Source organism: Ruegeria sp. HKCCD6426, from assembly GCF_057221115.1.
On record NZ_JBWVBF010000008.1, the window covers coordinates 56509 to 168682 of the forward strand.

Below are 112174 nucleotides of genomic sequence, written 5' to 3' on the forward strand. Positions count from 1 at the left end.
GGTTCAAGCTGCCGCGGTTTTGTGCGGCAAGCTGAGCTGAGACCCTACTGCGGTAATCCGCCCGACACTGTCGCCGAGCGGATTATTGGGTTCAGATCATCTGAAACAGTATCCCGGCGACAATTGCGCCACCGACACCAAGCCCGAGATACGTCGCAAAGACGCGCGGTTTGACCAGCGACCACACTGCGGCCATCGCCGGGATCGAACTGACTGCTCCAGCGACCATAAACGCCATCGCAGCGCCTGCGCTCATCCCTTGCTCCATCAACCCAGCCAACAGGGGCGGTGCGACATAGGAGTTCAGATAGGCGGGCATCCCGACCAAAGCTGCGACAACAATGGGCACTACGCCTTCGCCACCTACAGCGCGTGCGATCAGATCGGCGGGAACGTAGTTGACCAGCAACGCCTCAAGCACGTAGGCCAGAGCAAGCCATTTCAGCAGAAACAGGCCGTTGTGCACGAACTCGGTCCGGAACCGTGCACGACGTTCGGGCTCTTGCCAGAATTTCCACATAGGCTTGTCGTCTTGTTTGGGTCTACATCCACAGCACCCGGCAGGTTTGTATTCGCGCAGAGGGTTAGCGAATGCCCCGCCCCGCATCAGCGCGCGGACGGCAAAGCCACCAAACAAGCCCAGAGATACCGCAGCAACTGCCTTACCGATCGCAAAAGGCCAACCCAGCGCGCCTGCGGTAATCAACAAAGTCGGAGGGTCGATCAACGGTGAGCTGAGCCAGAAGGCCATGACCGCGGACAGGGGTGCCCCGAGGGCCAGCAGACCGGCGATAAAGGGGATCACCTCGCAGCTACAGAACGGCGCAAGCCCGCCAAAGAGCGCAGCCAGAAAGATCATCCGTGTTTCGCGTCCCTCAAACGCACGGGCCACCATCACCTCGGCACCGGTAGCCTTGAGATACGACAATAGAAGCACAGCGAACAGGATATACTGCCCGGTATGGGCCAGTGCCTTGCTGGCAAAGGTTACAACTTCCGACCAATTGCCCGGGTCCAGAACAGCCACTGCAGCGAGGATCGCGACGATCAATGCCCAAGGCGTTTTTATCAAGTCCATGGCGCCTTTGGCAGTTACCTTCGGATTTTGCGAGAGTTCAGCCATCGTTCGCGGCCTTTCCAACTTCGTCCGCGCAGCATTCACTGAGGATGAACTGCGCCAGGTTTCTCAACTCGCCGAAACACGCACGGTTTATCGTGCTACGACCGACTTTTTCCTGCTCGACCACTCCACCGGCGGCCAGAAAACGCAAGTGATGCGCGAGGGTCGAGGGCGCGATGCCGGTTCGGTTCTGTATCTCACCCACGGTCAACCCAGACTCACCCGCGCGGACCAGAGTTTTCAGGACCTTCAGCCGGGCCTCGGACCCCATGGCCGAAAACCCTGCAGCGGCTGTTTCCCACATGTTACTTCTCCATTAAACTAGATTTCTGGTTATTTAGTTTATTAGAGATCACACGTCAACTGCATCAGCTTAATTTTTCGCCCTTCCCACTTAAGTCCAGATTGCCCACGCCTTAAGTCCAACCTATAAGCGGATATGGGCATTTCAGTGGACACCTTCTTTCTTGACCCCAATGGACAGGGTACCTTGCAGGCGCGCATTCAGCAGATGATCGCCGAGGGCATATTGTCGGGGCGTTTTCATGTCGGGGAAAAACTTCCCTCATCCCGCAAACTGGCAACGCATCTGGGGGTCAGCCGGATCACCGTTACGCTGGCCTATACCGAACTGCTGGCCAACGATTACCTGATGGCTAAAGGACGTTCGGGGTACTTTGTGTCTCAGAACGCTCCGGTGCCGCCAAAATACACGCCGTTGCAGCGGGGGGATGAATCGGTTGACTGGAGCACTGCTTTGGCCCGGCACTATTCCGGCGGGGACTTCCTTCAAAAACCAAGCGATTGGCGGGACTATCGCTATCCGTTCATATATGGGCAGGCAGACAGATCGCTGTTCGACCACGCCAACTGGCGGCTTTGCGCGGTTCGGGCGCTAGGGCACAAGGATTTCGACTCGCTGACCGGGGATTATGTCGACCAGGACGACCCGCTGCTGATCGAGTTCATTGCACGCCATACACTGCCGCGTCGCGGAATCTCGGCCCGGCCAGAAGAGATTCTGATAACACTCGGGGCCCAGAACGCGCTTTGGCTTGCGTCCAGAGTATTACTGAACCGCAGCCGAACCGCTGCGATTGAAGACCCCTGTTACTATGCCCTGCGGGATCTTTTGCTTCATTCTGAATGCAAGGTGACCCCATTGCGCGTTGATCAAGATGGCCTGCCACCGGATGACATCCCGGATGAAACCGACGTCATATTCACCACGCCCAGCCATCAGAGCCCAACCACGGCAACTATGCCGCTGAACCGCCGCAACGCTCTGCTGAACCGGGCACGCGAGCTGGATGCGCTCATTGTCGAAGATGATTACGAGTTCGAGATGGCCTTTCTCGGCGCCCCTTCCCCGGCGCTGAAATCTTTGGACCGGGATGGGAGGGTCGTTTATGTCGGCAGCTTCTCCAAATCGTTGTTTCCGGGCCTGCGGCTTGGGTACATGGTTGGTTCTGAAGCCTTCATTCGCGAGGCACGCGCGTTACGTTCGCTCGTGCTGCGGCACCCTCCAGGACACATTCAGCGCACAGCGGCCTACTTTCTGTCGTTGGGGCATTACGATGCGCAGATTAGGCGTATGTCCACGGCGCTAAAGAGCCGGCGCGAGGCCATTGAGACGGCAATTGGAAAACATGGTTTAACCGTCGCCGGACGCGGTGTTCTGGGCGGTTCATCCATGTGGATGCAGGCGCCGCAAGAAGTTGATACCACGCAGCTCGCGCAGGACCTGCAGGCACGCAGTGTCCATATCGAACCCGGTGAGAAGTTCTTTTCCGGGTCGGACCGGCCACGGAACTTCTATCGTCTTGGCTATTCTTCAATCTCACCCGAACGCATCGCTCCGGGAATCGAGCAGATCGCCGAGGCGATCCGCAGTTTCTAGTCGACTGGACTTATTCCGGCATCTGTTCTGGCCCTAACGTCACAAACACCCTTGCGCCAAAACCGCTATGAATTGCTGCGGCGAGAAGCTCGGCCACGACCACCCAGACCGGAGAGACCCAGATGAAAATGACCACAGAAGAAGCGTTCGTAAAAACGCTGCAAATGCACGGGATTGAACATGCGTTCGGCATTATCGGCTCTGCAATGATGCCAATCTCCGATATTTTTGGGAAAGCTGGTATCACTTTTTGGGACTGCGCACACGAAGGCTCGGGTGGCATGATGGCCGACGGTTACACGCGTGCGACCGGCAAAATGTCGATGATGATCGCTCAAAACGGCCCCGGCATTACCAATTTTGTCACTGCAGTTAAGACGGCCTACTGGAACCACACGCCGCTGCTGTTAGTTACGCCCCAGGCTGCCAACAAGACCATGGGTCAGGGCGGGTTCCAGGAGATGGAGCAGATGCGCATGTTTGCCGACTGCGTCTGCTATCAGGAAGAAGTGCGCGACCCCAGCCGCATGGCCGAAGTTCTGAGCCGCGTGATCATGAATGCCAAGCGTGCATCCGCACCTGCGCAGATCAACGTACCGCGTGACTTCTTCACCCAGGTTATTGATATCGAACTGCCTGCCGTCGTCGATTTTGAACTACCCGCGGGTGGCGCATCTGCCGTATCAGAAGCTGCTGCGCTGCTGTCTGATGCCAAGAACCCCGTCATTCTGAACGGTGCCGGCACTGTTCTGTCGAAAGGTGGAATCGAAGCATCGAAAGCTCTGGCCGAGCGTCTGGACGCTCCGGTCTGCGTCGGCTACCAGCACAATGATGCGTTCCCGGGCTCGCACCCGTTGTTTGCCGGTCCCCTAGGCTACAACGGTTCGAAAGCCGGCATGGAGCTGATCAAGGAAGCTGACGTTGTTCTGTGCCTTGGCACCCGCCTGAACCCGTTCTCGACTTTGCCGGGCTACGGGATGGAGTACTGGCCTGCAGACGCGAAGGTCATCCAAGTGGACATCAACCCTGATCGCATCGGCCTGACCAAAAAAGTTTCGGTTGGCATCGTTGGCGATGCAGCCACCGTTGCCACCAACATTCTGACCCAGCTGTCGGGCTCTGCTGGCGACGAAGGCCGCGACGCACGCAGAGCGAAAATCGCTGAAACCAAATCTCGTTGGGCACAAGAACTCACATCGATGGACCACGAGCAGGACGATCCCGGAACCACATGGAACGAACGTGCCCGAGCAGCCAAGCCAGACTGGCTGAGCCCACGCAAAGCATGGCGCGCAATCCAGCAAGCCTTGCCTAAAGAGGCCATCATTTCGTCGGACATAGGCAATAACTGCGCCATCGGCAACGCCTATCCGTCGTTTGAAGAAGGACGCAAATATCTGGCTCCCGGGCTGTTTGGCCCCTGCGGTTACGGCCTGCCTTCGGTAGTCGGCGCCAAGATTGGTTGCCCGGATGTCCCGGTCGTCGGCTTCTCAGGCGATGGTGCATTTGGCATTGCAGTGACCGAGCTGACTGCCATCGGTCGCGAGGAATGGCCCGCAATTACACAGGTTGTTTTCCGCAACTACCAATGGGGCGCGGAAAAGCGGAACTCGACCCTTTGGTTTGACGACAACTTTGTTGGCACCGAATTGGATACCCAGGTTTCTTATGCCGGTATTGCAAAAGCCTGTGGCCTAAAGGGTGTTGTTGCCCGGACCATGGACGAGCTGACCGACGCGCTGACCCAAGCGATCGAGGATCAGAAGAATGGGATCACGACATTGATCGAAGCAATGATCAATCAGGAACTGGGCGAGCCTTTCCGCCGGGACGCAATGAAGAATCCGGTCGAAGTGGCTGGAATCGACGCCGCTGACATGCGTCCGCAGCAGGTTTGACCTACTGCCTTACGCCTGACTCGGACCAGTTCAATATTGGTCCCTGTTACCGTTTTCTGAGGGAGAGAGCAAAATCGCCCTCTTCCTCAGAAAGGTTGAGCCTCGCGTCTAAACACCCCAAGATGCACAAAATATTCTGGTACCAAGGCAATCTGCCGCAGGGAGAGTAAACGTGACCCATCAACCGAAACTCGATCTGTCTCCCAAGGTATCTGACGAGGTCCGTCGCACCACTTGCTACATGTGCGCCTGCCGGTGCGGCATCAACGTTCACATGAAAGACGGCAAGGTCGCCTATATCGAGGGCAACCGGGACCACCCAGTCAACAAAGGCGTTTTGTGCGCCAAAGGCAGCGCCGGAATCATGCAGGTCAACGCGCCCTCTCGGCTGCGCAAGCCTCTGCGCCGGGTCGGCCCGCGTGGGTCTGGTGAGTTCCGCGAAATCGAATGGGACGAAGCGATCAGCACCGCAGTCGGCTGGCTGAACGAGCTGCACGAGACCGCCCCGCAAAAGCTGGCTTTCTTCACTGGTCGCGATCAGAGCCAGAGTTTCACCAGTTTCTGGGCGCAAAATTTCGGCACACCGAATTACGCGGCCCATGGAGGGTTCTGTTCCGTCAATATGGCGGCGGGCGGCATCTATACGATGGGCGGCGCTTTCTGGGAGTTCGGGCAGCCCGACTGGGATCACACCAAACTGTTCATGCTGTTCGGCGTGGCCGAGGATCATGACAGCAACCCGATCAAGATGGGCATCGGCAAGATCAAGGCGCGCGGGGCGCGGGTGATCGGAGTGAACCCGATCCGCTCAGGTTACAACGCGGTCGCGGATGATTGGGTCGGCATCACTCCGGGCACGGACGGGCTGTTCATCCTGTCCCTGATCCATGTGCTGATGAAAGCAGGTAAAATCGATCTGGACTACCTCAGCCGGTATACCAACGCGCCAGTTCTAGTAAACGCCGCCGCGGGCCCGGAAAAGGGCCTGTTCCTGCGCGACGCGGACGGCAAGCCACTGGTGATTGACCGCGTAACGGGCGAACCCACCGCCTTTGACAAACCCGGCGTGCGCCCTGATTTGTCGGCGACTTACGAAAAAGATGGCGTCACGCATCGCCCGGTCTTCCATCTGATGGCCGAAAAGTACCTGTCAGACGATCATGCGCCCGAGGCCGTGGCCGAGCGCTGTGGCATCCCCGCCAACCGCATTCATGCCATCGCTGCCGAGATCGCTCGCGTCGCCTTTGACGAGGCCATTGAGCTGGATCAGGAATGGACCGATTTCCGCGGTGAGGCGCATTCGAAAATGACCGGGCGCCCTGTCAGCTTCCATGCCATGCGTGGTATTTCGGCCCATGCCAACGGCTTTCAGACCTGCCGTGCCCTTCACACGCTTCAAATTCTGCTGGGTACGGTCGAGGTTCCAGGCGGCTTCCGCTTCAAACCGCCCTACCCGAAGCCGGTCGAGGCACATCCAACGCCGCACGGCGACCGCCGCCCCGGCCGCCCGCTGGAGGGGCCACATCTAGGCTTCCCACGTGGTCCCGAAGACCTTTTGCTGGACGATTGCGGCACGCCGCAACGCATCGACAAAGCCTTCACCTGGGAAAACCCGATGTCGGCCCACGGGCTGATGCATATGGTGATCTCGAACGCTGCGGCGGGTGATCCCTATAAGATCGACACGCTGTTCATGTACATGGCTAACATGTCCTGGAATTCGTCCATGAACACCAAGGGTGTGATGGAAATGCTGACCGCCCGCGACGACGACGGTAAATACGTCATTCCGAACATCATCTATTCCGATGCTTACTCGTCCGAGATGGTCGCCTATGCCGATCTGATCCTGCCCGACACCACCTATCTGGAACGGCACGACTGTATCTCGTTGCTGGATCGACCAATCTGCGAGGCTGATGCCGCCGCTGATGCGATCCGCTGGCCGGTGATCGAACCCGACCGCGACGTACGCGGCTTCCAGTCAGTGCTGATTGAACTGGCCAACCGCATGAGCCTGCCGGGATTCACCAACGAAGACGGCAGCCCCAAGTGGAAGGACTACGCCGACTACATCGTCAACCACCAACGCAAGCCGGGTATTGGCCCGCTGGCCGGGTTCCGCGGTGTGGATGGAGACAAGGAAGGGCGCGGAGAGGTCAACCCCGATCAGCTGAACCGCTATATCGAAAACGGCGGATTTTACGTGGCGCATATCCCCGAGGGTGCGGATTATTACAAACCCTGGAACACGGCCTATCAGGACTGGGCGGTGGGCATGGGCATCTATGACAGCCCGCAACCCTACCTGTTCCAGCTTTACTCGGAACCCATGCGCAAGTTTCAGCTGGCGGCCGAAGGGCATGGCGAGCGACAACCTCCCGAGCATCTGCGCCAGCGGATCAAGGACACGATGGACCCTCTGCCGATCTGGTACGAAACCGATCAGGAAGGCAACGAGGGCTTCACCGTCAACGCTCTGACCCAACGACCAATGGCCATGTATCACAGCTGGGGCACGCAGAACGCGTGGCTGCGCCAACTGCACGGGCGCAACCCGCTTTATGTGCCGACCAAGCTGATGCGAGAGCACGGGCTGGAGGACGGCGACTGGGCCAAAGTCAGCTCTCCGCACGGTGAAATTACCGTGCCGGTCATGGAAATGGCCGCTTTGAACGAGAACACCGTTTGGACGTGGAACGCCATCGGCAAACGCAAGGGGGCATGGGCCTTGCAAGAGGACGCCCCCGAGGCCACCAAAGGGTTCCTCCTGAACCACCTTATCCACGAGCTTATGCCACCAAAGGGCGACGGGATGCGGTGGGCCAATTCCGACCCTGTGACAGGTCAGGCTGCCTGGTTTGACCTGAAGGTCCGGATCGAAAAGGCCGACGCCCCAAGCGACGCGGAAAGCCAGCCCGAATTCGAACCCATCAAATCACCGGTCGGCACCGGCCCGAAAGATCTGGCGTGGAAGGTAGGCAAATGACACAGCTCCCTCAATCGACGGATCGCAAACTGGGTCTAGTCATCGATCTGGACACCTGCGTTGGCTGCCACGCCTGCGTGATCTCATGCAAGGGTTGGAACACCGAAAACTACGGCGCGCCGCTGTCGGATCAGGACGCGTACGGCGCCAACCCGTCAGGCACCTTCCTGAACCGAGTGCACTCCTACGAAGTTCAACCCGAGCAAGGCCATGCTCAGCTGATCCACTTCCCCAAATCCTGCCTGCATTGCGAAGACGCGCCCTGCGTCACGGTCTGCCCTACCGGCGCCAGCTACAAGCGGGTCGAAGACGGCATTGTGTTGGTCAACGAAAGCGACTGCATCGGTTGTGGTCTGTGCGCCTGGTCATGCCCTTACGGCGCGCGCGAGCTGGATCAGGCGGAAGGGGTGATGAAGAAATGCACCCTTTGCGTTGACCGGATTTACAACGAAAACCTGCCCGAAGTGGATCGCGTGCCGTCCTGTGTCCGCACCTGCCCGGCGGGTGCACGGCATTTCGGAGACTTAAGCGATCCCGACAGCGCAGTCAGTAAACTGGTTGCCGAACGTGAAGGCTTCGACCTGATGCCCGAACTGCAGACCAAACCGGTCAACAAATACCTGCCACCACGACCCAAGGACCAAATCGAGGACCAGATCGACATTCTGGCCCCGCTGCTGGCCCCTGTCGCCGATGAACCCAAGGGCTTCCTTGGCTGGCTCGACAAGACACTGGAGAAGCTCTGATGCATCCGGCACCCTCTGTCATCATTTTCACGACGCTCTCGGGCCTCGGGTTCGGCCTGTTGGTTTTCCTGGGCTTCGGGTTACCCGATGTTTCTGGTTGGGTCGCCTTCGTGTTCTTTGCTATCGCTTATGCTTTCGCTGTTGGCGGGTTGCTGGCATCGACGTTTCACCTGGGCCATCCCGAACGCGCGTGGAAGGCCTTTACCCAATGGAAGACCAGCTGGCTCAGCCGCGAAGGCTGGTGCGCGGTCATCGCATTGGTCGTCATGGGTGTTTATGCCATTGGCGTGGTCTTTCTGGGCCAACGATGGTGGGTTCTGGGCGGGATCGGGGCTCTGTTTTCTCTGACGACGGTGTTCACCACTTCGATGATTTACACTCAGCTAAAAACCATCCCGCGGTGGAACATGAAGCTAACACCGGCCATGTTCGTGAGCTTCAGCATTGCGGGCGGAGCTTTGCTTGCTGGTCAGACTGGCATTGCGCTACCCTTGTTACTGGTCGCAGCGCTGGTGCAGATCCTGTACTGGCGACAGGGGGATAGCGCCCTAGCTAAGTCTGGGACAAATCTGGGAACAGCCACTGGCTTGGGCAACCGAGGTTCTGTCCGCGCCTTCGAGCCGCCGCATACCGGCACAAACTATTTGCTGCGAGAATTTGTCCATATCGTGGGTCGAAAGCACGTTGAAAAACTGCGGGTGATTTCGTTCGTTCTTGCGTTCGCTCTGCCCATCGTGCTGTTGCTTCTACCCTTCAACCACTTCTTCGTTTTGTTGGCCGTCCTGTCGCATCTGGCAGGCGTATCGACATCGCGCTGGTTATTCTTTGCGCAAGCCGAACATGTGGTCGGGCTGTACTACGGCAAACGCTGAGAAACCTGAAAGAGCCTCTGATCTGAGGCTCTTTTTTTTTGTAAGTCGTGTCACAAATCCGGTGACTCAACCGTCCTGTTTTTGTTCAATTCCAAAACAGGAGAAATCGATGTCCCCCCGGATCAATCACTTTGCCGTCGCACCTGAGTTGCTTCAGCCCATGCTCGACATGGAGGAACGCCTGCGCGCGTCGGAACTGGAACACAGTCTGATCGAGCTCGTAAAACTCAGAGTCTCCCAGATCAACGGTTGCGCCTTTTGCATTCACATGCACACGCATGACGCCCGGGCCAATGGTGAAACCGAAGATCGCCTTCACCTGCTGAACGCATGGCATGAATCGTCGCTTTATTCGGATCGTGAGCGCGCGGCGTTTGCTTGGGCAGAAGCGCTGACGCGTATCGAAACAAACCGTGCGTCGGATGAAGTCTATAAAGCTATGGCTGCGCAGTTTTTGGAAAAGGATCAAGTAGCTCTGACTCTGGTGATCACCACAATCAACGCCTGGAACCGTCTGACCATCGGATTTGCGATGCCACACCCGGCATCCAGCAAGGCCTCAGCCGCGTGACGCAGCCCAGTTCACAGTTCGAAGACCGGGCCTTTGTCGCCTTGCAACCGCGCCTGTTTGCGGTTGCATACCGCATGCTTGGATCCGTCAGCGATGCCGAGGATATCGTGCAGGACGCATACCTGCGCTGGCGACGGGTTGATATTGATCAGGTACGCGATGAGACAGGATTTTTGATCCGCATCGTCACCCGGCTTTGTCTCGACCACTTGCGCGCAGCGCGAACTGTTCGCGAGGCCTATCCAGGCGAGTGGCTGCCAGAACCTCTGATCACCGATGACGCAACCGAACGGCTTGACCGCGATGTCTCGGTGGCGCTTTTGATGGCGCTGGAACGTTTGTCACCGCTGGAGCGCGTCGCTTTCCTTCTGCACGATGTGTTTGAACACTCTTATGACGACCTGTCTGAGACGTTGAAGCGCAGCCAGAGCAGCTGTCGTCAACTCGTCAGCCGTGCCCGCAAGCATGTCGAGCAGGTCAATCCGCGAGCCCCGATTGAACGCGACCATGGCGAGGAAATCGCCACAGCGTTTTTCAACGCTGCCAAAAGCGGTGATACCAAACAACTGGCCGACTTGTTGTCGCGAGACGTCCAATTGCATTCGGACGGTGGCGGCAAGATCATTGCAACCCTGAATCCAATATACGGTCGGGACAAAGTCACACGCTTTTTCGTCGGATTGGCACGGAAACTGTCCGCGCCCCGTCCATATCGTTGGGTTTTCTGTTGGCTGAACGGATTGCCTGCAATCATCAACAGAGAGCCCGGCGGTTCATTGCAGGCAACATCTCTCAAAATCGAAGATGGCAGGATCGCGGCCATTTACATGGTTCGCAATCCTGACAAAACCCAGCATCTGGAGAAGCTGTTGAGCTAGGCGGCGTTTATACGAGCCCTGCGTGGGCCATCGCCGCGTCAATAGCGGATTTGGTGCTCTCGTCCAGCGGCGTCAGCGGCGAGCGGACATCTTCGCTGCACCGACCCAGTTTGCTAAGCCCATATTTGGCACCTACCAGACCTGGCTCGATGAAGATGGCTTCGTGCAGAGGCATCAGGCGATCCTGATACTCCAGCGCCTTGGCGTAATCGCCCGCCAGTGTGGCCTGTTGGAATTCTGCGCAAAGTTTTGGCGCTACGTTTGCCGTGACCGAGATACAACCGACACCGCCATGTGCGTTGAAACCCAGCGCGGTCGCGTCTTCGCCTGACAACTGGCAGAAATCTGACCCACAGCTCGCGCGCTGCTGACTGACCCGTGCCAGATCGCCGGTTGCGTCTTTTACACCAACAATACGCGGCAGTTTAGCCAGTTCACCCATTGTTGCCGGCGACATGTCGATCACAGACCGGCCTGGAATGTTGTAGATGATGATCGGGATATCGGCACAGTCATGGACCGCACGAAAATGCGCGATCAGACCTTTCTGCGTTGGCTTGTTGTAGTAGGGCGTAACGACAAGCGCAGCGTCGGCGCCGGTCTTTTGCGCAAATCGCACGAATCGGATCGCTTCATCCGTGTTATTGGACCCTGCTCCGGCAATTACCGGAACGCGCCCCGCCGCAGCTTTGACGACTTCTTCGACGACCGTCTCATGTTCTTCGTGGCTGAGCGTTGGGCTCTCACCGGTTGTCCCGACCGGAACCAGCCCGGTAGACCCTTCCTGAATCTGCCATTCTACCAATTGTTTGAGTGTATCCAAATCCAACTCGCCGTTGCGGAACGGGGTGACGAGGGCTGGCATCGAGCCTTTGAACATGGAACACTCCTTAGGGTGCAGTACGCTGGTTTTTGCGCATCGGTCCGTCACGATATTTGGTTTGTGAGTTGATCCCGACGGCGCAGGGTTTATCCTGAATGGCTGTATCCTCGGTTGGTTAGGAAATGCAAGAGATGACACGCCTTCTGGCCTTTTTCACGTCCATGATTCTGTGTTCTGCCTTGCAGACAGACACAGCACGCGCCGATGCCGCCACCGATTTGCGGTCCGGGCTGACCGAAATGCGCAAGGGGGATTGGAACGAGGCGCTGCAAGTTGCAGGCGCGCGCGGCTCTGTTTCGCGCGACGTAATCGTGTGGCATTGGCTACGCGAGGGATTTGGCAGTTCCGGCGATGTACTGGTGTTTCTGGACCGACGCCCCGACTGGCCCGGCTTGGCGTGGCTGCGCCGCAAAAGCGAGCCTGCATTTACCGGTGCAGATACGGACCGGGTTTTGAAGTTTTATGAAAAGTCGCCGCCACAGACCGCCGAGGGCGCGTTGAACTACGCCGTTGCGCTCATGGCCAAAGGTCGAAACGGCGAAGCAGAAGCCGATATCGTTGCCGCCTGGCGCACGATGCCGATGGGCTCGGGGTTGCAAAAGAACTATTTGGAAAACTTCGGCAAATTGTTGAAACCCCACCACGAGGCGCGTCTGGATCGGATGCTGTGGGACGGTCATCTTGTCAGTGCAGACAAGATGCTGCCTTTGGTCAGTTCTGATTACCGCAAACTGGCCGAAGCGCGGATTGCACTGCAAAAACGCCAACCAGGCGTGGATGGCAAGGTAGCAGCCGTTCCGAAGTCGCTGACCTCTTCACCGGGTCTGGCATTCGACAGGTTCGTCTGGCGTGACAAGAAAGAGTTGGACGACAGTGCCATCGATCTAATGCTGGCACGCTCGACCGGGCCAAAATCGCTGGGTGAGCCGGACAAATGGGCCGAAGGGCGCCGCCGCCTGGCCCGGCTTGAGATGCGGGGCGGCAATGCGAACCGCGCCTATCAAATCGCCGCCAACCACCACATGACCCCTGAAATGGGATATGGCTATGCCGATCTGGAGTGGTTGTCTGGGTTTCTCGCCTTGCGCCGCCTGAATGATCCTGCAACGGCCGTTCGGCATTTCCAGAATTTCTCGGAGGCCGTGAAGTCTCCTATCTCCAAAGGTCGCGGCGGGTACTGGCTGGGCCGCGCCTTTGCAGCGCAGGGCGATGCGGACAAGGCTTACGATGCCTACGCTATGGGTGCCGACCATCAAACTTCGTTCTACGGGTTGCTGGCCGCCGAGCGGATCGGTCGACCCTTTGACAGCGAATTGGCCAACCCGCGCCGTGCGCCACATTGGAAGCAAGCCAGTTTCGCCGATTCCAGCGTGCTTGAGGCCGGTCTACTGTTGTTGCGCGCAGGAGAGGACAACCTGTCGGAAAGGTTTCTGACCCATCTGGTCGAGAACCTCGATCCGGTTGAAGCCGGACAACTGGGTGATTTGGTATTGGAGTTGAAAGAACCCCATCTGGCCGTGATGATCGCCAAGCGCGCGGCGACAACGGGTGTTGTCTTGCCCGCGGCCTATTATCCGGTTCATCCAGTTGCTGATCTGGGATTGCCGATGGCCAAAGAGATGACCCTGGCCATTGCGCGCCGCGAAAGCGAGTTTGACCCGATTGTCGTCAGCGGCGCTGGCGCGCGTGGGTTGATGCAGGTAATGCCCGCCACCGCAAAACTGGTTGCAGGTGAACTGGGGCTTCTCAGCGGGCACAAGACGGTCCGCCTGACATCGGATTGGAAATACAATGCCAAGCTCGGGTCGAACTATCTGGCCGGGCTGGCTGCAGATTTCAACGGCAACGTGGTCATGATGGCGGCGGGCTACAACGCCGGACCACGGCGCCCGATTTCGTGGATGGAGCGCTTCGGCGATCCCCGCGCGGGCGAGGTCGATATGGTCGACTGGATCGAGACTATTCCCTTCAGCGAGACCCGCAATTATGTCATGCGCGTTGCCGAAAGCCTGCCGGTCTACCGTGCTCGGCTTGGGCAGCCTGCCTTGCCGATCCCGTTTTCGCAGGAACTTATCGGCTCAACTCTGGCGTCGTTCGCGCCATAAGGTGAACAGACCCGCAGCAACGACCAGCGCTGCTCCCGCCACGACCGCCGGGCGCAGCACCTCTCCGAATACCATCATCCCCAGAATTGCGCTCCACACCAAATGGAAATAGGCAAAGGGCTGCACAGCACTGGCCTCGGCCATTTCATAACATTTGATCAACAACCAGTGCCCCAACACACCGCTGACACAAAGCAAAGCCATCCACAGCCAGTCCGTACGGGCCATCGGCTCCCAAAACCACATGCCGACAAGGGTCATTGCCACAGCACCTGCAACACCTGTCCAGAAAAAGCTCGTGGCTGAACTATCTCGTCGTGCAACGTAGCGGGTCAGCAGACCGTAGACAGCAAACATCAGTGCCGAAATCAGCGGTATGATTGCCCACGGATTGAACACGCCTGCACCCGGCTCAAGGATAATCAGAACCCCAACACATCCCACGCCGATAGCAGACCACCGCCGCCAACCGACCTTTTCCCCCAGAACCGGCCCGCTTAGCGCTGCAACAAGCAGCGGGTAGCAAATGAAGACTGCCATACTGTCAATCAGACCGAGAATGGTGAAACTGAAGACCGCAACGCAGATCTCGGCTGCCAACAATACACCACGCAGGATTTGCAGACCCAGTTGGCTTGTATGCGTGGCCGCCTTCAATCCGCCCGGCGCACGGGCGGCGAGGGCCACTACGAAAGCCGCAAAGAACCAATAGCGGATCATCACGACCATATACGTGTTGTAGGTCCCAGCCAGGTGCCGCGAGATACCGTCCTGCAGGGCAAAGACTATTGTTGCCGCAATCATCAGGCCAACGCCCGCGCGGACGTTATTCTGCTGGGTCATGTTTTGGCAGCCCGTGTCATGTGTCGCTTTCGCCCATATCCGGGGCTGCGTGTTACCGTGAACCCAGCGTCTTCAAGCCCGCGGCGAACGAAGCCTGCGGCTGTGTAAGTAGCGGCCGTCCCACCGGGTTTGGTGTGATCGGCAACCTGTTGCATCAGGTCCGCGCCCCAAAGCTCAGGGTTTTTTGCAGGGGAAAAACCATCCAGAAACCATGCGTCCGCCTGCCCTGACCACATCGGCAACTTGTCGCGGGCATCGCCTGCTATGACCTCAAGGCGCAACGTCCCAAGATCACAGGATTCGCCCTGCCACACTGCAAGGAACCGTTCAGCCCATGGCGTCAGCTCTGGGAAAGCCGCTAGCGCGCGCGCCATATCGGCTGGGGCCATCGGGAAGGCTTCGAAACTGGTGAAACTCAGGGGGGATGTATGGCCCGACCTTTCCCATTCCGACCAGGCCGTCAGCATGTTCAGCCCAGTACCAAAACCCAACTCGGCAATGTGAAAGTCACGGGTAAAGCGCGCGGGTAGATCATTGCCTGTCAGAAACACGTGGTGTGTCTCCTCCAACCCGTTTTGCAACGAGAAATACGGGTCATCGAAATGATCTGATACGGGGACTTGATCGTCCCTCCAGGTCAATTTGGCGCGCTGGTCTGCCATCGGGTTATCCTGTAGCTAAGCGGCGCGACACTGAACAAGGAAAAGGGGAATGGCAATGGTCGATGTGACGGTACGGGGCGCGGGCATCTTTGGCCTTTCCATCGCCTGGACCTGCGCGCGGCGCGGCGCCAAAGTTCAGGTCGTCGATCCCTTCGGCGCCGGGTCCGGATCCAGTGGCGGCCTCGTTGGTGCGTTAGCCCCGCATGTGCCGGAAAACTGGAACGCCAAGAAGGCGTTTCAGTTCGACAGTCTGATCATGGCTGAACCGTTCTGGAAACAGGTCGAATCAACCGGCGGCGTATCCCCTGGCTATGCCCGGTTGGGCCGAGTGCAGCCCATCACGGACGACCGCAATCTTGAACTGGCGCGGGCACGGGAACGCACTGCGGCGGAGCTTTGGCAAGGTCGCGCTGATTGGCACGTCGTGCCTGTCGCCGAGGTTGGCGCATGGTGCCCGGCCAGCCCGACCGGCTTTGTGATCCATGACACGCTGACGGCTCGGATGCAGCCGCGCCGCGCCTGCGCAGCGTTGGTCTCGGCCCTTGCGGTGATGGGTGTAGATGTGGTGGCTGAAGCACCTGACGCCGGGCAAGTCGTCCACGCAACAGGACTGGCAGGTTTGCTGGAGCTCAGCCAGACCTTCGGCAAAACGGTCGGCAATGGCGTTAAGGGTCAGGCCGCGCTGCTGAGGTTCGACGCAGGAGATGTCCCACAGCTGTTTGCCGATGCGATCCATATTGTGCCGCACGCGGACGGTACGTTGGCCGTCGGGTCGACCTCGGAACGCGACTACGATAACCCCAACAGCACGGACGCCGCCCTGGACGACGTCATCGACCGGGCGATGCGCGCCGTTCCGGTTTTGCACGGTGCCGAAGTGATCGAACGCTGGGCCGGTGTCCGCCCACGCAGCAAAAGCCGCGCACCGATGCTGGGCGCACACCCGTTGCACGAGGGGCAATTCATTGCCAACGGCGGGTTCAAAATCGGCTTTGGCATGGCTCCGAAAGTGGCCGAAGTTATGGCTGATCTTGTTCTGGACGGGCACAGCTCGATCCCGGACGATTTCCGACCCGAAGCTTCACTCTGACACAGCAATTGCCTGCATGCATTGCCGCCTATCCGGGCCTCGCACCCATAAGTCCTGACCGTTCCGGCACAGGGCGGCCGTCTCAAAGTGCATCAGGGGCGATGAGGCACGAAAGGAAAAACGCGTCAGCGGGCCTAACAGCTCTTCGGCCATCAGCATCAACCGTTGCGCCAGCAATGGGCCGTGCACCACGAGACCTTCATAACCTTCGACTTCGCGCGCGTAATCCAGATCATAATGGATACGGTGACCGTTGAAGGTCAGCGCGGAATAGCGAAACAGCAGCGTGGTATCGAACTGGACCTCACGCATGTCCGTCTCATCCGTTCGAGCCGTGGGCGGCGTCGGCGCTATGGCGTCTGGCGACGGATCCTCGCGATAGACCAGATCTTGCCACTCGGTCAGACACAGAGCCCCATTTTGCCAGATTTCGTGGCGCAGAGTGACAAATGCCAACGGTCCGGTGCGTCCAGCCTTGGCTGTTGCCGCCTCGCGAAACGACCTGCGTTCGGCGATCTCACCCGCGATCAAGGGGGTGTGAAATTCCAGTCGCCCACCGGCCCACATACGGCGCGGCAAACCCATGTCCGGGATCAAGCCCTTGCCAATCAACGGGTGACCGTCGCGCCCCAACCCATCTGGTGGCTGGGGTGACCAGAAATAGAGCTGATGAAAAAATGGCGGCAATGCAGATCCAGCAGCAATCGTCTGCTCCTGCCCCAGCGCTGTCTGCCATGCGGTGGCGCGCGCCGGGTCTATCATGTCACTTTGAATATCGGCCTGAGAATCCTGCTTCATTCGGGCAACCTATGCTCGCCAATGCAACAGAACAAGCTGGCTTTCAGTATCCTGCCTCCGCCCGCAGTTTCTGCATCAGAGTTTGCAGGGCGCTTTCATAACGCGCATTCGACAACCGCCCCTGTTCATCGAACTCGTTGGAACTGTTGGCCAAATGAATCTCAGGCCCTTGCAGAATACGCGGCTGGAACGGCACCATGTAGGCCCGCAGCACCATCTGGGCACGTTCACCACCGGCACGCCCCGCAGCGGCCGACATCACGGCGACCGGTTTATCGGCCCAAGGGCGACCTTCGGTGCGGCTGACCCAATCCAACGCGTTCTTCAGAACGCCCGATGGCCCCTTGTTGTATTCTGGCGTCGACACGATCACCGCATGGGCCTGCGCGATCTGATCCGCAAGCACCTGCACCTGTTGCGGAATGCCCTCGCCATCCTCCAGATCCCCGTCATACAGGGGCAGGTTCAGGTCAGCCTCAATATACGTGCCGGGATCGAACAGCCTTGCGGCCTCGCGCAGCAATTTGCGGTTGGTCGCGCTTTGGCGCAGCGAGCCGGACAGCGCCAGAAGGATCGGTTCGGTCATCTTGGACAACTCCATCGTTCAGATCAGCGGTAACTTACCTGACCCTTCGGTAAACCAAAGCCCTGTTGCCGCGCAGTCATTGTGCAAAAAAGGGGCCGCGGTTTTGCGGCCCCTTTGACTTTCGGAATCCCGATCAGGCGTTGCCGCTGGGAACGACTATGATCTCGACACGGCGGTTCTGGGACTTGCCTTCAGGCGTCAAATTCGATGCAACAGGGTTGTTTTCGCCCTGCCCGATCGTAGTGATCCGCGCATAGCCGACACCGTTGGCCTGCAGAATATCCGCCACTGCATTAGCGCGACGATCAGACAGACCTTGATTGTACGAGGCTTCTCCGTCGCTATCCGTATGCCCGATGATCTGGACGTTGGAATTCGGGTAATTCACCAGGTTCTGTCCCACCTTCACCAGATCGGCGCGCAAAGCCGGACGCACGGTCGAACTGTCAGTGTCAAAGGTAATATCGTTCGGCACGGTCACGATCAGGCGGTCACCGGCGTTTACGATGGTGATCCCATCATTGGCTAGCTGCTGGCGCAGTTCAGCTGCCTGTTTGTCCAGCTGGTTGCCAATCACACCGCCACCGGCCGCACCAATTGCAGCACCGGCCAGCGCCCCAAGCCCCGGGTTTGAGTTGTTCGCGATCGCACCAACACCGGCGCCGATCAAACCGCCCAGCAAGGCGCCTTGTTTCGTGTTCTGGTTGGGATCGCTCTGAACCGACAGCGTACCAGGGTCGGCGCACGCGCCGAGGAAAAGGACCGAACACAATCCGACCGTCAGGATACTCTTGGAAATCGCCATGGAATCACCTTCTGCTCCAATACCCGTTTGCCGGGCTTCATTGATTTCCCAAAGTATAGCATGGGATCAGAGAGCAGGCTCAAGCAACAAATCGGTGAAATCGGCGAATACCTGCCACCTATGCTGCACCGGCAGGCGCGTCCCAACGGTTCTGCTCTTGCCAGATGGTACGCAGAGGTTGGCCCTGGCCGCAGAAGTGATCTTCGACCAGCTCACAGGACCAGATCCGATCTGTACGAAAATGGCGAAACCCGTTTCTCAGCTCGCACCAGGCGGCCAGCATTGTGCACTCGATATGGTAGATCAGCGCGACGGGGCGCAGGATCCGCTCGGTGCGTTCTTCGCTGGCGTTTATGTAGGTGATCCGAATTTTCTGTTCGGCGCGGATGGCTTCCCGGTAGGTTGCAATCGACACGCACCCTTTTTCCGGGTCATCGGCGGGGGCGCCCCACGGTGCGACCTGCAACCAATCGGCGGGTGACCGTAACGCCTCGATCTTGCGACACACCCGGTCAGCGGCCTGTTGTAGCGTGCTGTCGCCGGTGCGCGCCAGCATGGATAGGCCTACCCACAGCGCCTCGATCTCTTCGGCATCAAAATTCAGCGGCGGCAGATCGTAGCCGCGCCGCATCAGGTACCCCACGCCTGCCTCGCCCTCGATCGGTGTCCGTTGCGCCTGCAACGCCGCAATATCGCGATACACAGTCCGCACCGAGACCTCGAGCTTGGCCGCCAGCGCTTCGGCCGTCACCGGCCCGCTGGAAGTGCGCAATATCTGGATGATCTCGAACAAGCGGGTCGAACGGCGCATGTCAGTCTCCTTGTAATCTGCTGACACCTTAGCACACCCCCCTGACAAGGTGGTGTCAGGAGCGATGGGCGAGGCTTGGAACAGCACAAGACAGGAGAACACCCATGCCAAGCCGAGACAACCACGTCATGATGACCCTGAAACTGGATCGCTGGTCACAAGACCATGCCTTACGCGGCTTTGAGATCGAACGCGAACTGTGTGCCGGGCGCCATCTCGGCACCTCTCGCCCAAGGAAACGTCAAAAACGGTTCTCGCTGGGCAATCTGAAAATGTTGTGGATCAGCAGCGCTTAAGGTCAGAATTCCGCCGCAGCACGGAATTTCATCGCCACACCGCCTTCTGGGTTCTTCAGGCGCAGCTCTTCGGAATGCAACATCAAACGAGGGAAGGCGCGTGCTGCGCCCTCGGCATAAAACGGGTCACCCAGAATCGGGTGGCCCAGCGCCTGCATATGAACACGCAGTTGATGCGACCTGCCGGTCTTGGGGAAAAGGCGAATTCGTGTCGTTTCCCCTTCGTATTTGACGACGCGCCACTCGGTGACTGCAGGTTTGCCGGTGTCATGACACACCATCTGCAGCGGGCGGTTGGGCCAATCGACGATAAGCGGCAAGTCAACCGTGCCCGTCTTGGCCTCAACCCGTCCCCACACGCGCGCGACATAGGTCTTACGAGTCTGTCGGTTTTCAAACTGCAACCCCAGATGCCGCTGTGCATGCGGGGTCTGAGCAAAGACCATCACGCCCGAAGTATCCCGATCCAGCCGGTGCACCAACAAGGCTTGTGGAAATGCCGCCTGGACACGTGCCAGCAAGCAATCAGCCAGGTGTTCGCCGCGGCCGGGCACCGACAGAAGCCCCGAGGGCTTGTTCACCACAATCAGTTGTGCATCTTCGTGCAATACATCCAATGGCGTCTGGGGGGGATCATAGTTCGCGCTCATGCGGGCCTGCCTATCGCAGCACGTGACCTCCCGCAACGTCGTCCTTGCCTGAACGTGCGGGTTCCGCAACTCTGGGTGCAACCAAAGGGAGACGATATGCACCCCACAATCGAGCGAATGCAGGAAGTTGTCGCCAAGGGCGATGAAAACCTGATCCACGAACTGTTGGCAGAAGACGTGCGGTTTTCGCCGCCAACCTACTACAGCACCTGGACGGGGCGTGCTCCGGTCGCAGCGGTACTGGGACATGTGGGGCAGGTGTTTTCCGATTTTCGATACCGACGGGTCATGGGTGAAGGCAAAGATTGGGCGTTGGAGTTTCAGTGCAAGATCGGCGAACTGGATGCGATCGGCGTCGACCTGATCACGCTAGATGACGATGGCCATATTCAGGAGTTCGAGGTCGTCATGCGCCCCTACAGGACCATCGGTGCCCTACGAGATGCAATGATGGCCCGGGTCACGACCGATGCGCGGTTCCTAGAGTACAAAGACGCGTTGAGCTGAATATGCCAGGCCCCATTGCCGCAGATCAAATTCTTCGGGTGCCGTTGCTGCCGTTATTAGCTGCGCAGGGATTATCGGTCCGGCATCGTGCTCAACTGCTGCCAGAGCCAACCGGCCCGCGTGAGGGACGCGAGGGTCGCGGGCCACGTTTGCGGTTGTTGATCGCTGGCGACAGTTCTGCTGCGGGCGTTGGGGCGGGTACTCAGAAACAGGCTCTATCAGGGCATCTGGTGGCGCAGCTGGCGCGGCAGTATTGCGTCGAATGGCGGCTGGAGGCCACCACCGGCCATACGACTCTGGACACGATTGAACGGCTTGAACGGCTACACGGCAGCTTCGATGCAGTGGTGACGGCGTTGGGTGTCAACGATGTCACCCGCGCGGTGACACGCCGACAATTTATTGACCGGCAGACCCGGTTGCTGCGACTTCTCACAGGCACGTTCGGCGCGCGGCGCGTCGTGGTGACGGCGGTTCCACAAATGAACCGCTTTCCGGCCTTACCGCAGCCACTGGCCTGGGTTCTTGGCCGGCAGGCGAAACGGCTGGATCAGGGGTTACAACAGGCTGCGGCTGCATTTCCGCAGGCTATGCATTTGTCTCTGGATTTACCTGACAACCCGGCGCTGGCCGCACCAGACGGATACCACCCCAGCCCCAAAACCTATGCAATCTGGGCCGCCGAGGCTGCTCGCCTACTTCAGGCCTGAGCGCGTATCTGCCGGATCATAGGAATAGAATACACCACCAGTGCCGCCCAGATCAGCGGAAAAGCGATCATGCGGCCCCGGTCGATATGCTCTCCGAACACCGTGATGGCAGTGATAAAGATCATGGTCGGAGCGATATATTGCAGAATGCCCATCGTGGACAGGCGTACCAGCTTTGCCCCGTTGGCATACACCAGCAAAGGTATGGCGGTTACGACGCCCGCGCCTGCCAGCAGCATTGTATCAGACGCAGCCCATCCGAAATGCCCCGTGCCTTGGGCGCCCAGCCAGGTCACATAGGCGAGCGCCGGAATCAACAGAATCAGCACCTCAAGCAGAAATCCTTGATTGGGTCCGATGGGAAGCGATCGCTTGAAAAAGGCATAAAAACCCCAACTGACCATCAGCCCCATTGCACCCCAGGGCAGGCGCCCGGCCTCTAACACCAGAACCAGAACGCCCAGCGCAGCCAATCCAACGGCCACAAGCTGCGTTCGATTCAGCGGCTCTCGCAACAGGATCGCACCCAGAGCGATACTGAATAAGGGGTTGATGTAATACCCAAGAGCAGCGTCCAGCGCGTTCCCGCTGGCGATAGCCCAGACATAGATCGCCCAATTCACCGAAATCAGCGCGGCAGTCAGACAGGCCATCCCCAACATCCTTGGATTCCGCAGGGCGGCCTTCAGGTCTCGAGTTCGCCCCAGCGCAACCAGCAACAACCCCGCCACGGGAACCGACCAGATGATCCGGTGGGCTACGATTTCCACCGGACCGATATGAGCCATGGCTTTCATGTAAAGCGGCAGAAACCCCCAAAGAACATAGGCCGTAACTGCCAGGGCCAATCCCCTGGGCGTGTCTGTGTTTTGCGGCTGTATGATGGTGTCTGCCATGACAGGTCTCCGGCTGATACCGTTTGTCTTTAGGGCAAGTCACCGGGTGTTGAAAACTACGAAAAGCGTGAAGTCGGTCATCAGGAAATCTGATACGTCGCCTGTTTCATCAGCCCAAAAATCAAATAGTGCCGGGGTGCATTAGCGCCCCAGCACTTACTTTTCCCAAGTGTTAAACCTTAACACGCTCGGATTTCGGGTCATACATCGGCTTCAGAGATGCTTCGGCTTTTACCTTGGTCCCGCAAACATCGATCTCGTAGGTCGAACCCAGAACATCCGCTGCCTTTTCGCCCTTGCACGGGACATATCCCATTCCAATTGCGCCGCCCAACGTATGCCCGTAATTGCCCGAACTCAGGTAGCCTACATATTCACCGTCCCGCACGATGGGTTCGTTGTGAAACAGCAGCGGCTCGGAATCGGTTAGGCGGAATTGCACTAACCGGTTTTTAGGCCCGGTTTCCTTCCGCGCAATCACGGCCTCGCGACCGATAAAGTCGCATCCCTTATCCGTCTTGACCGCAAACCCCAGCCCGGCATCGACAACATGATCCTCGCAGGTGATGTCATGACCGAAATGGCGGAAACCCTTTTCGATCCGGCAGCTGTCCATCATGTGCATGCCGCAAAGTTTGAGGCCCATTTCTTGACCAGCCGCGTGCAGCGTTTCAAACACATGCCCGGCCATGTCGGAGGAAACGTAGATCTCCCATCCAAGTTCGCCCACATAGGTCACGCGATGTGCACGGGCGAGGCCCATGCCGATCTCGATCTCCTGCGCGGTACCAAACGGGTTGGTCGCGTTGGTGAAGTCATTTGGCGAGACCTTCTCCAACAAGGCACGTGCATTCGGACCCATCACGGCCAGAACACCTTCGCCAGCTGTGACATCGGTGATCACGACGCGGAAATCCCCGACATTGCGCATCATCCAGGATTGATCCGCCAGCCGGGTCGCCGCCGGAGTAACGACCAGATAAGAGGTTTCGGTCAAACGAGTGACGGTGACGTCCGCTTCGATCCCGCCGGTGCGGTTGAGGAACTGCGTATAGACGATCTTTCCGTTTGGAACCGAGTAGTCACCGCCGCCGATATAGTTCATGAACGCCTGCGCGTCCGGCCCCTCGACCCGGATTTTCCCAAACGAAGACATGTCGTACATGCCCACATTCTCGCGCACCGCCCGATGCTCAGCCGCTGAATTTTCGAACCAGTTCTGGCGTTTCCAGCTGTACTGGTATTCGTGTTCCTGCCCCTCATCAGCGTACCAGTTGGCGCGTTCCCAACCCGCCAGTTCACCCATCACTGCACCCTGCTCAAGCAAGTGGTGATGGAACGGGGTGCGGCGCACACCGCGCGCGGTGGCTTTCTGGCGATACGGATAGTGATCGGCATAGAGCAGGCCCAACGTCTCTTTGGAGCGTTCAAACAGATACTTCTTATTTCCCTGGAACGGTTGCATCCGGCTGACATCCACATCGCCCAGATCAAACGGTTTCTCGCCTGTATCCATCCACTCGGCCAGCGCCATCCCCGCTCCACCGGCGGACTGAATGCCGATCGAGTTGAACCCAGCCGCAACCCAGACATTATCCATCTCGGGCGAAAGCCCCAGATGATAGGCGTCATCTGGGGTAAAGCTCTCGGGCCCGTTGAAGAAGGTATGGATGCCTGCCTCAGCCAGCATCGGCATACGGTTGCAGGCGTCTTCAAGGATCGGTTCGAAATGGTCGAAATCCTCGGGCAGTTGGTCGAATTCGAAACTTTCGGGAATACCGTCCATGGCCCAGGGTTTAGCGTTGGGTTCGAACGCCCCCAGCATCATCTTGCCCGCGTCTTCCTTGTAATAGGCGCATTCGTCCGGCACCCGCAGCACCGGCAGCGAGGTCAGGCCTTCGATCGGCTCAGAGACAATGTAGAAGTGTTCGCAGGCGTGCAGCGGCACGTTGACACCCGCCATCCGTCCCACTTCGTGGCCCCACATACCGGCGCAGTTCACCACCATGTCGCACTCGATGTGGCCCGAAGCGCCGCCATCATCAGCGATCCAGTCCACACCGGTTACCTTGCGACCCTGCTTGACGATATCTGTGACCTTCACACGCTCTTTCACGATGCCGCCGCGCTGACGAGCGCCCTTGGCCAGTGCCAGGGCTATGTTGGCTGGATCGCCCTGCCCGTCCAAGGGCAGATGCACGGCCCCCTTTACCCCTTCAAGGTTCAGATGCGGATACAGCTCCTGCACGCGTTCGTTCGAGATCTCTTCAACCTCAACACCAAAGGCGCGGGCCATAGCGGCCTGGCGATAGATCTCTTCCTTGCGTTCTTCGGTCAGGGCAACAGTGATCGAGCCGACACGCTTGAACCCTGTAGCGACGCCCGTTTCTTCCTCGAGCGAGCCATAGAGTTCCTGGCTGTATTTGGCCAGTTTGGTCATGTTCGCAGTGGCTCGCAACTGTGCGATCAGGCCGGCGGCATGCCAGGTGGTTCCGCTGGTAAGCTGCTTGCGCTCAAGCAGCACAACATCGCTCCAGCCTTTCTTGGTCAGATGATAGGCGACCGAGCACCCGATCACGCCGCCGCCGATGATGACCACACGGGCCTTTGTGGGAAGATCAACCATCCTGATGTCTCCGCTATTTCAGGTTTTTATCTAATTGGCACGAAAGATCGACACAAAATGCACGAAAAGCGTCAGCGAATCGTCCAAAATCAACGATGACACGCCAACCGTTTTTCCCGTCGCAAAACAAATGGCGTTACGCCAAAGAAGCTTTTGTAAACGGAGGAAAACCCGTTGGGAAACCCGCAGGCCAATCCGATTTCACGCACGCTCATCGTCGTGTTCAACAGCAGGTTATTGGCCTTGGCGAGACGCATTTCGCGGTAGAAACCGTTGGGTGTCGTGCCAAAAACAGCCTTGAATTTGCGCTCTAATGAGCGATTGGACAATTTCAGCGAATCAACGATCTGGTTGATCGGCAATGGCTCTTCGATGTTTGCCTGCATCAGCTTGATGCACTGATCCAGTTTCGCGTCACCCGTTGCCGTGGTCATGGCCCCAGAAAACGGCTGCATCGACGAGAAATCTCGGATTTTTTCGTGCAGCATGATATCGGCGACCGTCATTTTGGCCGGCCCCGAGATATGCCGCCCGATCACGGCCAGCGCAATATCGGTTGTAGCCCCCATCCCGGCGCAGGTCACCACGCCGCCCTGTTCGGTCGCGATGGACAGTTTTGCCTCAAAACGCGCGCCACGCTCTCTCAGGAACGACGCGTTCTCCCAGTGGGTCGCCAGATCGGCCGTACCTTGTTCTTTGATATAGCGACTTGCAGCTTCGGCCAGCAGAAAGACCTGAGCGCCACGGTACGTATAGTCCGACACGATGCGCCCAAGAGACAATTCCGGCTGATCGGGGTTCGAGTTTCCGATTACAAACAGGTAATCCGCCTGACGTTGGGTTGCCACCGGCTCGGTATCCACGGTCGCGCCGCTGCTGCTTTCGATCGGACCGCCCTTCAGGGATCGGTAGACAAAGGTGAAAGGTGGGTAAGGGCAGACGCGGTTGGCCAAGCGCAGTACTTCTACCAGCGATGCCAATTCCAACAAGACATAGCCGGGCGCGACCAATATGTCGAAATGCCACTGCTGTCGGGCCTGCTTGGGTGTGTCCGGTTTTGAGCGATTGGGCATACCTTGTCCTTCAGACGATCCTATGCCCGGCATTACGTAGACACAGGGCCAGCGTTTCGATGTGATCGGGACCAACTTCACAGCAGCCGCCTACAATTGTAGCCCCCTGCTCGACCCACCCCATGGCATGGGCAGCATAGGCCTTCGGGTCAAGGTCATGGCGCTGTTCCAACGCATCAACCGTTGGCGCATCTTTCAAGAAGCCATCGGTGATACCCGTGAATCCATTCGCATAAGCCCCAAACGGGCGCCCCATCCTTCCGAGGATTTCCAGCGCTTCCGGAATGGCTTCGGGGCGTGAGCAGTTTATCAACAGTGCTTCCGGTGCGAATTTGTCGACCAACGGCTGAATTGCTTCCACCCTTTCGCCCGACCGCAGGTGGGTACCGTCATGATCCAGTACCGTAAGGGACAACCAGACAGGTTTGCCGCAGTTTTCCGTACCGCGCAAAGCACCTACGGCCTCTTGTATCGACGAAACGGTTTCGATCAGGAACAAGTCAACTCGGTTCTTCATCATCCGAGCTAGTTCGCCGAACCTTTCTGCGGCGTCGTCTGGGTCGGGGTTCAGGTCCGGACGGTAAGTTGCCAGCAACGGTCCCAGCGCACCTGCGATCCGCCCTCCCGCCACGCGCTGCGCGTTTTCAGCCTGAGACAGCGCCGCGTCGATCAGGGCGGGCATCTGGTCGACCATCCCCACGCGCTCAAGGCGCGAATGATGCACAGCGTAGGTATTGGTTGTCGCAATCGTTGCACCCCGGCCGAAGTAGTCGGCATGCACGGCACCCACCAGATCAGGGTTGTCGATCATCACGCGCGTCGACCACAACGGCGTAGGCGTTTCACCGCTACGTTTGACCAACTCTTGCCCGATTGAGCCATCCAGAAGTGTGATATCTGCCATGTTCCGGGTTCCTCAGGGGATAAGCACAAGTTTACCGGGCAGAGCCTTGGATTGGAAATCCTGCTGCGCCAGGGCGATATCCCGCAAGGGATAGGTTTTTGATACCAACGGCTTGATTAACCCAGCATTCATCAATTCAACCAACCGGCCAAAGACCTCGTAGGCCTGATGGGTGCAGCCATGAATGGTGATGTCACGCAGGTAGATATCGCGAAGATCCGCCTCGACGACTGGGCCTGCGATAGCGCCCGACACGGCGTAATGCCCGCCCGGTTTCAGCGCCAGTATCAGGCCGGGCCAAGCCGGTCCGCCGACGACATCGACCACCACATCGAACATGTCATGCGGCAACGGAGCGTCGCGGTCGAACGTATCCGTGGCACCCTGCCCCTTTACTACGTTTGCCTTAGCCGCACTTGTTACGCCCCAAACCGAAGCGCCCCTCAGCGCGGCCAGCTGGACGGCGGCCAGACCCACCCCACCGGATGCGCCGGTGATCAAAACCCTGTGTCCCGCTTTGACCCCTGCGCGGGTCAGCAGGTTTTCGGCAGTTCCGAACGCACAGGGAATGGCGGCGATTTCTATATCCGAGAGAGGAGAGGCAGTGACATCATAAAGATCATTCGCTTCGACCAGACAGTATTGGGCAAATGCGCCGTCAATTTCCGAGCCCAGTGCAATAAAACCCGAAGGCTGACCGGGCCGCGGGCGCGGCAGGTTGATCGGGCAGGTCACACGCCGGCCGGTTGCAAACTCGGTGTCAGGCCCAGAGGATTCGACGAACCCGCACAGATCGCCACCCTGTACACGGGGAAACTGCAGCGCGCCGCCCCAACCCCCGGCGTCGACATCCTGATCAACCGCATCCGTTGCGCCCGTCACCTCTGATGCGTACCAGCCGACACGCGTGTTGATGTCAGTGTTATTCACTCCGGCAGCGGCGACCCGCACCAGAACCTGCCCCGGTCCGGGGACCGGAACCGGGATATCCTCGCGCCATTCCAGCGCCTCGGGTTCGCCGTGACGGGTAAGGTAAACGCCGGACATATGTCTGGGTGTCGTCATCAATCGATCTCAATCGCCCGGGTGTTGGGGAACAGGCCCCATCGGCACGATGTCGAACCGGGCGTTGAGCTCAGCCATTCTGGCTTCGTCGGCGAAATCGGCCTCGCTCATCGTCGCAAGTTCAGCGAGAAACCCATCGAAGCCCGAAGGCTGAAAGATCATCAGCATCTTTGCCGGTGCACCATTGGCCACACGGCATGCATGCGGGACCCCGGGCGGCACATGCATCGTCGTGCCCGGGGTGCACAAATGCCAATCACCGTCGATATAGAAATCCACAGCGCCTTCCAAAAAGTAGAAAGTCTCGGCATGTGTATCGTGCCGATGCAGACCCAGCGCAAAGCTGGCTTTGAGGTTGTCCTCCATAAGCGTATAGGCGCCGCCGGTGTCCTGACCGGACACTTTGACAAAGGTATGGTCGTTTTCCCAGTCATAGTTGGGCCCCTCACCGGGTCCCAGTTTGGCGTAGCGCTTGCTCATGGAGGCCTCCTCGTTGCGATCAGGCGCGGAGCCGCTCGTTCGCAGGGTCCCAGAGCGGCTGATCCTCCTGTACCACAGCGCGGCACTTTTCGCCGTAGATTTCAACCTCAAGCTCGGTGCCCGGAACAGCCAGATCAGGGCGAACCATGCCCAGCGCGACTGAGGCATTGATGCGATAGCCCCATGCACCAGATGTGGTTTCACCCACGATCTGACCATCGTTCCAGATGCAGGACATGTAGGGCGCATCGCAATCTTTCGCATCGACCAACAAAGTCACGAACTGCTTTTTCGCCCCCTGCTGCTTTTCGTTCAGGATTGCGGCCTTGCCGGGGAAGTCCTGCGGTTTGTCGAGTTTGACGAAACGCTCCAACCCGCCTTCGAGCAGCGAATAGTCAGTTGACAGGTCGCCCTTCCATGCGCGGTAGCCCTTTTCGATGCGCAGCGAATTCAGCGCGTACATACCAAACGGCTTGGCACCTGCGTCAACGATCGCTCCATAGATCGCCGGCATGTGTTCGTTCAGAGCGTGAACTTCCCAACCCAACTCACCGGCAAAGGACACCCGGATCAGATATGCGGGCTGGCCGGCAACGGTCGCCGACTGATGGGTCAGCCATCCGGGCGACAGGTCCGCATCGGTCAGACCTGACAGAATGTCGCGCGATTTCGGGCCGGTCACGATCAGTGTGTCACGGGTAGTCGTCACGTCCTCAATTGTGACACCGGCGGGCATGGCGTTCCGCAGTATATCGCGGTCATGCCACTGCGCGGTTGCAGCGGTGATCATCATGAACTCGTCATCGCCCAGGCGAATACAAGACATCTCGGTCAGGATGCGGCCACGGTTATCAGAGACATAGATCAGGTTCATTCGACCGACTTTGGGCAAACCACCTGTTGCGAGGCCACGCAGCGCCTCGGCGGCACCGTCTCCCTTGACCATGAAGCGCGAGAATCCGGGCAGGTCGAGCACACCGCAATGGTCGCGGACAGCCTCGCACTCTTCCTTGATCCGCTGTTCCCATGGTCCGGAGCGACCCCAGGTATGCGTACTGTCTTCGCTCACGTCATCGCCCGGCTGCGCGAACCAGTTGGCACGTTCCCAGCCGTTGTAGACGCCCATGACACCGCCCAATTCCTTGACCTTGGCATGCACCGGGGACAGCTTCTTGTCTCGTGCCGCCGGCCATTCGTGATGAGGGAAGTGCATGGCGTATTCGTTGCCGTAGACCTCCATCCCCTTCTGGTTGCAAAAGTCCTGGTCTGTGTAGTCGGTGTAGCGACGCGGATCGACGGCCCACATATCCCATTCGGTGCAGCCATCGACGATCCATTCCGCCAGAACCTTGCCGGCACCACCGCCCTGCGCGATGCCGAAGGTAAAGGTATGCGCCTCAAATGCATTTTTCACACCCGGCATCGGGCCGATCAACGGCAGCCCATCCGGGGCATAGGGGATCGGCCCGTTGATTACGCGGCCAACGCCCGAAGTCGCCATCAGCGGCACGCGCTCCATCGCGTCGGTGACGATATCTTCGATCCGGTCCAGATCATCGTTCCAGAGCTGGAATGAAAAGTCCTCTGGCATCGGATCGTCCTCGGACATCCAGTGGCCCTTGCAGTTGGGTTCATACGGGCCAAGGTTGAAGCCGTTCTTCTCCTGCCGCAGGTAGTAGGAGATATCCACATCACGCAACAGCGGTAGCTTCTTGCCACCGTTCTCTTTGGACCACGCTTCGACCTCGGGCACTTCGTCGGTCAAAAGGTACTGGTGGCTCATGACCATAGCCGGAACGGTACGCCCACCAAAGGGTTTGAACCACTCACCAACACGTTGCGCGTAGTAGCCGGCGGCATTCACAACGTAATCACAGGCGATGTCGCCCTGGTCCGTATGTACAGTCCAGGTGCCGTCGTCGTGCTGCGTTACACCGGTCGCTGGGCAGAAACGGATGATCTTCTGCCCCATGTCGCGTGCGCCTTTGGCCAACGCCTGCGTCAGCTGCGCCGGGTCAATGTCACCATCAGTGGGGTCATACAAAACGCCTTCAAGATCGTGGGTCTCAAGGAACGGGTAGTTCTCTCTGGCTTCTTCCGGCGACCACATCTCCATCGGGATACCTTGATGGCGACCCATGGACAGCGCTCGCTCGAACTCCTGCATCCGTTCTTTGCTATGCGCCAGGCGGATAGAACCCGAGACGTGATAGTTCATCGGATAATCAACCTCTTCTGCCAGGCGCGAATACAGCTCGGTCGAATAACGCTGCATGTTCATGATCGCCCATGACGTCGAAAAGGTAGGTACGTTGCCCGCCGCGTGCCAGGTCGAGCCTGCCGTCAGCTCATTCTTTTCCAGCAGTACACAGTCGGTCCAGCCTTTCTTGGCCAGATGGTAGAGCGAGGAGGTCCCCACCACACCGCCACCGATGATGACCACGCGGGCTTTCGTCGGAAAATCACTCATGTCTTTCAGTTCCTATTATTGCGCCTCTTGAGGCAGGTCATCCTTGATGTCGTAGTAATCGCCCTTGTCGGCCACAAAGATGTGGCGGGCGAGTTTCAGTCCGGTAGGTGCGTCCAGAGCCCCCATGGAAATCGAGATCGTGTCTTCGTCATTGTGCTGCCAGAACAAGAACGAACCGCAGGTGTTACAGAACCCGCGCCGCGCAATATCCGAGGCACGATACCAGCTCAGCGAATTGCTGGCCGCGAAAGTCAGATTGTCCTGATGGGTCGAAGCTGAAGCCCAGACATGGCCCGATTGCTTGCGGCACTGTCCGCAATGGCAGGCAGAGGGTGGCGAAATCTCTCCGTCGATTGTGAAAGCAACAGATCCGCACAGGCAGGAACCAGCGTGCATTGTTTTACCCCCTTGCTACTGGCGCAGTGCTGGTCCCCAGCAATACGCCATAGATGATGAAACAGGCGGCCATCACGCGGCGCACCCAGATGTTGAACACCGCCCCCAATGCGGCTTTGCCCATCACGGCCCCAAGCAGGGTGAACCCTGTGTAGCTGAGCGTGGTAATGATCAGGGCAGTTGGCATGATTACGGCCATCTGCTGCCAAATCGGAACGTCGGGTTGAACGAATTGCGAGAACGCGGCCAAGTAACCAGCGACGCTTTTTGGGTTGATCGTGGCGACGGCAAGCGCGTGCAGATAGACATGCCGCGCAGGTCTTTCCGACACCGGTGCAGGCTTGGTTGCGTTCATCCATCCGCGGATACCCATCCAAATCAGAAACCCGGCACCGATCAACTTGACCGCAAAAAATCCGGTCGTCGACGCCGCGATTAACGCCGTCACTCCCAATGCCGACAGGACCAGAAACGCGCTGGCCTGCGTCAGGATCGCCAGGACCCCAAGCATAGCCTTGGGAAAGGGCAGGCTCATCCCGTTCGAGATGCAGTTGACCGCGTTCGGTCCCGGCGTCGTGACGAACACCACCCAGAACAGTGCAAATATGGTCCAGGCCTCGAAACTCATCAGTACACCGGTGGCGCGATAACCCAGATGGCTACGGCGGGCTCACTATATGGGTTGGACCATTGATAGGGCTCGTGCTTGATCCGAAAGCTGTCGCCCGGACCAACGGTGAAGCCTTGGGTGCCGATTATCAGATCCAGACGACCCGAGATCATGTAACCCACTTCCTGAGTTGGACGGTCCGCTGGTGTTTGCATTTTGGAATGCGGTTCAAAAGTGGAATGAACCATCTCGAAGTCATCGGTCAAATCGGGCGACAGCAACTCTTCGATCAACCCTTCCTCGCCCGAACCCATGGGGCGGCGTGATCCGGCACGAACGATATACCCCTGTTCATCCGCTGGTGCCGCCGAATGTGCAAACAGCATCGACATCGGCACACCCAGACATTCCGAAATCTGGCGCAGGTCTGAGATCGATGGTTCGGACATGTCACGCTCGACCTGACTGAGCCATCCGACAGACCGTTCGAGCCGTGCCGCAATCTCGCTTAGTGTCAAACCACGTGCTTTGCGCAAAGCGCGCAGATCGGCTCCTAGCGTCGCGCTATGGGGGGTTTGATCGTTCAATGGATGTTCCGACTCGCCGTGAAATTTATATCGTAATTTTCACGGTGCATCGAATCGATGAAAATTCCAAGCATTTTTTCACTTGGGTCTGCTTGCTTGATTGGCTATGGCATCGTCATGTGGATAGCTGTGACCTACCTTTGGGCGATCAACAGCCTGACTTTGCTGGCATTCGGATGGGACAAACTTCAGGCACGCCGTCGGAAAAAGCGCGTACCCGAGCGTTGGTTGCTGAGACTTGCAATGCTAGGCGGCAGCCCATCGGCCCTCCTTGGGCGATGGGTCTTTCAGCATAAGACCAGAAAGAAGGGATTTTCGTTCTGGCTCATCTGTATCATCTGCGTACAGTTGATTGCTTGTGTCGTCATTTTGCGGAATGGACCGCTAGGGTAGCGCCGATGCGTGTGCGCTCACGCAAACACTTGCGAAAGAATCCTCTGCAGACTGATAGCGTCTTCCTCGCCGAACGCATCCGGCTGATTGCTGTCGATATCAAACACCGCAATGACCTCACCTGACGCATTCCGAACCGGCAAGACCAGTTCGGATCGGGTGGAAGACGCGCAAGCAATATGTCCGGGGAATGCATCCACGTCGGGCACAAGCTGCACCTCTCCCGTCCGCGCCGCAGCGCCGCAGACGCCGCGCGCGAAAGGGATGACAAGGCAGCCATGCCCGCCTTGGTATGGGCCGATTTTCAATACGCCGGGTTCTGTCACACGATAGAACCCGGTCCAGTCAAACCGATTGTCGGAATGATGAACCTCGCAAGCGACAGTGGCCATCAGAGCGACCTGATCAGTCTCCCCTTCGGTCAGCGCGGCTATGGTCTTGGCGAGCGTATCGTAGTCTGCTGTCATTTCTGCACGTTTCCGCGTTGGGCTGAGGGGGCATCGCCCCTCATGAACCGTTGGTTCAAATCAACCCCGCAGTATTTGGAAAAAGTGGAAGGGTCAAATACGTTCGATGGCGATTGCTGTCCCTTCTCCACCGCCAATGCAAATAGCGGCTACGCCACGCTTGAGGTTTCGTTTTTCCAGCGCGTTTAGCAGTGTGACCACGATCCGGGCGCCCGATGCCCCGATGGGGTGCCCCAGCGCGCAGGCACCTCCGTTTACGTTGACGATTTCGCGCGGCAGGCCCATTTCGTGCATGAACGCCATTGGGACAACGGCAAAGGCTTCGTTGACCTCCCACAGATCGACATCCTCTTTGCTCCAACCGATGCGAGACAGCAGCTTTTGCGCGGCAGGAACCGGGGCCGTCGTAAACAGACCCGGAGCCTGAGCGTGGCTTGCATGACCCAGAATGCGTGCACGTACCGAGAGGCCCTGCGCCTCAGCAGCTTCGGAAGACGCCAGAACCAAAGCAGCCGCCCCATCCGAAATCGAAGAGGAATTGGCCGCCGTCACTGTCCCATCTTTGCGAAAAGCCGGCTTCAACGTCGGGATTTTCTCTGGGCGCGCCGACTTCGGCTGCTCATCTGCGTCCTGAGTGACCTCACCTTTTCTGGTGCGAATCGTCACTGGGGCGATTTCAGTATCAAACGCACCGGTGTCCTGTGCAGTCAGAGCATTCGACAGGCTTTTCAAAGCGTATTCGTCCTGCGCTTCGCGCGTGAACTGGTAGGATTCGGCGCAATCTTCCGCAAAAGTTCCCATCAGTCGGCCCTTGTCATAGGCATCTTCCAACCCGTCGAGGAACATGTGGTCAACCACCTGGCCATGACCGATACGGGCTCCACCACGCATCTTTGGCAGCAAGTACGGCGCATTCGTCATGCTCTCCATCCCACCGGCAACCATGGTATCGGCATGGCCCAGCGCGATCTGGTCGAAGGCCATCATCGCGGCTTTCATGCCCGACCCGCACATCTTGTTGAGCGTTGTAGCAGGGACGTCTTCACCCAAGCCAGCTGCAAACCCGGCCTGACGGGCCGGAGCCTGCCCCTGCCCTGCCGGCAAGACGCATCCCATTAGCACTTCGTCCACGGTCTGCGCGCCGGCGCTTTGCAAGGCGGCTCGAATAGCGGTTCCGCCCAACTCGGCCGCCGGGACTCCATCAAACACGCCCTGGAACCCGCCCATGGGCGTTCGTGCGGCCCCTGCAATCACAACTTCTTTCATCTGACGCCTCCCATTGGATTTTCAGCACTTGGATACCGAATGGTAAGAATTGCCGTCTAGCGTATTTCTACGATCATTTCCAAAACCGGAGGGCGGTTGACCATGGGGCTAAGCAGCACCACGACCGGCAAGACACAGGTTATTACTGTCCACTGCGACCGAATTGATGCGGCAATGGCCATTCAATTCAAGGAAGACATGCGATCCCAGGCCGAAGAAAGTGCAAGTCGCGTCATCCTGGATCTGTCCACTGTCGAGTTCATCGACTCAAGCGGTTTGGGCGCAATTGTCGCGTCGATGAAGCAATTGGGAGACGGTTGCCGACTGGATTTAGCCGGATTGCAACCGGTCGTCGAAAAAGTATTTCGTCTGACGCGAATGGACACAGTTTTCAAACTGTTTGTTTCGCTGGATGACGCGTTGACTACAGGTGCAGACTGACCACTGGGCAGGGGTAGATTGGCGTGGCCCATAAATGTGAAAATGACTGCCTGGACCTGAGCTTTCACGCGATCGATTCTCAGGCAAGCGCCGGGATAGCGACTCTCTGCGTGCGGCTGGCGGCGATGGGAATCCCACAGAACAAAGCCGGTGACGTAAAAATCGCTCTGGCGGAGGCGATCAACAACGTCGTGGAACACGCCTATGCCGGTGTACAACCGGCAGACATTCGTATCGAATGCCACCTGTGCCAGAACAAGCTGGACGTTCTGATCACGGATGCCGGAAACCCAATGCCAGATTTGAAATTGCCCAGTGGCGTTCCGTCCTCGGTAGATACAGCGCGTCTGGACCTGCCCGAAGGTGGCTTTGGTTGGTTTCTGATTCGGCAGCTGACAAGTGAAATCCGGTACCAACGGAGAGAGGGTCGTAATCAGCTTTTTCTGCGGTTTGACCTCACGGATTTGTCATAGAGAACCAAAAATGGTCACAATAAGGTCCAGATCGAACCATTGTAGCGCCGCAAACCAAGGGCAAAAAGGTAGTGTAGCTCAGATAGCTTCCCTCGGCGCCTAACGTCACAGCCCCCACCCAGTGAACGGCGCCGAGGAACTTCCTCCCTGATACTATTGGACAATTCGCTACCGCAGCTTACTCTCTGCCTGCTTGATAGGAGGAGTAGTTCATGCGGGATTTGCACATGCCGGGCCGGTCCGAAGTTCTGGCAACAAACGGGATGTGTGCGACGTCGCACCCTCTGGCCGCCAAAGTGGCGTTAGACATTCTGGCCCAAGGCGGCAACGCCATGGACGCGGCGATCGCCGGCGCAGTTCTTTTGGGTATTTGCGAACCACAAATGACGGGCCTCGGTGGTGACTGCTTTGTGTTGTTCAATCGGCCAGGCGAAAAAACTGTCCGGGCGTTGAACGGATCTGGCCGCGCGCCAGCCAAGGCCAATGCATCGGACCTACGGGCAAAAGGATTGAAGTCAGTTCCCCTAAACGGACCAGATGCGGTGACAATTCCGGGGGCTGTTGAAGCGTTTTGCCATCTGTCGCAAACAGAAGGACGGCTGGGTCTGGACGCGATACTACAACCCGCGATCCAGTATGCCGAGGCCGGTGTTCCGGTCGCCCCGCGCGTGGCCTTTGATTGGGCTAACGGCGAAGGCACATTGCAAGGTGCTGCACGCAACCATTATTTGCTGGGCGGTAAGGCATTGAAAACTGGGCAGGTCTTCTGCGCACCGGGCCAGGCCGAGGTTTTGCGCCGCATCGCACGAAATGGGCGCGATGCATTCTATACCGGTGAGATCGCCGAAGACATGTTGTCAGCACTTTCCAATTTGGGCGGCGTTCACACGACCCGGGATTTTGCCAACGCTAAATGCGATGAAACCCAGGCGATGAACGGCAGCTATGGCGGCATTGAGTTAGTGGAACATCCGCCCAACGGTCAGGGCGCAACAGCAATTCTGCTCCTTAACATCCTTAAACACTTTGACCTTTCAAAGATGGACCCGTGGGGCGCCGAACGCACCCATATCGAGGCCGAAGCGACCAAGCTGGCCTATGACGCGCGCAATCGCTTTATCGCTGATCCTGAATTCAGCCCACAAGCTGATCGGTTTCTCGAGCACGACATAGCCACCAAATTGGCGGCTCTGATTGATCCGAAGCGTGCGATGCAGGCAGCAGCTCCGCTTACCGAAGCGGTGCACAAAGATACCGTCTACATCACAGTAGTAGATCGGGACAGAATGGCTGTTTCGCTTATTTATTCGATATTCCACGGCTTCGGCTCGGGCATAGCCTCAGAGAAATTCGGAATCCTTTTGCAGAACCGCGGAGCCGGATTCACTCTGCAGGAGGGGCATCCGAATGAACTGGGCGCCGGCAAACGCCCGATGCACACTATCATTCCCGGCATGTTGCGTCAGGGCGGTCAGGTCATGATGCCGTTTGGGGTAATGGGCGGCGCCTACCAACCCACCGGTCATGCCCGCTTTCTGTCTAACATCGTGGATTACGATCTTGAGCTTCAGGAGAACCTGAATGGCCCGCGCGCTTTTGCAGATGGTGGCGTGCTGAAACTTGAACGGGGACATTCTGAAGTTGTTCGGCAACAATTATCCGACCTGGGCCACATTATCGAAACTCCGGAAACACCCCTTGGAGGCGCACAGGCGATTCACATCCGTGACAGTGGTGTTTTGGTGGGTGCCAGCGACCCCAGAAAAGACGGTTGCGCGCTTGGATATTAAACCGTGGGGCGGACGGCAGTTCCGTCTTGGTAATTCAGTTGAACTGAAAGTGCAGAGGGTAGGATCCGTCCTGAAACGGACCGAACATGTTGGGAATATCCGGGTGATCCACGGGCTCTCCGGATTGGTCCTCAACCAGATTTTGTTCAGAAACATAAGCAACATAGAAGGATTGGTCGTTCTCCGCCAACAGGTGGTAGAACGGCTGATCCTTGATAGGGCGGCTGTCTTCGGGAATGGCTTCATACCATTCTTCCGAGTTCGCGAACTCTGGGTCCACGTCAAAAATCACCCCTCGAAAAGGGTGTCTGCGATGTCGAACCACCTGACCCAGGCGGTACTTGGCATGTGTCTTAAGCATTGTTTCAGCCCCCAAAGCATTTTCTACCTCTTTCCGGGCCAAAAAGCCAATCATTGATCTGAAAAACAGGGAAACAGTCTGTGAACCTAATTCTTACAGTGTTCGAAATTGCAGCCCCGGTTTTTCTGCTGTCAGGGATCGGATTTACCTGGGTCAAGCTCAAGTTCGAGTACCGGCTGGAATTCGTTACCCGGCTTGCGGTGAATCTGGCAGTACCCAGCCTGATCTTTGTGGCACTTATGCAAACCGAGATACCGGGTGGCGAATTAACCCTGTTCACTCTGGCAGCCATTGTGGCCCATATGGTGCTGGCCGGTGTGTTCTGGGTATTCGTTCACCTGACAGGGTTAGAACAGCGCACCTATCTGGCACCGTTGATTTTTGGGAACACGGGCAATTTGGGCCTGCCGTTGTGTATATTTGCCTTTGGGCAGTCCGGGCTGGGCTATGCAGTGGTTTTTTTGGCCGTTACTGCGTTGTTTTCCTTCACATACGGCATCTATCTGGTCGCAGGGCGGGGAGCCTTCGGTAAGGTCCTGCGCGAGCCGATGGTATGGGCAACGTTGCTGGGCGCCTTGTTCTTGTGGCGAGGATGGAAAACTCCACTATTTGTGACCAATACGCTGGATCTATTGGGTCAGATGGCCGTTCCATTGATGCTGATCACATTAGGTGTGGCCATTGCCCGGCTAAGCACGCGCAAAATTGGTCAGGCCGTCTGGTTGTCACTTATCAAGCTGATTGTGTGTTTTGGGCTGGGGTGGGTTTTGGCTCTTTTTTTCAAACTCGAGGCCGTGGCATTTGGTGTCTTGGTTTTACAGATATGCACTCCGGTCGCTGTCACATCCTATCTTCTGGCCGAGCGATTTGAGGCCGATGCTGACGCAGTGGCGGGGATGGTCATGGTGTCGACCCTGCTCTCTGTCGCCGCTTTGCCCATTATTCTGGCCATTGTTCTGTAACGAATGTGATTTCATCAAAGCTCAATCTGCGCTAGAATAAAGAAAAAAGGCACGAGGCACATGAGCAGAATTCTTTTCGTACTCTTCGGGGTGCTGCTTTTGGCATCCTGTGGGGGCGGGTCAAAGCAACCGCCCAGCAGATTGAATGACGCGTGCAGCATTGCGCGCGAACGTCCCGACTATATCAAGGCCTTCAAAAGCACCGAGCGGAAATGGGGGGTTCCCATCCACGTTCAGATGGCCACGATCTATCAGGAAAGCCGGTATCGTCACGATGCGCGCACCCCGCACAAATACGTGCTGGGCGTAATTCCGATGGGCCGGCAAAGCAGCGCTTATGGCTTCAGCCAGGCGTTGGACGGGACTTGGGATCAATACCAGCGCGAAACCGGGAAGCGCCGCGCCAAGCGTGACCGCATTCGCGACGCGTCGGATTTCATTGGCTGGTACATGAACAAAAGCTACGAGCGTAACGGCATCCACCCCAGCGACACACGCAACCAGTATCTGGCCTACCATGAAGGTCATACGGGCTATGCTCGCGGAAGCCATAACGGCAAATCATGGTTGCTGAATGTGGCCAGCGATGTGGATGCGCGTGCGCAGCTATATCAGGCACAACTGTCCAACTGCCGTTATTAACAGCAGGCGGATCAGCGGTTTGCTGATCCGCTTCTCGTTCTGGTGGAAAACAGATCCTGATTCAGATTGCCGCCTTCGGTCAGTTGACCCAGAAGAACCGTCGTCTGACCGCCAGTATTGTCATGGATCACCCATTTTCGCAGTTCGACAGGGTCACTGGTAAACATCAGTTCGATCCTGCCATTTTCGGGGCTCTTGGGATCCTGCGCTGTGACAACAGTTGCGGTCCCGTCGAAATCATGGCCAACAACCATATTGGCCTGACCCAGATCGACGTTACGGGCCAGAACAAGTGACAGCGGCGTTCGCCGAAGTGGATACTGCTCGGGCGGCTGGTTGGACTTCGGATCAAAGATCTGAACCGTTCCGGCGCGGGCCAGGACAACGGCACTGTTGGGCGGATCGTATTCGAACCGCATCTTGCCCGGCCGCTGCAACCACAGCTTTCCCGTGCTCAGTGACCCATCGTCGTTCACTTGGGTGAAACTGGTCTGAACCGTTTTCAACTGGTTCAGATAGTTCGAGATTTCGGACAACTGCAGTTTATCTGCAGCCCAGGCCGCAGGCGCGGCGAGTGTCAAAGCAAGGGCAAAGGCAATCTGTTTCATGGCTCACAGATATGTGCTCTGCCCTTGTTATTAAATATCCTATTGTTCGGGGACGAGGATTTCGCGCTTACCGACGTGATTTGCCGACGAAACAACGCCTTCGTCCTCCATTTGCTCAACAAGCCGCGCAGCTTTGTTGTAACCAATGGCAAGTTTCCGCTGAATGTACGAGGTCGAGCATTTGCGATCCTTGATCACAATCGCCACGGCCTGATCGTACAAAGCGTCTTCGCCGTTGGTGTTGCCACCGGTGTTCAGGCCCAGAACGGCGTCGATATTGTCGGCCTTATCTTCGGCCGGGCCATCCAACACCGTACTTACATAGTCCGGCGGGCCGAACTGCTTCAGGTGGTTGACGATTTCCTCGACCTCTTCATCCGAGACAAACGGGCCATGGCAACGGGTGATCTTGGCGCCACCAGCCATATAGAGCATATCGCCCTGCCCAAGCAGTTGCTCGGCGCCCATCTCTCCCAAAATGGTGCGGCTGTCGACTTTCGATGTCACCTGGAACGAAATCCGCGTGGGGAAGTTCGCCTTGATCGTACCGGTGATCACATCGACCGAGGGCCGCTGCGTGGCCATAATCAGGTGTATGCCCGAGGCACGTGCCATTTGCGCCAGACGCTGGATGCAGGCCTCGATCTCTTTGCCCGCGACCATCATCAGGTCGGCCATCTCGTCGACGATGACGACGATATAGGGCATCGCTTCGGGCGCGAATTCCTCGGTCTCGAACATCGGCTCGCCGGTCTCATCATCGAACCCGGTCTGCACCGTGCGGCTGAACATCTCGCCTTTGGCCAGCGCATCCTTAACGCGGCCATTATAACCGGCGATGTTGCGAACGCCCATTTTGGACATCTTGCGATACCGGTCCTCCATTTCGCCCACGACCCATTTTAGGGCCACAACGGCCTTCTTGGGATCGGTCACAACGGGTGACAGAAGGTGCGGGATGCCGTCATAGACCGACAGTTCCAGCATCTTGGGGTCGATCATGATCAGGCGGCATTCGTCCGGTGTCAGCTTATACAGCAGTGACAGGATCATCGTGTTGATTGCCACCGACTTACCGGAACCGGTGGTCCCCGCGATCAGCAGGTGAGGCATTTTGGCCAGGTTCGCCACAACGGATTCACCGCCGATATCCTTGCCCAGCGCCAAGGGCAGAGCTTGGTTGCCATCACCGAAATCACGGCTGGCGAGGATTTCTCGCAAAACCACCATTTCGCGGTTTTCATTGGGCAGTTCGATACCGATGACCGAACGCCCCGGCAATGTCGAAACCCGGGCCGACAGCGCCGACATCGAGCGCGCAATATCGTCTGCCAGACCGATCACACGGCTGGCTTTCAGACCAGGCGCAGGCTCCAGTTCGTACATGGTCACAACCGGGCCGGGGCGGACGCTGACGATCTCACCTTTCACGCCGTAATCATCCAGCACGTTTTCAAGCATCCGCGCGTTTTCTTCGAGCGCTTCGTCGCTGAGATGATGGCGCTGAATGGCCGCCGGGTTCGATAACAAGCTCAGCGGAGGAAGTTCGAAATCCGAATGCCTCTCTTCAAACGACAGGGTCGGCTGTGCCTCGGCCTGAGCGCGACGCGACGGTGGCGGAGCGCGGCGCACGGGTTGCGCCACAACAGGTTTACGCGGCTCGGCCACTGGGATTTTCATCGCTTGGCGCGGTTGCTGTGCAGGTTCAGGCGCGTCCTCGAACACGGCCTCATCCTCAAAATCAGGGTCGGGCTGATAAGCCTGTGCTGGGTCTGGTTCGGGCGCATAATACGGATCCGAAGCGTCTTCCTTTCCAACCGGTTCCGACCATTCCAGCGCTTCACCTGCAGTCAACGGTGGCTCGGGCGGGAGACCCGTTGCAGTCATCGGAGGTTCCGGCGGCAATTCCCCAGCCTGGCCTGCGTTCAGGATCAGAGGATCTGGTCCCCTGCCCCGCCCTTTTGTCAGCGGTAAATTCGGATCCGGTTCAGGTGTCATTTCACCAGTCGCGACCTTGCGATTGCGCACAGCAGCGGAAATTTTCGAGCGGATACGGTCTTCGCCCGGCATCTCATAAAAACCCTCGACCGGGTTGGGATCGACCAACTCGGGCTCCGGCATGGGTTCTGGTCGGCGGATCAAGGAAGGCATCCGCGCCAACAGGCCGCTTTTCAGAGGCTCGGGTTCGGCTTCCGGTTCTTCAAAAACCGGCTCGGCATAAGCTAATTCGTCTTCAAAAACTGCTTCAGCAGCTTCCAAGCGGGCCGATTTGCGTTCGTCCCATTGCGAACGTCTGTCACGAGCCGCCTGCGCGGTTGCAGACGCCCCCCGACCAAGCAGGTTCATCAATGTATCGTAAGACAGAACAAGCCCCAACAGGAACGCCCGGAAGCCTCTCTGGACATCGTTTTTTGTGAACCCCAGCACAAATACGCCGAGCGCCAGCATACCGCCCGCCATGGCCAGCGACATCAGTTTAACCATGAAGTGCGACGAGATCGGCAGCAGTGTCAGCAGCGCCCCCATGACGGTGTCGCCAAACAACCCGCCCAGCCCAAAGCTGTGCGTAGCCCGCCACGCATCTCCTGGCACGAGGGTCGCCGCATAGACCGAGACAATTGCAATCCAGATCGGGGCAAAGATCAGACGAGCTACGGCACGATCTTCACCAAAATGCCCGGCAAAACGTACACCCCAGCCGATCAGGACCAACGCGATGCTCCAGCTGCCCCAGCCGACGATCATGAACAGCGGCGCCGCGATTGAGGCACCTATCCGGCCCATCCAGTTCTGTACCGGCGCATCCGTCGACACCATCCAGTTTGGATCTTCCGGTGTGTAAGACCGGATCATCGCCGCCGCCGCAAACCCCAGCAGGATCAAGGCGATTCCGATCAATTCCTTGCTGCGCCGTTCAATGGCCGCCTGCGTGGTGCTGTCCAGCAATGGATCGCGTTTGCGCGCGTTTAATGATGCCATTTTGCCCTCGTACCTCACGAATAGATGCAGTCGCGGAGCGTAATCAGCCCGCGCTGCAACTCTGTTTTTGGGGCCACCATTGCGACCCTTATAAATGCTTCGCCCGGGTTCTGCCCCGGATCGCCTTGAGAAAGATATGCACCCGGCAGAACCCGAACACCGGTTTCCTGCCACAACTTCAAAGCCGTTTTCTCGCCGTTTTCGACCGGCAGCCACAAAAAGAATCCGGCTTCGGGCGGCATATAGCCCTGCAGACCGGCGAACACTTTGTCTGCAATGGCGTATTTTTCCTGATAAAGCGCACGGTTTTCCGCAACATGCCCCTCATCTGCCCAGACCTTGGCCGCGGCCGCCTGCAAAGGCGCAGGTAGCGGTGCCCCTGAATAGGCCCGCAACTGCTTGACCCGCCTGATCGTTTCCGGTCCACCTGCAATCAGCCCCGAGCGCAAACCAGCCAGATTTGACCGCTTTGAAAGCGAGTTGAACAGGGTAATACGTTCGGGGTCGGCCCCAAGATCCTGCGCGACAGTCAGAACACCAACAGGTGCTTTGTCGCGATAAATCTCAGAGTAGCATTCGTCAGCGAAAATACGGAAATCGTACTTTTCGGCCAAGCGGATCAACTCGGCCCAATAGTCCCGTGAGGCGACAGCGCCCTGCGGATTGGCAGGCGAACAGATATAGGCCACGGCGGACCGGTTCAGCACGTCTTCAGGCAGGTTCGCGTAGTCTGGCAGGTGGCCTGTCGCAGCCGTGGCCGACACGAAATACGGCTGAGCGCCGACCGAAATCGAAGCGACCATATAGACCTGATAGAACGGATTTGGGCACAACACGATCGGCTGCTGGCCATTTTTCTGTTCAGGGCAAAGTGCCATTGCGGCGTTGTACAACCCTTCGCGCGTGCCGTTCAGGGCCATTACATTGGTGTCTGGGTCCATGGTCACGCCATAACGACGCCTGATCCAGTCCGTGATCGACGTGCGCAGTGCAGGTGAACCTTCATTCGGCGGATAGCCCTGAAAATCAGCAGCGTTCTGCATGATCACATCCGTCACCCAGCCCGGAAAATCATGCATGGGGGTGCCGATGGTCATATGAACGACCTCACCGCCCGGCTGGTGATGATCCAAAAGGGCGCGCAGACGCGGGAATGCATATGCCGGTAGGTTCGAAAACCGCTCGGGAAAATTCATAACTACTGCCTCAATGCCGGGATCATTTGCGTCCCGGTTTTCTGGCAGATTACAGGCCGAGCCTCCCTTCGTCCAGACAAAGAGGTGCCGAATCAGGGGATTGTGGCATTCAGGCCAATGCGGTTTCGACGGCTGCACCCAGCCGTAAAAGCACCTCTTCGGACCTTGGATAACCCAGCATCATCAATCCGCAACTTGGTGTTCCGGTGGGCACGGTCAGCGACGCCAGCCCCATCAGATTGCCGATCCGGGTATTGCGCAATGCCAACAGGTTTTCGGTGACGTAGTATTCGTGATCATTCATAAGGCGATCCAGATTCGGTGGTAGAATCGGCGCGGTCGGCGCCAGGACCGCATCGAAACCGACGGTGGCAGCATCCCAAGAGCGGCGGCAGGCTTTAAGTTTTGCCCAGGCCGCCACATAGTCCGGCCCGGATACTTCCTTGCCGATGCGGAATCGTTCGAGGATTTCCGGGTACATCGCATCGGGGTTCGCTTCGATCACATCCCGCCAAAGACCATAGGCTTCGGTCGTGTAAAGGATCCCCGACAGGCCCATCGCCTCGTTCAGCTCTGGCACCTCCAGAGGCACGATTTCGGCGCCGGACTCCTTCAATTTCTGCAACGAGTCTTCGTATGCCTTGCGCGGGGCCTCGCGTAAATCGTCCTTTGCGACATTCTGCAGATCAGCAAAACGGCGACCTTTCAGGGTGGCACCCCGCAAGTCAGCCGGGGTGCCACCTTCAAGCAAAGCCAACATATGCGCCGCATCTTCAACCGAACGCGCCAGTGGACCGATCGTGTCAAACCTCAGGCACAGTGGCACCACTCCCTCAAGGCTCAGACGCCCGGCGGTGGTTTTCAGCCCAACCAGATCGTTCCAAGCTGCGGGTATGCGCACCGATCCGCCCGTGTCCGAGCCGATCCCGCAGGCCGCCAGCCCCCAGGCCACAGACGCGCCGGCCCCTGAAGACGAGCCACCCGGAACTGCATCCTCGTCATGGACGCATGGCGGCGTTTTGGTGATCGGGTTCAGCCCGAGGCCGGAAAAAGCCAGCTCACTCATATGCGTTTTTCCCAGACACACGGTCCCCATTGCCGCAGCATTGTGCAATACCAGCGCATCCGCATCAGGCATACGGTCTTTCAACAGGGCCGAGCCTGCCTCGGTCACGGTCCCGGCAGTGTCGAACAGGTCTTTCCAGCTTATCGGAACGCCGTCCAGCAGGGACCGGCGCAGGCCCAGTTTGGCCCGTTCCTGCGCCGCTTGTGCCTCGGCTCGGGCACGGTCGTGGGTAACGCGGGCATAGATCCGATCCTTGTGTGGATGCGCGTCTATGGCGGACAGGTAAGCTTCGGTCAACTCTACCGGATCAATCTGCCCCATCCCTATGCCGCGACCCAAATCACATGCGGTCATGGTTAGCCAGTCCTGCATCCTGCCCCCCCCCTGGAAATCTGCTTAACGGGACGGTAGCGACAGGACCGCACATGGACAATCCCGAAAGGGGGCGCATATTGCGGGTCATGACAAAGGCTTCCGATATTTTGATCGTAGGGGGCGGGCTGAATGGGCCCGCTCTGGCTCTGGCATTGGCGCAGACCGGCCACACAGTAACCGTCGTTGACGCACTGGCAGAGAAAGTGCGCAAGAACGCCGCGTTTGACGGACGTGCCTACGCCTTGGCACTGGCCTCGCAACGGTTGCTGGATGCGGTCGGCGTTTGGGATAGGGTCGCTGAGCATGCTCAGCCGATGCTCGAGATCAAGGTAACGGACGGCCATGCAGGCGCCGGACCATCGCCGTTTTTCATGCATTTCGACCACGCCGAGATCGAAGAAGGCCCAATGGGCTATATGGTTGAAGATCGCCACCTGCGCCGTGCATTTCTTGAAGCGATGGCCGACGAACAGAATATTACCGAAATCAGCGGCAAGACGGTTGTATCGCAGGAAATCACCTCAACTGGTGTAACTATGACCTTGGATGACGGGACCACAGTGTCCGGTAACGTGTTGGCGGGGTGTGATGGTCGCCGTAGTGGCACCGCCCAGCGGGCTGGGATCAAACGGACGGGTTGGGACTATGGGCAGACTGCGCTGGTTTGCGCGATCGAACACGAGCTGCCGCATCACGGTATCGCACATCAGTTCTTCATGCCGCCCGGCCCTCTGGCGATCCTGCCACTTACCGGCAACCGCAGCTCGATCGTCTGGAGCGAACGAACCGAGACTGCACAGCGCATCAACGCCCTGCCCGAAGCGGAATACCTTCAGGTCCTGCGCCCGCGGTTCGGCGACTTTCTAGGCGACATCAAGCTGCAAGGTGATAGATTCACCTATCCTCTGAACCTGACCATCGCCAACTCCTTTATCTCGGACCGGTTGGCACTGGTCGGAGATGCCGCCCACGGCATGCACCCGATTGCGGGACAAGGCCTGAACGCGGGTCTGCGCGATGTGGGTGCGCTGGCGGAGGTCCTGACCTTGGCGGGGCGCCGGGGTGAGGATATCGGCTCAACTCTGGTGATGGAACGCTATCAGGAATGGCGCCGGTTCGACACGGCATCACTTGCGATGGCGACGGATGTGTTCAACAAGCTGTTTTCCAACGACAATCCGCTTTTGCGCATTGGGCGCGACATTGGAATGGGGATTGTAGGCTCGCTGCCGGGGCTTCGCCGTGGTTTCGTGCGCGAAGCCGCCGGCCTTACCGGAGACCTGCCAAAACTGCTGCAAGGCCGACCGATCTAGTCAAGCTCGCGCGCCTCATCGACCAGCATCACCGGTATGCCGCTGCGGATCGGAAAGGCCAGACCGGCCGCTTTGGACACCAATTCCTGCCGCTCGGCATCGTAATGCAGTGTCGTATGGGTTTGCGGACAGATCAATGCCTCAAGCATATGGCGGTCAAAAGCGTGCTGGGTATCGCTCATTGCAGTTTTTCCTCGTTTGAGCCGCCACGCATGGCAAACTCGATCAATGTTACCAGCGTTTCGCGGCGCGTACGCAGGCATGGGGCCTCGAGCAAGGCCTGCTTGTCCTCGGGTTCGAAATCCAGAAGCATCGACAAGGAGTTGACCAGCAACTCGTCGTCCGCGTCTTTCATCGTATCCCAATCGGTTGACAATTGGCGCGATGAAAAGAACTTTTCCAGCAGGGTCAGGAATCGACTGCGGTTAAAACCATCATCGACCTCGACCTTGCCCAGATCGCGGTCAAATCCCTCCCAAGACACCAAACAGCGGCGATACGGCGTGAAACTGTCCAACTCTGATTTCACGCGGAATCGCGAAACACCTGTCAGTGTGATCAGATAGCGGCCATCCTCGGTTTCCGAAAACTGCGTCACGCGACCGGCGCAACCGATCTGGTGCAGTTTATCTCCATTACTCAGGCACGGATTCGGCTGAACCATTCCGATCAACCTTTCCTGAGTTTTCAATGCGTCGTCCAGCATTTGCAAATAGCGCGGCTCGAAAATATGCAGCGGCAAGCGCGCGCGCGGTAACAGCAGTGCCCCGGGCAAGGGGAACACTGAGACTGTGTCCGGCAGGTCAGCTGGATGCATCATAAATCCGAGTGTAGCCCTGATCGGAGATTAGGCAAATATCATCGAACTCAGCTTGCGTCGGCCGTTCAGTACAATCTGGTCATTGGGCTTGAGTGCGTCAAAGATCGTAAACAGCTGTGCCTTGGCCGCGCCATCGTTCCATTCCCGGTCCCGGCGGAACAGCTCCAGCAGCTGAGAAACGGCCTCTTCCACATTGCCATTGGCATGCAAAGCCTGCGCCAGATCGAACCTGGCTTGATGGTTGTCCGGATCCGCCTCGACCGCCGCAGTCAGCTCACCGACCGGGCCGGCATCCGCGGCCTGTTTGGCCAGCTCCAGCTGAGCGTGGGCCGCTTCGATCTCGGCCGAGGTCGAAATTTCGGCCGGCGCTCCGTTCAGGATCGCCTCGGCCTGATCCAGATCACCCAAAGCGATATGAGCACGCACCAAACCGCCATAGGCGCCAGCATGGTTGGCATCTTCGCCCAGAATAGCCGAAAAGGTCTGGGCGGCATCCACCGCTGCACCTTCGGTCAGCATCTCTTCGGCGGCCTGAACGGCATCGTTCAGTTGCTCGCCCGGGCTTTCGCCGCCTGCCGCTTCGATCACGCGGTCCACGAACGCCTTAATCTCGGATCCTGGCACTGCACCCTGGAATCCATCGACGGGCTGCCCCTTGTGGAATGCATAGACCGTCGGGATCGACTGAACGCGCAATTGCCCGGCAATCATCTGCGCTTCGTCTACGTTGATCTTGACCATCTTGACCGCACCCTTGGCGGCGGTCACGGCCTCTTCAAGCATTGGGCCCAAAGTTTTGCATGGACCGCACCAAGGCGCCCAGAAATCGACGATCACAGGGGTTTCCTGCGAAGCTTCGACCACATCGGCCATAAAGGTGGCCTCGGTTCCGTCCTTGATCAGGTCGGTGGCTGTGGTGTTGTCCGCGCCGTTCAAAAGATCCATTGCATTCACTCTCAGGTTCAAATTTGCGCTCTATATGCAACCGCCCGAGCCAGAAACCAAGGGCGGACTTTCGGTTTACTCTGGTATCAGAGGTCAAACGTCGCAAATACTGGCGCGTGATCGCTAGGTTTCTCCCACCCGCGCGCGTCCCGCAGGATGCGGCTGGAATGCCCAGCATTCGAGATATCTGGCGTCGCCCAGACATGATCCAGCCGTCGTCCCTTGTCTGCTGCATCCCAGTCGCGGGCGCGATACGACCACCAGCTATAGAGCTGACCTTCGGGGATATCCTGCCGCGTAATATCGATCCAGCCACCCGCATCCTGCGTCTCGGCCAGATGCTCAACCTCGATGGGAGTGTGCGAAACGACCTTGAGCAGCTGTTTGTGCGACCAGACGTCATCTTCGCGCGGGGCGATGTTCAGGTCGCCTACCAGAATGGATTTCTCCGGCTTTTCGGCATGGAACCAATCGCGCATATCGGTGAGATAGTCCAGTTTCTGGCCAAACTTCTCGTTTGCTTCGCGATCTGGCACATCTCCCCCCGCCGGAACATAGAAGTTATGGATGGTCACACCGTTTTCCAGCCGCCCCGCAATATGGCGGGCATGGCCGAGCCCGGCAAAATCCTTGTCACCAACTTCCTCCAGTGGCAGTCGCGACAGGATGGCGACACCATTATATCCCTTTTGCCCACGCGCGACCATGTGGGTATAGCCCAGTTTGGCAAACCCTTCGGTCGGAATTTTTTCGACGGGCGACTTGCACTCTTGCAGGCACAGAACATCCGGTGCTTCTTCCTGCAACAATTTCAGCACGATAGGCTCGCGAAGTCGGACCGAGTTGATATTCCAGGTGGCAAGAGTAAAGGGCATATCGGGGGATTCCTCTGTCACGATTTGCGCAGGTTAGCGTGGTGAAAGGTCAGGTGCCATCGGAAAAGAGACCGCTATGATGGGTGTCCTTCCGACTGGGGAGCGTCATCGCAGATTTCGTACCAGTTTGGTTTTTCCGAGACGAACTCGTGAAATTGATTCTTCAGGGATATTGAACTGTTCAGTGCATTGGCGGCTATCGGGAAGCTGTCCTCTTCCGAAAGAATCTCACCAAGTGATGAACCACAAATCATGCAAAAGCATCTGCCATATTTGTAAGGGGCCTCCGGCTGGTATGTTGCCACATTGTCTTTTCCCGCTATCCAGTTCAGGTCTTCCTTTTTGGCAAATACGATGGTGCTGGCCCCGGCTTTTCGGCAGCGGGAACAGTGGCATGTTCCCATCATAGAAGGCTCGACCTTGAGCTGAAACCTCACGGCCCCGCAGCAACAGCTTCCATTTATCATTTCTCAATTCCTTTTAAAGGGTACATTAATGAGAACAATATAGGAACATTTTGGTGTTTACAATCTCCGGCAAATGCACGGCGCTCCGCGGCGGCAGGCAAGTCGCCAAAAAAAGGCCGGGCCATAAGGCCCGGCAGTCCAACAGGGAGGTACATGTCATAACCCGGACATGCACGGGTTGGGAGTAACCTAAATATAACTACAGAGTATCACTTTGATCCAAGTCAATCCACCTCCGGTCAAGATACCAGACGATATCCGCCGGATTCTGTGACCAAAAGGCGAGCATTTGAAGGATCAGGCTCGATCTTCTGACGCAGACGGTAGATATGTGTTTCCAGCGTGTGGGTGGTCACTCCGGCGTTATACCCCCAGACTTCGTGCAGCAGGACATCGCGCGCCACAACACCGTCAGTGGAACGGTAAAGGAACTTGAGGATGTTCGTTTCTTTTTCCGTAAGACGGATTTTGCGGTCATCTTCGGTCATCAGCATCTTCATCGCCGGCTTGAACGTGTAGGGGCCCAGAACGAATACCGCGTCCTCGGACTGTTCGTGCTGGCGCAGCTGGGCGCGGATGCGGGCCAGAAGTACCGGGAATTTGAACGGCTTGGAGACATAGTCATTCGCCCCGGCATCGAGGCCCAGTATGGTATCTGCGTCACTGTCATGACCGGTCAGCATCAGAACCGGGCTTTTGACACCCTGTTTCCGCATCAGGCGGCACAGCTCGCGCCCGTCAGTGTCCGGCAGGCCGACATCCAGAATAACCAGATCGTAAATCGCTTCGCGCGCACGCTCCATTGCGGATTGACCGTCTGACGCTTCGAACACATCAAAGTCCTCGGTCATCACAAGTTGCTCACTAAGCGCCTCGCGCAGGTCCTCGTCGTCATCCACCAACAGGATTTTCTTAAGCTGAGCCATTTACGGTCCTCCTAAACCTTTTCCATCACTTGCGTGCGCAAAAGGCAATCAGCAAGATTTGCTGCAATGGTTTCACGCCCTCGTGTCTGACGCGCAGGAAATGTTTCACATTTTACGGTGATCGGGCTAGGAGAGGGGTCGAACGTTACAGGGTAACACACATGAGTCTTATTCCCGACATCAAGGAATTGCTGGCACGTGCGCGGGCAGATCTGCGGATGGGTCTGCCTGTCGTCCTGACAGACGACACCGGTACCAGCGTACTGGCCCTGACATCCGAGACACTAAGCCCGCAACGTTTGGCCGATCTGCGTGCGTTAGGTGGGCAGCCGGTCGTGGCCATTACCGTGCGGAGGGCAGAAACACTTAAAGCGCGGGCCTATGACGGCGATTTGGCGCGGGTTCTGATTCCAGCGGATGCAGATCACAGTTGGGTACAGGCCATTGCAGATCCGTCCGATGACCTGAATGCGCCAATGAAAGGCCCGCTCATGTCAGAGCGGCAGGGTAACGCCAACCTGCATCGCATCGCTATCGCCTTGGCCAAATCTGCCCGCCTTTTGCCCGCTGCCGTTATCGTGCCCGTCGCGGATGGCCGTGAATTTGCCGCGACAAACGGCCTGACATGCATCGACCACACTCGCGCAGCGCCCCATCTGGCAGACCGAAGCGCACTGCACGAAGTTGTTGCCGCACGTCTGCCAATGGAAGTTTCCGAGGCCGGACGTCTGCATGTTTTTCGTCCCGAAGATGGCGGTGAAGAGCATTACGCCATCGAGATCGGACGTCCGGATCGCGAGAAACCAGTGCTTGCGCGTCTGCATTCAGCCTGTTTTACCGGCGATCTGATGGGCAGCTTGAAATGCGATTGTGGTCCTCAACTGCGTGGTGCGCTGGCTCAGATGGGCGCCGAAGGGGCGGGGGTTCTGCTGTACCTGAACCAGGAAGGGCGCGGGATCGGTCTGGCCAATAAGATGCGCGCCTATTTCCTGCAAGATCAGGGGTTTGACACTGTTGAGGCCAACCATCGTCTGGGATTCGAAGATGATGAGCGCGATTTTCGCCTTGGCTCTGACATCCTGAAGTCCCTCGGATTTGGTTCAGTGCGCCTGCTGACAAACAACCCCGCCAAAATCGCGATGATGGAACGCACGGGAATTGCCGTCACTGAACGTGTCCCACTGAAGGTTGGCGAAACCGCACATAACCGGGGATACCTAGCTACCAAAGCCGAAAAATCGGGCCATTTGTTTTGACGCCGGATGATCTGGTTCTGACACCGAAAGGAGTTCGCTTTCTCGGGCGCATCTTTCCCTGTGCGATCGGCAAGGGAGGGTTGAGCAACAACAAGCGTGAAGGAGACGGGGCCACACCAACCGGTGTTCATCGAATTGCCGGATTGCTCTATCGACCAGACCGAATACCCTCCCCTGCCCCTTGGGCCCAAGCTATAGGGCCTCGCGATCTGTGGTCGGATGATCAGGCCGACCCTGAATATAACCGGCATGTTGTTGCGCCATATTCTGGCAGCCATGAAATACTGCGGCGCTCAGATCCATTGTATGATTTGGTTTTGATCACCGATTGGAATTGGCCAAATGCGATTCCCGGCCGTGGTTCGGCGATTTTCCTGCATCAATGGCGGCGCCCGCGTTACCCAACCGAAGGGTGCCTGGCTTTTCGCCGCGATCACTTACACTGGATTGCCCGGCAGGTTGTCCCGCACACGCGGTTAATTATCCCTGAGGTTTGACGCGTTCACCAAAAATGGCGGATCCCACGCGCACATGCGTCGCTCCCAGGGCGATTGCGGATTCGAAATCACTGCTCATACCCATCGACAACCCTGCCAGACCATTTCGAGCGGCGATTTTGGCCAGCAACGCGAAGTGCAGCGACGGTTCTTCATCGATTGGCGGGATACACATTAGACCGCGAACCGGCAGCTCCATGCCTCTGCACTCGGCGATAAATCCGTCCGCATCCGATGGCAGAATTCCTGCTTTCTGATCTTCCTCGCCGGTATTGACCTGAATAAACAGGTCAGGGCAGGAGCCGATCTCCTGCGCCAGCCGAGCAAAGGTTTTGGCAAGTTTCGGGCGGTCCAGCGAATGGATTGCATCGCATAGCTCCATCGCCTGTCGGGTTTTGTTGGTCTGAAGCGGGCCGATTAGATGTAGGTCGATATCCGCATACCGCTCTTTGAAGGCGGGCCATTTTCCCGCTGCCTCCTGAACGCGGTTTTCGCCAAAACAGCGATGCCCCTGTTCCAACACAGCTTCGACCCGATCATTGGGCTGCACTTTGGACACGGCGATCAGCTGAACCGAACCTGCGGCGCGTCCGGCCTTGGCTTCAGCTTTGGTTATTCTGTCGGTGATATCTTGCAGCGACATGGGGCCTCTCATTTTGCAGTAGCAGCAGGAAAACACCATGTTGACACAAAAGAAAAGGGCAGGTCCGAAGACCTGCCCTTAAACCTTGCACTTCAGCTCAACTTAGAAGTTGAAGTTGACACCGAAGTCAGCTTGCAGGGTGCTGTCAGTTGCCAGACCGCGCTCGGACTGACCGATGCCGCCTTTCAGCGATACACCACCACCCAGATCGTGGATGACACCGATGCCGTACTGCTGGTTGTCGTCATCACCCGAACCGTCACCGTAGGCGAAGTTCACGGTTGTTGCCGAGCCAACGTTGTAGGCCAGCGACAGACCGTATGCGGTGCCGTTGCGGGTAGCCAGGTTCACGTCATCGTCCGCGACAAACAGAGTTGCGTTCAGATCACCAAAGTCACCACCCAGGGTCAGGACGGTCAGGCTGCCACCGCTAGCAGCGGTGCTGTCGTTTTCACCATAGGCCAGAGCTGCGGTGATGTTGTTGAAGGTGTAAGTCGCGCTTACATCCCAACGATCAGCAGATGCAGTCGTGGCTGTGATGGCAGTACCACCACCCGTTAGGGTCGTAGTGATCGCATCACGCTGGTCATACGACGCACCGAAAGCAAAATCGCCGACTGCGTACTGGAAGAACACGGCGTTCGAACCTGAACCGGTCGAATCAAACGACAGGAAGCTATAGTCAACACCGGAATACTGACCGATGAAGAATTCCAGACCGGGCTCGTTACCGTAGTAGTTTGCCAAGTTGTCGAACGAACCCGAAACGTTGCCGGCGTCCACACGCAGACCACCGTAAATGGCCGAGAAACGCGCGCCGCTCAGCGTGGCCGCTTTCTGCTCACCCAGGGTTGGGGCGTCGTCGGCCTGAAGACGAACACGAGCCGAGAACTCGACGCCGCCGTCGGTTTCTGTAATCCCGTCGATGTTCAGACGAAAGCGCGAGACCAGAGAAGTATCAGGACCGTCGATGGTCGCTGTCAGAGTGGTCAGCGCAGTACCGGCAGTGTTCACAACCACCCTGGACGCCGTTGCGGAACGATCTTCCACATAACCCAGACCAAAACGACCGTAGCCGCTGAACTTAACTTCGGCCGCTGCAACACTTGCGGTTGCGATCAGAGCGGTCGATGCGAAGAGAACTTTTTTCATCTTGTTTCCCTCGGTTTCAAAGATTTTCTACTCGACACATGCCAGGCACATGTCTCAGCACGGTCACCGTTTCGCTCTTTTTGCCCCCTTTGCGCAAGCTTGCCATAATGCCCGTCCCGTCATTCGGGCCGAATTGGTGCAAGGATGTCACAGTCCAATTTGGCGCGTTCTGTGCTGTCTGCTCACGCCCTTATGTAAAGAATGGGCTTGTTGCAGCACGGGTCCTTGTCTAGGAGTATCACTCGAACGACACACAACAAGTGATACAGGACCTGTCAAAGATGCGCCTGACGACGATTCTGGGTTTTACCATTGTGACGGCCGCCATCTCGGCCTGCGGACAGAATCGGCCACCTCCGGGCGATGCCCGTGCTTTGACTGTCGATGGCAGCTCAAGCGAAGAGCGTGAGTTGAACGATGCAGATCGCAGCACGATCTGGGACGTGTTTGGCCCCGACAATTCAGAACAGGTGACTCAGGTAAACCGGTATCTGTGGGCGGCATCGCTGGATGTGTTGAATTTCTTGCCGGTTCAGGAGATCGACCCGTTTACTGGTGTAATCGTAACCGGTTACGGCAAACCGCCGGGTGGGGGGCGCTCTTATCGTGCCACGGTTCACATAAGCGATCCGGCACTTGCGGCACGGTCGCTGTCCGTTTCCTTGCTGACCAGCGGTGGCGCTCCGGTCAGCGCTTCGACCACCCGCGCGGTCGAAGACGCGATTCTCTCGCGGGCCCGTCAACTACGCATAGCTGACAACAAGCTCTAGCAACCCGCATCAATTCACAATATTACCACGCCGGGTTCATGCCCGGCGTTTTCATTACGAAGGACCGCAGGATGTCGCGTTATTCGGCCACCGAAATCGAAGCAAAATGGCAAGAAGCCTGGAACAAGGCCGGGATTTTCACTGCCAGCCACAAGGCGGACAAGCCGAAATACTACGTGCTTGAGATGTTCCCCTACCCGTCTGGCCGAATCCATATGGGGCATGTGCGCAACTATACGATGGGCGACGTGATCGCGCGGCACAAGCTGGCCACCGGGCATAACGTGCTGCACCCGATGGGCTGGGATGCGTTCGGGATGCCGGCCGAAAACGCCGCGATGGCCATCGGAGGCCACCCCAAGGACTGGACCTACGGCAATATCGCCGACATGCGTGGGCAGATGAAGCCGCTGGGCCTGTCGATCGATTGGTCTCGTGAATTCGCCACCTGTGACCCGGAATACTACGGCCAACAGCAGGCGTTGTTCCTGGATATGCTCGAGTCCGGGCTGGTTTACCGCAAGAACGCCGTGGTGAACTGGGACCCGGTCGACATGACCGTTCTGGCCAACGAACAGGTGGAAAACGGCCGCGGCTGGCGCTCGGGCGCGTTGGTCGAGCGCCGCGAGCTGACCCAGTGGTTCTTTAAAATTTCGGACTATTCCGAAGAATTGCTCGACGCGCTGGACACATTGGACAACTGGCCGGCCAAAGTGCGGTTGATGCAGGAAAACTGGATCGGCAAGTCGCGCGGGTTGCAGTTTGCATTTGATCGCACCGATGGCGAAGAGCCCATTACCGTTTATACGACCCGCCCTGATACGCTGTTGGGGGCATCGTTTGTTGGCATTTCACCGGACCACCCGATTGCCAAGCAACTTGAGGCTAAAAACTCAGAAGTAGCTGAATTCGTTGCGGAATGCCGAAAAGGCGGCACCACGGAAGAAGCCATCGAAACGGCTGAAAAGCTGGGATATGACACCGGTATTCGGGTCAAGCACCCACTGGACCCGAATTGGGAACTGCCGGTCTGGATCGCCAACTTCATCCTGATGGATTACGGCACCGGCGCGATCTTTGCTTGCCCGGCCCACGACCAACGCGACCTGGATTTCTGCCGCAAGTACGGCCTGCCCGTGGTCGATACGTTCTTTGCGCTGGATGACGACACGCCGGTCGACAAGATCGCCTTTGTCCCGCCAAAAACCGAAAACGTCCGCTGGGTGAATCATTTCGCCGGTCTGACCGAGGCCACAGGCGACGAAGCGATCAACGCCACGGTCGACTTTGCCGAAAAAGCGGGCTGGGGCGAAGGCGTCACCAAGTACCGCCTGCGCGACTGGGGGCTATCCCGTCAACGCTACTGGGGCTGTCCGATTCCCGTTGTGCATTGCGATTCTTGCGGCGTAGTACCTGAAAAGAAAGAAAACCTGCCGATCCGCTTGCCTGACGATGTCACGTTCGACAAACCGGGCAACCCGCTGGATCGTCACCCGACATGGCGTGATTGCGCCTGCCCGTCCTGTGGCGCCCCGGCCAAGCGTGAAACCGACACGATGGACACATTCGTCGATTCGTCGTGGTATTTTGCCCGTTTCACTGCTCCACACTCGGAAACGCCCACAGATCTGGCCGAGGCCGAATACTGGATGAATGTCGACCAGTATATCGGCGGCATTGAGCATGCGATTCTGCACCTGCTTTATTCTCGCTTCTTCGCACGGGCGATGAAGATTACCGGACACCTGCCGGAAAAAGCCATCGAGCCCTTCGATGCGCTGTTCACGCAAGGCATGGTGACGCATGAAATCTATCAGACCCGCGACAACAAGGGCCGGCCGGTCTATCACCTACCCGAAGAAGTCGAAGACGGTAAACTCAAGGCAACCGGCGAAGCGGTCGAGATCATCCCCTCGGCCAAAATGTCGAAGTCCAAGAAAAACGTGGTCGATCCGGTCAGCATCATCTCGGCCTTCGGCGCCGATACTGCGCGCTGGTTCGTTCTGTCCGATTCGCCGCCAGAGCGGGATGTTGAATGGACCGCCGCAGGGGCTGAGGCTGCGTTCAAACACCTGAACCGGGTGTGGAACCTTTGCGACAAAATCGGTGCAATGGCCCCGGACGCGAAAGGCGAAGGGGATCAGGACTTACTGCGCGAGATGCACAAGACAATCCGCGACGTGACCCTTGGCGTCGAAAGCTTTGGCTTCAATGCGGCCATCGCAAAGCTCTATGCGTTCACCAATACGCTGGCAAAGTCCAAAGCAGGAGCCGCAGCCCAGAAGCAGGCGATCAAAACACTGGCGCAGCTGATGTCACCGATGACACCGCATCTGGCCGAGGATATCTGGGCACATCAGGGCGGCGAAGGCTTGGTGGCGGTTGCCTCGTGGCCGGTCGCGGATGAGGCAATGCTGATCGACGATACCGTCACGTTGCCAATTCAGATCAACGGCAAGCGTCGCGCGGAAATCAGCGTGGCCAAGGATCTGGACAAGGCCGAGGTTGAAAAAATCGCGCTCAGCACCGAAGCTGTGCAAAGAGCGCTGGATGGTGTAGCGCCCAAGAAAGTGATTGTTGTCCCCGGCCGGATCGTAAATGTCGTCGTTTGATCGCAGAACCCTATTATTCATGCCGCTGGCTTTGGCTGCTTGCGGCTTTGAGCCGGTTTACGCCCCCGGCGGCTCGGGCTCTGCTTTGTTTGGCAAGGTCGCGGTATCCGAGCCGAACACGACCGAAAGCTTCCTGCTGGTGCGAAATCTAGAGCATCGGCTGGGTCGCAGCGCCGAATCCAGCAGCGATTATAAGCTGAACGTGAATGTTTCGACCGTCACGCGGGCAGCGGCGATCACCACATCGAACGAGACAAATCGTTATACGATCGACGGGCGCGCCAGATACTCCCTTTTGTCGAACGAGACCGGCCAGGTCGTCACCTCGGGCAATGTGATTGATTTTGTTGGGTATTCAGCGGCAGGCTCGACCGTTTCGACACTTGCGGACGAGCGCGCCGCCAAGGAACGGCTGATGGTCATACTGTCGGATCAGATTGTTACCCGACTCTACGCGGCACCGGGCCTGTCCTCATGAAACTCAGCCCGCGCGAGGCCGAAGGGTATTTCGCCAAGCCGGACGCAAGCAAAACCGGGCTGCTGATTTATGGTGCCGACGCAATGCGGGTCGCGCTGAAGCGACAGCAGGTTCTGACGGCTCTTCTTGGCCCGGGCGCCGAGGAAGAGATGCGACTGACTCGAATGCCCGGCGCCGAATTGCGCGGTGACCCGGCCCAATTGCTGGACGCGGTCAAAGCCGTCGGATTTTTTCCCGGTCCCCGCGCGGTGTTTGTCGAGGATGCTACCGATGTTGCGGCCCCGGCAATTCTTGCGGCGCTAGAGGATTGGATACCCGGCGATGCGCAGATCATCGTGACAGCCGGACAACTCAAACCCAGTTCCAAGATTCGCAAAGGCTTCGAAAGCCATCCTGATGCTTTCGCAGTTGGCATCTATGACGACCCGCCTTCGCGCGCAGAAGTCGAACGAGTTCTGACACAGGCCGGGTTGCAGAATATCCCACGCGATTCCATGTCGGCGCTGAGCGAGCTGGCAGTTAGCCTCAGCCCCGGAGACTTTGCGCAAACCATCGAGAAACTGTCGCTATATAAGCGTGGTGACTCATCCGAGCTTGGCATTGACGATATCGAAGCCTGCGCGCCGCGTTCGACCGAGGCTGCACTGGATGACGTACTGAACGTCGTCGCAGAAGGTCGCGCGGGCGAGATCGGGCCGCTTATCCGGCGGTTGCAGGCGCAAGGCACCAACGGCGTGACCCTGTGTATTGGCGCAACGCGCCATTTTCGCACACTCTACGCATGCGCGTCCCACCCTGGCGGGGCCGCTCAGGGGATTGGGAAACTACGTCCTCCGGTTTATGGCAAGAGACGCGATCGCATCCTGCGCCAGGCGCAAGGCTGGGGCGCACCGAAGCTGCAGACAGCCCTGACGGTCCTGACGGATACCGATCTTTCGTTGCGCTCGGCCGGGCAAACCGCACCCGCCATGGCGCTGGTCGAGCGGGCGATGATCCGGCTGGCCATGCTGGCGCGCAACGGTTAACCGGCGCCTTTTTGCTCCAACCATTCCACCGCGGCGCGCCCTGCCCAGCGACCGGAGGCCAGACATGCGGTCAGCAGGTAACCCCCGGTCGGGGCTTCCCAATCCAGCATTTCGCCGGCGCAAAAAACGCCGGGCAGCGCAGTCAGCATCAATCCACTGTTCAACGCGCCACGCATTACCCCTCCTGCAGTCGAGATCGCCTCGTCCATCGGCCTTAGACCGGCGTGGTGAATTGGCAGTTTCTTCAAAACCTGAGGCGGCGGCTGCGGCAATGCCGAGCTTTTGGTCATTTCATGAAACAGGGCGATTTTCTGAGGCGACAGACGTAATCCACTTTTCAGCCAATTCGTCAGTGACGCCTTGGGTTTCTTGGCCGCAAAGCGTGCTTGCAAGGTTTCTAGCGTCAGGTCCGGGACCAGATCCGCGAATAGGGGCGCACCTGTTCGCAGAGCCGGGGTCAGCGGATACAGCCCGCCGCCCTCTAGACCCTTTAAGGAGATCACGGCTTCTCCGCGACTTTCCAATTCACCAGCGGACCAGCTCACGGACTTGAGCGCCGCGCCGAAATGCGGCTGCATGTAATGGCTCCATTTTACAGTCAGAGCCGAGTTCGCCGGGGCAAAAGCCGCAAGAGAAACACCCTTTTCTTCCAAAATCCCAGCCCAGGCACCGTCCGAGCCCAAACGCGCCCAACTGGCGCCGCCCAAAGCCAGGATCGTTGTTTCTGCTGTTACACGCTGTTTGCCGTCTGGTGTTTCAAAGGTCAGGGTCGAACCGTCCCAACCGGTCCATCTCCAGCGCGTTTTGACTTGCACACCCTGCCGATCCAACCGCGCAAGCCAAGCCCGCAACAGGGGTGAAGCCTTCATCGCTTTGGGAAATACGCGCCCTGTCGATCCGGTGAACAAATCCTGCCCAAGCGCGCGTGCCCAGACTTGAATGGCCTGCGAATCCAGATCGGAAATCATCGGGCGCAACCAATCCGCAGCCTCTCCATAGGCGGCCATCATGGCATCCAACGGCTCGTCCTTGGTCAGGTTCAGTCCTGATTTCCCAGCCATCAGGAACTTGCGCGCAACGGACGGTTTCGCTTCGGCTACCAAAACATCGTGACCGGCTGCGGCAAGTTGTTCAGCCGCCATCAGGCCGGCGGGTCCTGCTCCGATCACCATTGTCTGCGCCATTGATGTCCCCTTGCGTTATCCACCCATCGGCGCAACCCTGCCGTGATGACCACCAGCGATCCAATCTGCCCCTTGTGTGACCGGCCTATCCCCGACGGGGGCGGCAGCCTGCACCATCTGATCCCAAAACTCAAAGGAGGCAAGGGCGGACCGACTGTTCTGTTGCATCAGATCTGCCACAAAGAGATTCATGCGACCCTGACCGAAGCCGAATTGGCACGCAGCTTCCACACAGTCGAAGCCCTGCGCACCCATCCCCGGCTTGAAACGTTCCTGAACTGGGTTCGCAAACGCCCGCCCGGTTTCCGCTCGAAAGTACCGGGCAAACGGCGCGGGCGATGATCAGGCAGCGAAAATCGGATCAGTCAAACCCTCGACCTCGATCCCCTGGTAGTCGGGCACTGGGGCGAATTGAGCGTCGGCAATGTGCTGGAATTCCAGCGTCGTATAAGGGCGCTTCCATAGCCACTCGCGGTTTTCCACCGCCCACAAATCCGGGTTCGGCGGTGTTTCCCCAGTCAACGCATAGAAATGCAGATCAAACCCATAGGGTGCCACGTCCTGCATGGACAACAACCGCATTCCCAGCGACCGGCAAGCCGCGTCCTCAGCTGCGATGTCACCGGTGCGCAGTGTGATCTGACCAATACAAGCTTTTGCGAAAGGGGCCTCGGGTGATGAAACATCAGCGGGCCGGTTACCCTCAAAATCATGTTGTAGCAGTTCGATGGCAAAGCCTTCAGGATCGCTGAGATGGCACATATAGCCGATATCCAGAAACTGCTTCGGGGCACTGACTGTGACACCCAATCGGCGCAAACACGACGCGGCCGCGTCGACATCTGGTAGGGTAATTCCGATCTTCCAGTAACGCTGACCTCTGTCCTGCGAATACCCGCCCCCACCCGGCACTAGCAACAGGTCTGAGTCTTGTCCGCGATAGCCAACGCGGCAAGCGTCGCCCTCGGCCCGGACCGTCATACCCAACGCGTCCCGGTAGAATTCCGCCAAAACCTCCGGGTCGGCTACACGCAGCTTCAGCGCAGAAATCCTCATCGACACAGGTCCGCTATTCCCTCGGCAATCTTTGGTTCGGCACCGAGGCTGTCGGCCACGAGATCGCGGGCGGACTGCATCAGCGCATCGGGTTCAACAACACGGTCAACCAAACCAAAATCATAGGCTTCTGCGGCGGTGATCTTTTGCCCGGCCATCAGGATCAACTTGGTTCGTGACGGCCCAATCAAGGCAGACATGCGTTTGGGATCAGAGGGTTGAGGAAGGAACCCCAGTTTCATCACGGGATAGAAGATTTTGGCGGACGGCACAGCAATCCGAAGGTCGCAGGCCAGAACCATCCCGTTGGCTCCGCCGGCCAGCGTTCCATTCAGCGCCGCTACTGTCAGACAGGGCAGCGCAGCGATGGCACCGGATAGCTTTTCCCACAGGTCCGACGTCGCAAGCCCCGCGCGGGCTTCGTTCAGATCGGCCCCGGCGCTGAAAACACGGCCCGTGCCCGTCAGAATCAGCGCCCGGGCGTCCACGGCCGCCTCAGCAATCTCTAGCAATTCCGTCAGCATCGCGCCGGTCAGCGCGTTCGCCTTTTCGGGGTTATTGAGGGTGACCGTCCAAAGGCCGCCCTCTTTCGTCAAATCAATCACGTCAAGCCAACTATTTGGCGAATGTCCTCACGCCGCAGAGAAATCTCCGTCCCCAAAAACTCGTCGGCATCCGATGAACACATCCAAAGCAACGCCCGCGCAGGCCAGTCGGCCGGAATGTGATCATCCCAATCCAGCTGGCTTACGGGATTGATCCCGCTGGCCTTGATCACACGCTGCATGTCCGTGGCGACCGTGCCCGGAGACAGCCCCATAGCTCGAATGCCGTGATGTGCTTCTTCCAGATGCAGGCACTCGGTCAGCATCTTGGCCCCGGCTTTCGACGCGCAATAATGGCTCCAGGCCTCAACTGGATTCGACGCCGCCCCTGATGATATGGTCAGCACGGTTCCGCCACCAGCTGCACGCATCACGGGAAGTGCGGCGCGCATACCGTAGAAAATACCCTTTAGGTTTATGTCGATCGCCGTGCTCCACGCAGCGACATCGGCGTTGGACATATGGAAGATGGGATCGATCACTCCTGCATTGCCGATCAACACGTCAAGGCCACCAAACCGGTCAACGCAATCAGCAACAACCTGTTCAACCTGAGCAAAATCGCTGACGTCACAGGCCAGTGCCATGGCGTTTTCCCCCAGTGCTGCAGCCAATGATGCTATTTGGTCGCTACTGCGCGCCACCAACACCACATTGGCCCCTGCTGCGGCAAATACGCGCCCCGCTTCGGCGCCGATCCCTCGGCTGGCGCCAGTGATAAGTACGGTTTTCCCTTTCATTCGCTCCATCTAATCCTTTTGGTTTGAAATCAGGTAAAGTCGTACAGCGCAAAGGGGGAATTGGTCCACCCCTTGCCCCTTGACGATGGTGGCCACAAACACGACCATGCCGAAAAATTGATCGAGAAGGGTTCTCTAATGTCTGTTTTCCTCCGCCGCAGCTGCGGTGCAGCCATGGCTTATGCCGTCGTCGCCCATGGCGCTTTCGCCGATGTGACTGCCGATGATGTCTGGGCCGATTGGAAGGCCTATCTGGCAGGCGTGGGCTACACCGTCTCCGGAGACGAAAACGTATCGGGCAATGTCACCACGATTTCGAACATGACCATGTCACTGGCGGTACCAGATACTGACGAGCAGATTAATGTCGTTATTCCAGAAATGACATTGACGGAAAACGGCGATGGCACTGTTGGCATTGGCTTTCCCGAAAGCTACCCGATCACGATTGCCGGAGACACAGAAGGCGAGCCCTTCAAGGCCGAGTTGTTGTTTACCAATGAAGCGCTGGACATGGTCGTTTCGGGCACACCGGAAGAAATGACATATGACTACTCAGCCGCAAGCATGGGGTTGGGTCTGACATCAATCGAGTTTGACGGCGAAACCATCCCGAAAGATATTCTCGACCTGAACCTCAAGATTAGCAACGTGGCGGGCTCATCGCTGATGAAGATCGGTGAAGATCGCAACATCACGCAGAAGTTCACAGCTAATAACATCACGTACGACGTTGCCTTCGATGATCCTGAAAGCGAAGACACCGCCCGGGTCAAGGGCAACCTGGATCAGTTGACCTTTGAGGGCGACAGCCTGATCCCGGCCGAATTCGATCTGGAGAACGTACAGGGCTTTTACGATGCAGGCTTTGCCGCGTCAGGGATATTCACCTATGGTTCCGGCAATACGGAAATGGCTGGCACCGCGGAAGGTGAAGCGTTTTCTTTGGGCAGCGACTCGAAAGGCGGGCGCTTTGCTGGCAGCATAGACGCCGAGCGTATCGTCTATGATCTCGAGCAAAACAGCTCCAAAGTGGCCGTTACTACGGCTGATCTGCCTTTCCCGATTGAAATTGCCATGGAAAATGCCGGTTTGAAATTCGAGTTTCCGGTTCAGGCGTCCGAGGAAATCCAGCCGTTCGGTTTCGCCATGAACCTCACCGATTTCACCATGTCCGACGTACTTTGGAGTATTTTCGATCCAGCGGGCGCACTGCCTCGCGATCCCGCCACCATTTCGCTGGATACAAGCGGCACCGCCAAGGTATTGGTCGATTTCATGGACCCGGAATCGGTTGAAACGCTTGAAACCGGCGATGTTACGCCCGGTGAACTGCATTCCCTGAAAATCAATGAGCTGATTGTCTCGTTGGTGGGCGCGAAGCTGACCGGGAACGGTGATTTCACCTTCGACAACTCCAACACCGAAGCGTTTGACGGAATGCCCGCCCCTTCCGGCGAAGCAAACCTGCAGTTGGTCGGCGCGAACGCTCTGATCGACAAGCTGATTGGAATGGGGCTTGTGTCTGAAAACGACGCCCTTGGCGCGCGGATGATGATGGGCCTGATGGCTGTTCCCGGCGAAGAGCCGGACACGCTGAACTCAAAAATCGAATTCACCGAAGACGGGCAGATCGTGGCCAACGGTCAGCGCATCAAGTAATCAAAATGCTGGGAAAGGCGGCCTGGCGGCCTTTCCCAATCAATTCCTGCCATTGCGACGCTCGGACACTGAACGCTTTTGAGCCGTGGGTCTTGCGACGCGGGCGGTCCGGGGCTAGGTCCAGATTAACCAGACCGGAGGCCACATGACCCGAACACCCGAAGAGATCAGCCATCACCTGCTGGACGCGGCCCGCAACGCGGGGGCCGAGGCAGCGGACGCCATCGTGATCGACGGGTCTTCGGTTTCCGTCGATGTACGTGGCGGTGCGCTCGAGCATGCCGAACGGGCCGAAGGAACCGATCTGGGTTTGCGCGTATTTCTGGGCAAGAAGCAGGCAATCGTCTCCAGCTCGGACAGCAGCGCCGAAACGCTAGAAGCAATGGCCGAACGCGCGGTTGCCATGGCCAATGAAGCGCCCGAAGACCCCTTTACCGGCCTCGCGGACGCAGATCAGTTGATCACCGATTGGGACATGGAGGCGCTGGAGCTGTTCGATCCGACCTCCGAACCCAGCGCCGAGGCCCTGATGCAGGATGCGTTAGAGGCGGAATCGGCTGCTCTGGCGGTAAACGGTGTGACACAGGTTTCGGACGCGGCGGCGGCTTACGGCACCCATCGCGTCCACCTTGCAGCAACGAACGGATTCTCGGGCGGCTACGCGCGGACCAGCCGATCTACATCCTGCGTGGCGATCTCGGGCGAAGGTACAGGGATGGAGCGTGACTATGACGGCGACAGCCGCAGTTTTCAGTCCGACCTGCGTAGCCCAACCGAAATCGGCCGAACCGCCGGAGAACGTGCGGTTGGGCAAGTTGGCGCGCGCAAGCCTGCGACCGGCAGTTTTCCGGTTCTGTTTGACGAACGCATCTCATCCTCACTGATCGGGCATTTACTGGCGGCCAGCAACGGTGCCGCGATTGCGCGCGGGGCCTCATGGCTCAAGGATTCGCTAGGCCAGCAGGTGTTGCCCGAGCAGCTGTCGCTGATTGAAGACCCCCACCGTCCGCGCATTTCCGGCTCGCGCCCGTTTGACGCTGAAGGCCTGCCGACGCGCCGCCGTGCGATTGTCGAAAACGGAATACTGACCGGGTGGACGCTGGATCTGTCGAGTGCACGCAAACTGGGCATGGCCTCAACCGGAAACGCGGCACGCGGCGTGTCCGGCCCACCGTCCCCGAGCAACTGGAACCTGAGCCTCACGCCGGGAAACCGCAGCCGCGACGACCTGATGCGCGACATGGGCACCGGGTTGCTTGTGACATCGATGATTGGATCTACGATCAACCCCAATACCGGCGATTATTCACGCGGGGCTTCGGGGTTCTGGATCGAAAACGGCGAAATCAGCCATCCAGTTAACGAATGCACCATCGCAGGGAATTTGCGCGACATGCTGATGCGGATCATCCCGGCCAACGACGCGCGTACTTATCTGTCACGCGTGGTGCCCTCGATCCTGATCGAAGGGATGACACTTGCCGGCAACTGATCTGCCTCTACTGATCGAAGCCGCGCTTGAGTCGGGCAGGATCGCGACCCGGTACTCGGGTCCTCAGGCACAGCGCTGGGACAAACCCCAAGGCGCGGGGCCCGTGACCGAGGCCGACCTGGCCGTAAACGCGATGCTGGAACGCGACCTTCAGGCCGCGCGCCCAGATTATGGCTGGTTGAGCGAAGAGACCGAGGATTCCCCTGACCGGCTTTCCCGCGACAAGGTGTTTATCATTGACCCAATCGACGGCACCCGCAGCTTTGCCGAGGGCGCGCGGACTTGGGCTCATTCTCTGGCTGTCACTGAGAACGCAGAAGTGACCGCAGCCGTCATTTACCTGCCGATGCGCGATCTTCTTTTTGCGGCGGCCAAAGGTCAGGGTGCCACGCTGAACGGGGCACGGATCCACGCCTCGCCCCCCACTTCGTTGCAAAACGCTGAAATCCTCGCTGCAAAACCCAACCTTGACCCTAGGCACTGGAAGCTGGGCAACGTTCCGGACTTCAAACAAGCTTATAGACCCTCGCTGGCATATCGCATGGCATTAGTCGCGCAAGGTCGGTTCGACGGCATGTTAACCCTGCGCCCAAGTTGGGAGTGGGACATTGCCGCGGGTGAACTAATCCTGCGCGAGGCTGGCGGGCTATGTACAGATCGTTTGGGGCAGGCATTACAGTTCAACAACACCCATCCCCGCCTTAACGGAGTAATTGCTGCCGGCCCCGACCTGCACGCGCAGGTTCAAGCTTTGCTTGACCCGAATGGCTCTGGAATCCCAGCATGAGCAAGCCACGTTCACTCAGCCTCGCGGCTTACCGGGTATTGTCCTGGGGGGTGCAGCAAAATGGCAAGACCGTCGCGACTCCGCGGCCGGATGGCGAAGTTCTATGGGTTCACATCGACTCTCAGGACAGGCTGCGAGTGGTCGATGATGTCTGCCGCCGAATACTATCCGCGCGGCCGGGGCTTTCCCTGCTTTTGACGGCGCCGCCCGACGCGGATCTGACCAGATGGGATGACAGCGTTGCACCAGTGGTCAACCTGCCTGCGGAACAGACAGGGGCCGCACGCGGATTTCTGGAACACTGGTGCCCGGACATGGGGATCTGGGTTGGTGGTGGCTTGATGCCGAATGTCATCACGCGCGCAGAGGAACGGGGTATCCCCCTGATCCTGATTGAAGCCGGGCTGGATACCAAAATTGCACGCGGCGGACGCTGGTTGCCTGACATAACACGCTATACGCTGGACTGCTTTCGTCAGATATTGGCCCCGAATGACGAGATCGCACGCCAGATCAGGCGCCTGGGTGTCCCCTCGACCAAAGTGACTGTATCGCCCCCGCTGCGGATTAGTTCGACCCCCCGCCCCTGGCCCGAAGACGAGCTTATCGAAACCAACCACGCATTGGCAGGCCGACCCGTCTGGCTGGCGGCATGGGTGAAGGACAAGGAATTCATTTCGGTCCTGAGCGCCCACCGACAGGCGCTGCGGATGCTGCCACGCCTTGCGCTTGTTTTGCATGTTGCAGACCTTGCCGAGGCTGCTCCGTTGCAGCGACGGCTCGAATCCATGGACCTGCGGTGTGCGAATTGGGATGACGGCCAGCCAATCGAAGACACCACACAGGTGATCTTATCCGCCGAAGCTGAGGATCTGGGGCTTTGGCATCGCGTGTCGTCCGTGACATTCATGGGCAGCTCGCTGGAACGCGGCGCGGGCGGGCGCAATCCTTTAACCTCAACCGCATTGGGGTCAGCAGTCGTCCATGGACCCTTTGTGCACAGGTACAAGGACAGTTATGACAAGCTCGATCAAGCGGGTGCAGCACTGACCGTTAGGTCCGCCACTGAATTGGGCGATGCGGTTGTTGAAGTACTCGCACCGGACCGCTGCGCTGATATGGCATTGTCAGGATGGCAGGTGGTGACTGAAGGCGCCACACAGACCGATCAAATGGTAGACATGGTCTTGGACATTTTGGACCAGCGGAGAGCCCAAGATGCGCGCACCTGACTTCTGGAACACAAAACCTGATCAGCTTGATCTGCGGGCGCGGCTATTGGCACCTTTGGGTCGGCTCTATGCAGCGGCCACCGCGCGACGCGTTGCGTCCGAACAGGGTTTCGCACCCGGCATACCGGTGATCTGCGTAGGGAACCTGAATGCCGGAGGCACCGGGAAAACCCCGACCGTGATCTGGGTTTTGGAACAATTGCGGGACAACTGGCATCGCCCGCATGTGGTCACGCGCGGCCACGGCGGATCGCTGGAAGGCCCTATACAGGTTGACCCTCGGGTTCACACCGCGGCGCAAGTTGGAGACGAACCGCTATTGCTCGCGGCCTTTGCCGAAGTCTGGGTGGCCAAGGACCGCGCTGCCGGAGCGCAGGCCGCGGCAAAAGATGGTGCTACGGTGATCGTTCTGGACGACGGGTTTCAGAATCCTTCGGTCACAAAGAATTTCTCGATTCTCGTCGTGGATGCGGCGCGCGGATTCGGAAACGGTCTGTGCCTTCCCGCCGGCCCCTTGCGTGAGCCTGTTTCGGCAGGACTTGAACGGGCTGACCTTGTCCTTTCGCTGGGTGACGCTGACGCTCAGACCGGATTCGCCGAAACCTGGAGCGACTGCCTGACCGTCCCACATGCGACCGGTGAAGTCCGACCTCTGCAAACCGGTATGGACTGGAGCGACACTCCGGTTCTGGCTTTTGCCGGTATCGGCTATCCGGAAAAGTTCTTTCATACCTTGCGCGCAGAAGGTGCGACGTTGCTACGAGCCGAGGCGCTGGACGATCACCAACCACTGACTCCGGCTCTGATGACGCGTCTGGAGAATGAAGCCAAAATCCTGAAGGCACAGTTGGTCACCACAGAAAAAGACGCAGTTCGCCTGCCCGCCACGTTTCGCCATAAGGTGATCACATTGCCGGTTCGTCTGAACGTGAACGAAAAAGACAGGGTCAACGAAATGCTTACGCAGGTCGCGCCGTCCCCCTGATCCGGGGATGCCGGCCGGCCCCGACGAGGCCGGCCAGAGAAGCTATCAGCTGCCGAGTTCGTCTTCGATCAGCTTTTTGAAATCTTCGTAAGACTGGTTTTCAACCTTCTTGCCGTTGACGATGAACGACGGAGTCGCCTGAATCCCGTCACGCTCGGCGTTTTCCTGATACCAGGCAACCAGCGTCTGCGCGCGGGTTCCGTCCTGCAGACAGGCGTCCAGCTGGTCGTTGTCGATACCGGCTAGGCGTCCGAGCTTACGCAATTCATCCACGATCTCGGCTGGGCCACCTGCTTTGGTCCATTCCGACTGGCCTTCATAGACCAGGTCGGTGATGCCAAAGAACTTTTCGGGCCCGGCACAACGCGCCACCATTGACGCCCACAGGCCATAGCGATCGAAATAGACTTCACGGTAGGTGAATTTAACCTTGCCGGTGTCGATGAATTCTTCCTTCAGCTGCTTGAACGGCCCCGTGTGGAAATTCGCGCAGTGCGGGCAGGTGTAGGATGCGTACTCGATGATTTCGACCGGCGCGTCCTCGGCCCCCTGCACCATTTCGACGATGGTCGAGGTGTCCAGGTCAGCCTCTTGCGCCTCGGCGCTGCTAATTAGCGGATAGGCGGGGTTGGAATTTGACAGCGTCAGCCAATAGCCGCCAGCGGCTACGGCGACAGCCGCACAGATTACGGTTGCAATACGGCTCATTACTCAGCCCTTTCTCAGCGTTTCTGCTTGGATAAAACGTTGCGGCCCAGACGTTCAAGAGCTGCACGCAAATCTCCGTCAAGCACATCACGCGACACATTGTCTGCCTCGGCTACAATTTCAGGTGGTATCTCGGGTTTCGCTGGTTTCGGCTTGTGCTCGAAACTGGCCTGCCCCTCGGCAAATCCGGTCGGAGCGGTCTGGGTGATGCGTACACGGCTGATCGCATTGAAGCCATAAACCGCATTGACCTTATCGCGCAGCTGATCCTTTTGCATTTCCAGCATCGGAGCCTGCGGCCCGGTCGTCAGCACAGTCAACGTCGCGCCAAACCCGCCCTTGCCATACCCCACCTTTACCGGGCGGGCGATTGTGGCGATGTCTTGCCCCACGATCTCGGCCCAATGGGTCAGAAGACGCGATACGGCAAACCCACGGCTTTCGCCGGCACGCCGAATTTGGTCGTTCAGCAAGGTTGCGGTGCGTTTGAACCCGCGGGTCGAGGAACGTCTGCGCTGCATCTGGTTTCCAACTCCTGCGCCGCTATTGTAAAGGGCAGAATAACGGGCGCCAGCGAAACCCGACAGGGAGATAGATAAAACTTGCGTGACTCGAGTGATTTTGACGTGAGCGCCGCTTTGCTCGACTGGTACGACGGCCACGCGCGGGAAATGCCATGGCGCGTTGGTCCGGCGGATCGCGCGGCAGGCGTGTTGCCAGATCCCTACAGCGTCTGGTTGTCCGAGGTGATGCTGCAACAAACCACTGTTGCTGCCGTGCGCGACTACTTTCTGCGGTTCACGGCGCGTTGGCCAGACGTAATGGCATTAGCCGCTGCACCAGATGATCAGGTCATGGGTGAATGGGCCGGACTGGGATACTACGCCCGTGCCCGCAATCTGCTGAAATGCGCTCGCGTTGTAACACAGGACTATGGCGGTAAATTCCCTGACAGCTATGACGCGCTGCTGAAACTGCCGGGCGTTGGCCCTTATACGGCCGCCGCGATTTCCGCCATTGCCTTTGATCGGTCCGAGACGGTTCTGGATGGAAATGTTGAGCGGGTCATGGCGCGGCTCTATGACATCCACGACCCTCTGCCGGGGGTAAAACCTCAACTCAAAGAAAAGGCCGCAAACCTGACGCCCGCGACGCGCCCCGGGGATTACGCTCAGGCTGTCATGGATTTGGGGGCTACGATCTGTACGCCCAAGTCTCCGGCATGTGGTATCTGCGTTTTACGTGCCCCTTGCCAAGCACAATTCGCTGGAACTCAGGCCGATCTGCCACGCAAATCGCCAAAGCAGCCCAAACCAACGCGCTACGGCCATGTCTATATTGCCCAGCGGGTGGACGGGGCAATGCTGCTGGAACGTCGCCCCGACAAAGGCCTATTGGGCGGGATGCTGGGTTGGCCAGGATCGGAATGGTCCGAAACCCCATCCGAGGCACCGCCATTCCCGGCCGACTGGCAAACCTTGCCCGGCGAAGTGCGTCACACGTTTACCCATTTCCACCTGGTCCTGCACATCTGGACGGCCCACCTACCCGAAGACGCCCAGATCGGGGACCTGATGGTATTGGAAAAACACTCCTTTCGCCCCGGAGACCTGCCTACCGTAATGCGCAAAGCCCATGACCTCTGGCGCGGCCAATAGCCCGATTGTGCATTCCAATTGGACGTGGCTAGTTGGCCGCAATTCTTTGGAGGTTCACGATGATCCCGCCAGGCACTCTGTCCCGTTGGCAATCCGCCCTGCCCTTTTGGGTTTCTTACCTGCTGATCCCGCTGATCTGGGTAGCTGCCTGTTCAGGCGGCTGGTACATTCTGCTGGTTCCGCTTTCGACCTGGTGGGCATTTGCGGTACTGGACCGGTTAACCGGACTAAACCTTGAGAACGCGGACCCAGATACGCCCGACGCAGCGCTGCGCTGGTACATCCTGCTGACACAGGCCTGGGCTCCGGTGCAATTCCTGACGCTCTTTGGATTGATCTGGTATGTGACCGGTTCTGACGCATTGTCTCCGCTGGAGAAGGTTGGCGTATTTTTTGGGATGGGCGTAATCTCGGGTACGGTCGGGATCAATTACAGCCACGAACTTATGCACCAAAAGGGGCGACTGGAACGTTGGCTGGGCGATATCCTTCTGGCAATGGTGCTCTATTCTCATTTTCGATCCGAACACCTTTTGGTCCACCACCGCTATGTCGGCACCCCGCGCGACCCGGTTTCGGCGCGATACAACGAAGGGTTTCACCGCTTTTACCCGCGAGTCCTGCGCCAAAGCCTGATTTCTTCCTTCCAGGCCGAGCGCGATAAACTGGCCCGAAAAGACCGCCCGTGGACCGATCTTTCCAACCCCTTCTGGAGGTATTGGTCGCTACAGGGTGTGATGCTGCTGCTGGCTCTGTTCGTCGGGGGCTGGTCGGGCCTGGGGTTGTTTCTCATACAAGCTGGCACTGCAATCTGGCAGCTCGAGCTGGTGAATTATGTTGAACACTACGGCTTGACCCGCAAATATCTGGGCGACGGAAAGTACGAACATGTCCATCCGCGTCATTCCTGGAACGCGTCGCATATGGCGTCCAACTGGCTACTGATCAACCTGCAACGCCATTCAGACCACCATTACAAACCAAACCGGCGGTTTCCACTGCTGCAACACCACACTCAGGACGCCGCACCGCAACTGCCGCATGGGTATCCTGTGATGACGTTCGCAGCGATGATCCCCCCTTTGTGGCGGCGTGTCATGAACCCAAAGGTCCGCGCCTGGCGCCGCCAATACTATCCTGAAATCACCAACTGGCACCCTTACAACAAAGCGCAAAACCCAATGCCGCGTGGATAACTCCGGCATTCCTCCCGGCGCAACCGAGAGCAAAGTATCTTCGATGTATTGCTGACGGTCGAGCGCAAATTGCCTAAAGCACCCAAACATTCATTGGCACGTCTACGCCGCGAACTGCTTGATTTGTTTTCGCGACAAACCCCGACATCGCATCCTGTGCCGCTGGATCTTCACGGCTTACCTGCGCACGCACCGCATCGCTAACGACGATACTTGCTCCAAAGTCACGGGTCAGCGCCTCAAGCTTGGCCGCCACGTTCACCGCATCGCCGATGACCGCAAATTCCAACCGATTTGCGCCGATATCACCGAGAACCACCTGCCCGTAGTGCACTCCGATCCCCACGTGTATTTCGGGCTCGCCCGCCCGGTGCCGATCCTGGTTCCAGCGGTCGATGGCAACGGCCATCGATCGCGCGCATCCCAGCGCATTGTTTGCGTCCAAAGGCGTCGTCACCGGTGTGCCAAACGTGGCCATCAACCCATCGCCCAAGTACTTGTCCAAAGTGCCGTGATGGCGAAAAACCTCAGTCTCCATGCGCGCATGAAACCCTCGCAAGACCTCGATCACATCGTAGGGATCGCGCCCAGCCGCGTATTTTGTGAACCCCACAATATCGATGAACAGTACTGCTACGTTCTCTTTGCGGATCTGCTTCAGGGGCTCATCATTCTGACTCAGCTCCTCGACAACGTTGGGAGAGAAATATCGCGACAGGTTTGCCCTTTCACGTTCAAGACCCGCGTTGGTCATCAATAACCGGTTCAAACGCTGCATCGAAATGGCAAGGGTGACCGCCACCATCACAAAAACGATAACCTGCTGTATGCGCTGAGGGATCATGAAGCTGTTGGGATCCAGAAATTCGGCCACATCTGGATAACCTTGCAATGCCTCGGCGACTTTTTCACTTATACCCGGAATCGGGGTTGCCACCCACGAGGCGACTATCCATCCCACGGTCCACATCATCGCCGTCCACGAGCCAATGGCGATCACAGTTCGCCACGAATAGGCCAGTGTGCCAGCGGCCAGAATGATGAAGAAATACTGGAAATTGTCGAACCGGTACTGCATCGCCAGGGGGCGCACATCGTCACTGAACGGGTTGGGAATGATCATTCCCAGCGTCATGATCAGCAAGTCGACGAAGATCAAAAACAGCTCGGTGCGGGATTGCCCCACCCGACCTGCGCGCCGGATCAGCCAGCCATTGGCGCAGATCAGCAGCAGGATAAAATGGTACCACAACACGTCCCATTGCGGGTTTAGATAGATCAACAGGATGCTTGTAAGCCCCATCGCAACCCAGCGTGCGCGCACGGCCAGTTCCAGACCTTCACGCTTGTGCCGCTCCATCGCGGCCTCGGTGTATTTATTGTCCAGATCGTAGTTATCCGGCTGCGTGAGAAACATCCTGTCGAAACGAGATCGGTTGGTAGTCGCTTCTGTCATGGCCTTGGCCTCCCACGCAGGCTTTCAGGGGGTTCACCCTATGCAATCACCCTTAATGCAAAAACAAAAGACCCCGCCGGGAACGGCGGGGCAAGGCTTAGTGCCTTGTGTCAGGCCACAGGCACCGGCGGTATTTTTGAAATCAGTTGTGCATCTCGGCCCGAATCTGCTGGCGCAGCACATCGATCGGCACCGTTTTGCCCTCACGCTTGAAGCACCAGTAAGTCCAGCCGTTGCAAGACGGCGCGTTTTCCAGATGCGCCCCGACCTGGTGGATCGAGCCCTTGACGTTATCGCCCACCAGCGTGCCATCCGCACGAACCTTGGCCTTGTGGCGCTGGTTCATGGAATAAAGCTCTTCACCCGGACGCAGCATGCCGCGCTCGACCAGCTGGCCGAATGGCACCCGCGGTTCGGCGCGTTTGCTGGCGCTGACTTCCAGGGCCTCACGGTCAAACTTGCGGACTTTGGCAATGCGTTTTTCGGCCACCTTGCGATAGCTTTCCTCACGCTCGATCCCGATGAACTCGCGGCCCAGCATCTTGGCCACGGCGCCCGTGGTCCCAGTGCCGAAGAAGGGATCCAGAATCACATCACCCGGATTGGTCGACCCAATCAGAACGCGGTGCAACAGCGATTCCGGCTTCTGCGTCGGATGCGCCTTGTCGCCGTTTTCGTCCTTCAGCCGCTCATGCCCCGTACAGATCGGCAACACCCAGTCGCTGCGCATCTGCACGCCTTCGTTCAAGGCTTTGAGAGCTTCATAGTTGAAGGTGTATTTTGCGCCTTCCTGCTTGCTGGCCCAGATCATCGTCTCATGCGCATTGGTGAACCGCTTGCCACGGAAATTCGGCATCGGGTTCGATTTGCGCCACACAACATCGTTTAAAATCCAGTACCCTGCATCCTGCAGGGCCGAGCCGACACGGAAGATGTTGTGATACGACCCGATCACCCAGATCGCACCGTTTGGCTTCAAAAGGCGATGCGCAGCCTTCAGCCATTCCCGTGTAAATTGGTCATAGACGCCAAAGCTGGAAAACTGGTCCCAGTGATCATCAACCGCGTCCACCTGGCTGTTGTCCGGGCGGTGCAGCTGGCCTTTCAGCTGCAAATTATATGGGGGATCTGCAAAGATCAGGTCAACCGACGCCTCGGGCAGACTGTTCATCACCTCGATGCAGTCTCCGGATAGAATCGTGTTTAAAGGGAGCGCGGCTGCGCCCTTTGTCTTGATTGTGGTCATATCACTGCCTCAGTTCCACGGCGCTTTTGCGCTCATTTGGTTGAGACAAGGATGAGTCAAAGATGATTCGCCGTCAATTTCTTTTTTGAATCAGCGGCTTACGATTTACTCTTGATACAAGATATTGTGGACCGTTTTGAACGAACGTCTATGGTGTGGGGTCACGCCGAGATTTTGCAGTGCTTCGCGGTGCTGTTTTGTCGGATAACCGGCGTTTGCTTCCCACCCATAGCCTGGATGCTGTTGCGCCAAATCCACCATCAGTTGATCGCGCCAGTTCTTGGCAATAATCGAAGCGGCAGCAATCGACACCGAACGCCCGTCACCCTTGACCACGGCTTCCGACGGGATCTCTAGCCCGCGCGGGATCATATTCCCGTCGATCAGCAGAAAATCCGGCGCGGGACCCAGCGCCTCGACTGCGCGGATCATTGCCAGATGCGAAGCGCGCAAAATGTTGAGCTCATCAATTTCAGCGACCGAAGCTTCGGCCACGGCAATCTCGGCCCGTTCCCGCAGAGCGGTATCCAACATGGTACGCCGCTTGAGCGATAGCTTTTTGGAATCGTTCAGTCCTTCGGGAAAGTCGTCGGGGTTCAGAATCACAGCTGCGGCGACCACTGGGCCAGCCAACGGCCCGCGCCCCACTTCATCAACACCGGCAATTCTGACATGGCCTTGCGCCCGCAGTGCCCGTTCCAATTCAAAATCTGGTTTCATGGCAAACGGCAAACCGCTTTTCGGTGCACTTCGCAAGAAAAAAGAGGGGGCGGCTCGCGCCACCCCCTCCAGCGCAGCGCTTCTGCGGCGCTGCTCCTGCTCGAAAATCGTTACTGGTAAACCACGCGGTATCCTTTCTGGCGCAGGCATGCAGGTTCATACGCCCGCTTCACCTCTTTGCCGTTCCAGAAACCAACCTTGCACTGACTGGGCAGGCTATTGGCATGCTTGTAGTACTTCTTCAGGCATTTCGGCCCAAGCAACTGACGCTTTGACGAATAGGCTTTGAAGGTGCGCATGCACCTTTGAGGTAGATCGTAACGCGCCACGCGCCTGGGCACCGGGCGAACTTCGGGATGAACAATCTTGGGTTCTTTGTAGACGTGTCGATACTGGCGGCTGGCCTGGTTCTTGCGTTTTTCCTTGTTGTAGTGATTGACCGCCGCGCCAATGAGCGCAATCGCAGCCAGCCCCCCCAGGATATCCCTGGTATCCGCCGCGCGCGCTTGTGAGACGGAAACGCCGGTAACGGCAATAGCGGTGGCAACGATCAAGGCGATGAATTTCCGGTGCATGATGCGTGTCCTTTTCGGATGTTGTGGCGAGCCTGTAGCGGACCGCGAAAGTGATGCCCCAACGTTGCGATCCCTCTAGTCAGACAAGCAATAACGCGCGGTTGTTATCCAATATCAGCTGCGTCTTTCCCCTTATGTTATTGAATATCCGGGTTACTCATGCGCAGGATGCGGCCTATGAAACAGATCCTCTCTTCTCTGACCGTCGCGGTCCTGATATCGGTTGGCTCCGCCGCGTCGGCGGCGGATTGTTATGCGGATTACAAAGCCAAGCAGGACAATCCGCTGCGGCTGCATTACGGCGTTATGCAGGTGTCGAACTGCAACAAGGGACAGGCCCAAAAAGAGGTCTCTCAGCGCCTGAAGGGTTCGGGATGGACCTTGCTGAACGTGATGTCCGTGTTCGGGCCGGAAGGGTTGGATCAAAGGAAGGCCAATGCCGGAAAATTCTATCTCCGTTTCTGAAGCACGCCGTTCGGGTGTTCGGCTCGTGGGCGCAGGTATCGCTGCGATTGTTGCCATTCTTGTTACAGCAGCTGTCTTCCTGTTCTGGACGCTGCCCGATGCCAATGCCTTCAACGCAAGGGTCGAGCGGCTGTTTGTCGAGGCCGACCTCACCTCGCAAACGGAAATCCGGTTGCTCGAGATTCTGGCCCAATCCGGCACCGCCTTTGCCGATACGCTGTCCAGCTACCGTATGGTGATTTTTGTTCTGCTGGTCTTTGCAAGCGCCATGTTGGTCGCCGCGCTGGTGTTTCTGGTGATGCTGGTGCTGCTAAACCGGCGCATGGCGCAGATTGAACGAACGGGTATTCAAGTCACGTCCCTTCTGATCAGCCGAGAAGAGAACACTGTTTACCTGAACAACATGGATTTTAAACTGACCCCCGCCGCGATGGAAACCCTGTCCATTCTGGCCGAATCCCGGCTGGATGACGAAGTTCTCTCGGGCGTGCAAATTGAGTCGATTATTTCAGGAAAGGAAGCCGCTGACTGCGACGAGGCGGCCGGGGCCACACGGATAAAGCGCCTCAGGGATGCTTTGGGCAATCAAATGGTTAGCGAGTTACTGGTGAAAAACATCGCCAAGAAGGGCTATATGCTGTCGATCGAAAAAGATGTGATACAAATGGTCTGATCTCCGTTTCGGGGTTATTTCGGCCTACCCTCTTGGAAATTACGCCCTCAGGGCCCATCCTATAGTCACCCGGGCAAGGGAGGCTGATGATGAACGTCCATGCCACACCAGGTTTAAGCGGCTACGGGATCTCCGTCGAACGGCTGAAGGGCCGCATCGCGATCTATCGCGGTGATCTGTTGCTGGCAGAAAGCCGCAATGCAAAGGTCATGTACGAAACACGGCTACCGCCGGCAATCTACGTGCCCCGCGAAGACCTGAGTATCGATATCAGCCCCGAGACCGAACTGCAGACTTTTTGCCCTTTTAAGGGGACAGCCACATACCACGACATAGATCTGCCGGGCGAACGGCTGACAAATTCCATTTGGGCTTACGAGGATGCCCTGCCCGAAAGCGCGGCCATTCAGGGGCATATCGGGTTCATGCCCAACGCGTATACGCATATCGACCTTGGTGAAAACCAGCTGCGCGACCCCGATGACGGCAATATCAGCGGACCTTTGATTGATTGGCTGATGCGTGGAGCGTCCGAGGTTCAGACGCCCGAAGCGTTCACCATGGCGCTGGCCGAAAAGATGCTGGAACATGGGATTGCCATTCAGCGTCTGAGCATTCTGACCTGGTCGCTACACCCGTTGATCGCTGGCAAGCATTACATCTGGGAAAAGGGTGAGGCCGAAATTTCCACCAATATTCCCACCTACGAAATTCACGATCATCCAGCTTATATCAACAGCCCGTTGCGCCATGTCTCGAACGGCCTTGGCGGAGTGCGGCAACGGCTGAACGACGACAATCCTCACAACAGCTTTCCAATCATGGAGGATTTGCGGGCCAAAGGTGCAACCGACTATGTCGCCATGCCGCTTCGCTTTTCTGATGGGCGGACCAACGTCCTGACCCTGACCTGCGATCATCCCGACGGGTTTACAACCGCAAATCTCGGGCTGGTGTTCGAATGTTCCTCCGTCATTGCCCGGTTCTATGAAGTGTTCATGCAGCGCGAAAATGCTCAGGTGCTGCTGGAGACCTATGTAGGCAAACGAACAGGTGCGCGCGTTTTGGGTGGTGAAATCCGACGCGGCGACGGCGACGACATTGACGCCGCGATCATGTTCTGTGACCTACGCAATTCGACCACTTTGGAAGAGAAGCTCGGCCGCGGCGCCTATATCAATCTTCTGAACGGCTTTTTCGAAACCGTTTCGGGCATCGTGCATGAAAACGATGGCGAAGTTCTGAAGTTTATTGGCGATGCTGTTCTGGCAGTTTTTCCGGCAGGGGAAGACGCCGCGACCGCGCGGTCAAATGCTCAGCGCACCGCGGTTGAAATTGTCGAGCGATTGGCGGAACTGCGGCAGTCGGAACCAGATCATCACTGCGACTGCTCGATCGGCCTCGCCTATGGCCGTGTGACATATGGAAATGTTGGTTCACGCGAACGTCTGGATTTCACGGTTATCGGACATGCCGCCAACGTCGCCGCCCGCCTCGGCGAATACAGCAAGTCGACCGAATACAGAATTGCGGTATCGCAGGATATCGAACCCGCTTGCAAAGACGCAGTGCCCCTTGGTCCGATCAAGCTCCACAATGTGTCGGAACCGGTCATCTGCTACGCCTTGCGAACAGCAGCGGAAGCGACTCTGGATGCCTGAGGATTGGCAGGGCCATAAAGTTAAATGCTACAGCCGACAAAGAACAGTCGATGCGGTGCCCACCGAACCTTCAAGACCTCAGTGTCCATGTTTGAAGAAGAGTTCGACACTGCCTGCCACCATTGAACCAATGCTGCTGCGCCTAAAACTGCGCCCCGAGCAGGATCAGCGCTGTCTGCCCGGGCGAGACCGCTCCCTGGATTTGGGCAATTTGATTTCGGGCCAGATATGTGTCCGTCAACTTTGCGACCGCGTCCGGATCAGTGAATTGAGAAAGGCTTTCAGACCCCGTCACACGCGACAGTCGGTCCTTGAAGACTTCCAATTGCTTGTCGATGTCCAGCTGAGCAAAGGTGGAAGGCAAACCCAAGGCCGTTTCCATCATGCTGCGCAACGGCGGTAAGCCCATCAAGTCATACCACTTTCGGTTATCACTACCCTCCTGCGCTGCGAGGTCGCTCAGCTTGTGCTGCGAATAAAGGGCGATGCGCATTGTATCATCTTCATCACCAACGGCGACTTCGAACCGGTTGACCAGATTATCCCCAACAATCTTTTCCATGTCGGTAATCAGCCCGGTTTTGCGCACATCACCGGGGCCCAAACCAAAGGCATCAGAAAACTTGCGATATCTGCTATCTGCCAGTCTGTTGGCCAACGCATCTTCGGCCCGTGTCCCGTCAGACAATACTTTTTGGATAAAGAAGCGATTGTCCAATTCCGCCTCCAAACCAAACGCACCTAGCGCCACTTGCAGCAGTCGCCGGTCCGAAACCAGATCTTCTGCGGATCGCACCTTGTTAATATTCTCCAGAAAGTACTTCGAATCCCGCTGGTTGAGGTTTGATGCGGAATAACTTTGGAATTGCGCATCGTAGGTTCGTTGCAAAAACCGCCAACCAACCAGCCCGCCCGTTGGTATGACAGGTTGAAAGGTCATTGCCGGTACGCCATCAGACGCTCTTCCCGTGGCAAGAGCGAGCGTAAGGATTTGAGGCATTTATAATATTGCTCGGCAACCAAAGCTTCGGTCGCTTCAGCCAGAATCCGTCGGCTGTCAGCATCGGTGAAAACCTGGCTCAACTCCTCGACCCGGCGCAACAATTGCAATCGAGCTTGGTCAGGTTCCACATCGCCGGCCAGAACCAACTGAGCCGCATAACAGACACGGCGCACCGGTGTGTTGACCTCTTCCGGGTGTATCGCGTCTCGCAAGCGCAACACATTGGCCTGGGGCGTCATGATCGAAAACCGGCTGCGGCGGTCACCGTTTTCGATCACAACACCGTTGATCAGAACTCTTTCCTTGGGCGCAAGCTTCAGTACCAGACCGCTCATCACGCGCGCCCCATTTGGCGCAACCCGCGTAAAACCGCCATGTTGATTTCCAACAGAGGTTCAACCGCTGCCTTATTGCCCAAAACTTGACTGCTGTGCTGTTCAGTGAACTCAGCCAAATAGAAAATCCGAGCACGCAAGTCGTTCGGGAGTGCATTGTCTGCATCCGACACGCCCGTAGCCAGCACACTCCACAAACGCCGATTTTCGTGCAGCGCCTGCACAAAACCGCTGTAATCCGTTCCCTTACGCGCAGCGGCCGCCTTCAGCCGGTGCGTAATTCTCGAAATCGCTTCATATTCTGTGTCCCGAGGCGTCCGCGTCGGAGCGGTTGACTGCCCATAGGCCCGTTGTGCAAGAGCTTGCGGTGTCACTTGAAATCCTTCCAATTGTCTCACAGGGGGCTTTCGTTACCGGGGCGCGATGCGCGCGCCCCGGATCGTCTCCGCAATTAACGGAACAGCGACAGGATGGACTGCGGTGCCTGGTTGGCAATCGACAGCGATTGCGTTGCCAGCTGCTGTTGTACTTGCAGCGCCTGCAAGCGGGCCGAGGTCTCTTCCATATCGGCGTCAACCAGCGACCCGATACCGGATTTGAACGAGTCCGCCAGGTTCGAAATAAACTCTTTCTGGGTCTCGATGCGGCCCTGAGACGAACCAAACGCTGCCGAAGCATCGATCGAAGTATCAATTAGCGATTCAACCGCTGCCAGAGCAGCCGTTGCCCCCGGACCGGTCGACACATCAATGCCTGTCAGCGCGCCCAATCCACCAGATCCCGCGTTCACATACTGAGCCGAGAACGATACATCCGCTCCGGTGCCGTTTGTCACAGAGAGAGTACCTGCGGTACCAGAGTCATAGTCGACTGTCAGACCAGAGATGCCTAACTCTTCGATTTTTGCCTTCAGGCCCACGGCAACAAGATCACCGGTTGTAGTGGCCGCGGCATCTGCTGCGGACACCGTGTAGGACACGACTTGATCATCAATCGCGACAACCACTTTGTCCCCAGCCGCAAAAGCACCGCTGGTTTCGTCTGTGACCAGCGCAGTCGCGGAAGTTGCACCATTATCGATAGTAGCACCAACCCGGTCATTGCCAGTTGAAGCACCCGTCGAACCATCAAAAACCTGCGCCGCGACGTAACCACCGGTCGAAAGGTTCTGGCCGGCGACAGAGATGGATGAAGCCGTTACCGCACCAGTGTTGTCGCGATCCAGTGAGGCGAGGATCGAGGCAGACCCCGTAGAACCGTCAACCAGGTTGAGGCCGTTGAATTGAGCCGCACTCACTACCGAAGCGATTTGTTCCTTCAGCGCGGTGACGTCATCATTGATTTTACCTCGATCAACATTGTCTTCCTGCGCCGCGACGATCTTGCTCTTCATCTGAGTCAGCAGGTCGGTCACGGTTTCAGCGGCGTTGCGGGCCACAGCAACGGTCGATTCACCTAACGCAAGGCTGTCCTTGATCGCATTGAAGCCGTTCACGTCCGATTCCATCACTTTCGAAATCGCCCAGACCGCCGAGTTGTCTTTTGCCGTTGCGACATCCTTACCTGTCGAGATCGCGTTCTGGGTTTGCGCCAGGTTCTTGTTGACCGACTTAAGGGTTTGCAGCGCCACCATTGCGCCGTTGTTCGTCAGAATGCTGGACATTTAAGTCATCCTTCTTTCGCTCGGGCGCATTTAACGCCCATGTTGACCCCACCTGAGCGGTGGGCATTCTGTCGTTCTGACCTGTGCGTCGTGCCTTGCGGACAGCGCGCCACCCGTGCTTCAGGTGCACGGTAACGTTTGACTGCTATCCCCTAACGGAGTGCTAAAACGACTGAACTTGAAAGATTGCATTTGATTCAACCAGTGCCTCAGGCTCTTTTTTCCAGCTTGGTTTTGCTGCGCACTGAAAAACCGCTGCGCCGACCCGCCGCGTCATAGGTAGTGAATTCCTGACGAACTTTCCTCAACTCAGACATTCTGTTTGCCACGGCGCGAATCCCGTCGGCGGCGCTGTTCAGCAGGGCCTGGTTCCGCGCGACTTTTTTTTGCACGCGGATCAGATCCTGACTGTCCAACACATGCAGTTCATTTATGGCATCGATCAGTTTCTCCTTTTCCGGTGCCATATTGCCCAGGCGATCCAGGTCGCCCTGGACCAGCGCCGCACGTTCCAAGTCCAGAACTTCTTCCAGCGCCTTGATCAGATCATTCGCCATGGGCTTTCTCCATCATTGCATTGAACAGGATTTCGGAAAGACCGAAGCCGCCGGAGCGCGCAAGCTGTTGCGCCTGGTGCTGCACCAAAATCGAAGCGAACTGATCCTCGCCTGTTCCGCCCCCGAATGATTGGCGTGCTTTACCCAAGCCTGCGGATTTCAACATTTCGGCCAGGAACGTAGCCTCCAGTTCGACTGCGGCTGCTTTTAGCTTCGATTCAGCCGAAGGAGGGGGCGCAACAGGCGTGGTCACTAGAATCTTCATCGGGTTCTCCGAAAATTGCTTCGAACTTTCACGATCAAAGAGGATAGCGGTTAAAAAAAACGTAACTTCCTGAGTGCAAATTCCGGTCAGACAAACGGAGCCGGAGCAAAATGCCCAACCCGCTGATACTGACACCCAACGCCCCGAAGGTTGCGGGAAGACACGAGGCGAACCAGCACGAATCCAAAGATTCCAACAGTTCTTTGGCCTTTCAGGATGTTCTGAATGATGACTCCGCCGTCGAAGCGGTCGAGAACAATTTTGCGGAAGTACCAATTGCGGAAGTCGCTGCCGAATCGGATTCGGAAACACCCGAAGCCGATCCATCCCCGCAAGCTCCGCTCTTGCCAGAGCCCACAAAGCAGGAGGAGCGCACCCCACCCGCCGAGTTGCTCAAGGCGCACTCCGATACATCGCGTTCAATTCGAGACCTTCCTGAAAGTGGAACAAATGCGAGGGGTGCAACGACAGTGGTGCCCGAGATCGGGATCTCCGGGAAAAGTGAGATCCCCTCGTCAGACGATAAGATGAGCGTAAAGGCTTCGAACCAAGCGGCATCTGGCCAGCTGACCGGGCAGACAACTGGTGACCATAAGCGAACGCCATCAGGGCACATCGCAGAACAGACGGTAATCATGCAGGCTGGTCGGCAGACCTCGATCCGAACTGAGGAACCGCCTCGTTCTCAGGAAAGATTTAGGGGCGAGCCGACGCCAACCGCAGAGTCAGTGAGCGTTTCTACACCCGCCGCGACTGGCATCGATACGAAGGTTGCTTCGGCAACAGCTAGCCAAGCTCAGTTGCCATCCAGCCCGGAAGGGGATCGGTTGAACGATCGAACCGAAACGAGCCACTTAGGTGAAACTGAAGGGATTACGCACCAGAAGAGCGAACCAATTCCCCATAACATTCGGGATGCCGGGCCGCATCAATCTCTCGCTTCTGCCCGCTCTGAGATGGCCCGCGCGATAGCTGGGCAAATGGCTGCAGTCATTACGACCAAAGCCGGTCCTGGCGGGGTCGAAATCGCCCTGAACCCCGAGGAATTGGGCCGCGTATCGATTGTATTGAACGGGCGCGAGGACGGATTGCATTTGACCATTGCGGCAGAGCGCCCTGAAACACTGGATCTGATGAGGCGTCACATTGCGGTTTTGACAGACGAATTTCAGAAGCTTGGTTATGGCGACCTGTCTTTTGATCTTGGTACATCAGCAGACACGCCACAGGATGACGCCTCAGCCAACTCTCGATCACCCTTTGACGTTGGCGATCTGGACTCGGAGCCAGAAAAGACTGCCAGACCTTACCCAACCGGCCACACCCACGGCATTGATATAAGGCTTTGAACCATGATCTCTGCAATCAATACTTCCGCGCAGACCAGCGCGCCGTTCAATGCAGATGGTAGTGCCAAGGCGTCAGCACTGACCTCTGATTTCGAAACGTTTCTACTGATGTTGACAGCACAGGCCCGCAATCAGGATCCGCTGGAACCCTTGGATTCATCGGAATACGCTTCCCAACTGGCGCAGTTTTCAATGGTAGAACAACAGGTCCAGACAAATGACCTGCTGTCCAATCTTGCAGCCGCACTCGGCAGTGTCGACCTGGACCAACTAGCCAGCTGGGTTGGGATGGATGTACAGGCCGCCGTTGCATTTCGCTTCGATAGTGAACCCGTGACGATCTCTGCGACCGCGGACACGTCTGCCGATCGCGCTTTCATGGTGATCCGGAACGCCGACAGCGCTGTTGTCGACCGTATTCCCGTACCCATCGACGGCACTGAATTTGTGTGGGCCGGAGTGGACAACACAGGCAGTCTGATGCCGGCCGGTACCTATTCAGCTACGCTCGAAAGCTATAAGGGCGCAGATTTGTTGTCGCAGAAACCTGCCGCAGTCTACAGCAAGGTTCTTGAAGCCCAGATCGAAGGCGGCTCGATCGTCCTGACTCTCGACAGCGGAGCCGAAATTCCCGCAGATCAGATCAGCGGGATACGAACAGGTGCTTGATCTGCAGAGCGGCGCGGTCCAAACCTTGGCAAATCGCGACTCGCCTGAAGAATTGGGTACTCCTCTGACTGATCTTTCTTCTCCACCACCTGATCTTGTCACCCTGCTCGGTGAAGAAGGGCTTGTCGATTCAGGTGCTCGATTTGAGACATTGTATGGGGGGCGTACAAATCAGGTTTGGAAAGTGCAGGACAAATGCAGTGACGCTGTTCTCAAGCTTTACAGAACCACACTGAGGAACCCTTTGTTCCGCAACGATGCCAGTCTCGAGGCCATTTGCCTGCGTGCGTTAAAAGAAACGGGCTTTGTACCAAACTTGCGCGCGACCGGGTCATATAATGGCGACCATTGGGTTTTCTACGACCATGCTCCGGGCGTGCCGTGGCGGCAGAATACAGAAGCGGTCGGCCAGCTTTTGAGAGAATTACATGCTCTGCCTGTGACAGTCGCGGCTCCCGCCGGGTGTAACGGCAGCGCAGATCTGGCCCTGCATGCTGAGCAAATCCTTGATAATTGCCGGTCTGAGAAGCGCGAAATTCTTACGACGCTACGCCCTCGCCACACCGTCGCCCCGCTACACAATCGATGCCTGGTGCACGGCGACCCTGTACCAGGTAATATTCTGGTCGCCGCCTCGGGTCTTACACTGATAGATTGGCAATGCCCGGTTATGGGCGATCCATGCGAGGATCTGGCCATGTTCCTGTCGCCTGCCATGCAACAACTTTACCGGGCTGCGCCTTTGACGCCAGCAGAACAGACTCAGTTTTTGGCGGCTTATGACCAAGACGAAATCGTTGTCCGGTATGAGGCCCTCCGCCCTTGGTATGCGTGGCGCATGGCAGCTTATTGCCTTTGGCGTGCAGAACGCGGCGCAACAGACTACCTGACCGGTTTCGAACTGGAGATTGACGCGCTTTGATTCACTTAAGATCAGCCAAAGCCAGCAGAGCATAAGCAGGCGGCATCAAAGCCCGCCGCCATTTCCCCAAAGGGAATTGTCGCGGTTGGTCCGAAATCGCCCTTGGCAATCCAGACGGCTGACCCAACGCCATACGTGCCAGCGCCCTTCCGCAATACGTCCCCATGGCAACGCCGTTTCCATGATAGGCAAACCCTGCGAACATCCCCGTTTGACCTGGAACAGGGCCGGCAAAAGGCGTCAATCCACGCGACAGGCAAACCATACCCGACCAAATATGCGTGGGCTCAACGCAGCCCCATGCCGGAAACATGCGCCGGAAGTCCTTTACAAGACTGCGCCGAATCCCCGCTTCGGCTGAAGGCGAAGCTGATAGCCCACCGCGCATTCCAAACAGAAACCGCCGGTCGGGCATCAGACGGAAGTAGTGCAATAGATTGCGTGTATCATAAGACATCTGATCGGTGGTCCAGCCCTGAGCCTGCAATTCAGCTTCGGTCAAAGGGCGTGTCACCAAAACAGTCGACTGCGCGGGCATATACCGGGCGGCCATCCAATGTGGTACGTCCTCGCTGGAATACCCGTTGGTACAAATCAAAACCTGCTTGGCCCAAACGCGACCCTGCGCGGTCAATAGATCGAAGCCGTTTTGGGTATTGATCACGTTCAAAACAGCACTTTTCTGGAACAGGGTTGCTCCTTGTGATTTCGCGGTAGCGGCTAGGCCAAACAAGTATTTTCTTGGGTTCAAACCAAACCCAACCGGCAACGTGTAACCACCATGAAACTGCCCGCCAAACCCCAGCGCAGGCAGTTCATCGGGCTCGTGCAGCACGCCATGCTTATCCGCCGATTTGCGCAGCCGCTCCATCGCTTTGGAAGAATGGGCCAGCTGAGTTTCCCCCTTTGAATGGATGTCTGCATCGATCTGATTGTCCGCAATCAAGTCGGCGACCAGAGATACCGCATCCACTTCGGCCTGTTCATAGGCGATTGCACCTTCCGAGCCGTAGCGGCGGGCCAGTGCCGCGTGATCCAGCTTCGATCCGCCAAGGCAACAAAATCCGCCGTTGCGCCCGGACGCACCCCAACCCGGCGTTTCTGCTTCGAGTACCGCAACCGAAACGCCGTTACTCGCCAGATGCAGCGCTGCTGAGACTCCGGTGAACCCACCGCCGATCACTGCGACGTCGACTGTTAAATCACTGTCCAACTGTGGCCAGTTCGGCGAAGTGATGGTTTCATCCCACCAACACCCCGCACGCGGCCCAGGGCCGTAAGCATAGTCTGAGAATAGGCGTCTCATTCCGTTCTTGCAGCGGCCAGTTCATCTTGGCGCTGGCGCACCATTGCGCGTTTGGTCACCAGTGACGCGGTGATCACGCCTACTGTGACAACTGCGATCATCAGGGTGGACAGGGCGTTTATTTCAGGACTGACGCCCAGACGCACGGCCGAGAAGATCTTGATCGGCAAAGTTGTCGCCGACGGCCCCGAGGTAAAGGACGCAATCACCAGATCGTCCAGAGACAAGGTAAACGCCAACAGCCAGCCCGAGATCACCGCAGGCGCAATGATCGGCAATGTGACCAGGCGGAAAGCTTGCGCCGGTGAACAACCAAGATCCAGCGCGGCCTCTTCCAGCGACTTATCGAAGGTTACGAGACGAGACGAGACGACAACCGAGACAAAACACATCGAAAAGGTCGTGTGGGCCAGAACGATAGTCAGGATGCCTCGGTCCAGGCCGATGCCGATGAACAGCAACAGCAGCGAAAGACCTGTGATTACCTCGGGCATCACCAGCGGCGCGTAAATCATGCCGGAAAACAGCGTTCGGCCAAAAAACCGCCCGCCACGGACCAGAACGTATGCTGCGGCCGTCCCCAGAATGGTTGCCAACGTTGACGAGAACACCGCGACCCGCAGCGTCACCCAAGCCGCATCCAGAAACGCCTGGTTCTGGACCAGTTCCCCATACCATTTGGTCGAGAACCCGGCCCAGACAGTGACCAGTTTGCTTTCGTTAAAACTGAAGATGATCAGGATGACCATGGGGATATAAAGGAACGCGAACCCAAGCGTCAGAGAGACCGCGTTGAACCAGCTCATCCTTTTCATTGTTCGGCCTCCGTCTGCTTCTGCTGGTTACGCTGGAACAGCACAATTGGCACCACAAGGATCAACAGCAGAACCACCGCCACGGCGCTGGCCACCGGCCAGTCGCGGTTTGAGAAGAACTCTTCCCACAACACTTTGCCGATCATCAGAGTTCCGGAACCACCCAGCAGCGACGGGATCACGAACTCACCGATCACCGGGATCATCACAAGGAAACACCCCGCGATTATGCCCGGGCGAGACAGCGGGATGGTCACCAGCCAGAATGCCTGAATACGCGAGCAGCCAAGATCCTCTGCCGCCTCGATCAGCGACTCGTCCATTCGTTCAAGCGCCGAATAGATCGGAAGGATCATGAAGGGCAGGTAGGTGTAAACGATGCCGATATAAACCGCCGTATTGGTGTTCAGAATGGTCAGCGGGGTCGAGATGATGCCAGTCCACAGCAGCAACTGGTTCAGATAGCCCTCGTTCGACAGGATACCCATCCACGCGTAAACGCGGATCAGGAACGAGGTCCAGAACGGCAGGATCACCAGCATCATCAGCGTCGGCCGCCATTCGGCAGGCGCGCGGGCCATGCCATAGGCGATGGGGTAGCCAACCAGCAGCGTAAGGAAGGTCGAGATCACCGCGATCTTGACGCTGGAGAGGTAAGCCTTCCAGTACAGGTCATCCTCGGTCAGCCAGACGAAGTTTTCGAAATCCAGCTGGCTGAAGAACTCTTTGATCCCGGTCCATCCCTGCGAAAGGTCCAGCGTCGGCGTATAAGGCGGGATGGCCAGTTCGGTGTCTGACAGAGAGATTTTCAGGACAATGAAGAACGGCACCAGAAACAGCGCCAGGAGCCAGACATAGGGAACGGCGATCAGAAACGCGCGGCGCATCAGTTCGCCAGCAGAACCGCAGCCGTTGCTGTCCAGGACAGCCAGACCGGGTCTTCCCATGTGAACGAGCGGCGGGAGATTCGTCGGGTATTTGCCGTCTGCGCCTTGATTATCGTGCCGTTTGCCAATTCGACATAGTAGGTAGACAGGTTCCCCAGATAGGCAATGTCGTGCACTTTGCCTTGAATTGCGTTGATGGCGTCTGCGGGGCGCTCGGAAGAAATCGTCACCTTTTCGGGTCGAATCGCAATGTTGCAGGCCTGTCCGTTCGCAAGGTCCACTGACGACGTCGCCGTCAGAGGCGCTTGACCTTCAGCCCAGTCAATTTGATAGGTTTCATCTCCGTTACCGGTCGCCCGGCCCTGGATGATGTTCACATCGCCAATAAAGTCCGCAACATAGATCGAGTTCGGTGTCTCATAAATGCGATCAGGGGTGGCGACCTGCATCAGTTGTCCCTGATCCATGACGGCCACACGGCTGGCGACGGTCATCGCCTCTTCCTGATCATGCGTCACAATCACGAAAGTGGTACCGGTCTTTTCCTGAATATCCATCAATTCGAACTGAGTGTCCTGGCGCAGTTTTTTGTCCAACGCGCCCAGAGGTTCGTCCAGCAACAGCAGTTTCGGCGCCTTGGCCAGGGATCGGGCCAGCGCAACCCGTTGTCGCTGACCACCCGAGATCTGGTGCGGCTTGCGGCGGGCGAACTGTTCCAGTCTGGTCAGGCGCAGCATTTCCTCGACTCGATCCTCGAGATCGTGCTTGGGCATGTTATCCCTACGCAAGCCAAACGCGATATTTTCCCAAACACTAAGATGTGGAAACAACGCATAGGACTGGAACATCATATTCACCGCCCGCTTGTTTGGCGGGATCGGGTCTATGTCCTGACCGCCCAGCAAAATATGCCCTTCAGTCGGGGTTTCGAACCCAGCCAACATCCGCATCATGGTTGTTTTGCCGCACCCGGATGGACCAAGCAGAGCAAAGAATTCTTTTTCGAAGATATCCAGGGACAGGTTGTCGATGGCCGTGAATTCACCAAACCGTTTGGTGACATTCTGGAACTGGATCAAAGGTTTCGCCTGCGGGTCATCCCACGGCGCAAAGACGGTAGAGTTCAAAACGGCCCCCGTTCGGCAATCTGTAAAAAAGGGGCAAGGCGACAGGGTCGCCTTGCACAGACAAATCGGATCAGGTGCCCGATTTGATCTTGGTCCACATACGTGTCACGACACGTTGCGTTTTTTGTGGGTAAGAGCCCTTGATATAAGTATTTTCCATAGCTTCGGGCGAAGGGTAGATGGCCGGATCTTCGATCACGTCGGCCTCCAGGAATTCCTGAGACGCCTTATTACCGTTGGCGTAATAGACATAGTTCGACGCCGCTGCCATATTCTGGGCATCCAGCATGAAATCGATGAACTTATGCGCCCCATCGGGGTTCGGGGAGTCTACCGGTATGGCCATTTGGTCGAACCACATCTGCGACCCTTCCTTGAAGGCGTTATACGCGATTTCAACCCCGTTTTCAGCCTCGGCAGCACGGTCACGCGCTTGCAACACATCACCCGAGAACCCCACAGCTACACAGATCTCGCCGTTTGCCAGCGCATTGATATATTCCGAACTGTGAAACTTTTTCACATAGGGCCGCACGGCGGAAAAAACTTCTTCTGCCTTGGCGAGTTCTGCCTTGTCGTGCGAGTTCGGATCGTAACCGGCATACACCATCGCGGCGGGTACCATCTCATCTGGCGCGTCCAGGAAATACACACCGCACGCGGCCAGTTTTTCCATATTTTCGGGGTTGAAGATCAATTCCATCGAGTCGACGGGGGCGTCCTCACCCAACACTTGGTGGACCTTGTTAACATTGACACCTAGACCGGTCGTTCCCCACATATAGTTGACTGAGTGCTTGTTGTCGGGATCGAACCGGGACACCCGTTCAGCAATGACATCCCATTCGTTGCCAATGTTAGATAGTTTCGATTTATCCAGTTCCTGAAAAGCGCCCGCCTGAATCTGTCTACCCATGAAGCTGCCCGTCGGCACCACCACGTCATAGCCAGACCCGCCGGCCAGCATCTTGGTTTCCAGAACCTCATTGCTGTCGAACACGTCATAGATCAGCGTCAGACCAGTCTCTTCCTGGAATTTGCTCAGCAATTCTTCATCGATGTAGTCAGACCAGTTGTAGACGCGCACCTCTTCGGCGAAGGCTGCCGAAGTCCCCAATGCAACGACTGCTGTCATCGTCAGCGTTTTGATATCCATTTTGCTCTCCCTGAAGTTATGTGTGTATTTTCACTTTTTTTTGGATTTGATCAAGTTTTGCGTTTTCCCTCGATACAGCGTATGGTTTCACGAGGTCAGAAACCCGGCACGTTAACACTACGAAAAACAGGGCAAACCATTTGGATTTGATCAAAAATAAGGCATCGAGCTTGAAGATGGATGATGAGAAACGGCCCGCTCATGAGCAGGTGTATCAAACACTCCGGTCGCAGATCATGTACGGCGAATTGGTCCCCGGACAACCCGTCACGATACAGGGGCTGACTGATTCGCTGGGTGTCGGCATGACTCCGGTACGCGAGGCAATCCGACGCCTGATTTCCGACGGCGCTTTGGTGTTTCAGGGCAATCGCAGGGTGAGTGTCCCGGTTTTGGAGAAAGGCGATGTCGAGCAGATGATTTTCGCCAGAATTTCAATAGAATCAGAGCTTTCTCGCCGATCGACCGCCAATGTGACAGCTGCGGATATTGATCAGTTGGAACACATTGACCAAAAGCTGGACCGCACAATCTCCGACGGCGACGTCAGCGGTTATCTGCGCCACAACCATGCGTTCCATGAAACACTCTATTCGTACGCTGAGGCACCGATTCTCAACGATCTGGCGGAGAGGCTCTGGCTCAGGTTCGGCCCTTCATTGCGCGTCGTTTGCGGTCGATTCGGGACCCAAAGCTTGCCAGATCGACACAAGGACATCCTGTCCGCCTTGCGCGCCCAGGATGCCGAGACGGTGGCAAAAGCGACTGCTCAGGACATCGAGCAAGGGATGGAACTGATGGTCGACGCCTTGAGGAACACCTAGAATGCTTCGATTCGATTGACAGCAGAAAATTTGATCATATTCTAATCGACAATCGCTCTTGCAGGAGATTCCCGGATGTCGACCATCACAAATCATATGCCCACGGCCGAATTGCAGGCCCTTGACGCAGCCCACCACATGCATCCGTTCTCCACCAACGGATCGCTCGGGAAAGAAGGCGCGCGTGTCATCACCCGAGCCAAAGGCGTTTATCTGACTGATAGTGAAGGCGCTGAAATTCTGGATGCCATGGCCGGTCTGTGGTGCGTCAACATCGGCTATGGCCGTGACGAGCTGGCCGAGGTCGCAGCCCGCCAGATGCGCGAGCTGCCCTATTACAACACCTTCTTCAAGACAACTCATGTCCCCGCCATTGCATTGGCTGCCAAACTTGCGGAGTTGGCACCGGGTGATCTGAACCATGTCTTTTTTGCTGGGGGCGGGTCCGAGGCAAACGACACCAACATCCGCTTAGTGCGCACCTACTGGGCCGAAAAAGGCCAGCCCGACAAAAATATCATCATCAGCCGACATAACGCCTATCACGGTTCATCCGTCGGTTCGGCCTCGCTTGGTGGTATGGCGGGGATGCACGCACAGGGCGGCATTCCGATCCCGAACGTCCATCACATCAACCAGCCGAACTGGTGGGCCGAAGGTGGAGACATGACACCCGAAGAATTCGGCCTTGCACGCGCACGTGAGTTGGAAGAGGCCATTCTGGAACTGGGTGAGGACCGTGCCGCGGCCTTCATTGCCGAACCCGTACAAGGTGCAGGTGGCGTGATTGTTGCGCCCGACACCTACTGGCCCGAAATTCAGCGTATCTGCGACAAGTACGATATCCTGCTGATCGCCGACGAAGTGATCTGCGGATTTGGTCGCACCGGCAACTGGTTCGGGTCGCAAACCGTTGGCATCAAGCCGCATATCATGACCATCGCCAAGGGTCTCAGTTCGGGCTATGCACCGATCGGCGGCTCGATCGTATGTGATGAAGTGGCTGAGGTGATCGGCGGCACCGAGTTCAACCATGGCTACACCTATTCCGGCCACCCGGTTGCCGCTGCCGTAGCGCTGGAGAACCTGCGCATTCTCGAAGAGGAAAAGATCGTCGAGCACGTCCGCGACGTGGCCGCGCCCTATCTGAAACAGAAATGGGAAGCACTGGCCGATCACCCGCTGGTGGGTGAGGCCAAGATCGTCGGCATGATGGCCTCGATCGCGCTGACCCCGGACAAGGCCAGCCGCGCCAAGTTCGCCTCCGAGCCCGGCACGGTCGGCTATATCTGCCGTGACCGCTGCTTTGCCAACAACCTGATCATGCGCCATGTGGGCGACCGGATGATCATCTCTCCGCCGCTGGTCCTGACCCCTGCGGATATCGACGAGATGTTCGTGCGCATCCACAAGTCTCTGGACGAAGCACAAGCCGAAATCATCGCGCAGGGGCTGATGAAAGCGGCGTCGTAGCGTATCGGATTAGCAATAATTAACGTCAGGGCAGTTGGTTCAACAACTGCCCTTTCTCAACCCAGAGATGCACCCAACGCTTTACAAATCCCAAACGATTGACTTAACTCTGAAACAGTCTTTTAGTTTCTGTTTTTGATGCCCGACGCCCCACCAACACGCAAACGCAGACTCCGCCCTCCGCTATGGGTCACTGCTATATCCGTCAGCTTTCTGTTGCTGTGCGGGCTAAACATCTTCCAAGAGTACTTTGGAGTTCAGTATTTTCCGTCTCCCGAATGGGTTATCAAAACTCGCTGTTTGGACATTGCTCTTGGCATTGCTATGTCCTGCTTTTTAGGCGCAATGTGGTTCAGGCTTTGGAAAAAACAGAGCTCTCCGTCCGAAAGATCCAAAGTCTTCGGGGACGGGATTAGTCTGAGTATTCTGCCGATTTTTGTTGTTCTACTTAGCGTCATGGGGCCAATCACTTATGGTGTCCCCATGATAGTTGCCAAACTCGTTGGGCAGGACATAGAACTGTCATATGTTGCAGACTGGGGTGGCAACCCGAGATCGGAAGGTCGGTGCCCATACTCAATCTATTTAGATGGAGTTCCGTCGCCATGGCAGAGATTCTGCAATTTGCCTGAAGAACTCGTCACCACCGTCAGGCGTGGCGATACGATCATTGTTTCAGGCAAAGGGACAAGCATGGGTCTATATGCAGATAGCGCAGCTCTCTCAACTGATAGCTAGCAGCGTCTCTAAAGATAGCCCTCGCTAAATCACCGCAGCCGCTGCAACAGCTTCAAACTGGCATAACCGTCCGGCAGCAAGCCCTGTGCCAATTGGTACGCTCGCACGGCTTCGGTCGTGTTTGGCCCGGTGCGACCGTCGATGCCTTGGGTGTCAAACCCGGCCTCGGTCAGGCGGGTTTGCAGTTCCTTTTTCTCGGTGAAACTCAGCACCCGGTCGCTGCGGGGCCAGTCGGCCTGAAACGGGGCACGTCCGGCCAGACGGTCGGACAGGTGGCCGATACCGATGACATAGGCGTCGGCGCCGTTATATGTCTCGATCACGCGGAAATTGTCGAAGATCATCAGCGCCACGCCCTGCCCTCCGGCGGGTAAAAGGATGGCGGCTTGTCCGTGATCCGGGACCGGTTCGCCGTCACGCCCGACCACACCGCGTGCAGCCCAGTCCGACGGTAGTAGCGTGTAGTCCCGTTTGGCGGTGGCATAGTCGAACCCTTCGGGCAGGCGCACCTCGACGCCCCAAGGTTGCCCGGTGGTCCAGCTGTGCCGCGCCAGATACGCAGCAGCCGAGGCCAGCGCGTCCGTGGGGTCATCCGACCAGATATCCCGCCGTCCGTCACCGTCGAAATCCACGGCGTGATCCAGAAAGGATGTCGGCATGAACTGCGTATGCCCCATCGCTCCGGCCCAGCTGCCGACCATATCACCGGGACTGACATCGCCCGCCTGAATGATCTGCAAAGCAGCAACCAGTTGGGTTTCAAAAAACTGTGCTCGCCGCGCATCGAATGCCAGTGTCGCAAGAGATCGGATGGTTGGATCACTGCCCCGATAAGTACCGAACGAGGTTTCGAGCCCCCAGATCGCCGTCACAATTTCTTTTTCGACACCGTATCGGGCTTCGATCCGCGCCAAGGCCTCGCGATGCCGGTCCAGCCCGGAAAGTCCGTTGGTCACGCGCGTGTCGGAAACCGCAGAATCCAGGTACTCCCAAATTGGCTTCGAGAACTCAGCCTGATTGCGATCTCGCTTGATGACCTCTTTGTCATAGATCACACCGGCCAGCGCCACATCTAACGTCGCGGGGCTGATTCCCTGCGCCAAAGCTCTTTCGCGAAACGCTCCGAGCCACGCCTGAAATCTTGCATTTCCTTCTGCTGACACGCGCTGCACCTTAGTTGAGGACCGCAAGACCGGCCGGATCGAAACGGCCACATCCGCCGAGGCCAGTTGGGTCGAACCTGGAAGGTCTATAATCATTGACCCAAGAGAGTTGCTCGTAGATTCCGCCTGCACAATGGATGCCCATAATGTGGCGGTCATGATGCCACCTATGCATTTTTGCATTCCGAATTTCCTGATTTCTGCTCAACCGCAGGATAGCGCAAAACCGGGTTTTCACAAAGCGCTCAGGTTTCGTTTTCGCGGTCTTTTGCCTCCCGCTCTGCGCGAATGCGGGCCAATGCCTCGCGCAGCAAGGGCACACGATTTGGCCTAAAGCTTTCATACGAAACGGACATTTCACGTATCCGGTCCAGCCGAAAGACGCGAAAATCCTGGCGCAAATGACACCAGCTGAGCAACACGCTGGCACGATCCATGTATACGATACTCAGTGGGTTGACCTTTCGCCGGGTGTCATCGCCCTTGGCATCCGTGTACGCAAACTCGATCACACGCTCGTCCCATGTGGCATTGCGCAGATCGGCCACGTCGATTGTCGGTTTGGCGGGCCGATCAAAGCGCGTCGCGGTCAGGACAGCATGACTCAGGCGATGAGACTGGCGTTGTGGCAACCGTCCTTGCAGTTTCCGCAATGCCGCACTGGCCGCGTCCGACAAGCCGGGATCGCCAATCAACTGCACCTCGCGCAGGCCCAGGACAAGCGCCTCAAGCTCGTCATCGGTAAAACCCAATGGCGGCAGCGTTGCATCTTCGATCAGGGTGAAACCAAAACCAGCTTCGCCATCAATCACCGCGCCGAGCCCGCGCAATGCGTCGATGTCACGGTGCACGGTGCGAGGCGATATACCCAAATCTTGCGCAAGTTGGCCCGACGTTTTCGGCGAAGGGCCGGAACGCAAGGCTTGCATCAGTTGGAATAGGCGAGCGGTACGGGACATAGCACAGACTAGTCTAAACCTGATGACAGTTTCTGTCATCAGAGTGATCTATCAACTGGGCATCCCAACCACGGAGCCAACGATGTTGACCCTTTTGACCTACCCCTCTGCTTTTGGCCTGTTCAGCGCCAGCCCCTTCTGCGTCAAGACCGCTTATATGCTTCAGCACTCGGGCCAACGCTGGCAGCGTTCTGATATGCTGGACCCTCGCAAGATGCCGCATCAGAAACTGCCGGTCCTGCGCACGCCTGAACGTCTGGTGCCGGATAGTGATCTGATCCGCGACTGGCTCGAGGCGCAGGGAGCGGACTTCGACAAGGGGTTGACCGACATACAAAAAGCTCAGTCCCGCACTCTGATCCGCATGGCGGAAGAGCATCTTTATTTTCAGATCGTACTGGATCGCTGGGCCAATGACGATGTCTGGCCAGTCCTGCGCGAGACTTTTTTCTCTGTAATTCCAGCGTTGATCCGATCGCCAGTATCAAATTCCATTCGCAAGAAAGTCGTCAATGGCCTGGCGTTTCAGGGCGTCGCCCGATTTTCACCGGCTGAACGGCAAGACAGGTTGGAACGGGACCTCGAAGCAATATCTGCCTATCTGTGGCAATCGCCCTATCTGGTCGGAGACCAGCCAACTTCCGCTGATATGAGCGTCGGGCCTATGTTGGCTGCCATGCGCGCGACACCGGCGGATACCCCGCTGACCCGACGAATAAAGCAGGATAGACTGTTGAACAGTTACATAGACCGAATGGAAGAGGCGATCCCGTTGTCATGACACCATTTGATGACCCCGCAGTTGCCGCCGCCTACGATGCCTTTCCGCAGAGCACCCGCAAAGGTGCTCTGATCCTCCGGGAATTGGTGCTGGAAACCGCGGAGGCACTGTCCGACGCCCAGCCCCTGCAAGAGGCGCTGCGCTGGGGTCAGCCCGCTTATATGGCGCCCAAAGGGTCTACAATCCGACTGGGAAGCCACAAGTCCGCTTCGTTCGCTTTGTTCGTTCATTGCCAAAGCCGGCTGATGGGCGATTTCACGTCGGCATTTCCGGGTGAGGATCGGATCGACGGCAATCGGGCTGTGCTGTTCGACGACCCCGATCAGATCGACGCGACCCGTCACGGCTGGCTGATTGCCCGGGCCTTGACCTATCACCTCTGACGGCGTTTTCGCTCGATCTTGCGTTTGATCTTGTCCTTCTTGCGCTTCGAGCTGACGGCCTTCCTGCGGGTCGAGCGCCCAGCCGGACCGCGACTGCGCGGCAGCGCCTGATCATCGATGGACAACAGTTCCAATTCCAGTCCGCCGGTCACCGGCGTCGCCTCGGTCAGACGTACGGTCACGCGCTGGCCGATCGCGATGATCAGGCCGGTGTCCGCACCCATTAACGTTCCGGCCTCGCGGTCGAAATGAAAGAACTCACGCCCTAGCGAGCGCACGGGGACAAGTCCGTCAGCCCCCGTTTCATCCATCTTTACGAATGCCCCGAACCGCGCAATGCCGCTGATCCGACCTGCAAACTCATTGCCCACCCGCTCACTGAGATAGGCAGCAAGGTAACGATCCGTTGTGTCCCTCTCAGCCATCATCGAGCGGCGTTCGGTGTCCGAGATATGTGTGGCGGTTTCCTCGAGCCGGTCGATTTCCTCGTCGGTCAACCCGTCCTTGCCCCAACCATGGGCCGTGATCAGCGCCCGATGCACAATCAGGTCGGCGTAACGACGGATGGGAGAGGTAAAGTGAGCGTAGTTCTGCAGCGCCAGCCCGAAATGGCCAAAGTTTTCGGGATTATAGTAAGCCTGTGCCATCGACCGCAGCGTGCTGAGATTGATCAGCTCGGCGTCCTCGGTGCCCGCAGCAGCGTCCAGCAACGCGTTCAGGTGGCGGGTCTGCAGGACCTGGCCCTTCGCCAGGTTCAGTCCTGCGGCTTGTGCCGTTTCCCGCAAGCTCTCCAGTTTCTCGGGCGCGGGTTCCTCGTGAACGCGGAACAACAACGGGCGGCGTTTCGCGATCAGGGTCTCGGCTGCGGCGACATTGGCGAGGATCATGAACTCCTCAATCAGTCGGTGCGCGTCCAGCCGGTCGCGGAAGGCTACACTTTCGACTTCACCCGTTTCGCTGAGCACGATCTTGCGCTCCGGCAGGTCCAACTCCAGTGGCTGCCGTACCGCCCGCGCCTTTTTCAGTGCGGCATAGGCGGCATAGAGCGGTTTCAGTACGGTTTCCAGCAGCGCTCCGGTCCGGTCATTCGGACTGCCGTCGATGGCGTCTTGCACCTCGGCATAGTGCAGCGTGGCCGCAGAACGCATCAGACCGCGCACAAAGCGATGGCTGATTTTATTGCCATCTGAGTCGATCTGCATTCGTACCGCGATACAGGCACGCGGGACACCTTCGTGCAGCGAGCACAGATCACCCGATAACCGGTCCGGCAGCATCGGGACCACACGATCCGGGAAATAGCTGGAATTCCCTCGCTTGCGGGCCTCTCGGTCCAGCGCTGTTCCGGGCTGCACATAGGCGGCGACATCTGCAATGGCGACCCAGATCACATGCCCGCCGATGTTTTTAGGATCGTCATCTGCATGCGCATAACAGGCATCGTCATGATCGCGCGCGTCCGAAGGGTCGATGGTCAACAAAGGCATATCCCGCAGATCTTCGCGCCCCTTCAAGCCCTCAGGCTTGGCCTTGTCGGCTTCCGCGATCACTTTGTCCGGGAAATCGTCCGGGATGCCATGCTGGTGAATGGCGATCAGCGAAACGGCCTTGGGCGCAGATGGATCGCCCAGCCGCTCGACTATACGCGCGCGTGGCAGACCCATGCGGTTCTTTGGTCCGGCCTGTTCGGCCTCGACCAGTTCACCATCCCTGGCGCCATGTATGGCACCGTCCTGCACCAGCCACTCAGTCTGGCCTGCCTTGTCAATGGGTACGATCCGCCCTCCCTCGGCCCCTTTGCGGAAAATACCGACAATCTTGCGCGGGTTGGTTCCAATACGGCGGATCAGCCGCGCCTCGTAATTGTGGTCTTCCTCATGCACCACCGTCAGACGAGCCAATATCCGGTCGCCTTCGCCCAGCGCAGGATCACTGGCACGTGCGACGATCAGAACAACGGGCTCTACCCCTTCACCGTGCCATTCCAGAGGTCGCGCGAACAGATCGCCATCAGAATTCGGTGCTTTGACCTGTAGCACGCTGACAGGTGGCAACCGATCCGGGTCACGATAGCTGCGCTTTCGTTTTTCCAGATGACCTTCGGCCTCAAGTTCCTTGAGGATACGCTTTAGATCAATCCGGTCCGCGCCCTTGATGCCAAAAGCCTTGGCGATGTCGCGTTTCGAGGTCAGGGTGGGGTTCGCCGAGATCCAGTCGAGGACCTCCTGCTTGGTGGGGATGCGAGTCATATCTTCGGCGTATCACGCGGATGCGACCGCGTCATGACCAAAAAGCGGCACCTGAGGTCAGGTTTTCAAATCGGCCATCGTGTCGATGTCGTGCAAGTGATCTAACATAGCGACCCGGCTATCCGGAACCGAAGCCAGCGTGTCAGCCAGCGCATGTTCCGTTGACCATCGCACATTGCCGAACATTCCAGACGGCAGAGCACTATAGCGCTGCGCCCCAACAAGCCAGTAGCCCCCATCCACTGCAGGTCCAAACACCATCTGATCGCTGCCCAACACCTTGAAGGCTTTCGCAATATGGTCGCGCGTGATGCCCGGGATGTCCGCGCCTATCAGACAGACGGGCCCCTTGGGCGCCGCACGCAACATTCGCCCCATGCGGTGGCCCAGGTCGCCCTGACCCTGTGCGGCACGCGGAATGTCGGCAGGCCAAAACCGGCTGTTCAAACCTTCCCTGTCAGGCGAAACGGCCAGCAGGACCTGCCAACGCGGATCACGCATCCGCCGGATCAGTGATCGTATCTGATGCCGAAACCACCAGGCTGCACCGGTCATACCTATTTCCTGCCCAAGCCGGGTTTTGACGCGCCCCGGCCGAGGTTCCTTGACCATAATAATAAGGGTGCGCTGCATGGATCAGGCAAAATAATCCGCCAGGATGCGTGCGTAGATGGTCTTGAGTTGCCGTATCTGATCAATTTCGACGCATTCGTCGACCTGATGCATGGTGCGGCCGACCAGCCCGAACTCAACTACGGGGCAGTGGTTCTTGATGAATCGCGCGTCCGAGGTTCCTCCGGTTGTCGACATCTCGGGTTGCACACCGGTTTCAGCCTGCACCGCGCGCGCCACGAGGTCGGACAGTTCACCGGGTGGCGTCAGAAAACTTTCACCCGATATCTTGATTTTCGTATCGACTTTGACGCTGAACTCATCTGCGACCTTCGAAGCCTCGGCATTCAGCCAATCGCTGAGGCTTGCACCGGAATGCAGATCATTGAACCGGATATTAACGGCTGCACTACATTGTGCCGGAATGACGTTGGTCGCAGGATTGCCTGTGTCCATGGTCACCACAGCCAGAGTGGATGTGTCGAAATGGTCAGTTCCTCGGTCCAGCTCGTGACTGGCCAGGCGATCCATCAATCGTGCCAACGCAGGCAGAGGGTTCTTTGCCCGGTGCGGATAGGCCGAATGTCCCTGCACACCGGTGATCGTGAACCAAGCAGTCATCGAGCCGCGGCGCCCGATCTTCATCATCTCACCCATTTGACTTGGGCAGGTGGGTTCACCGACCAGGCAGGCGGTCATGCGTTCACCCGATTGCTGCATGTAATCCAGTAAAGCTGTTGTTCCGTCCAGCGCATCGCCTTCTTCATCACCCGTAATCGTAAGGATTATGGCCCCGTCCGGAGGTGTTTCGCGAACAAAGTCAATCGCGGCCGCAGCAAAAGCGGCCACTCCCGATTTCATGTCCGTCGTTCCCCGACCGTACATCACCCCTTCGCGGATTTCGGCGCCAAAAGGCGGCATGGTCCAGGCAGCCTCATCCCCAACCGGAACAACATCAGTGTGACCATTAAACCCAAAGCTGCGCGCATGCCCCTTTTGCCCCCAACGTGCGAACAGATTGGCGATGCCGCCGCGATCCACACGGGAGCATTCGAACCCGGCCCCGGACAAAAGTCGCTCCAACAGGACCAGCGCACCGCCCTCTTCAGGTGTGACCGAAGGGCAACGGATCAGATCTGCAGTTAGCTCGACGGGATCGGTCATGGGATACCTCTAGGTTTTGTTCTGGCCTTGGTTCGCGCACAGATTCAACGAATTGGCCGAATTGCCAACCCCGGAGGGCCAAAATCTTATGACAGACCTGCTCTTGTTTCGTATTGGTACGCCAATAAAACAGCCAAGATGACCCCGCGACTACCTTGCCGCGCAACCCGCAATTGCGTTACAGCGCCGCGAAACAGGTAAATTGAAAAATGATGCGTGCCCTCTTCGCTCTGATCTGCCTGACTTTCGCGGTCTTTGCACAGCAAAGCCAGGCTCAGTCCCTTACGGTCACCACCGTGACCCGCCCACCGTTTTCCTATGTTGAAGACGGGGCTGAGACCGGTTTTTCGATGGATTTGCTCGAGGCGCTGTCCGAGGCATTGGGCTGGGATTACACCCTCAACCGGGTCGAGGCGTTCGGTGACATGCTGACCGCCGTGCGCGACGGCACCGCCGATCTGGCGATTGCGAATATCTCGATCACTGCAGCGCGTGAAACCCAGATGGATTTCAGCCAGCCAATTTTCGAGGCCGGGTTGCAGATCATGGTCCCCTCGGAAGCGGCGCGCAGACCATCGCTGCTGCAGGCGCTTCTGTCACGAGAACTGTTTATCGCCATCGGCCTGGCCTTCGCCATCCTGCTTGGCGGCGGTATGCTGATGTGGGGTTTCGAGCGTCGCGCACAGCCCTACTTTGACCGCAAGCTCAACGAGGCCTGGTTCCCGTCGTTTTGGTGGGCGCTTAATCTGGTCGTAAACGGCGGGTTCGAAGAACGCATGCCACGCACTCCGTTCGGGCGTCTGCTGGGGGTGGTTCTGGTGGTGTCGTCGCTGTTCATCGTGTCCGTTTTTACTGCCCGTATCACCTCGGTCATGACGGTGGATGCGATCAGCGGTAACGTGAATTCAGTCAATGACCTTTACGGCAAACAAGTCGGCACCATTTCGGGCTCGACCGCAGCCAGCTTTCTGACCCGTCGTGAGGTCGAGTTTGCCGGCTATGACAACCTGGATGGCCTGCTAACGGCATTTAGGGAAGAGGAGCTGGACGCTGTTGTGTTTGACGCCCCGATCCTGTCGTATTTCGCGTCTCATGAAGGGCGCAGGTTCGCGTCCATGACCGGCGGTGTTTTCCTGCGTGAGAATTATGGCGTCGCTTTCCCGACCGGATCACCCCTTGTCGAAGACGTCAATCAGGCCCTGTTGGCCCTGCGAGAAGACGGCACCTATGACGAAATTTACCGCAAGTGGTTCGGAGTTCGGAACTAAGCCAGTTCCTCGTCGCCGAAAAACGGTGTCATCTGTGCGACAATAACCGCGTTTTCGTCCAACGCCCGCTGCATCAGTGCGCGTTCATCGGGATCGATGTCGTGCCCCTGCGCTTCACGTTCGGCTAATGTGCCATAGCCGGTGACATCCAGAGGCGCGGTATCGGCCTGCTTCAGAATAGCCACTGTCTCGCGTACGGCCTCGGCTTCGTCCACGCCTGAGGCGAAACACATCAGCGCCGCTCCGGTCGCCCCTTCAGGCAAGCCGTCGCCGTCTTTGCGGCCAATCTGAACCAACAAGGTGTAGACCTGCTGGCGCGAGGGTTTCTTCTGCTTTTCCATGCAGCCTGCCTTACGTGCGGAACAGTACTTGGTCAACTCATTCACCTATCTAACTAGCTGCATCGATTCGCCAAAACCTCGTTTCACAGGCAAAGCGAGCAGTGAATCATCACTTTGATCTGTGCAAAATGGACACACTTTATTGGTGAAGTTTTCTCCAAGGGATTGACAGCCTCCTCCAGCAAGAATCCGACAGGTTGAAAACGGCGTTAAACAGCCGATGAATCTGCTGTCACTGCGCGAGTTTTGGCTTACCACGACACAGCCTTTCCAAGCCGTTACGTGGTGAAATCAACAAAATCTAGAATGCCCCTCACTGCAAATTGACATTTTTTCGAAAAGGGAAGTTAGATGAGTATGTTGTCCAAATTCCTAACTATTGTAGCGAGCTTGTTCGCGTTGGCTCTGGCCCCCGCAGCGGTCGTTCTTTCTGTTTTCTCCCCTGATGCCGCTTACGCACAAGACGGCGAAAAGTCCGAGGACGAAGGTGAGTCCGAGGGCGAAAACGAGTCCGAGGGTGAAAACGAGTCCGAAGGCGAGAACGAGTCCGAAGGCGAAAACGAGTCCGAGGGTGAAAACGAGTCCGAAGGCGAAAACGAGTCCGAGGGTGAAAACGAGTCCGAAGGCGAAAACGAGTCCGAGGGCGAAAACGAGTCCGAGGGCGAAAACGAGTCCGAGGGTGAAAACGAGTCCGAGGGCGAAAACGAGTCCGAAGGTGAAAACGAGTCCAAGGGTGAAAACGAACCCGAGCGCGAAGGTCGTTCAGGTGATGAAGAAGTAGAGGAAAGCGAAGAATCCGAGGAAAGCGAGAAATCCGAGGAATCTGAAGAAGAGAGAGAAGAAGTAGAACGCCCAGGCGAAGACCGCTAACCGAAAGTGGTTATTGTTTTCAGCAAGGCCGCCTGATCAGAGCTTAGAAAAGCTAAGATCTGCTTCCATCCTTCGCTAATCGTTATAAAGGCCGGGGCTGCGCGCTCCGGCCTTTTCTTTTTTGTCTAAATTATCAGTCGCGCAGCAACTCGTTGATGCCGGTTTTCGAGCGGGTTTTCTCGTCCACACGCTTCACGATCACCGCGCAATAGAGGCTGATGTTATTCTTTGACGGCATCGAGCCCGATACCACTACGGAATAAGGCGGCACTTCGCCATAGGTCACTTCGCCGGTCTCGCGATCGACGATCTTGGTGGATTTGCCGATATAGACACCCATTCCCAGGACCGAGCCCTCGCGGACAATACAGCCCTCGACCACTTCGGACCGCGCGCCGATGAAGCAGTTGTCCTCGATAATGGTCGGGCCGGCCTGCATCGGCTCGAGCACACCGCCGATACCGACACCGCCGGACAGGTGAACGTTCTTGCCGATCTGTGCGCAAGACCCCACAGTAGCCCAGGTATCCACCATGGTGCCTTCGTCCACAAAGGCGCCCAGATTGACAAAGGACGGCATCAACACAACGCCCGGCGCAATATAGGCAGACTTACGGACCACGCAGTTCGGCACCGCACGGAAACCTGCGGAACGCCACTGGTTTTCACCCCAGCCTGCGAACTTACTGTCGACCTTGTCCCACCAGCCGCCGTCTTGCGGACCGCCCTTCTGGATTTCCATATCCTTGATGCGAAAGCCCAGCAGAACTGCCTTTTTGGCCCACTGGTTCACGTGCCAGTTTCCATCGGCCTGCTTTTCCGCCACCCGCAGCGACCCGCTGTCCAGAGCATTCAGCGTATCCTCGATCGCCTCACGTTGCTCACCAGTGGTGGCTGGGGTGATCGTGTCGCGTGCCTCCCAGGCGGCTTCGATTGCGGCTTCCAATTGCGCGTTGGACATGGGGCTACTCCCTACAGAATCTGTTCACGTTGGTTTGGCCTATACGCAAGCAGGACTCAGGGCGCAATGCGACGCAGAGGACCCTTTTTACGCCAACATGCTGCCTGCGCCCTGCACAGTATATGAATTGCGAGAATCTGACGAAGGACGGCTTTAGCTGGCGCGACGGATATGGCGCACCAGAATCGACGTTGCAGCCGAGGAATCCCTGTTCTTCAGGGCCTGCACAATGGCCGCATGATCGGTATCGACGCGCTGCACCCATTTCGGCCGCCAATGCGCGAACAAGTGCCGTGCGCCGGCGATGTGAAGATCGTCGATCGTGTGCAATAGGCGCGGCAATGCGCAGGGCGTCAGAATGGTCCGGTGAAAAATACGGTTCCGCGCCTCCCAAAGCGGCATGCTGTCCGCCGCGTCGCAGGCGATCCGGGCGTCATCCGCCAGCTTCAGGGCTGCAGGTGTCATGTTCTGGACCGAATGCTGCAACGCCAGCGATTCCAGTGCTACCCGCATTTCGGTCACTTCGCGTACTTCGGCTGGGTCCAGAGCGGTTACGCGCATACCGCGCCGGGGCTCGCTTTGGGCAAGCCCGTGCGCCTCAAGTCGCAACAATGCCTCGCGCACGGGCACATGGCTTGTCTCGAAACTGCGGGCAATATGGTCCTGGCGCAGCTTCTCTCCGGCCACAAGGTCGCCGGTGACAATTTGCTGGCTCAGTTTTTCGTAGATCGTGTCGGCAATGGTCGCGCTCATGGATTATAGATAAAAAGCGCAACCTTTTTCCACAAGTAGATAATTCACCCGTCCAAGGGGTCAGGGGCAATATTTCCGCCGCATACCAAAACTGCGACGCGTTCACCCGGTTCGGGCAGATACGCACCCGAGATTAACGCGGCCAAAGCTGTTGCGCCCGCTGGTTCAACCAGAATGCGGTGGGCCTGCCAGAGCGTCGTCTGTGCAGCAGCGATAGCCGTATCCGGAACCAGAACCGAGGTCATTCCTTTCGCCAAACCGAAACAGATATTCCCGATCCGCCGTGCGCCCAGCGCATTCGCCGCAATGCCGGACACTGTCACGTCAATCGGCTCACCCTTTTGCAGCGCCGCATTCAACGCGCAGGAGGTCTCGGGCTCGACCGCGACAACCTTGCGGGCGCCCTGGAACCAGGCCAGCGCGCCAGCAATCAGACCTCCGCCGCCAACGGCAACAAGGACAGTGTCCGCCTGCAGGCCTTGCGCATCCCATTCCGCAAAACACGTACCCTGCCCGGCCACGGTGGCCGGAGCATCATAGGCGTGGATTTGCATTGCGCCGGTTTCTGCCTCATGCGCCTGCGCCAACGTCAGCGCATTGGCATATTCGCCCGGAACGACACTAAGATCTGCGCCAATTCGTTCGATCAGACCAATCTTGGACGGCCCGGCGAGTTCAGGCACGAAAATCTTGGCCGGGTGCCCCAATGCCCGCGCAGCGTAAGCCGCCGCCGCACCATGATTGCCACCTGACGCGGCCACGACGCCTGCTTCGGGCACATCCATGCTGAGTAAAGTATTGAATGCCCCGCGCGCCTTGAAGCTGCCGGTATGCTGCAAATGCTCCAACTTCATCTCAACCGGGAATTCCAGCCCCAAAACGCCACTTTCCATAACCGGCGTTTTTTGCGCATGGCCGTCGATGCGGTTTGTCGCTGCCGATATTTCAGTCTTCCAATTCATTCTTGTCTTTCCGTGACTGGCACTCTGCCCACGAACCCTATAGCTGTTTGGGAAACACGCAAGCAGGGATACTTCAACTATGAGAGAAGACCGCCTCAGCCCGTTCCGCGACGCGCAAACCGATCGCTCGACCGCAAGCGAAGTGCCAGATACGCCACAGACGCGGTCACCGGCTTATCGCCTTGCCTTTGCCGATGACGATTTCCTGTGCCGGGACGAACTGCGCCCGGTGCGTTTGCAACTGGAACTGCTGAAACCCGAAATGATCATGAGCGAGCGTGAGATCACCTCGACCATCGTGATGTTCGGCGGAGCGCGCATTCCCGAGCCTTCGCAGAAGCACACCGCACGGACGGAAACTCTGGCGAGTCTTTCGGCCTATTACGACGAAGCTCGTGAGTTCGCGCGTCTCATGACCGAGAAATCGAACGAGACCGGGTGCCGCGAGAATGTGATCGTCACCGGCGGCGGTCCCGGGGTAATGGAAGCCGGAAACCGAGGAGCACAGGACGCGGGCGGTTGCTCCATCGGCCTGAACATCGTGCTGCCGCACGAACAGGCACCCAACCTTTATGTGACGCCGGATCTCAGCTTCAACTTTCACTACTTCGCCATCCGCAAGATGCATTTCCTGATGCGCGCCCGTGCCATCACCATCTTCCCCGGCGGGTTCGGCACGATGGACGAACTGTTCGAGTCCCTGACCCTGATCCAAACTGGCCGGATGGAACGTGTACCTTTCCTGCTGTTCGGGCGCGCGTTCTGGGAAAAAGTCATCAACTGGGAGGCGCTGGCCGACGCCGGAACCATCTCGGATGAGGATCTGGACCTGTTCCGCTTTGTGGATACCGCGCAAGAGGCGGTTGAGATTATCGAAAACTGGGAACCTGCCCCGCCGCGCGATAAAATTCCGGGGCGCTGAGCGATGACGACGGTTAAGACCGGAGAGATGCTCCACCTGCGCGGCAACGCCCTGAACAAGGGCGAGCCGGTCGCACTGCCTCTGACCCAAAGCAGCATGTTCCACCTGCCGGGCGCGCCTGACGGTCACGCCACTTACGGACGCGTCGACAATCCGACATGGGTGCATTTGGAACATGTGCTGTCGCATCTGGAAGACGCGCCTTGCCTTAGCTTTCCTTCTGGCATGGCGGCGATCTCGGCGGCACTGTTTGCCACCGCTCAGTCCGGTTCGCGTCTGCTGATCCCGTCGGACGGCTACTATGTCACGCGCCTGCTGGCGGACCGTTTCCTGTCGCGCCTCGGCGTGGTGGTCGAGGAACGCCCCACCACCACATTTTCAGAGGGCGGCTTTGAAGGATTCGACGTGGTTTTTGTCGAAAGCCCTTCGAACCCTGGTCTGGACATGATCGATTTGTCCGCAGTGGCACAACAGGTGCGTGCCGCCGGGGGCGTGACCATAGCCGATAACACGACCTTGACGCCGCTGGGCCAACGCCCGCTGGATCTGGGCATCGACGTGGTCGTGTCGTCCGATACCAAGGCGATGGGCGGGCATTCCGATATGCTTATGGGCCACGTGGCCAGCCGCAATGACCAGATTATGGAGCGTATCGAAGAATGGCGAAAGGTGTCCGGGTCGATCCCCGGCCCGCACGAAGCCTGGTTGCTGCATCGGGGGCTGGAAACGTTGGATGTGCGGTTTGACCGCATGTGCACATCGGCACAGATACTCGCCGAGCGACTGGCGGTGCATGAGGCCATTAGACAAGTACGATACCCCGGCTTGCCAGATGACCCAGCGCACGCATTGGCCAAAGCTCAGACCGCACGTTTCGGATTTCTCCTGAGTCTCACCCTGAACTCCGAGGAAATGGCAGAGCGGTTCATCAACTCCTGCCCGCTGCTACGCCCGGCCACGTCATTTGGTGGCGTCCACAGTTCAGCCGAGCGGCGTGCGCGTTGGGGCGACGATGTCGACCCGGCCTTTGTCCGTTTGTCGGTTGGCTGCGAACCTGTCGAAGAGCTTTGGCAGGCCATCGAGGCCAGCCTCAACGCTCTGAACTAGCTATTTCTTGGCGTCACGCAGTTCCTTGAACACGTAGATCGGCAGCACGACGCTGGCGATCAACGACCCCAGCCAGACCAGCAAGGTCGCCGCCAGCAGGTTGGATATACCGCCAACAGTCAGCCCTGCAGTAATCAGGTCTGTCGCGAGTAATCCGACGAACGTCACAATCAACGCGATCCCGCCCTTCAGAGCGGGCGCTTTCTTTTCGCCCAGCTTCAGGATCAAAGGCTCGGCCACCACCTGAACAACGGTAAAGACGATCACCACAACGATGAACGAGATCGGCTTGATCGCAAACCCCGACAGCAGCAGCGACGCAAGCAGTAACCCGATGGCATTACCGGCCAGCAGGGCCAGAGCGGACTTGATTCTGCGCGACATGAGGCGATCTCCATCAGTTATCAGTTCGATAAATGCAGATATTATCAGGTCATCGTGATTTGGCGAGAGATTTCAAATACCTCTTCCTTTTGACCGGTTGAAATCGCATGATAAAACACATTCATCAAGATCAGACCTGCCCACATCCGCGAGAGGTGAGATGAGCGACGATCCCTATGCCGCCCTCGGCATCGCCAAAGACGCAACCGATGCCGAGATCAAGAAAGCCTATCGGCGTATTGCCAAGGAATGTCACCCAGACCTGAAACCCGGGGATACCGAAGCAGAAGCCAAGTTCAAATCCGCCGCTGCTGCCTATGATTTGCTAAAAGACCCGGAAACCCGGGCACGCTATGACAATGGCGAAATCGACGCTTCGGGTCAGGAACGGCCGCAGCAGTATTACCGGGATTATGCCGAAGCCGCAGGGAACCCCTATCGATCCGGCGCGGCCTATGGCGACCCCGACGACATGTCTGACATTTTTGCCGAATTCATGCGTGGCCGTGGCGGTCATGGTCAGCAGCGCACGCATGAATTTCACGCACCGGGCCACAATCGCAGCTACACATTGCAGATCAGTTTTCTGGACGCTGTCTTTGGGGCCAGCCAAAAGCTGACTTTGCCCGATGGAGACCGGATCGAGGTCAAGATCCCGGCAGGTATTACGGACGGCCAGACAATCCGGTTGCGTGGCAAAGGGGCTCCAGGTTTTGGCGAGGGGCCGCCGGGCGATGCGCTCGTCACTATCTCGGTCGCGAAACACCCCGTGTTTGACCGACAGGGGGATGACATCCACATCACGCTGCCCATCACGATTGATGAGGCGATTTTGGGCAGCAAAGTCGCCGCCCCCACAATTGATGGTGGCGTGAACGTAACTGTTCCGGCAGGCACCAGCAGCGGCAAAACCCTGCGCCTGCGCGGCAAGGGCGTTAAGAAACGCGGATCGTCCGATCGAGGGGATCAGTTGATCGAACTGACGGTCACCATGCCCGACCAGATCGACGAAGACTTGAAGCAATTCATGGAAACATGGCGCGAAACGCACCGCTATGATCCGCGCAAAGGAATGCCGTCATGACCCGCCATCTGACAGAAGAGGAACTGATCGCAAAAATTACCCGCCTGACCTCGGACCGGCTGACAGAATACCTGGCGGCCGAGATCGTGATCCCGGAGCAATCCGATCAGGGGTTGACGTATCAATCGCTGGACGTCGCCCGGCTGGAACTGGCCTGCGAATTGCATGACCAATACGACATGGAGGCTGACGCCCTGTCGATGATGATCTCTCTGATCGACCAGATGCACGGCCTGCGGGCCGAGCTTCGCGAAGTTCTGAACGCGGTGGACGCGCAGCCGGAACCGGTGCGCAAGCAAATGATCGAGATCATCGGAACAGCACGGTTCCGTCGCAGCTGACGCTTCAGCGCATGGCAGGTTTGCCCTTTTGGACTCGGTGGAACTGCCGTAGAAGGCCCCATTGATCCAGAACCCGGTACGCCCATGACCCAGTCCAGATCCGAATTGCTGATGCCTGCAGGCAATTTGCGCAAGTTGAAACTCGCCGTCCTTTACGGGGCCGACGCGGTGTATCTCGGCACGCCTGATATGTCGCTGCGCACGAAATCCGAGTTCTCGCTTGAAGAGGTAATCGAAGGTGTCGAGTTCTGCCACCAGCACGGGCGGCGGGCCTATCTGACGCTGAACCTGTTTTCGCACAACAAGGACATCCCGAAGCTGGACGAATATATCGACACGGTGCGCAAGGTGCAGCCAGACGGGCTGATCATCGCCGACCCCGGCGTGTTCCAATATGTCCGCGAACGCGCGCCGGAACTGCCGCTGCATATCTCGACCCAGGCCAATATCTGTTCCTGGTTGTCGGTGAAGTTCTGGCAAGACCAAGGGGCCGAACTTGTAGTTCTGGCCCGCGAGGTATCCTACCCTGAACTGGTCGAAATCCGCGAGAAGTGCCCCGACATCAAGCTTGAGGCCTTTGTCCACGGCGCCATGTGCATGACCTATTCGGGCCGGTGCCTGCTGTCGAATTTCATGGCCGAGCGTGGGGCGAATCAGGGCAACTGCGCTAATTCCTGCCGCTGGAACTACGGGGTGAAACTGCGCCTCAAGGACGGCACGCATCAGGAACTCCGCATCACCGAGGAAAACTCCGATCTGTTCGAGTTTCTGCTGGAAGAAGGCTGCCGCCCCGGTGATCTGATGCCTATCGAAGAGGATGATCGCGGCTCATACATCCTGAACTCGCGCGATCTGTGCATCATGCCGAAACTGGATGAATACCTGAAGATCGGCGTCGACAGTCTCAAGGTCGAAGGGCGGGGCAAGTCGGAATACTATGCCGCCATTGTCGCCCGCGCCTATCGTATGGCCATTGATGATTATCACGCGGACCCCGAGAACTGGGATCCCAAACCGTATATGCGAGAGCTTGAGACCGTTGGAAACCGAGGATA

Annotated in this window: 117 protein-coding genes (2 of these 117 running past the window's edge); 51 read left to right on the forward strand and 66 right to left on the reverse strand. The window is 57.7% G+C overall.

All coding sequences use genetic code 11. From position 1 onward, the window contains the following. On the forward strand, window positions 1-35 hold the end of the coding sequence (locus tag AC2TDA_RS19510) for a hypothetical protein (protein WP_480880412.1). It extends 355 nt beyond the left edge of the window; only the last 35 of its 390 coding nucleotides appear in the window; the start codon falls outside the window, past its left edge; its stop codon occupies window positions 33-35. 56 nt (window positions 36-91) lie between these two features. Here the strand turns inward: AC2TDA_RS19510 and AC2TDA_RS19515 are convergent, their stop codons facing one another. Both AC2TDA_RS19515 and AC2TDA_RS19520 read right to left on the reverse strand, forming a co-directional pair. Continuing rightward, window positions 92-1123 (reverse strand): permease, encoded by a 1032-nt coding sequence (locus AC2TDA_RS19515; protein WP_480880414.1) that lies wholly within the window; start codon window positions 1121-1123, stop codon window positions 92-94. Then, entirely contained in the window at window positions 1116-1424 is a 309-nt protein-coding gene (locus tag AC2TDA_RS19520; protein ID WP_480849398.1) for an ArsR/SmtB family transcription factor, read from the reverse strand. The genes AC2TDA_RS19515 and AC2TDA_RS19520 overlap by 8 nt, the downstream gene beginning before the upstream one ends. A gap of 135 nt (window positions 1425-1559) precedes the next feature. Between AC2TDA_RS19520 and pdxR the strand changes: the two genes are divergently transcribed. The 7 genes from pdxR to AC2TDA_RS19555 all read left to right on the forward strand — a co-directional run bounded on the left by pdxR (window position 1560) and on the right by AC2TDA_RS19555 (window position 10974). Beyond that, on the forward strand, window positions 1560-3020 hold the full coding sequence (gene pdxR, locus AC2TDA_RS19525; RefSeq protein WP_480880417.1) for a MocR-like pyridoxine biosynthesis transcription factor PdxR: 1461 nt from the start codon (window positions 1560-1562) through the stop codon (window positions 3018-3020). Window positions 3021-3142: 122 nt separating this feature from the next. After that, the gene (gene xsc, locus AC2TDA_RS19530) at window positions 3143-4918 is read left to right on the forward strand and encodes a sulfoacetaldehyde acetyltransferase (RefSeq protein WP_480880418.1); all 1776 of its coding nucleotides are present in this window, start codon (window positions 3143-3145) and stop codon (window positions 4916-4918) included. Window positions 4919-5090: 172 nt separating this feature from the next. After that, the gene (locus AC2TDA_RS19535; protein ID WP_480880420.1) at window positions 5091-7907 is read left to right on the forward strand and encodes a molybdopterin oxidoreductase family protein; all 2817 of its coding nucleotides are present in this window, start codon (window positions 5091-5093) and stop codon (window positions 7905-7907) included. Next, a complete protein-coding gene (locus AC2TDA_RS19540; RefSeq protein ID WP_480849404.1) occupies window positions 7904-8653 on the forward strand; it encodes a 4Fe-4S dicluster domain-containing protein in 750 nt (249 codons plus the stop codon). Before AC2TDA_RS19535 ends, AC2TDA_RS19540 begins: the two co-directional genes overlap by 4 nt. Next, entirely contained in the window at window positions 8653-9525 is an 873-nt protein-coding gene (locus AC2TDA_RS19545) for a dimethyl sulfoxide reductase anchor subunit family protein (protein WP_480880421.1), read from the forward strand. The genes AC2TDA_RS19540 and AC2TDA_RS19545 overlap by 1 nt, the downstream gene beginning before the upstream one ends. 109 nt (window positions 9526-9634) lie before the next feature. Next, on the forward strand, window positions 9635-10096 hold the full coding sequence (locus tag AC2TDA_RS19550) for a carboxymuconolactone decarboxylase family protein (protein WP_480880423.1): 462 nt from the start codon (window positions 9635-9637) through the stop codon (window positions 10094-10096). After that, window positions 10093-10974, forward strand: a complete 882-nt coding sequence (locus tag AC2TDA_RS19555; protein ID WP_480880424.1) for a sigma-70 family RNA polymerase sigma factor — start codon at window positions 10093-10095, stop codon at window positions 10972-10974. Before AC2TDA_RS19550 ends, AC2TDA_RS19555 begins: the two co-directional genes overlap by 4 nt. A 7-nt stretch (window positions 10975-10981) precedes the next feature. Here AC2TDA_RS19555 and dapA read toward each other — a convergent pair whose 3' ends face one another. Further along, window positions 10982-11854 (reverse strand): 4-hydroxy-tetrahydrodipicolinate synthase, encoded by an 873-nt coding sequence (gene dapA / locus AC2TDA_RS19560; protein ID WP_480880425.1) that lies wholly within the window; start codon window positions 11852-11854, stop codon window positions 10982-10984. Between the two features lie 134 nt (window positions 11855-11988). Here dapA and AC2TDA_RS19565 point away from each other — a divergent pair, with 134 nt between their 5' ends. Beyond that, on the forward strand, window positions 11989-13962 hold the full coding sequence (locus AC2TDA_RS19565) for a lytic transglycosylase domain-containing protein (protein ID WP_480880427.1): 1974 nt from the start codon (window positions 11989-11991) through the stop codon (window positions 13960-13962). On the opposite strand, the gene AC2TDA_RS19570 is transcribed toward AC2TDA_RS19565, so the two are convergent. Continuing rightward, window positions 13936-14805, reverse strand: coding sequence for a DMT family transporter (locus tag AC2TDA_RS19570; protein ID WP_480880429.1), 870 nt, complete (start codon window positions 14803-14805; stop codon window positions 13936-13938). The genes AC2TDA_RS19565 and AC2TDA_RS19570 overlap by 27 nt on opposite strands. Next, complete coding sequence (mnmC2, locus tag AC2TDA_RS19575; RefSeq protein WP_480880431.1) at window positions 14802-15467, reverse strand: tRNA (5-methylaminomethyl-2-thiouridine)(34)-methyltransferase MnmC2; 666 nt, start codon at window positions 15465-15467, stop codon at window positions 14802-14804. The genes AC2TDA_RS19570 and mnmC2 overlap by 4 nt, the downstream gene beginning before the upstream one ends. 49 nt (window positions 15468-15516) lie before the next feature. Here mnmC2 and AC2TDA_RS19580 point away from each other — a divergent pair, with 49 nt between their 5' ends. After that, complete coding sequence (locus AC2TDA_RS19580; protein ID WP_480880432.1) at window positions 15517-16557, forward strand: NAD(P)/FAD-dependent oxidoreductase; 1041 nt, start codon at window positions 15517-15519, stop codon at window positions 16555-16557. Here AC2TDA_RS19580 and AC2TDA_RS19585 read toward each other — a convergent pair. The 4 genes from AC2TDA_RS19585 to AC2TDA_RS19600 form a co-directional block, all read right to left on the reverse strand. Continuing rightward, on the reverse strand, window positions 16549-17355 hold the full coding sequence (locus AC2TDA_RS19585) for an HTD2 family dehydratase (protein ID WP_480880433.1): 807 nt from the start codon (window positions 17353-17355) through the stop codon (window positions 16549-16551). The genes AC2TDA_RS19580 and AC2TDA_RS19585 overlap by 9 nt on opposite strands. A gap of 43 nt (window positions 17356-17398) precedes the next feature. Further along, entirely contained in the window at window positions 17399-17941 is a 543-nt protein-coding gene (locus AC2TDA_RS19590) for an NADPH-dependent FMN reductase (protein ID WP_480849421.1), read from the reverse strand. 133 nt (window positions 17942-18074) lie between these two features. Next, complete coding sequence (locus tag AC2TDA_RS19595; protein ID WP_480849422.1) at window positions 18075-18746, reverse strand: YiaD family glycine zipper/OmpA-like lipoprotein; 672 nt, start codon at window positions 18744-18746, stop codon at window positions 18075-18077. Window positions 18747-18864: 118 nt separating this feature from the next. Then, complete coding sequence (locus tag AC2TDA_RS19600) at window positions 18865-19557, reverse strand: helix-turn-helix transcriptional regulator (protein ID WP_480849424.1); 693 nt, start codon at window positions 19555-19557, stop codon at window positions 18865-18867. Window positions 19558-19661: 104 nt separating this feature from the next. Between AC2TDA_RS19600 and AC2TDA_RS19605 the strand changes: the two genes are divergently transcribed. Beyond that, window positions 19662-19853 (forward strand): hypothetical protein, encoded by a 192-nt coding sequence (locus tag AC2TDA_RS19605; protein WP_480880434.1) that lies wholly within the window; start codon window positions 19662-19664, stop codon window positions 19851-19853. 2 nt (window positions 19854-19855) lie between these two features. Here AC2TDA_RS19605 and AC2TDA_RS19610 read toward each other — a convergent pair whose 3' ends face one another. Beyond that, entirely contained in the window at window positions 19856-20503 is a 648-nt protein-coding gene (locus AC2TDA_RS19610; RefSeq protein ID WP_480880435.1) for an RluA family pseudouridine synthase, read from the reverse strand. Window positions 20504-20599: 96 nt separating this feature from the next. On the opposite strand from AC2TDA_RS19610, the gene AC2TDA_RS19615 reads away from it, so the two are divergent. Together AC2TDA_RS19615 and AC2TDA_RS19620 are read left to right on the forward strand one after the other, a co-directional pair. Next, entirely contained in the window at window positions 20600-21010 is a 411-nt protein-coding gene (locus AC2TDA_RS19615) for a nuclear transport factor 2 family protein (RefSeq protein WP_480849429.1), read from the forward strand. Between the two features lie 2 nt (window positions 21011-21012). After that, a complete protein-coding gene (locus AC2TDA_RS19620; protein ID WP_480849431.1) occupies window positions 21013-21720 on the forward strand; it encodes an SGNH/GDSL hydrolase family protein in 708 nt (235 codons plus the stop codon). Here AC2TDA_RS19620 and rarD read toward each other — a convergent pair. The 10 genes from rarD to AC2TDA_RS19670 all read right to left on the reverse strand — a co-directional run bounded on the left by rarD (window position 21711) and on the right by AC2TDA_RS19670 (window position 32827). After that, on the reverse strand, window positions 21711-22616 hold the full coding sequence (gene rarD, locus AC2TDA_RS19625; RefSeq protein ID WP_480880437.1) for an EamA family transporter RarD: 906 nt from the start codon (window positions 22614-22616) through the stop codon (window positions 21711-21713). The two genes, AC2TDA_RS19620 and rarD, sit on opposite strands and share 10 nt — an antisense overlap. Before the next feature lie 172 nt (window positions 22617-22788). Then, on the reverse strand, window positions 22789-25242 hold the full coding sequence (locus AC2TDA_RS19630; protein WP_480880438.1) for a GcvT family protein: 2454 nt from the start codon (window positions 25240-25242) through the stop codon (window positions 22789-22791). Window positions 25243-25331: 89 nt separating this feature from the next. Beyond that, a complete protein-coding gene (locus tag AC2TDA_RS19635; protein ID WP_480880439.1) occupies window positions 25332-26315 on the reverse strand; it encodes a GlxA family transcriptional regulator in 984 nt (327 codons plus the stop codon). Between the two features lie 10 nt (window positions 26316-26325). Beyond that, the gene (locus tag AC2TDA_RS19640; RefSeq protein ID WP_480880440.1) at window positions 26326-27219 is read right to left on the reverse strand and encodes a homocysteine S-methyltransferase family protein; all 894 of its coding nucleotides are present in this window, start codon (window positions 27217-27219) and stop codon (window positions 26326-26328) included. A gap of 12 nt (window positions 27220-27231) precedes the next feature. Next, window positions 27232-28284 (reverse strand): alcohol dehydrogenase catalytic domain-containing protein, encoded by a 1053-nt coding sequence (locus AC2TDA_RS19645; RefSeq protein ID WP_480880441.1) that lies wholly within the window; start codon window positions 28282-28284, stop codon window positions 27232-27234. Between the two features lie 9 nt (window positions 28285-28293). Further along, window positions 28294-28764 carry a cupin domain-containing protein gene (locus AC2TDA_RS19650; protein WP_480880442.1) on the reverse strand — a complete coding sequence of 157 codons (471 nt, stop codon included), beginning with the start codon at window positions 28762-28764 and terminating at the stop codon, window positions 28294-28296. A gap of 19 nt (window positions 28765-28783) precedes the next feature. After that, window positions 28784-31234, reverse strand: a complete 2451-nt coding sequence (locus tag AC2TDA_RS19655; RefSeq protein WP_480880443.1) for a GcvT family protein — start codon at window positions 31232-31234, stop codon at window positions 28784-28786. 15 nt (window positions 31235-31249) lie between these two features. Beyond that, window positions 31250-31630 carry a GFA family protein gene (locus AC2TDA_RS19660; protein ID WP_480880444.1) on the reverse strand — a complete coding sequence of 127 codons (381 nt, stop codon included), beginning with the start codon at window positions 31628-31630 and terminating at the stop codon, window positions 31250-31252. Between the two features lie 4 nt (window positions 31631-31634). Next, a complete protein-coding gene (locus AC2TDA_RS19665) occupies window positions 31635-32258 on the reverse strand; it encodes a LysE family translocator (RefSeq protein WP_480849448.1) in 624 nt (207 codons plus the stop codon). After that, window positions 32258-32827, reverse strand: a complete 570-nt coding sequence (locus tag AC2TDA_RS19670; protein ID WP_480849449.1) for a helix-turn-helix domain-containing protein — start codon at window positions 32825-32827, stop codon at window positions 32258-32260. The genes AC2TDA_RS19665 and AC2TDA_RS19670 overlap by 1 nt, the downstream gene beginning before the upstream one ends. A gap of 117 nt (window positions 32828-32944) precedes the next feature. Between AC2TDA_RS19670 and AC2TDA_RS19675 the strand changes: the two genes are divergently transcribed. Continuing rightward, the gene (locus AC2TDA_RS19675; RefSeq protein WP_480880549.1) at window positions 32945-33220 is read left to right on the forward strand and encodes a DUF1294 domain-containing protein; all 276 of its coding nucleotides are present in this window, start codon (window positions 32945-32947) and stop codon (window positions 33218-33220) included. 17 nt (window positions 33221-33237) lie between these two features. On the opposite strand, the gene AC2TDA_RS19680 is transcribed toward AC2TDA_RS19675, so the two are convergent. Beyond that, window positions 33238-33687 (reverse strand): GAF domain-containing protein, encoded by a 450-nt coding sequence (locus tag AC2TDA_RS19680; RefSeq protein WP_480880445.1) that lies wholly within the window; start codon window positions 33685-33687, stop codon window positions 33238-33240. Between the two features lie 93 nt (window positions 33688-33780). Further along, on the reverse strand, window positions 33781-34953 hold the full coding sequence (locus tag AC2TDA_RS19685) for a thiolase family protein (protein WP_480880447.1): 1173 nt from the start codon (window positions 34951-34953) through the stop codon (window positions 33781-33783). 102 nt (window positions 34954-35055) lie between these two features. Here AC2TDA_RS19685 and AC2TDA_RS19690 point away from each other — a divergent pair, with 102 nt between their 5' ends. The 3 genes from AC2TDA_RS19690 (at window position 35056) to AC2TDA_RS19700 (ending at window position 37657) form a co-directional block, all read left to right on the forward strand. Continuing rightward, window positions 35056-35394 carry an STAS domain-containing protein gene (locus AC2TDA_RS19690; RefSeq protein WP_480849455.1) on the forward strand — a complete coding sequence of 113 codons (339 nt, stop codon included), beginning with the start codon at window positions 35056-35058 and terminating at the stop codon, window positions 35392-35394. Between the two features lie 23 nt (window positions 35395-35417). Further along, window positions 35418-35867 carry an ATP-binding protein gene (locus AC2TDA_RS19695; RefSeq protein ID WP_480880448.1) on the forward strand — a complete coding sequence of 150 codons (450 nt, stop codon included), beginning with the start codon at window positions 35418-35420 and terminating at the stop codon, window positions 35865-35867. Between the two features lie 212 nt (window positions 35868-36079). After that, window positions 36080-37657 carry a gamma-glutamyltransferase family protein gene (locus AC2TDA_RS19700; protein WP_480880449.1) on the forward strand — a complete coding sequence of 526 codons (1578 nt, stop codon included), beginning with the start codon at window positions 36080-36082 and terminating at the stop codon, window positions 37655-37657. A gap of 34 nt (window positions 37658-37691) precedes the next feature. On the opposite strand, the gene hspQ is transcribed toward AC2TDA_RS19700, so the two are convergent. Beyond that, window positions 37692-38018 carry a heat shock protein HspQ gene (gene hspQ / locus AC2TDA_RS19705; protein WP_480849461.1) on the reverse strand — a complete coding sequence of 109 codons (327 nt, stop codon included), beginning with the start codon at window positions 38016-38018 and terminating at the stop codon, window positions 37692-37694. An 80-nt stretch (window positions 38019-38098) separates the two neighbouring features. On the opposite strand from hspQ, the gene AC2TDA_RS19710 reads away from it, so the two are divergent. Together AC2TDA_RS19710 and AC2TDA_RS19715 are read left to right on the forward strand one after the other, a co-directional pair. Further along, on the forward strand, window positions 38099-38980 hold the full coding sequence (locus AC2TDA_RS19710; RefSeq protein WP_480880450.1) for an AEC family transporter: 882 nt from the start codon (window positions 38099-38101) through the stop codon (window positions 38978-38980). Between the two features lie 60 nt (window positions 38981-39040). Then, on the forward strand, window positions 39041-39622 hold the full coding sequence (locus AC2TDA_RS19715) for a transglycosylase SLT domain-containing protein (RefSeq protein ID WP_480849465.1): 582 nt from the start codon (window positions 39041-39043) through the stop codon (window positions 39620-39622). Window positions 39623-39633: 11 nt separating this feature from the next. Here the strand turns inward: AC2TDA_RS19715 and AC2TDA_RS19720 are convergent, their stop codons facing one another. From AC2TDA_RS19720 to AC2TDA_RS19735, 4 genes are all read right to left on the reverse strand, one after another. Then, complete coding sequence (locus tag AC2TDA_RS19720) at window positions 39634-40230, reverse strand: LolA family protein (RefSeq protein WP_480849466.1); 597 nt, start codon at window positions 40228-40230, stop codon at window positions 39634-39636. Window positions 40231-40269: 39 nt separating this feature from the next. Beyond that, the gene (locus tag AC2TDA_RS19725) at window positions 40270-43209 is read right to left on the reverse strand and encodes a DNA translocase FtsK (RefSeq protein WP_480880451.1); all 2940 of its coding nucleotides are present in this window, start codon (window positions 43207-43209) and stop codon (window positions 40270-40272) included. 14 nt (window positions 43210-43223) lie between these two features. Further along, on the reverse strand, window positions 43224-44405 hold the full coding sequence (locus AC2TDA_RS19730; RefSeq protein ID WP_480880453.1) for an aminotransferase class I/II-fold pyridoxal phosphate-dependent enzyme: 1182 nt from the start codon (window positions 44403-44405) through the stop codon (window positions 43224-43226). 109 nt (window positions 44406-44514) lie between these two features. Further along, window positions 44515-45843, reverse strand: a complete 1329-nt coding sequence (locus tag AC2TDA_RS19735; RefSeq protein WP_480880454.1) for an amidase — start codon at window positions 45841-45843, stop codon at window positions 44515-44517. Between the two features lie 53 nt (window positions 45844-45896). On the opposite strand from AC2TDA_RS19735, the gene AC2TDA_RS19740 reads away from it, so the two are divergent. Further along, window positions 45897-47159 carry an FAD-dependent monooxygenase gene (locus AC2TDA_RS19740; RefSeq protein ID WP_480880456.1) on the forward strand — a complete coding sequence of 421 codons (1263 nt, stop codon included), beginning with the start codon at window positions 45897-45899 and terminating at the stop codon, window positions 47157-47159. Here AC2TDA_RS19740 and AC2TDA_RS19745 read toward each other — a convergent pair. The 6 genes from AC2TDA_RS19745 to AC2TDA_RS19770 all read right to left on the reverse strand — a co-directional run bounded on the left by AC2TDA_RS19745 (window position 47156) and on the right by AC2TDA_RS19770 (window position 51192). Then, window positions 47156-47341 (reverse strand): Trm112 family protein, encoded by a 186-nt coding sequence (locus AC2TDA_RS19745; RefSeq protein WP_480849475.1) that lies wholly within the window; start codon window positions 47339-47341, stop codon window positions 47156-47158. The genes AC2TDA_RS19740 and AC2TDA_RS19745 overlap by 4 nt on opposite strands. Beyond that, a complete protein-coding gene (locus tag AC2TDA_RS19750) occupies window positions 47338-47979 on the reverse strand; it encodes an LON peptidase substrate-binding domain-containing protein (protein WP_480849477.1) in 642 nt (213 codons plus the stop codon). Before AC2TDA_RS19750 ends, AC2TDA_RS19745 begins: the two co-directional genes overlap by 4 nt. A gap of 27 nt (window positions 47980-48006) precedes the next feature. Then, window positions 48007-48924, reverse strand: coding sequence for a thioredoxin (gene trxA / locus AC2TDA_RS19755; RefSeq protein ID WP_480880459.1), 918 nt, complete (start codon window positions 48922-48924; stop codon window positions 48007-48009). A gap of 86 nt (window positions 48925-49010) precedes the next feature. Continuing rightward, window positions 49011-49799, reverse strand: coding sequence for an exodeoxyribonuclease III (locus AC2TDA_RS19760; RefSeq protein WP_480880460.1), 789 nt, complete (start codon window positions 49797-49799; stop codon window positions 49011-49013). A gap of 74 nt (window positions 49800-49873) precedes the next feature. Beyond that, entirely contained in the window at window positions 49874-50266 is a 393-nt protein-coding gene (locus AC2TDA_RS19765; RefSeq protein WP_480880463.1) for a GFA family protein, read from the reverse strand. Window positions 50267-50505: 239 nt separating this feature from the next. Further along, a complete protein-coding gene (locus AC2TDA_RS19770; protein ID WP_480849483.1) occupies window positions 50506-51192 on the reverse strand; it encodes a response regulator transcription factor in 687 nt (228 codons plus the stop codon). 161 nt (window positions 51193-51353) lie between these two features. Here AC2TDA_RS19770 and ribA point away from each other — a divergent pair, with 161 nt between their 5' ends. Both ribA and AC2TDA_RS19780 read left to right on the forward strand, forming a co-directional pair. Further along, the gene (ribA, locus tag AC2TDA_RS19775) at window positions 51354-52448 is read left to right on the forward strand and encodes a GTP cyclohydrolase II (RefSeq protein ID WP_480849485.1); all 1095 of its coding nucleotides are present in this window, start codon (window positions 51354-51356) and stop codon (window positions 52446-52448) included. Beyond that, window positions 52445-52945 (forward strand): L,D-transpeptidase family protein, encoded by a 501-nt coding sequence (locus tag AC2TDA_RS19780; RefSeq protein ID WP_480849486.1) that lies wholly within the window; start codon window positions 52445-52447, stop codon window positions 52943-52945. The genes ribA and AC2TDA_RS19780 overlap by 4 nt, the downstream gene beginning before the upstream one ends. Here the strand turns inward: AC2TDA_RS19780 and AC2TDA_RS19785 are convergent. Both AC2TDA_RS19785 and AC2TDA_RS19790 read right to left on the reverse strand, forming a co-directional pair. Continuing rightward, window positions 52929-53588, reverse strand: coding sequence for a YggS family pyridoxal phosphate-dependent enzyme (locus AC2TDA_RS19785; protein WP_480880465.1), 660 nt, complete (start codon window positions 53586-53588; stop codon window positions 52929-52931). The genes AC2TDA_RS19780 and AC2TDA_RS19785 overlap by 17 nt on opposite strands. A 102-nt stretch (window positions 53589-53690) precedes the next feature. After that, window positions 53691-54740 carry a porin gene (locus AC2TDA_RS19790; protein ID WP_480849489.1) on the reverse strand — a complete coding sequence of 350 codons (1050 nt, stop codon included), beginning with the start codon at window positions 54738-54740 and terminating at the stop codon, window positions 53691-53693. A gap of 281 nt (window positions 54741-55021) precedes the next feature. On the opposite strand from AC2TDA_RS19790, the gene AC2TDA_RS19795 reads away from it, so the two are divergent. The 4 genes from AC2TDA_RS19795 to holA all read left to right on the forward strand — a co-directional run bounded on the left by AC2TDA_RS19795 (window position 55022) and on the right by holA (window position 59625). Continuing rightward, window positions 55022-55510: a DUF3576 domain-containing protein gene (locus AC2TDA_RS19795; protein WP_480880467.1), complete on the forward strand. Its 489-nt coding sequence runs from the start codon at window positions 55022-55024 to the stop codon at window positions 55508-55510. Between the two features lie 71 nt (window positions 55511-55581). Further along, window positions 55582-58122: a leucine--tRNA ligase gene (leuS, locus tag AC2TDA_RS19800; RefSeq protein WP_480880469.1), complete on the forward strand. Its 2541-nt coding sequence runs from the start codon at window positions 55582-55584 to the stop codon at window positions 58120-58122. Beyond that, the gene (lptE, locus tag AC2TDA_RS19805) at window positions 58109-58600 is read left to right on the forward strand and encodes an LPS assembly lipoprotein LptE (protein WP_480849494.1); all 492 of its coding nucleotides are present in this window, start codon (window positions 58109-58111) and stop codon (window positions 58598-58600) included. Before leuS ends, lptE begins: the two co-directional genes overlap by 14 nt. After that, window positions 58597-59625, forward strand: a complete 1029-nt coding sequence (holA, locus tag AC2TDA_RS19810; protein WP_480880471.1) for a DNA polymerase III subunit delta — start codon at window positions 58597-58599, stop codon at window positions 59623-59625. Before lptE ends, holA begins: the two co-directional genes overlap by 4 nt. Here holA and AC2TDA_RS19815 read toward each other — a convergent pair. Then, on the reverse strand, window positions 59622-60809 hold the full coding sequence (locus AC2TDA_RS19815; RefSeq protein ID WP_480880473.1) for a TIGR03862 family flavoprotein: 1188 nt from the start codon (window positions 60807-60809) through the stop codon (window positions 59622-59624). The genes holA and AC2TDA_RS19815 overlap by 4 nt on opposite strands. A 45-nt stretch (window positions 60810-60854) precedes the next feature. On the opposite strand from AC2TDA_RS19815, the gene AC2TDA_RS19820 reads away from it, so the two are divergent. Then, the gene (locus AC2TDA_RS19820; protein ID WP_480849497.1) at window positions 60855-61151 is read left to right on the forward strand and encodes an HNH endonuclease; all 297 of its coding nucleotides are present in this window, start codon (window positions 60855-60857) and stop codon (window positions 61149-61151) included. Here the strand turns inward: AC2TDA_RS19820 and AC2TDA_RS19825 are convergent, their stop codons facing one another. The 3 genes from AC2TDA_RS19825 to AC2TDA_RS19835 are packed head-to-tail and all read right to left on the reverse strand — an operon-like array spanning window position 61152 to window position 63219. Further along, complete coding sequence (locus tag AC2TDA_RS19825) at window positions 61152-61865, reverse strand: VOC family protein (protein ID WP_480880475.1); 714 nt, start codon at window positions 61863-61865, stop codon at window positions 61152-61154. Then, window positions 61862-62470 carry an enoyl-CoA hydratase/isomerase family protein gene (locus AC2TDA_RS19830; RefSeq protein WP_480880477.1) on the reverse strand — a complete coding sequence of 203 codons (609 nt, stop codon included), beginning with the start codon at window positions 62468-62470 and terminating at the stop codon, window positions 61862-61864. Before AC2TDA_RS19830 ends, AC2TDA_RS19825 begins: the two co-directional genes overlap by 4 nt. Next, the gene (locus AC2TDA_RS19835) at window positions 62467-63219 is read right to left on the reverse strand and encodes an SDR family oxidoreductase (protein WP_480849500.1); all 753 of its coding nucleotides are present in this window, start codon (window positions 63217-63219) and stop codon (window positions 62467-62469) included. The genes AC2TDA_RS19830 and AC2TDA_RS19835 overlap by 4 nt, the downstream gene beginning before the upstream one ends. Window positions 63220-63348: 129 nt before the next feature. Here AC2TDA_RS19835 and AC2TDA_RS19840 point away from each other — a divergent pair, with 129 nt between their 5' ends. From AC2TDA_RS19840 to lpxK, 5 genes are all read left to right on the forward strand, one after another. Then, entirely contained in the window at window positions 63349-64872 is a 1524-nt protein-coding gene (locus AC2TDA_RS19840) for a DUF2125 domain-containing protein (RefSeq protein ID WP_480880479.1), read from the forward strand. Window positions 64873-65017: 145 nt separating this feature from the next. Next, window positions 65018-66364 (forward strand): TldD/PmbA family protein, encoded by a 1347-nt coding sequence (locus AC2TDA_RS19845; protein WP_480880480.1) that lies wholly within the window; start codon window positions 65018-65020, stop codon window positions 66362-66364. After that, the gene (locus tag AC2TDA_RS19850; RefSeq protein WP_480880482.1) at window positions 66351-67151 is read left to right on the forward strand and encodes an inositol monophosphatase family protein; all 801 of its coding nucleotides are present in this window, start codon (window positions 66351-66353) and stop codon (window positions 67149-67151) included. The genes AC2TDA_RS19845 and AC2TDA_RS19850 overlap by 14 nt, the downstream gene beginning before the upstream one ends. Beyond that, the gene (locus AC2TDA_RS19855) at window positions 67148-68383 is read left to right on the forward strand and encodes a 3-deoxy-D-manno-octulosonic acid transferase (protein WP_480880483.1); all 1236 of its coding nucleotides are present in this window, start codon (window positions 67148-67150) and stop codon (window positions 68381-68383) included. The genes AC2TDA_RS19850 and AC2TDA_RS19855 overlap by 4 nt, the downstream gene beginning before the upstream one ends. Further along, window positions 68370-69368, forward strand: coding sequence for a tetraacyldisaccharide 4'-kinase (gene lpxK, locus AC2TDA_RS19860; RefSeq protein WP_480880484.1), 999 nt, complete (start codon window positions 68370-68372; stop codon window positions 69366-69368). Before AC2TDA_RS19855 ends, lpxK begins: the two co-directional genes overlap by 14 nt. A gap of 45 nt (window positions 69369-69413) precedes the next feature. On the opposite strand, the gene AC2TDA_RS19865 is transcribed toward lpxK, so the two are convergent. Further along, the gene (locus tag AC2TDA_RS19865) at window positions 69414-70076 is read right to left on the reverse strand and encodes a DsbA family protein (protein WP_480849511.1); all 663 of its coding nucleotides are present in this window, start codon (window positions 70074-70076) and stop codon (window positions 69414-69416) included. Window positions 70077-70090: 14 nt separating this feature from the next. Further along, window positions 70091-70597: a DUF721 domain-containing protein gene (locus AC2TDA_RS19870; protein WP_480880485.1), complete on the reverse strand. Its 507-nt coding sequence runs from the start codon at window positions 70595-70597 to the stop codon at window positions 70091-70093. 81 nt (window positions 70598-70678) lie between these two features. Here AC2TDA_RS19870 and mutY point away from each other — a divergent pair, with 81 nt between their 5' ends. Both mutY and AC2TDA_RS19880 read left to right on the forward strand, forming a co-directional pair. Next, the gene (gene mutY / locus AC2TDA_RS19875) at window positions 70679-71734 is read left to right on the forward strand and encodes an A/G-specific adenine glycosylase (protein ID WP_480880486.1); all 1056 of its coding nucleotides are present in this window, start codon (window positions 70679-70681) and stop codon (window positions 71732-71734) included. Window positions 71735-71793: 59 nt separating this feature from the next. Further along, a complete protein-coding gene (locus tag AC2TDA_RS19880) occupies window positions 71794-72930 on the forward strand; it encodes an alkane 1-monooxygenase (protein WP_480880487.1) in 1137 nt (378 codons plus the stop codon). Window positions 72931-73003: 73 nt separating this feature from the next. Here the strand turns inward: AC2TDA_RS19880 and AC2TDA_RS19885 are convergent, their stop codons facing one another. The 4 genes from AC2TDA_RS19885 to AC2TDA_RS19900 form a co-directional block, all read right to left on the reverse strand. Beyond that, window positions 73004-74386 carry an adenylate/guanylate cyclase domain-containing protein gene (locus AC2TDA_RS19885; protein WP_480849519.1) on the reverse strand — a complete coding sequence of 461 codons (1383 nt, stop codon included), beginning with the start codon at window positions 74384-74386 and terminating at the stop codon, window positions 73004-73006. A 142-nt stretch (window positions 74387-74528) separates the two neighbouring features. Continuing rightward, window positions 74529-75632 (reverse strand): DNA methyltransferase, encoded by a 1104-nt coding sequence (locus tag AC2TDA_RS19890; RefSeq protein WP_480849521.1) that lies wholly within the window; start codon window positions 75630-75632, stop codon window positions 74529-74531. Between the two features lie 105 nt (window positions 75633-75737). Next, the gene (locus AC2TDA_RS19895) at window positions 75738-76352 is read right to left on the reverse strand and encodes a ribonuclease HII (protein WP_480849523.1); all 615 of its coding nucleotides are present in this window, start codon (window positions 76350-76352) and stop codon (window positions 75738-75740) included. A 110-nt stretch (window positions 76353-76462) separates the two neighbouring features. Continuing rightward, window positions 76463-76906 carry a hypothetical protein gene (locus AC2TDA_RS19900; protein WP_480880489.1) on the reverse strand — a complete coding sequence of 148 codons (444 nt, stop codon included), beginning with the start codon at window positions 76904-76906 and terminating at the stop codon, window positions 76463-76465. A 198-nt stretch (window positions 76907-77104) separates the two neighbouring features. Between AC2TDA_RS19900 and AC2TDA_RS19905 the strand changes: the two genes are divergently transcribed. From AC2TDA_RS19905 to AC2TDA_RS19915, 3 genes are all read left to right on the forward strand, one after another. Continuing rightward, on the forward strand, window positions 77105-77392 hold the full coding sequence (locus AC2TDA_RS19905) for a hypothetical protein (RefSeq protein ID WP_480880491.1): 288 nt from the start codon (window positions 77105-77107) through the stop codon (window positions 77390-77392). Beyond that, window positions 77364-78065, forward strand: coding sequence for a winged helix-turn-helix domain-containing protein (locus AC2TDA_RS19910; protein WP_480880492.1), 702 nt, complete (start codon window positions 77364-77366; stop codon window positions 78063-78065). Before AC2TDA_RS19905 ends, AC2TDA_RS19910 begins: the two co-directional genes overlap by 29 nt. Window positions 78066-78154: 89 nt before the next feature. Continuing rightward, window positions 78155-79726: a DUF427 domain-containing protein gene (locus AC2TDA_RS19915; protein WP_480880493.1), complete on the forward strand. Its 1572-nt coding sequence runs from the start codon at window positions 78155-78157 to the stop codon at window positions 79724-79726. Window positions 79727-79868: 142 nt separating this feature from the next. Here AC2TDA_RS19915 and AC2TDA_RS19920 read toward each other — a convergent pair whose 3' ends face one another. The 6 genes from AC2TDA_RS19920 to AC2TDA_RS19945 form a co-directional block, all read right to left on the reverse strand. Beyond that, window positions 79869-80666: a DUF1217 domain-containing protein gene (locus tag AC2TDA_RS19920; protein ID WP_480880494.1), complete on the reverse strand. Its 798-nt coding sequence runs from the start codon at window positions 80664-80666 to the stop codon at window positions 79869-79871. After that, entirely contained in the window at window positions 80663-81064 is a 402-nt protein-coding gene (gene flbT / locus AC2TDA_RS19925; protein ID WP_480880495.1) for a flagellar biosynthesis repressor FlbT, read from the reverse strand. The genes AC2TDA_RS19920 and flbT overlap by 4 nt, the downstream gene beginning before the upstream one ends. Beyond that, window positions 81064-81438 (reverse strand): flagellar biosynthesis regulator FlaF, encoded by a 375-nt coding sequence (gene flaF, locus AC2TDA_RS19930; protein ID WP_480880496.1) that lies wholly within the window; start codon window positions 81436-81438, stop codon window positions 81064-81066. The genes flbT and flaF overlap by 1 nt, the downstream gene beginning before the upstream one ends. Before the next feature lie 77 nt (window positions 81439-81515). Continuing rightward, window positions 81516-82727 (reverse strand): flagellin N-terminal helical domain-containing protein, encoded by a 1212-nt coding sequence (locus tag AC2TDA_RS19935; protein WP_480880498.1) that lies wholly within the window; start codon window positions 82725-82727, stop codon window positions 81516-81518. A 209-nt stretch (window positions 82728-82936) separates the two neighbouring features. Continuing rightward, complete coding sequence (locus tag AC2TDA_RS19940; RefSeq protein WP_480880499.1) at window positions 82937-83284, reverse strand: flagellar biosynthesis protein FlgN; 348 nt, start codon at window positions 83282-83284, stop codon at window positions 82937-82939. Next, a complete protein-coding gene (locus AC2TDA_RS19945; RefSeq protein ID WP_480880500.1) occupies window positions 83274-83549 on the reverse strand; it encodes a rod-binding protein in 276 nt (91 codons plus the stop codon). Before AC2TDA_RS19945 ends, AC2TDA_RS19940 begins: the two co-directional genes overlap by 11 nt. A 110-nt stretch (window positions 83550-83659) precedes the next feature. On the opposite strand from AC2TDA_RS19945, the gene AC2TDA_RS19950 reads away from it, so the two are divergent. From AC2TDA_RS19950 to AC2TDA_RS19960, 3 genes are read left to right on the forward strand one after another with little or no spacing between them, the layout of a single operon-like run. Beyond that, entirely contained in the window at window positions 83660-84898 is a 1239-nt protein-coding gene (locus tag AC2TDA_RS19950; protein WP_480880502.1) for a flagellar hook-length control protein FliK, read from the forward strand. A gap of 3 nt (window positions 84899-84901) precedes the next feature. Continuing rightward, window positions 84902-85567 (forward strand): flagellar hook capping FlgD N-terminal domain-containing protein, encoded by a 666-nt coding sequence (locus AC2TDA_RS19955; protein ID WP_480880503.1) that lies wholly within the window; start codon window positions 84902-84904, stop codon window positions 85565-85567. Next, on the forward strand, window positions 85560-86489 hold the full coding sequence (locus tag AC2TDA_RS19960) for a phosphotransferase (RefSeq protein ID WP_480849546.1): 930 nt from the start codon (window positions 85560-85562) through the stop codon (window positions 86487-86489). The genes AC2TDA_RS19955 and AC2TDA_RS19960 overlap by 8 nt, the downstream gene beginning before the upstream one ends. Before the next feature lies 1 nt (window position 86490). Here the strand turns inward: AC2TDA_RS19960 and AC2TDA_RS19965 are convergent, their stop codons facing one another. The 5 genes from AC2TDA_RS19965 to AC2TDA_RS19985 all read right to left on the reverse strand — a co-directional run bounded on the left by AC2TDA_RS19965 (window position 86491) and on the right by AC2TDA_RS19985 (window position 91780). Continuing rightward, window positions 86491-87795: an NAD(P)/FAD-dependent oxidoreductase gene (locus tag AC2TDA_RS19965; RefSeq protein WP_480880504.1), complete on the reverse strand. Its 1305-nt coding sequence runs from the start codon at window positions 87793-87795 to the stop codon at window positions 86491-86493. Continuing rightward, window positions 87792-88610, reverse strand: coding sequence for an ABC transporter permease (locus tag AC2TDA_RS19970; RefSeq protein WP_480880505.1), 819 nt, complete (start codon window positions 88608-88610; stop codon window positions 87792-87794). The genes AC2TDA_RS19965 and AC2TDA_RS19970 overlap by 4 nt, the downstream gene beginning before the upstream one ends. Next, complete coding sequence (locus AC2TDA_RS19975) at window positions 88607-89497, reverse strand: ABC transporter permease subunit (protein ID WP_480880506.1); 891 nt, start codon at window positions 89495-89497, stop codon at window positions 88607-88609. Before AC2TDA_RS19975 ends, AC2TDA_RS19970 begins: the two co-directional genes overlap by 4 nt. Next, window positions 89497-90624, reverse strand: a complete 1128-nt coding sequence (locus AC2TDA_RS19980; protein WP_480849554.1) for an ABC transporter ATP-binding protein — start codon at window positions 90622-90624, stop codon at window positions 89497-89499. The genes AC2TDA_RS19975 and AC2TDA_RS19980 overlap by 1 nt, the downstream gene beginning before the upstream one ends. Before the next feature lie 70 nt (window positions 90625-90694). Further along, window positions 90695-91780: a polyamine ABC transporter substrate-binding protein gene (locus AC2TDA_RS19985; RefSeq protein WP_480880508.1), complete on the reverse strand. Its 1086-nt coding sequence runs from the start codon at window positions 91778-91780 to the stop codon at window positions 90695-90697. A 176-nt stretch (window positions 91781-91956) separates the two neighbouring features. Between AC2TDA_RS19985 and AC2TDA_RS19990 the strand changes: the two genes are divergently transcribed. After that, window positions 91957-92604, forward strand: a complete 648-nt coding sequence (locus tag AC2TDA_RS19990; protein ID WP_480849558.1) for a GntR family transcriptional regulator — start codon at window positions 91957-91959, stop codon at window positions 92602-92604. Between the two features lie 75 nt (window positions 92605-92679). Then, window positions 92680-94077: an aspartate aminotransferase family protein gene (locus tag AC2TDA_RS19995; RefSeq protein ID WP_480880510.1), complete on the forward strand. Its 1398-nt coding sequence runs from the start codon at window positions 92680-92682 to the stop codon at window positions 94075-94077. A 767-nt stretch (window positions 94078-94844) separates the two neighbouring features. Here AC2TDA_RS19995 and AC2TDA_RS20000 read toward each other — a convergent pair. After that, window positions 94845-96137 (reverse strand): lytic murein transglycosylase, encoded by a 1293-nt coding sequence (locus AC2TDA_RS20000; RefSeq protein ID WP_480880512.1) that lies wholly within the window; start codon window positions 96135-96137, stop codon window positions 94845-94847. 86 nt (window positions 96138-96223) lie between these two features. Further along, on the reverse strand, window positions 96224-96937 hold the full coding sequence (locus tag AC2TDA_RS20005) for a helix-turn-helix transcriptional regulator (RefSeq protein ID WP_480849566.1): 714 nt from the start codon (window positions 96935-96937) through the stop codon (window positions 96224-96226). Window positions 96938-97019: 82 nt separating this feature from the next. On the opposite strand from AC2TDA_RS20005, the gene AC2TDA_RS20010 reads away from it, so the two are divergent. Then, window positions 97020-97718 (forward strand): glutathione S-transferase family protein, encoded by a 699-nt coding sequence (locus AC2TDA_RS20010; RefSeq protein WP_480849568.1) that lies wholly within the window; start codon window positions 97020-97022, stop codon window positions 97716-97718. Then, entirely contained in the window at window positions 97715-98101 is a 387-nt protein-coding gene (locus AC2TDA_RS20015; RefSeq protein ID WP_480880514.1) for a DUF1801 domain-containing protein, read from the forward strand. Before AC2TDA_RS20010 ends, AC2TDA_RS20015 begins: the two co-directional genes overlap by 4 nt. Here AC2TDA_RS20015 and rnr read toward each other — a convergent pair. From rnr to dapE, 3 genes are read right to left on the reverse strand one after another with little or no spacing between them, the layout of a single operon-like run. Continuing rightward, on the reverse strand, window positions 98092-100350 hold the full coding sequence (gene rnr, locus AC2TDA_RS20020) for a ribonuclease R (protein ID WP_480880515.1): 2259 nt from the start codon (window positions 100348-100350) through the stop codon (window positions 98092-98094). The two genes, AC2TDA_RS20015 and rnr, sit on opposite strands and share 10 nt — an antisense overlap. A 57-nt stretch (window positions 100351-100407) precedes the next feature. After that, the gene (locus tag AC2TDA_RS20025; RefSeq protein ID WP_480880516.1) at window positions 100408-100983 is read right to left on the reverse strand and encodes a TIGR04282 family arsenosugar biosynthesis glycosyltransferase; all 576 of its coding nucleotides are present in this window, start codon (window positions 100981-100983) and stop codon (window positions 100408-100410) included. A 3-nt stretch (window positions 100984-100986) separates the two neighbouring features. Next, the gene (gene dapE / locus AC2TDA_RS20030) at window positions 100987-102126 is read right to left on the reverse strand and encodes a succinyl-diaminopimelate desuccinylase (protein WP_480880517.1); all 1140 of its coding nucleotides are present in this window, start codon (window positions 102124-102126) and stop codon (window positions 100987-100989) included. 209 nt (window positions 102127-102335) lie between these two features. Here dapE and AC2TDA_RS20035 point away from each other — a divergent pair, with 209 nt between their 5' ends. Next, window positions 102336-103394, forward strand: a complete 1059-nt coding sequence (locus AC2TDA_RS20035) for a transporter substrate-binding domain-containing protein (protein WP_480880519.1) — start codon at window positions 102336-102338, stop codon at window positions 103392-103394. On the opposite strand, the gene AC2TDA_RS20040 is transcribed toward AC2TDA_RS20035, so the two are convergent. Further along, the gene (locus tag AC2TDA_RS20040) at window positions 103391-103735 is read right to left on the reverse strand and encodes a hypothetical protein (protein ID WP_480849578.1); all 345 of its coding nucleotides are present in this window, start codon (window positions 103733-103735) and stop codon (window positions 103391-103393) included. The two genes, AC2TDA_RS20035 and AC2TDA_RS20040, sit on opposite strands and share 4 nt — an antisense overlap. 351 nt (window positions 103736-104086) lie before the next feature. Here AC2TDA_RS20040 and AC2TDA_RS20045 point away from each other — a divergent pair, with 351 nt between their 5' ends. Next, window positions 104087-104605 carry a hypothetical protein gene (locus tag AC2TDA_RS20045; RefSeq protein ID WP_480880520.1) on the forward strand — a complete coding sequence of 173 codons (519 nt, stop codon included), beginning with the start codon at window positions 104087-104089 and terminating at the stop codon, window positions 104603-104605. A 133-nt stretch (window positions 104606-104738) separates the two neighbouring features. On the opposite strand, the gene dapD is transcribed toward AC2TDA_RS20045, so the two are convergent. From dapD to AC2TDA_RS20060, 3 genes are all read right to left on the reverse strand, one after another. Continuing rightward, window positions 104739-105566 carry a 2,3,4,5-tetrahydropyridine-2,6-dicarboxylate N-succinyltransferase gene (dapD, locus tag AC2TDA_RS20050; RefSeq protein WP_480849581.1) on the reverse strand — a complete coding sequence of 276 codons (828 nt, stop codon included), beginning with the start codon at window positions 105564-105566 and terminating at the stop codon, window positions 104739-104741. A gap of 153 nt (window positions 105567-105719) precedes the next feature. After that, complete coding sequence (locus tag AC2TDA_RS20055) at window positions 105720-106319, reverse strand: GntR family transcriptional regulator (protein WP_480880522.1); 600 nt, start codon at window positions 106317-106319, stop codon at window positions 105720-105722. Between the two features lie 44 nt (window positions 106320-106363). Next, complete coding sequence (locus tag AC2TDA_RS20060; RefSeq protein WP_480880524.1) at window positions 106364-107281, reverse strand: threonine/serine dehydratase; 918 nt, start codon at window positions 107279-107281, stop codon at window positions 106364-106366. 79 nt (window positions 107282-107360) lie between these two features. Here AC2TDA_RS20060 and AC2TDA_RS20065 point away from each other — a divergent pair, with 79 nt between their 5' ends. Then, entirely contained in the window at window positions 107361-108203 is an 843-nt protein-coding gene (locus AC2TDA_RS20065) for an LOG family protein (RefSeq protein ID WP_480849586.1), read from the forward strand. Between the two features lie 3 nt (window positions 108204-108206). After that, window positions 108207-109310 (forward strand): cystathionine gamma-lyase, encoded by a 1104-nt coding sequence (locus AC2TDA_RS20070; RefSeq protein ID WP_480880526.1) that lies wholly within the window; start codon window positions 108207-108209, stop codon window positions 109308-109310. Here AC2TDA_RS20070 and AC2TDA_RS20075 read toward each other — a convergent pair whose 3' ends face one another. Then, window positions 109311-109694 carry a hypothetical protein gene (locus AC2TDA_RS20075; RefSeq protein WP_480880527.1) on the reverse strand — a complete coding sequence of 128 codons (384 nt, stop codon included), beginning with the start codon at window positions 109692-109694 and terminating at the stop codon, window positions 109311-109313. A 160-nt stretch (window positions 109695-109854) separates the two neighbouring features. On the opposite strand from AC2TDA_RS20075, the gene AC2TDA_RS20080 reads away from it, so the two are divergent. The 3 genes from AC2TDA_RS20080 to AC2TDA_RS20090 form a co-directional block, all read left to right on the forward strand. After that, the gene (locus AC2TDA_RS20080) at window positions 109855-110778 is read left to right on the forward strand and encodes a DnaJ C-terminal domain-containing protein (protein ID WP_480880528.1); all 924 of its coding nucleotides are present in this window, start codon (window positions 109855-109857) and stop codon (window positions 110776-110778) included. Continuing rightward, window positions 110775-111119, forward strand: a complete 345-nt coding sequence (locus AC2TDA_RS20085; protein WP_480849594.1) for a hypothetical protein — start codon at window positions 110775-110777, stop codon at window positions 111117-111119. Before AC2TDA_RS20080 ends, AC2TDA_RS20085 begins: the two co-directional genes overlap by 4 nt. An 84-nt stretch (window positions 111120-111203) precedes the next feature. Then, on the forward strand, window positions 111204-112174 hold the 5' portion of the coding sequence (locus AC2TDA_RS20090) for a U32 family peptidase (RefSeq protein ID WP_480880529.1). The gene runs 688 nt beyond the window's last position; 971 of the gene's 1659 nt are visible here — the first part of the coding sequence; its start codon is at window positions 111204-111206; its stop codon lies beyond the right edge, outside the window.

Bases quoted from the DNA above. Each gene is read 5' to 3' on its own strand.
- AC2TDA_RS20075 (WP_480880527.1), bottom strand. From the start codon at position 109,694: ATGTCGCGCAGAATCAAGTCCGCTCTGGCCCTGCTGGCCGGTAATGCC.
- AC2TDA_RS19945 (WP_480880500.1), bottom strand. From the start codon at position 83,549: ATGAAGATTCTAGTGACCACGCCTGTTGCGCCCCCTCCTTCGGCTGAA.
- AC2TDA_RS19920 (WP_480880494.1), bottom strand. From the start codon at position 80,666: ATGACCTTTCAACCTGTCATACCAACGGGCGGGCTGGTTGGTTGGCGG.
- AC2TDA_RS19620 (WP_480849431.1), top strand. From the start codon at position 21,013: ATGCCAGGCCCCATTGCCGCAGATCAAATTCTTCGGGTGCCGTTGCTG.
- rarD (WP_480880437.1), bottom strand. From the start codon at position 22,616: ATGGCAGACACCATCATACAGCCGCAAAACACAGACACGCCCAGGGGA.
- AC2TDA_RS19730 (WP_480880453.1), bottom strand. From the start codon at position 44,405: ATGAATTTTCCCGAGCGGTTTTCGAACCTACCGGCATATGCATTCCCG.
- AC2TDA_RS19815 (WP_480880473.1), bottom strand. From the start codon at position 60,809: ATGGCGCAGACAATGGTGATCGGAGCAGGACCCGCCGGCCTGATGGCG.
- AC2TDA_RS19985 (WP_480880508.1), bottom strand. From the start codon at position 91,780: ATGGATATCAAAACGCTGACGATGACAGCAGTCGTTGCATTGGGGACT.
- AC2TDA_RS19870 (WP_480880485.1), bottom strand. From the start codon at position 70,597: ATGCAGCGCAGACGTTCCTCGACCCGCGGGTTCAAACGCACCGCAACC.
- dapE (WP_480880517.1), bottom strand. From the start codon at position 102,126: ATGACCGATCCCGTCGAGCTAACTGCAGATCTGATCCGTTGCCCTTCG.
- lptE (WP_480849494.1), top strand. From the start codon at position 58,109: ATGTCGTCGTTTGATCGCAGAACCCTATTATTCATGCCGCTGGCTTTG.
- AC2TDA_RS19750 (WP_480849477.1), bottom strand. From the start codon at position 47,979: ATGATGCATCCAGCTGACCTGCCGGACACAGTCTCAGTGTTCCCCTTG.
- AC2TDA_RS20025 (WP_480880516.1), bottom strand. From the start codon at position 100,983: ATGCAGCGCACCCTTATTATTATGGTCAAGGAACCTCGGCCGGGGCGC.
- AC2TDA_RS19910 (WP_480880492.1), top strand. From the start codon at position 77,364: ATGCCGGAAAATTCTATCTCCGTTTCTGAAGCACGCCGTTCGGGTGTT.
- AC2TDA_RS19735 (WP_480880454.1), bottom strand. From the start codon at position 45,843: ATGCAGGACTGGCTAACCATGACCGCATGTGATTTGGGTCGCGGCATA.
- rnr (WP_480880515.1), bottom strand. From the start codon at position 100,350: ATGACTCGCATCCCCACCAAGCAGGAGGTCCTCGACTGGATCTCGGCG.
- AC2TDA_RS19690 (WP_480849455.1), top strand. From the start codon at position 35,056: ATGGGGCTAAGCAGCACCACGACCGGCAAGACACAGGTTATTACTGTC.
- AC2TDA_RS19790 (WP_480849489.1), bottom strand. From the start codon at position 54,740: ATGAAAAAAGTTCTCTTCGCATCGACCGCTCTGATCGCAACCGCAAGT.
- ribA (WP_480849485.1), top strand. From the start codon at position 51,354: ATGAGTCTTATTCCCGACATCAAGGAATTGCTGGCACGTGCGCGGGCA.
- AC2TDA_RS20045 (WP_480880520.1), top strand. From the start codon at position 104,087: ATGAGTATGTTGTCCAAATTCCTAACTATTGTAGCGAGCTTGTTCGCG.
- AC2TDA_RS19760 (WP_480880460.1), bottom strand. From the start codon at position 49,799: ATGCCCTTTACTCTTGCCACCTGGAATATCAACTCGGTCCGACTTCGC.
- AC2TDA_RS20015 (WP_480880514.1), top strand. From the start codon at position 97,715: ATGACACCATTTGATGACCCCGCAGTTGCCGCCGCCTACGATGCCTTT.
- AC2TDA_RS19975 (WP_480880506.1), bottom strand. From the start codon at position 89,497: ATGCGCCGCGCGTTTCTGATCGCCGTTCCCTATGTCTGGCTCCTGGCG.
- AC2TDA_RS19915 (WP_480880493.1), top strand. From the start codon at position 78,155: ATGAACGTCCATGCCACACCAGGTTTAAGCGGCTACGGGATCTCCGTC.
- AC2TDA_RS19585 (WP_480880433.1), bottom strand. From the start codon at position 17,355: ATGAAGCAGGATTCTCAGGCCGATATTCAAAGTGACATGATAGACCCG.
- AC2TDA_RS19840 (WP_480880479.1), top strand. From the start codon at position 63,349: ATGTCTGTTTTCCTCCGCCGCAGCTGCGGTGCAGCCATGGCTTATGCC.
- AC2TDA_RS19855 (WP_480880483.1), top strand. From the start codon at position 67,148: ATGAGCAAGCCACGTTCACTCAGCCTCGCGGCTTACCGGGTATTGTCC.
- trxA (WP_480880459.1), bottom strand. From the start codon at position 48,924: ATGGATCTTTTGAACGGCGCGGACAACACCACAGCCACCGACCTGATC.
- AC2TDA_RS19990 (WP_480849558.1), top strand. From the start codon at position 91,957: ATGGATGATGAGAAACGGCCCGCTCATGAGCAGGTGTATCAAACACTC.
- AC2TDA_RS19940 (WP_480880499.1), bottom strand. From the start codon at position 83,284: ATGGCGAATGATCTGATCAAGGCGCTGGAAGAAGTTCTGGACTTGGAA.
- holA (WP_480880471.1), top strand. From the start codon at position 58,597: ATGAAACTCAGCCCGCGCGAGGCCGAAGGGTATTTCGCCAAGCCGGAC.
- AC2TDA_RS19890 (WP_480849521.1), bottom strand. From the start codon at position 75,632: ATGACCACAATCAAGACAAAGGGCGCAGCCGCGCTCCCTTTAAACACG.
- AC2TDA_RS19965 (WP_480880504.1), bottom strand. From the start codon at position 87,795: ATGAGACGCCTATTCTCAGACTATGCTTACGGCCCTGGGCCGCGTGCG.
- AC2TDA_RS19795 (WP_480880467.1), top strand. From the start codon at position 55,022: ATGCGCCTGACGACGATTCTGGGTTTTACCATTGTGACGGCCGCCATC.
- dapD (WP_480849581.1), bottom strand. From the start codon at position 105,566: ATGTCCAACGCGCAATTGGAAGCCGCAATCGAAGCCGCCTGGGAGGCA.
- AC2TDA_RS19630 (WP_480880438.1), bottom strand. From the start codon at position 25,242: ATGGTTGATCTTCCCACAAAGGCCCGTGTGGTCATCATCGGCGGCGGC.
- AC2TDA_RS19720 (WP_480849466.1), bottom strand. From the start codon at position 40,230: ATGAAACAGATTGCCTTTGCCCTTGCTTTGACACTCGCCGCGCCTGCG.
- hspQ (WP_480849461.1), bottom strand. From the start codon at position 38,018: ATGCTTAAGACACATGCCAAGTACCGCCTGGGTCAGGTGGTTCGACAT.
- AC2TDA_RS19770 (WP_480849483.1), bottom strand. From the start codon at position 51,192: ATGGCTCAGCTTAAGAAAATCCTGTTGGTGGATGACGACGAGGACCTG.
- flbT (WP_480880495.1), bottom strand. From the start codon at position 81,064: ATGAGCGGTCTGGTACTGAAGCTTGCGCCCAAGGAAAGAGTTCTGATC.
- AC2TDA_RS19545 (WP_480880421.1), top strand. From the start codon at position 8,653: ATGCATCCGGCACCCTCTGTCATCATTTTCACGACGCTCTCGGGCCTC.
- AC2TDA_RS19950 (WP_480880502.1), top strand. From the start codon at position 83,660: ATGCCCAACCCGCTGATACTGACACCCAACGCCCCGAAGGTTGCGGGA.
- AC2TDA_RS19885 (WP_480849519.1), bottom strand. From the start codon at position 74,386: ATGACAGAAGCGACTACCAACCGATCTCGTTTCGACAGGATGTTTCTC.
- AC2TDA_RS20080 (WP_480880528.1), top strand. From the start codon at position 109,855: ATGAGCGACGATCCCTATGCCGCCCTCGGCATCGCCAAAGACGCAACC.
- AC2TDA_RS19565 (WP_480880427.1), top strand. From the start codon at position 11,989: ATGACACGCCTTCTGGCCTTTTTCACGTCCATGATTCTGTGTTCTGCC.
- AC2TDA_RS19685 (WP_480880447.1), bottom strand. From the start codon at position 34,953: ATGAAAGAAGTTGTGATTGCAGGGGCCGCACGAACGCCCATGGGCGGG.
- AC2TDA_RS19640 (WP_480880440.1), bottom strand. From the start codon at position 27,219: ATGGCAGATATCACACTTCTGGATGGCTCAATCGGGCAAGAGTTGGTC.
- AC2TDA_RS19580 (WP_480880432.1), top strand. From the start codon at position 15,517: ATGGCAATGGTCGATGTGACGGTACGGGGCGCGGGCATCTTTGGCCTT.
- pdxR (WP_480880417.1), top strand. From the start codon at position 1,560: ATGGGCATTTCAGTGGACACCTTCTTTCTTGACCCCAATGGACAGGGT.
- AC2TDA_RS19515 (WP_480880414.1), bottom strand. From the start codon at position 1,123: ATGGCTGAACTCTCGCAAAATCCGAAGGTAACTGCCAAAGGCGCCATG.
- AC2TDA_RS19610 (WP_480880435.1), bottom strand. From the start codon at position 20,503: ATGAGCGCGAACTATGATCCCCCCCAGACGCCATTGGATGTATTGCAC.
- AC2TDA_RS19740 (WP_480880456.1), top strand. From the start codon at position 45,897: ATGGACAATCCCGAAAGGGGGCGCATATTGCGGGTCATGACAAAGGCT.
- AC2TDA_RS19895 (WP_480849523.1), bottom strand. From the start codon at position 76,352: ATGAAACCAGATTTTGAATTGGAACGGGCACTGCGGGCGCAAGGCCAT.
- xsc (WP_480880418.1), top strand. From the start codon at position 3,143: ATGAAAATGACCACAGAAGAAGCGTTCGTAAAAACGCTGCAAATGCAC.
- AC2TDA_RS19715 (WP_480849465.1), top strand. From the start codon at position 39,041: ATGAGCAGAATTCTTTTCGTACTCTTCGGGGTGCTGCTTTTGGCATCC.
- AC2TDA_RS19835 (WP_480849500.1), bottom strand. From the start codon at position 63,219: ATGGAGCGAATGAAAGGGAAAACCGTACTTATCACTGGCGCCAGCCGA.
- dapA (WP_480880425.1), bottom strand. From the start codon at position 11,854: ATGTTCAAAGGCTCGATGCCAGCCCTCGTCACCCCGTTCCGCAACGGC.
- AC2TDA_RS19785 (WP_480880465.1), bottom strand. From the start codon at position 53,588: ATGTCGCTGCAAGATATCACCGACAGAATAACCAAAGCTGAAGCCAAG.
- AC2TDA_RS19995 (WP_480880510.1), top strand. From the start codon at position 92,680: ATGTCGACCATCACAAATCATATGCCCACGGCCGAATTGCAGGCCCTT.
- AC2TDA_RS20040 (WP_480849578.1), bottom strand. From the start codon at position 103,735: ATGGAAAAGCAGAAGAAACCCTCGCGCCAGCAGGTCTACACCTTGTTG.
- AC2TDA_RS19970 (WP_480880505.1), bottom strand. From the start codon at position 88,610: ATGAAAAGGATGAGCTGGTTCAACGCGGTCTCTCTGACGCTTGGGTTC.
- AC2TDA_RS19520 (WP_480849398.1), bottom strand. From the start codon at position 1,424: ATGTGGGAAACAGCCGCTGCAGGGTTTTCGGCCATGGGGTCCGAGGCC.
- AC2TDA_RS19605 (WP_480880434.1), top strand. From the start codon at position 19,662: ATGCCAAGCCGAGACAACCACGTCATGATGACCCTGAAACTGGATCGC.
- AC2TDA_RS19725 (WP_480880451.1), bottom strand. From the start codon at position 43,209: ATGGCATCATTAAACGCGCGCAAACGCGATCCATTGCTGGACAGCACC.
- AC2TDA_RS20065 (WP_480849586.1), top strand. From the start codon at position 107,361: ATGAGAGAAGACCGCCTCAGCCCGTTCCGCGACGCGCAAACCGATCGC.
- AC2TDA_RS19905 (WP_480880491.1), top strand. From the start codon at position 77,105: ATGAAACAGATCCTCTCTTCTCTGACCGTCGCGGTCCTGATATCGGTT.
- AC2TDA_RS19825 (WP_480880475.1), bottom strand. From the start codon at position 61,865: ATGAGGATTTCTGCGCTGAAGCTGCGTGTAGCCGACCCGGAGGTTTTG.
- AC2TDA_RS20070 (WP_480880526.1), top strand. From the start codon at position 108,207: ATGACGACGGTTAAGACCGGAGAGATGCTCCACCTGCGCGGCAACGCC.
- AC2TDA_RS20005 (WP_480849566.1), bottom strand. From the start codon at position 96,937: ATGTCCCGTACCGCTCGCCTATTCCAACTGATGCAAGCCTTGCGTTCC.
- AC2TDA_RS19765 (WP_480880463.1), bottom strand. From the start codon at position 50,266: ATGATAAATGGAAGCTGTTGCTGCGGGGCCGTGAGGTTTCAGCTCAAG.
- AC2TDA_RS19745 (WP_480849475.1), bottom strand. From the start codon at position 47,341: ATGAGCGATACCCAGCACGCTTTTGACCGCCATATGCTTGAGGCATTG.
- AC2TDA_RS19700 (WP_480880449.1), top strand. From the start codon at position 36,080: ATGCGGGATTTGCACATGCCGGGCCGGTCCGAAGTTCTGGCAACAAAC.
- AC2TDA_RS19655 (WP_480880443.1), bottom strand. From the start codon at position 31,234: ATGAGTGATTTTCCGACGAAAGCCCGCGTGGTCATCATCGGTGGCGGT.
- AC2TDA_RS19550 (WP_480880423.1), top strand. From the start codon at position 9,635: ATGTCCCCCCGGATCAATCACTTTGCCGTCGCACCTGAGTTGCTTCAG.
- AC2TDA_RS20000 (WP_480880512.1), bottom strand. From the start codon at position 96,137: ATGACCGCCACATTATGGGCATCCATTGTGCAGGCGGAATCTACGAGC.
- leuS (WP_480880469.1), top strand. From the start codon at position 55,582: ATGTCGCGTTATTCGGCCACCGAAATCGAAGCAAAATGGCAAGAAGCC.
- AC2TDA_RS19935 (WP_480880498.1), bottom strand. From the start codon at position 82,727: ATGTCCAGCATTCTGACGAACAACGGCGCAATGGTGGCGCTGCAAACC.
- AC2TDA_RS19660 (WP_480880444.1), bottom strand. From the start codon at position 31,630: ATGCACGCTGGTTCCTGCCTGTGCGGATCTGTTGCTTTCACAATCGAC.
- AC2TDA_RS19635 (WP_480880439.1), bottom strand. From the start codon at position 26,315: ATGCCCAATCGCTCAAAACCGGACACACCCAAGCAGGCCCGACAGCAG.
- AC2TDA_RS20035 (WP_480880519.1), top strand. From the start codon at position 102,336: ATGATGCGTGCCCTCTTCGCTCTGATCTGCCTGACTTTCGCGGTCTTT.
- AC2TDA_RS19590 (WP_480849421.1), bottom strand. From the start codon at position 17,941: ATGACCGAACCGATCCTTCTGGCGCTGTCCGGCTCGCTGCGCCAAAGC.
- AC2TDA_RS19880 (WP_480880487.1), top strand. From the start codon at position 71,794: ATGATCCCGCCAGGCACTCTGTCCCGTTGGCAATCCGCCCTGCCCTTT.
- AC2TDA_RS19595 (WP_480849422.1), bottom strand. From the start codon at position 18,746: ATGGCGATTTCCAAGAGTATCCTGACGGTCGGATTGTGTTCGGTCCTT.
- AC2TDA_RS19680 (WP_480880445.1), bottom strand. From the start codon at position 33,687: ATGACAGCAGACTACGATACGCTCGCCAAGACCATAGCCGCGCTGACC.
- AC2TDA_RS19645 (WP_480880441.1), bottom strand. From the start codon at position 28,284: ATGACGACACCCAGACATATGTCCGGCGTTTACCTTACCCGTCACGGC.
- AC2TDA_RS19820 (WP_480849497.1), top strand. From the start codon at position 60,855: ATGACCACCAGCGATCCAATCTGCCCCTTGTGTGACCGGCCTATCCCC.
- AC2TDA_RS20060 (WP_480880524.1), bottom strand. From the start codon at position 107,281: ATGAATTGGAAGACTGAAATATCGGCAGCGACAAACCGCATCGACGGC.
- AC2TDA_RS19650 (WP_480880442.1), bottom strand. From the start codon at position 28,764: ATGAGCAAGCGCTACGCCAAACTGGGACCCGGTGAGGGGCCCAACTAT.
- AC2TDA_RS19570 (WP_480880429.1), bottom strand. From the start codon at position 14,805: ATGACCCAGCAGAATAACGTCCGCGCGGGCGTTGGCCTGATGATTGCG.
- AC2TDA_RS19615 (WP_480849429.1), top strand. From the start codon at position 20,600: ATGCACCCCACAATCGAGCGAATGCAGGAAGTTGTCGCCAAGGGCGAT.
- lpxK (WP_480880484.1), top strand. From the start codon at position 68,370: ATGCGCGCACCTGACTTCTGGAACACAAAACCTGATCAGCTTGATCTG.
- AC2TDA_RS20085 (WP_480849594.1), top strand. From the start codon at position 110,775: ATGACCCGCCATCTGACAGAAGAGGAACTGATCGCAAAAATTACCCGC.
- AC2TDA_RS19845 (WP_480880480.1), top strand. From the start codon at position 65,018: ATGACCCGAACACCCGAAGAGATCAGCCATCACCTGCTGGACGCGGCC.
- AC2TDA_RS19600 (WP_480849424.1), bottom strand. From the start codon at position 19,557: ATGCGCCGTTCGACCCGCTTGTTCGAGATCATCCAGATATTGCGCACT.
- AC2TDA_RS19955 (WP_480880503.1), top strand. From the start codon at position 84,902: ATGATCTCTGCAATCAATACTTCCGCGCAGACCAGCGCGCCGTTCAAT.
- AC2TDA_RS19540 (WP_480849404.1), top strand. From the start codon at position 7,904: ATGACACAGCTCCCTCAATCGACGGATCGCAAACTGGGTCTAGTCATC.
- AC2TDA_RS20055 (WP_480880522.1), bottom strand. From the start codon at position 106,319: ATGAGCGCGACCATTGCCGACACGATCTACGAAAAACTGAGCCAGCAA.
- AC2TDA_RS20010 (WP_480849568.1), top strand. From the start codon at position 97,020: ATGTTGACCCTTTTGACCTACCCCTCTGCTTTTGGCCTGTTCAGCGCC.
- AC2TDA_RS19865 (WP_480849511.1), bottom strand. From the start codon at position 70,076: ATGAGCCGTATTGCAACCGTAATCTGTGCGGCTGTCGCCGTAGCCGCT.
- AC2TDA_RS19665 (WP_480849448.1), bottom strand. From the start codon at position 32,258: ATGAGTTTCGAGGCCTGGACCATATTTGCACTGTTCTGGGTGGTGTTC.
- AC2TDA_RS19675 (WP_480880549.1), top strand. From the start codon at position 32,945: ATGTGGATAGCTGTGACCTACCTTTGGGCGATCAACAGCCTGACTTTG.
- mnmC2 (WP_480880431.1), bottom strand. From the start codon at position 15,467: ATGGCAGACCAGCGCGCCAAATTGACCTGGAGGGACGATCAAGTCCCC.